Here is a 111,745-nt window from a genome sequence, read left to right as displayed (position 1 = left end):
CAGAGGTACTGCGCGAGTCCGGCATCGAGGTGCGGATTGTCGACCCCAAACGGGTCCGCAGCTTCGCGCAGTCGGCCGGACGCCTGGCCAAGAACGATGCGATCGATGCGGAGATGATCGCCTGGTTTGCCGAGATATTCAGCGAGGCGCCGGGCCAGACGCACGATGCCGCGCACGAGAAGTTGCTGGCGCTCGCGAAGGCGCGCATCAGCCTGGTTGATCTCAAAGCACGTTTGCAAAGCCAGAACGAGCATGCTGCGCCAAGACTTGTTCAGAAGGCACGCGAGCGCCTCTTGAAGAATCTGGTCTGCGAGATCGCCAAGCTCGAGGCTGCAATCTCAGCCCAGATCAAGGCCACGCCACACCTTGCTGAGCGTGCCGAGATCATCGAGAGCGTGCCGGGCTTGGCCGAAACGACCTCCGCAAACCTCGTTGCAGGAATGCCGGAACTCGGACAGGTGAGCGACGAGATTGCCGTGGCCTTGATCGGCGCCGCCCCTTACGACGATGATAGCGGAAACCGGCGCGGCGAGCGCCACATCAAGGGTGGCCGCCGCTGGGTTCGCAATGCCCTTTATATGGCCTGTGTCGGTGCAGCCACGCTGAACAATCCGGTGCTCAAGGCCCACTATGGCCGCCTGATTGCCAACGGAAAGAAGCCGAAGGTTGCGATCATTGCCTGCATGCGCAAGCTGATCGTCATTCTCAACACGATGGTCGCACGACGACAGAAGTGGGATCCCAGCCGCTACGCGCTCAACTCAGCGAGCGCCTGACCGCTCGGTCCCCGACCGAGCGCATGCCCAGCCAACAGACCGGCGAGCGGACGGGGTCAAGGCCGTCAGCCGCCGCAGGCGGTGGCGCGCGCCGCGCCAGCCTTGAGGCCGGCCGATCAACGGTCTACTTCGACACAGTTGCTCTGATTGGAGAGGGTGGGAAGTTGAGAGCAAACTCGGTCGCGATTGCGTCGCGAGATCGCGAAGTCATATCTGGTTTCTTGCAACGTGTACGCACGCCGTCGCCACACGAAAGGTATGTTCCCTCCCCCGTTGCGGGGGGGGGGTAGGGAGAGGGGTGGCGGCATCGGCGGTGTGCGTGGAGAGAACCCGGCTCCCCAGCCCTCTCCCGCAAGGGGGGAGGGAGCCGACCGCCGATGCGTCACGATTGTCGGCAATGACACTGACGAGCGCGGGCGATAATAGTCGATCACGCCGCCGGCTTAGCGACGTTGTCTTCGGCAGAGAGCAGATGAAGCAGCGCGCTCTTGATTGCGGCCTGCCGGGTCGGCGCGTTGATCTGGGCGCCGAGCAAATCGGTGACGTAGAACACGTCACGGGCGCGTTCGCCGAAGGTCGCGACGTGGGCCGAGGCGATATTGAGGTTGAGCTTCGAGATCGCAGTGGTGAGCTGATACAACAGGCCCGGACGGTCGAGGCCGGAGACCTCGATCACGGTGTAGCGGTCCGACCACTGGTTGTTGATGATGACCTCGGGCTCGACCACGAAAGCGCGAACCTTGCCGCGGTTGGCCGACTTGCGCGCCACCACTTCGGGCAGCCGCAATTTGCCTTCGAGCACCTGCTCGATCATTTCGCCGATGCGGGTCGCGCGCCGTCCCTCATCCTCGTCGCGGTCGTATTCCCTGGAGATCGCGATGGTGTCGAGCGCAAGGCCGTCGGTGGTGGTGTAGATCTGCGCATCGACGATGTTGGCGCCGGCGGAAGCGCAGGCGCCGGCGATGATCGACAACAGCCACGGATGGTCGGTCGCGAGAATCGTCAGTTCGGTGACGCCACGCGCCTCGTCGAAGCCGACATTGATCGCGAGCTGATGCCCGGCCTGTTCGCTGGCGCGGATGAAACGCGCCTGGCGAATTTTCCGCTGCAGGTCAACCTTGAGCCAGTAGGCCGGATAATGCCGCGCAATATAGGCGTTGAGCTCCTCCTCCGGCCATTCGGTGAAGGCAGCGCGGAATTCGGCCTGCGCCAGCGCAATGCGCTGCGCGCGGTTCACTTCCGAGAAGCCGCCGGTCAGGACCGGCTCGGTTTCGTAGTACAGCGTGCGCAGCAACTGCGCCTTCCAGCCGTTCCACACCCCGGGGCCGACGCCCCGGATGTCGGCGGTGGTCAGGATGGTCAGAAGCTTCATCTGCTCGACGGATTGCACGACGGCGGCAAAATTCTCGATCGTCTTGCGGTCGGAGAGATCGCGCGACTGCGCCACCGTCGACATCGTCAGATGCTCTTCGATCAGCCACGCCACCAGCTCGGTGTCGCCTGCGGAAAAGCCGAGCCGCGGACACAGCCGGCGCGCTACCCTGGCGCCCGCGATCGAATGGTCCTCCGGCCGGCCCTTGGCGACGTCGTGCAGCAGCGTGGCGATGTAGACCACCGCGCGATGTTCGGGCTGAATCTTGCGGAACAGGTCGCTCGCGACCGTGAACTCGTCATTGCCGCCGCGTTCGATCTCCTGCAGGAAGCCGATGCAGCGGATCAGGTGCTCGTCCACCGTATAATGGTGGTACATGTTGAACTGCATCATCGACACGATCTTGCCGAAGGCGCGGATGAAGTGACCGAGCACGCCGGCCTCGTTCATCCGCCGCAGCACGGTCTCGGCATCGTTCGAGGTCAGGATCTCCATGAACAGCCGGTTGGCTTCCGGATTTTCGCGAAGCTGGCTGTTCACAAGTTTCAATGACCGCGTCACCGTCCGCATCGCGTCGGGGTGGAAGGCGAGGTTGTTCTTCTGCGCCAGATGGAAGATCCGGATCAGGTTCACCGGGTCGTGCTTGAAGACGTCGGGCGCGGCGAGATTGATGCGGTTGTTGTCGATGATGAAGTCGTCGCTGTCGGGCACCCGCCGCCGCTTGGTGCTCGGCCGCAGCCGCGCCACCATGCGGCTCAGGACCGGCGCCGGCTTGGCCTGCTCGTCTTCCAGCTTGGCGCACAGGATGGCGGTGAGGTCGCCGACGTCTTTCGCCACCAGGAAGTAATGCTTCATGAAGCGTTCGACATCCTGCATGCCGGGATGCGAGGTATAGCCGAGGCGAACCGCGATCTCGCGCTGCATGTCGAACGACAGCCGCTCCTCGACGCGCCCCGAGACGAAATGCAGATTGCAGCGCACCGACCACAGGAAATCGGCGCAGCGGCGGAAGGTGCGGTATTCCTGCGCGTCGAACACGCCGCGCTCGACCAGTTCGTCGGTCTCGCGCACGCGGTAGACGTATTTTGCGATCCAGAACAGCGTGTGCAGGTCGCGCAATCCGCCCTTGCCATCCTTGACGTTGGGCTCGACCAGATAGCGCGACTGGCCGGCGCGGCGGTGCCGCTCCTCGCGCTCCGCGAGCTTGGCCGTGACGAAATCCGACGCCGTGCCCTGCACCACCTCCTTGTCGAACCGGGCGACCAGTTCGTCATAGAGCGGCCGGTCGCCGGTCAAGAACCGCGTCTCCAGGATCGCGGTGCGGATCGTCATGTCGCCGCGCGCCTGGCGGATACATTCGTCGACCGAGCGCGTGGCGTGGCCGACCTTCAATCCCATGTCCCACAGGCAATAGAGAATCGCTTCGGCGACCTGCTCGCCCCAGGCGGTCTGCTTGTAGGGCAGGATGAACAATAGATCGATGTCGGATTCCGGTGCCATCAGGCCGCGGCCGTAGCCGCCGGTGGCGACGACCGCCATGCGCTCGGCGCCGGAGGGCACGTGCGAGCGATAGAGATGCCGCGTCGCGGCCGAGTAGAGGATGCGGATGATCTCGTCCTGCATGAAGCAGAGCCGCTCGGCGCAGCGGCGGCCGTGGCGATCCTTCAGCAGCACGGCCTGCGCGATGGCGCGCGCCGCGATCATCTCGGTCTTGAGCAATTGCGCCAGCGCCGAGCGGAACACGTCCTCGCGGCCGGCATGCTTTTCGGCCAGCGCATCGACCGCCGCGGTGATCCGCGCGGTATCGAAACGGTCATCCGCCCCGGAGCGGTCCTCTGTCACGATGCTGTCCATGATCTCCCCGATATCGGACGGCACAGGGGCTGTCACGGGCGATTGTAAGGTCAAATCCAAGCTATGCCGCCGCGCCGGCGAATTCCAGTCATAACCTGTTGGAAAGGCGTGGATTTCCGATGCGGGGTGCGGGCGGCCGCGGCGGCGTGATGACAGCGCGTCGATCGCCCTTTATATCCGATGCACAAAACAAAGTCGGGAGATGAAAATGGACGCCGCCGAACTCCGCGCGATGCAGGCCCCGATCAAGGAACGTTACAAGGCCGATCCCTCGGCCGCGGTCATCACCCTGAAAGCCAAGGGCTCGATCGACAATGAAGGCATCGCCTGCAAGGTCGAGACCGGCCGCGCGCTGGCGGTGGCCGGCCTGCACCCGGGAACCGGCGGCTCGGGACTGGAATTGTGCTCCGGCGACATGCTGCTGGAAGCGCTGGTCGCCTGCGCCGGCGTGACGCTCAAGTCGGTCGCCACCGCCACCGAAGTCCCGCTTAAAAGCGGCAACGTCATCGCCGAGGGCGATCTCGATTTCCGCGGCACGCTCGGCGTCGACAAGGAAGCCCCGGTCGGCTTCGAGGAGATCCGCCTGCGCTTCGAGGTCGCAACCGACGCGCCGCAGGACAAGCTCGACCTGCTGCTGAAGCTCACCGAGCGCTATTGCGTGGTCTATCAGACCATCAAGAACGGCCCGAAAGTTTCGGTATCGATGAAGCGGGTGTGATCAGTGCTTCACCCTCCCCTGGAGGGGTCCGAGACGAGCAAAGCTCGCTCGTGGGTCGACGCTCATGAAATGAGCGGCGGGGTGGGGTGACGGTCTCTCCACATCCAACACTGCCCGAGTTGAGAGATCACCCCATCCCGTCTCGCTCATGCGAGCCGACCCTCCCCCTCCAGGGGAGGGTAAGAGAATGCAAAATGTCCCCCGAATTTGCCTTCATCCTGACGCTCGGCCTGCGCATGGCGATTACCGCGGCGTTCGTGGTGACGGCTTCCATCGTCACCGAACGCTCAGGCCCCGTAATCGGCGCGCTGATCGCGACGCTGCCGATCTCGGCCGGGCCGTCCTACGTATTCCTCGCGCTCGATCATGACGCGGCCTTCATTGCCGAGGGCGCGCTGGCGAGCCTGCCGATCAACGCCGCGACGATCTTCCTCGGGCTGACCTATGTCGTGCTGGCGCAGCGCCACGGCGCGCTGCTCAGTTGCCTCGCGGCGGTCGCCGTATGGCTCGCGTTCGCCGCGATCATCCGCTCGGTACAATGGTCGCTCGCCGGCGGCCTGATCGTGAATGCCATTGCGTTTGGCATATGCGTGCCGCTGCTCGCCCGCTACCGCCATGCCAAAATGCCGCCGATCCGGCGGCGCTGGTACGACATTCCACTGCGGGCCTCGCTGGTCGCAACGCTTGTCGCAACCGTGGTCACGACTTCGGGCTGGGTCGGTCCCAAGATCAGCGGCATGATCGCGCTGTTCCCGATCGTGTTCACCTCAATGATGCTGATCCTGCATCCGCGCATCGGCGGTCCGCCGACCGCCGCCGTGCTCGCCAACAGCGCCTGGGGATTGATCGGGCTCGGGATTGCGATTGCGGTGCTGCATCTGGCGGTACTGCAGTTCGGCTCGGCGATCGGGCTGAGCCTCGCGCTCGCGACCTGCGTGGGGTGGAATCTGAGTCTGTGGTGGATTGGGCGAGGGAAGGCGACGCGCTAGCCACCGTCATTGCGAGGAGCGAAGCGACGAAGCAATCCATCTCTCCGCGCGTGCGGAAAGATGGATTGCTTCGCTTCGCTCGCAATGACGGGGTGAGAGTCTCATCCCTTCGGCAGCTTCGCCTTCAGCGCATACAACGCCTCCAGCGCCTCGCGCGGTGACATCTCATCGGGATGCAGCGCCTTCACCGCTTCCATCAATAGCTCCGCCTCGCTAGGCGCCGCGGCTTCAGCGGCGGCGCGGGAGGGGACGGCGAACAGCGGAAGGTCGTCGGCGAGTGCGCGGGCGGTCTGGCCGCGGTCCTGCGCCTCGAGTTTTGCGAGTACCGATTTGGCCCGCGCGATCACGGCCGGCGGCAGGCCGGCGAGCTTGGCGACCTGAATGCCGTAGGACCGATCGGCCGAGCCGGGGAGCACCTCGTGCAGGAACACGACATCGCCCTGCCACTCCTTGACCCGCACCGTGGCATTGAACATCCGCGGCAGCTTGGCCGACAGCGCGGTCAGCTCATGATAATGCGTGGCGAACAGCGCGCGGCAGCGGTTGGCCTCGTGCAGATGCTCGATCGCGGCCCAGGCGATCGACAGGCCGTCGAAGGTCGCGGTGCCACGGCCGATTTCATCCAGGATCACCAGCGAGCGTTCGCTGGCCTGGTTGAGGATCACGGCCGTCTCGACCATCTCGACCATGAAGGTCGAACGTCCCCGTGCGAGATCGTCGGCCGCGCCGACGCGGCTGAACAGCCGGTCGACGATGCCGATCCGCGCCCGCGACGCCGGCACGTAGGAACCGATCTGCGCCATCAGCGCGATCAGCGCATTCTGCCGCAGGAATGTCGATTTACCCGCCATGTTCGGGCCGGTGATCAGCCAGATCTGACCGGACTTCTGCCCCGGCCCCGGCGACAGGTCGCAGGCATTGGCAATGAACGGCTGGCCGTCACGCTTCAGCGCCTGTTCGACCACCGGATGGCGGCCGCCTTCGACGGCGAAGCCGAGCGAGCCGTCGACCTCGGGCCGCACGTAGTTGTCATCGACCGCCAGCTTCGCCAGCGCGGTCGCGACATCGAGCAGCGCGAACGCATGCGCCGCGGCGCGCAGATCGTCGCTGGCGGCCAGCGCCATCGCGGAGAGCCGCTCGAAGATTTCGAGTTCGAGATTGAGCGCGCGGTCGCCGGCGTTGGCGATCTTGGCCTCGATCTCGCCGAGTTCGGAAGTGGTGAAGCGAACCTGCCCCGCCAGCGTCTGGCGGTGGATGAAGGTCGCGTTCAAGGGCGGCGCCATCAGCCTGTCGCCGTGCTGCGCCGTCACCTCGACGAAATAACCGAGCACGTTGTTGTGACGAATCTTCAGTGCCTTGATGCCGGTGTCCTCGGCATAGCGCGCCTGCATCGCGGCGACGACGAGGCGGGAGGCGTCACGCAGATTCCGGCTCTCGTCGAGCGCGGGCTCATAGCCCTCGCGGATGAAGCCGCCGTCGCGCTTGATCAGCGGCAATTGCTCGGCGAGCGCGCGCTCGAATTCACGCGCGAGATCGCGCGACGGGCGCCGCAGGGCCTCCGTCACGGCTGCAATTTCAGATGGCGGCGCTTCGAGCTGTGTGAGCCGCGCCAGCGCTTGGTCCGCGGCGAGGATACCGTCGCGGAGGCCAGCAAGGTCGCGCGGCCCGCCGCGTCCGACCGACAGCCGCGCCAGCGCACGTGACATATCGGGTGCGGCCCGCAGCACGTTGCGGATGTCATCACGTGCAGCGCTGTCGCTGACAAAGGCGGCAATAGCATCAAGCCGCCGTGCGATCGCGGCGCTGTCGGTAAGCGGCGCGGCGAGCCGTTGCGCCAGTAGTCGGGAGCCTGCGGCGGTAACCGTGCAGTCGATCGCATCCAGCAGCGATCCGCGCCGCTCGCCCGCGAGCGTGCGGGTCAATTCGAGATTGGCACGGGTGGCGGGATCGATCGCCATCGTCGTGCCCGCGGCCTCGCGTGACGGCGGCGACAGCGGCGGGCGCTTACCGACCTGGGTGCGGTCGATATAGGTGACGGCGGCGGCCGCCGCGGTCGCCTCCAGCCGCGACATCGCGGAAAGCCCATCCATAATAGCGACCGCGAAATAGTCGCACAGGCGACGCTCGGCGGTGGCGCCGTCGAAGACGTCGCGAGTCAAGGGCGTCACCGACGGAAGTTCGCGCAGCAACGGCCCCAGATCCGGATCGCCATAGAGCGCATCGGTAACGATCGCTTCGTTCGGATTGATCCGCGCCAGCGTCGCCGCGAGTTCCGCGGTCGAGCATTCCGTGACCATGAATTCGGAGGTCGAGATATCGATCCAGGCCAGCCCGATGCGGTCGCCGCCGGAAGAGGCGCGGGCGCGCGCGATCGCCAAAAGATAATTGTTGGTGCGGGCATCGAGCAGCGTGTCTTCGGTCAGCGTGCCCGGCGTCACCAGCCGCACCACGCCACGCGCCACCACGCTCTTGTTGCCGCGGGCGCGTGCCGCGGCGGGATTCTCGGTCTGCTCGCACACGGCAACGCGGTGGCCGGCGTTGATCAGGCGATGCAGATAGTCCTCGGAGCGTTCCACCGGCACGCCGCACATCGGGATATCCACGCCCTGATGCTTGCCGCGCTTGGTCAGCACGATGCCGAGCGCCTTCGAGGCGATCTCGGCGTCCTCGAAGAACAGCTCGTAGAAATCGCCCATCCGGTAGAACAGGAGCAGCCCGGGATGGGCGGCCTTGATTTCAAGGTACTGTTCCATCATCGGCGTCACGCGCGCGGGCGCCTCTGGTGCCGGTGCTTCCTCGGGGGGCGCGGGGGCAGGGATGGATTGTTGGATCGTCATCAGAGCGTTTTCAAGTGAAGTGGCTACCGGTTCGCGTGAAGAAAACGCGTCAAACAAGAAGCTGGAGCCGGCTGCGGCTCCAGGGGCCGCAAACTACAGAATTTCGCCACCCGGTCCTATTCCCTTACCTGCGTTGTCAGAGTTTTCCACGTCCGGCGCGGCTCGATTGTTAATGCGTTCTGGGCATGACGGACCCCTGCGAAAGCGCCGCGGAGCAGCCATGCCTCAATTGACCTGCCGCGGGCGCGCTCCTAAAACTCGCCATCAATTCTGGGTCAACGCCTAAGGCACGGCATTCAGGGAGAGATTCTATGCGTGATGTATTCATTTGCGATGCCGTCCGGACCCCGATCGGCCGTTTCGGCGGCTCGCTCGCCAAGGTGCGTGCCGACGATCTGGCCGCAGCCCCGATCAAGGCGCTGATGGCGAAGCATCCCAACCTCGACTGGACCCAGGTGGATGAGGTGTTTTTCGGTTGCGCCAACCAGGCCGGCGAGGACAACCGCAACGTCGCGCGCATGGCGCTGCTGCTGGCGGGCATGCCGGAATCGGTTCCGGGCCAGACGCTCAATCGCCTGTGTGCGTCGGGCCTTGATGCGGTCGGCGCCGCGGGGCGGGCGATTCGATCAGGCGAAATCGATTTTGCGATTGCCGGCGGCGTCGAGTCAATGACGCGGGCGCCGTTCGTGATGGGCAAGGCGCCGGAAGCGTTCGCGCGCTCGGCCGAGATCTACGACACCACCATCGGCTGGCGCTTCATCAACCCCTTGATGAAGGCGCAGTATGGCGTCGATGCGATGCCGGAGACCGGCGAGAACGTCGCCGAGGAATTCCAGGTGTCGCGCGCCGACCAGGATGCGATGGCGATCCGCTCGCAGCAGCGCGCGGGCGCGGCGATCGCTTCCGGTTATTTCGCGGAGGAGATCACGCCGATCGAGGTGCCTGGCGGCAAGGCAGGTCCCGTCACCGTCGACAAGGATGAGCATCCGCGTCCCGAAACCACGCTCGAAGGATTGGCAAAACTGAAGCCGATCGTGCGCAATCCCGGCACGGTGACGGCGGGCAATGCCTCCGGCGTCAATGACGGCGCGGCGGCGATGATCCTCGCCTCCGAAGCCGCCGTGAAGAAGCACGGGCTGACGCCGCGGGCGCGCATCCTCGGGCTCGCATCAGCCGCCGTGCCGCCGCGCATCATGGGCATCGGCCCGGTGCCGGCGACGAAGAAGCTGATGGAGCGGCTCGGCATCAAGATCTCTGACTTCGATTTGATCGAGCTCAATGAAGCCTTCGCTTCCCAGGGCATAGCCTGCCTGCGGCAGCTGGGCGTCAAGGACGATGCCGACTTCGTCAACCCGCATGGCGGCGCGATCGCGCTCGGCCATCCGCTCGGCATGAGCGGCGCGCGGCTGGCACTGACGGCGGTGCACGGCATGGAGAAGCGGGGCGGGAAGCTTGCCTTGGCAACCATGTGCGTCGGCGTCGGCCAAGGCGTTGCGGTCGCGATCGAGAAGGTCAATTAAGACAATGGTTTGGGAAGGAGAAAAATCGCTCTTTCCCAAATTAGTTATGTCATATAATGATCCGCGACGCGGCTCAGCGACAAAATTGCAAAGCAATTTTGCGATGCGAGGGAGGAGTTCGTCATGACATTGGTCTATCCAGTGCAAAGTCTCGCGGCGCATCCGCCGCGGCTGTCTCCCGCCTACAAGAGCACGGTCAAGCGCTCGCCTTCAAAGCCGCTGATCCCGATGCGGCATACGCTGTCGGAATTGACCGGACCGGTGTATGGCCACGAGACCGTGCGCGAGAACGATCACGATCTCACGATTCACGGCAAGGGCGAGCCGATCGGCGAGCGCATCATCGTGCATGGCCATGTGCTCGATGAAGACGGTCGCGGCGTCCCGAACACGCTGGTCGAACTATGGCAGGCCAATTCCTGCGGCCGCTATGTCCACGTCGTCGACCAGCATCCCGCGCCGCTCGATCCGAATTTCACCGGCGCCGGCCGCGCGCAAACGGACGCGCAGGGCTATTACCGCTTCATCACCATCAAGCCCGGCGCTTACCCTTGGGGCAATCACCACAACGCCTGGCGGCCGGCCCACATCCACTTCTCGGTGTTCGGGCACTCCTTTGTCTCGCGCCTGGTGACGCAAATGTATTTCCCCGGCGATCCGCTGTTCCCGTTCGATCCGATCTTCAATTCGGTCACCGACGAGAAGGCGCGCAACCGGATGATCTCGTCATTCGATCTGGAGAAAACCAAGCCGGATTGGGCGCTGTGCTACCGCTTCAACATTGTGCTGCGCGGGCGCAACGCCACGCCGATGGAGAACAGTTAAGTGCCACAGACCAAGCCGGACGGCATCACCCCGTCGCAGACCGTCGGTCCGTACTTTGCCTATGGCCTGACGCCGAACGGCAAATACGATTGGAACGACGCGTTCAATAACAATCTGGTGACGCCGGACACCTCAGGCGAACGCATTCGCGTCGAGGGCACGGTATTCGACGGCGACGGCGTTCCGGTGCCGGATTGCATGCTGGAGATCTGGCAGGCGGACGCGCAGGGCAGGTTCAGCGACCCGCAGGACAAGCGCGCGCTGCCGAATTCGTCGTTCAAAGGGTTCGGCCGCATCGGCACCGATGCCAAAGGCGGCTACGCGTTTGACACCATCAAGCCGGGCATCGTGCCCGATCCCGACGGCAAGCCGCAGGCGCCGCATATCGTGCTTGCGGTGTTCGCACGCGGCATGCTCCTGCATAACTACACGCGAATTTATTTCGACGGTGAGGCCGCCAATGCCGCCGATCCGGTGCTGGCGTTGGTGCCGGCCGAGCGCCGCTCCACGCTGATCGCGACGCGCCAGCCGGGCAGCGGCAATGCGAGCTATCGTTTCGACGTACATCTGCAGGGCGACAACGAGACGGTGTTCTTCGACGTCTGATCGGCGTTGGCGCGGAAGCTTGCGCCGATGTCTTCAATTGCCGCAGGACATGGCGCTGATGGTTCAATCCCCGACCCGCGAAAAATTTCTGACCGGGTTGATCGGTGCGCCGATAGCGCAGTCCGCGGCGCCGGCAATGCATGAGCAGGCCGGCGACGCGTTGGGCGTTCACTGCCACTATCAACTGATCGAGGTGGCGGGTGCCGATGCAGCCGACTTACGCGCTCTGCTCGACGGTGTCAGACGCCTTGGCTTTGTCGGCGTGAACGTCACGTTTCCCTACAAGGAGGCCGTGGTCCCATTGCTCGATGAAATGTCGGCACCGGCGCGTGACATCGGAGCGGTCAATACCGTTGTCGTGCGCGACGGGCGGCTGATCGGACATAATACCGACACCACGGGCTTCAAGCGGGCTATCGCCGATCTGGTCGCTGCTTCCAATCGCGGGGCGGTCGCACTGATCGGCGCGGGCGGCGTCGGCAAGGCGATCGCATTCGCGCTCGCGAGTCTCGGCGTGGTCGGAATCAGCATTTTCGATGCCGATCGCGCCAAGGCCGAACGGTTGGCGACGCAATTGCGCGACCGTCTGGAAGCGCGGGTTGCCGATGACATCGCGGACGCGCTGCAAGCCGTTGTTGGCGTGGTCAACGCAACGCCGGTCGGCATGTTACCGGATCGTGGCATGGCTGTGCCGGAAGCGCTGTTGAATCGCGGTTTGTGGGTGGCCGATGCGGTCTATACGCCGCTATGGACGCCGCTCCTGACTGCAGCAAAGGCAAGAGGCGCGAGGCTCATGATTGGGCGCGAGCTTGCCATCTATCAGGCCGCGGACGCGTTTGAATTATTTACCGGGTTGAAGCCGCCGGTCGACGTAATCCAGAATGCGTTCGACGCCGTGATGGCAAGCAGATACTCTTCGGCCTGAAGAATGTCGCCTCGGTTTCGCAGATAATGGATCCGGCATGAGCGAACCATCCGAGGAAGCCACCAGTAAAGCGCGCGAAGTGTTGGGCCTGCTCGGCTTTCTGCTGGTTGCGACCGCCCAGGTTTCGAACATGATACTGGCGCGCGGTGTTGCGGGAAGCGTGCCGCCGTTCTCGATTGCCTTCTTTCGCTGGAGCATTGTTGCGCTCGGGCTGTTGCCCGCTGTCGTGATGGCATTGCGGGAGAAGCCCGGCCTGTTGCAGGGGCAGACGCTCGGCATCGTGGCGGCTGGCTTTCTCGGCATGTTCGTATGCGGCGGCCCAGTCTATGTCGCTGGCGTCACGACCTCGGCGATCAATCTGGCCCTGATCATGTCGCTCGCGCCGCTCGCGGTACTGCTGTTTTCCTTCATATCGGGCCAGGAGCCGATCCATCGAAGCCAGATCATCGGCATGCTGCTCTCGCTGGCTGGCGCTGCTTTGATCATTACGAAGGGGCAGGCCGCCGTTGGCGCCGGCGTGGTGACCGGCGATCTCCTCGCACTGATGGCGATGCTGGGCTGGGCGGGCTACACCCTGCTGCAGAACCGTGTCGGCAGCGGTGTGAGCTTTCTGGCGCGGATCGGTCTGTTCGCCGCAGCGGGCGCGCTGTTCTCGCTGCCGTTCGCCATCCATGAAATGTGGTCGGCGCCTGCCGCTGCGTTCAGCGGGCGGGCGGCGCTGGTCTATCTCTTCGCAGGACTGGTCCCCGGGCTTTTTGCCTATTCGGCCTATGCTTATCTCGGCGCGAAATTCGGCGCGGTGTCGACGTCGCTGAGCCTTTATCTCGGACCGATTGTGAGCGCGGTGCTGTCGATCCTGTTTCTTGGGGAGGCGCCGACCATGATCCATCTGATCGGCGGCGCGCTGTCGCTCGGCGGCATGTGGTTGAGCCTGCAGGCCAAACAGGTAGGTCATCGCCCTAACGCGACATCGGCTTAGTCAATATCACGGCATCTTCCGAGCTCGATGCGCGGCATGGCCGTTCCGCCTTCGGCGTCGTCCGCCTCGGCTTGACAATAATCGATCGGTTATATAACATATCATTTATATAACTGATCCGAGATGGACGATGTCAAACCTCGACGCCGCCTTTTCCGCGCTGGCGGACCCAACACGCCGGGCGATCCTTGCCCGCCTCGCGTTGGGCGAGGCCACCGTCATGGAATTGGCCGAGCCGTTCGAGATGACGCAGCCCGCCATATCCCGACATCTCAAGGTGCTCGAGGGCGCAGGTCTCATTCTCCGCCGGGTCCAAGGCACGAAGCGGCCGTGCCGGCTGGCGCCGACGGCCATTGCCGAGATCGACCAGTGGCTCGGGATGCTGCGCCAGACCCTGACCGCGAATTACAACCGGTTGGACGATGTTCTGGCCGCCATGAAAACCGAAGAGTGAAAGGCAGTCCCATGAGCAAGTTGACGCTGAAGACCGAAGGCGACACCCACGTCGTTGTCACCAGGCACTTCGCCGCCACGCCGGAGGCGGTGTTTCGCGCGCACACCGAACCCGCGCTGATCCAGAAATGGCTGCTTGGTCCGGAAGGCTGGACGATGCCGGTCTGCATCAACGAGGCGCGCCCGGGCGGCAAGATTCGGTACGAATGGAGCGATGGCAAAGGAGGTGGGTTCTACCTGGCCGGAGAGTTTATCGAGGTGGTGCCGTTCAGCCGGCTCGTACACGTCGAACGGATGCATCTGCCCGACCCGACACCGGACAATCATGTTGAAACAAATTTTTCACCCGACGGCACCGGCACATTAATGACCATGCGGATGACGCTGCCCGATGCTCAGACGCGCGCTACGATGCTGGCGACCGGCATGGAAGATGGTATGGAGGCGAGTTACGCGCGGCTTGACGCACTTTCGGTACCGACGCGGCCGTAACGAAAGCCGTGAGCGGGCGGCCTACTCCATCACAGCATGATCCGGCGCGATCGACTGCTTGCGCAGCGTCGCTTTGGTCGAGCCGATCATGATGGCGAGCGGGATCGCGCAGGCGGTGAAGATCATCACGAGCTGATAGTCATACGAAAACGCGATGATCTGCGCCTGCACCTTGACCATCATGTCGGCCATGGCGCGGCCCTTGTCGGTGGCGAGATCGATCATGTCGCGCACGCCCGGCATCTGCAGGGCGTGATTGAACGGGTTGATGTGCTCCGATAGCACCGCGTAGGTGTAGCGCGTGCCTTGCGTCAGTTGCGAAATCACGAGCGAGATCCCGATCGAGCTGGCGACATTGCGCATCAAGGTCAGCATCGAGGTGCCGTCGGTGCGCAGATGATTGGGCAGCGTCAAAAACGCCACGGTGGAGAGCGGCACGAACACCAATCCGAAGCCAAAGCCCTGCACCACGCTGATGATCACAATCTCGGTGGCGCCGGTCTGGTCGGTCCAGCCGGTCATGTAGAACAGCGACAGGCATGTGATGCCGAGGCCTGAGACGATCAGCGTTCGTGCCTCGATATGGTTCATCATGCGGCCGACCAGCATCATCGCCACGAACGTGCCGCAGCCGCGGCTCGCCAGCAGAAGCCCGGCGGTGATGATGGGATAGCCGATCACGTTCTGCAGGAACGGCGAGGAAAGGGCCATGGTGGAAAACAGCACCAGCCCCATCACGGCCATGAACACGCAGCCGGCGACGAAATTCTTGTCCTTGAACAGCGCGAACTGGATGAACGGATGTTGCGTCGTCAGCGAATGCGCCAGGAAGTAGTAGAAGCCGATGCCGGCAATGATGAACTCGGCAATGATCTCGTTGGATTCCAGCCAGCCGAGCTGCTCGCCGCGGTCGAGCGCGAGCTGCAGCGCACCGATGGCGACCGCCAGCGCTGTGAAGCCGAACCAGTCGAAGCGCAACTCGATGTCCTTCTTGGTTTCGTCCATGAAGATGGCGAGGCCCAGCACGGTGACAATGCCGAACGGCAGGTTGACGAAGAACACCCAGTGCCAGGAATAGGTTTCCGTCAGCCAGGCGCCGAGCGACGGGCCCATGATCGGGCCCATCATCACGCCCATACCCCAGATCGCCATTGCTTTGGCGCGTTCGTGCAGCGCGTAGGAATCGAGCATCACGGCCTGCGACAGCGGCACCAGCGCCGCGCCGAACACGCCTTGCAGCAGACGAAACACCACCATCTGCCCGATGTCCTGCGCCAATCCGCACATCACCGAAGCAATGGTGAAGCCGGCCGAGCAGATGATAAAGATGCGCTTGCTGCCGAAGCGGTTGGCGATCCACCCGACCGGCGCGGTCATGATCGCGGCGGCAACGATATAGGACGTCAGCACCCAGTTGATCTGGTCCTGCGACGCCGACAGCGTTCCCTGCATGTACGGCAGCGCGACGTTGGCGATCGTCGTGTCCAGCGCCTGCATGATGGTCGCCGTCATGGCGCAGATCGTTACCATGTTCCGGCGCAGGCCAGGAACGGATGCCGATGGCTGGCCCGGTGTCGCCATGTTGCTAATCGTGGTCCTGGTTCGCCGTCGCCGGCGACAGGCCGAGCAGGGCGGACAACGAGCGGCGATGGTTGGTATCGATCGTGGCGTAAACGCTCATGCCGGCCTTCAGCTTGCGGACGAATTTGTCATTCTTGTCGAAATAGATCCGCACCGGAACACGCTGCACCACTTTGACGAAATTGCCCGACGCGTTCTGCGGCGGCAGGATCGCAAACTGCGCACCGGTGCCAGGCGAGAGCGAGCCGACCGTGCCCTTGAACGGGTGATTGGGAAAGGCATCGACCTCCAGTGTGACCGACTGGCCGACCGCGACATAGGTGAAATCGGATTCCTTCGGATTGGCGTCGACCCACGGATTCGCGGTGTCGATGATGCTGAACACCGGCGTGCCGGCGGTGACAAAGCGGCCGAGCTGGATCTGCTCGACCTGCGTCGCAATGCCGGCCATCGGCGCGCGCATCACGCTGTGGTCGAGATTGCGCTGGGCTTGGTCGAGCGCGGCCTTGGCCTGGGCATAGGGCGGAAACTCCTCGAGCGGCAGATCGGGATTGCCGAGCAGTTGGGCTTTGGCGGTCGCGATCTTCTGCTGCAGCAACTGATACTGCGCGCTCGCGGTGACGAGGGCGGTCGACGCGTTATCGAGATCGAGCTGCGAGCCGAAATTGTTCTTCACCAGCGCCGACTTGCGCTCCACGTCACGCCGCTTCAGGTCCATGCCCTGCTGCGAGAGTTCGCTCATTTGGCCATAGATTTTCAGGTCGGCGATCAGATTGTCATAGGTGACCTTGGTTTGCGCGAGGTTAGCCTTGGCCTGCGCTACGGCGAGGCGGAACGGCACCGGATCGATCTCAAACAGCACGTCGCCTGGATTGACCTGCTGGCCTTCCTTCACCACGACCTTCTCGATCTTCCCGGAGATGTCGGGCGTGATCAGAACCTTCTGCGCGCCGACATAGGCGTCATCGGTCGTCACGTAGCGGCCGCCGTTAAGATAGAACGTCACACCGGCCACCAGCGCAGCCAGCGGCAACACCACCAACAGCAGGAAGCGGCGGTAGCGCCGCATGCCGGCCATCAGCCGGCGGCGCGGCTCGGCCGCGAGTTTCGGCCGTGACGGCGTCGCAGGGGCGCCCTTCTGCTCGGGCGGGAACTTGAGGACGGGATCAGCCATAGCGCTGCTCCTTTCGCGGAGGCTCGTTCGCAGGATTCTGGATCGCGTTGCGAACGTTCTCCTTGATCAGATCGAGTTGGTCGAGCAGGCGGTGGGCGTCGGCGGGATTGATGCCGTCGAGCGCGGTCGCCGTCAGTTCGGAGCGAAGCCCGGCGAGTTTGCCGAGCAGCGGCCGCGCGGCCTTGCGCAGATACAGGCGATTGACGCGGCGGTCATTCTCGTCGCCGCGGCGTTCGATCCAGCCATTGTCGCAGAGCTTGTCGATCAGCCGCGTCAGCGTGATTGGCTGCATCTCCATCTGTTCGGCAAGTTCAGATTGCTTGAGCCCCTCGGCGCGCTCGACCTTGGCCAGCACCGCCCATTGCGCGCGGGTGATGCCGTAGCGCGCCGCCTGCCGGTCGGCATAGGCGCGCACCATCCGTTGCACCTCGCCAAGCGTAAACAGGAAATTCATGTCCACCGAACCGCGCATAGGTCCAAGCCTCCATAAGCTTGCAATATAGTAAGCTAGCTTACGAATTCCGCATGGCGAGTTAATAATGCCCTGATCCGCTTCCAGCACATGGCTGGGAACTAATGCGTGCGCGGGCTTTAGGATTTGCCCGCAAACTGGTACAAGGGTCCGATATGAGCCTGACAAAGCCGACATTTCCTGCACCCGACCATGATCACGGCCGCTGCACTGCGGAAGCGATCGCGCATGCCGAACAGGTTTGCGCGCGGCGGGCGCAGAAATTTACCCCGATCCGGCGTCAGGTGCTGCAGGCGCTGTTGTCGAGCCATCGCCCGCTCGGGGCCTATGAGGTGATCGACGAACTCGCCAAATCGATGCCGCGGCCGGCGCCGATCACGGTCTACCGCGCGCTCGATTTCCTGATGGAAAACGGCCTCGTCCACCGCATCGAGAGCCGCAATGCGTTCCTCGCCTGCGCGCATGATCATGACGAGACCTCGATGGTGGCGTTTTTGATCTGCGAGCGCTGCGGCTCGGTCGGTGAAATTCCCGCAGCCCCCGTGGCGCAAAGCCTCAATGCGGCGGCGCGCGCATCCGGATTCGCGCCAAAGCTCTCCGTCGTCGAGATCGCCGGCATCTGCGCGCATTGTCAGAAATAACGAGAACACGGCGCCAGGCCGGCCACGAGGGCTAATGTCGTCCAAGCCAGTAGAATCTTCCGCCGGGCGTGCGCTCACGCCGGGTGCCATCGCCTTGATGCTGATGCTCTGCCTGAGCTGGGGGTTCAACCAGATCGCGGTCAAGCTCGCGCTGCCCGATATTCCGCCGATGCTGCAGGCATTGATCCGCTCCGCCGGCGCCTTGCCGGTCATGCTGTTCGCCGGGTGGCTGCGCGGCGTAAAATTCTTCGAGCGCGACGGCTCGCTCGTCCCCGGGCTGCTGGCCGGCATATTGTTCGGGGTAGAGTTCGTGCTGATCTTCACCGGACTGGTGTTCACATCGGCGTCGCGCGCCGCCGTGTTCCTGTACACCGCGCCGTTCTTCGTCGCGCTCGGCTCCTACCAGTTTCTTGGCGAGCGCCTGAGCATGATGCAATGGGGTGGGCTGGGCCTGAGCTTTGCCGGTGTCGCGCTCGCCATCGGCGTGCCGCAGGCAAATGTCGACGCAAAAGTGTTGCTCGGCGACCTGCTGGTGGTCGGCGGCGGCGCGCTATGGGGCGCGACCACGCTGATCGCCAAGGGCACGAAACTTCGTAACGCGGCTCCGGAAAAAGCCCTTGGCTATCAGGTGGCCGTATCGATTCCGATCCTGGGCTGTGCATCCCTGCTGTTCGGCGAAACGATCACCCATATGCCGAGCGCGCTGTCGATTTCGCTGTTGGCTTATCAGGCGATCTGGGTGGTGGGCTGCACCTTCGTGCTGTGGTTCGCGCTGGTGAAGACCTATTCAGCCAGCAAACTGTCGTCGTTCACCTTCGTCACGCCGCTGTTCGGCGTCGTCGCCGCCTATTTCATCCTGCACGATACGCTGACGATTGCGTTCGGTGTTGCGGCGCTGCTGGTCATCGCGGGGCTCTATCTCGTGAACAAGCCGGATCCGAAGGTGGTGCCGGATCCGAACGTGCCGGCGTAGTGGCCGCAACACTCGTCATTGCGAGCGAAGCGAAGCAATCCACCGCGCCGCAAGCGGAGACGTGGATTGCTTCGTCGCTGTCGCTCCTCGCAATGACGTGGAAAGAGCGCGGGTCTACGTTCTACCCCGTCTCGATCGGCAGCGACGCATCCTTGGCCCATTCACCCATCGAGCCATCGTAGAGGGTGAGATTGTCGTAACCGAGCTGGTAGAGCAGGAACAGGTCGATCGTCGCCGAAATGCCGCCGCCGCAATAGGCGACCACGCGCTTGTCCTTGGTGATGCCCTGGGCCTTGAATTTGGCTTCCGCCTCCGCCAGCGGCACGAAAGCCTTGGTCTTGGGATCGAGCAGCGTCGCGGCCGATACGTTGCAACTGCCGGGCACGCGGCCGGGCCGGCCGTAGCGGCTCGGCTCCAGGCCCTTGTGAAACTGCGGACCGAGTGCGTTGACGATGATGGTACCTCGTTCGGACGTGGCGGCGAGCGTCGCGTGCTTGTCGACGAAAAATCCGTCCTTCGGTTTCGCGGTGAAAGTCGCTGGCGGATATCCCCTCGCAGGCCCCGTTTCGAGCGGGCGGCCTTCGAGCTTCCATTTGTCGAGACCGCCGTCGAGCACTGAAGCATTCTCGAAACCGAGCGATTTGAGCATCCACCAGAACCGCGTCGCCCACATTGGCGTGCCGATGCTGTACAGCACGACCTGGCTTTCGTTGGACAGGCCATGACGGCCGAACGCCTGCTCAAGCTGCGCGACATCGGGCATCATGAAGCGAAGCTCGGTGTCGGGATCGGAGAACTCGCCCTGCAAATCGAGAAAATCCGCACCGGGAATATGCCCGGCCTCGAACGTGTGCCGTCCGGGGACGGTGATATAGGGCTGGCTGCTGCCTTCGGGCGCGGGTTCGAGGTAGGTGGTGCAATCGAACAGGCGCAAATCGGGACGGCCGAGAATCTCAGCGAGTTCCGGCGTCGTGATGAGCTCGTTTAGCGCCGGCATACCCGCCTCCCATTAATTTGTATTTTCGGCGATGCTAGGGCTCGCGTCGGACTAGGGAAAGGCGGTCTGGCGCACCCCTGCCCTTTCAATTCGGCGATTCCTGTCCAATATATCGGTTAACGGAAGACGAGGTCTTTTGCCCTGCTTTCGGCGGCTGCGGCTGGCCTAAGCTACTGAACATACAAGATAAAAGTACCCTATGTGACAAGGCGCACACTGCCTTCGCCGCCCCCTTGGTACATGTCACCAAAACCTGATATTCGAGGCCCCATGAACAAGCCCGAAATAATCCCGCAAGACGACGTCGCTGGCCCCCGCGCCCGGCACAAAACCACCCAGGTCATGGTTGGCAATGTTGCCGTCGGTGGGGGTGCGCCGATCGTCGTGCAGTCGATGACCAACACCGACACCGCCGATGTCGAAGGCACAATCGCGCAGGTCGCGGCGCTGTCGCGCGCCGGATCGGAAATGGTGCGCATCACCGTCGATCGCGAGGAGGCCGCAGCTGCCGTTCCGCACATCCGCGACGGCCTGCGCAAGCGCGGCATCACCACGCCATTGATCGGCGATTTCCACTATATCGGCCACAAGCTGCTCGCCGAATATCCGGCCTGCGCCGAGGCGCTCGACAAGTACCGCATCAACCCCGGCAATGTCGGCTTCAAGAACAAGCGCGACACGCAGTTCGCCGACATCATCGAGATCGCCAACAAGAACAACAAGCCGGTGCGCATCGGCGCCAATTGGGGTTCGCTCGACCAGGAATTGCTGACCAAGCTGATGGACGAGAATACGGCCTCGCCCAACCCCCGCGATGCCCGCGCGGTAACGCGCGAGGCCATGGTGCAGTCGGCGCTGCTGTCGGCGGCCCGCGCCCAAGAACTCGGCATGCCCAAGAACCGCATGATCCTGTCGGCCAAGGTTTCCGCCGTGCAGGACCTGATCGCGGTCTATCAGGAGCTGGCGCGCCGCTCGGATTACGCCATCCACCTCGGCCTGACCGAAGCCGGCATGGGATCGAAGGGCATCGTGGCTTCATCCGCCGCGCTCGGCATCCTGCTGCAAGACGGCATCGGCGACACCATCCGCATTTCGCTCACGCCTGAGCCCGGCGGCGACCGCACGCTGGAAGTTCAGGTCGCGCAGGAATTGCTGCAGACGATGGGCTTCCGCACTTTTGTGCCGCTGGTCGCGGCATGCCCGGGCTGCGGCCGCACCACCTCGACTACATTCCAGGAACTGGCGCGCTCGATCCAGGATTTCATCCGCGAGGAAATGCCGGGCTGGAAAACGCAATATCCAGGCGTCGAGCAGCTTAACGTCGCGGTGATGGGCTGCATCGTCAACGGCCCCGGCGAGTCCAAGCACGCCAACATCGGCATCTCCCTGCCCGGCACCGGCGAAGCGCCGGCCGCGCCCGTGTTTGTCGACGGCAAGAAGTTCCGCACCCTGCGCGGACCCACGATTGCCGCCGACTTCAAGGCGCTGGTGATCGATTATATCGACCAGCGCTATGGCAAGGGCAACAAGACGCCCGAGAGTACGGTGACCGCGGCGGAGTAGATCGTAGCCCGGGTGCAGCCAACGGGTCGCGCGAATGCGCGCCCGATGACAGGCTCCGCGAAACCCGGGACTTTCGTGCAAGCTGATAGCTTGATCCCCGGATTGCGCTTCGCTCTATCCGGGCTACGATGGTTGAAACTAACAATCATCGGAGAGACGCCCATGTCATCGCTGTCCGGCAAGCAGGGACCGCGCTACCGGCATATCGCCGACGAAGCCCAACCCTACGAGACCATCGGCGTCGAGAAACTCACACCGATCATCGGCGCGGAAATCTCCGGCGTCGATATCGGCAAGCTCGTCTCGGACGACGCGCGCTCCAACCGGCAGATGGACGAAATCCATCGCGCGCTCGCCGAAAACCTCGTCATCTTCTTTCGCGACCAGCATATCACCCCGCAACAGCATCTCGCTTTCGGCCGCAAGTTCGGCGAATTGCACGTGCATCCGGCGGCGCCCAATGAGGGGGACCCGGCGCTGATGAAGATCTATGCCGATAAGGATTCACCGCGCGCCAACGGCGAGGGCTGGCACAGCGACGTCTCCTGCGATCTCGATCCGCCGATGGGATCGATCCTCTACATCAAGCAATGCCCACCGAGTGGCGGCGATACGCTGTTTGCCAACATGTACGCCGCCTACGAGGCGTTGTCGGACCGGATGAAGACCTATCTCGACGGGCTGACCGCGCTGCACGACGGCGAGCAGACCTATCGCGGGCTCTACGCCAACTATGGCGTCGCCGACCGGCCGGAATATCCGCGTGCCGAACACCCCGTGGTGCGCACGCATCCCGTCACCGGCAAGAAGGCGCTCTACGTCAATCGTGGCTTCACCCGCCACATCATAGGCATCCCGCGCGACGAGAGCGATGCCATGCTGGCTTATCTCTACCAGCACGCGGAGAACCCGCTGTTCCAATGCCGCTTCCGCTGGACTGAAAACGCCATCGCGTTCTGGGACAACCGCTGCGCCCAGCATCGCGCGATGTGGGATTACTGGCCGCATACGCGGTCAGGCACGCGGGTGACGGTGAAGGGGGAGAGGCCGGTGTAGAGCTGCGTGTCGTGCCCCGGACGCAGTACATCGCGCAGCGGTGCACTGCAGAGCCGGGGCCCCGCACTTTGCACCATACTGGGTCCTGGCTCTGCGGCGCGTCACTTCGTGCCGCGCTGCGTCCGGGACACGAAAGTGGGACGAGCGTTGACCTTATCCGCCGCTCGCGTCAATCTTACGTAAAAGCAAAAGAACATCGGGAGGTCGGCCATGCTCCGCGCCGAAGACAACAAATTCCTGACCGAGAGCGGGCCGGGAACAGGCATGGGCGAACTGTTGCGCCGCTTCTGGATTCCGGTGCTGCTGTCAGAAGAGTTACCTGAGGCCGATGGTCCGCCGAAAAAGATCGTCGTGATGGGCGAGGAACTGCTCGCCTTCCGTGACACGAGCGGCGTCGTCGGCGTCATCGATCAACATTGCCCGCATCGCGGCGCCAATCTCTGGCTTGGCCGCAACGAGGAGTGCGGCATCCGCTGCGTCTATCACGGCTGGAAGTTCGACACCTCGGGTGCTTGCGTCGACATGCCGACCTCCTATCCCGACCTGAACGCGAAAGACCTGATCCGCATCAAGTCCTATCCGGTGCGCGAATGGGGCGAGATGATCTGGGCCTATATGGGTCCCGCCGATCAGGTGCCCGAGCTGCCCGATCTGGAAATGGCGCTGGTGCCGCCCTCGCATCGCTACGTTTCGAAGAAATGGCAGGACTGCAACTGGGTGCAGGCATTGGAAGGCTCGATCGACACCGCGCATTTTACCTTCGCGCATCTTTCCTTCGAGAAGGAAGAGAACGAGATCCTCGACATCAAGAAGCATTTTGTGAACCCGCTGACGCGGGTGGCGACCGATCATATGCGCTGGATCGCCGAGGACCCGCGACCCGTCATCAAGATCAACCCACATGAGGCCGGGCTGACGATCGCCGGCGGACGTCTCACCGGCAGCGATAACATCTACTGGCGCATCGCCCAATTCCTGATGCCGGTGCATGCCTATGCGCCGAGCGCGATGCCGGGCGAGAACATTTTTGGTCAGAGCTTTGTGCCGGTGACCGATACCAATTGCTGGATCTATACTTATGCCTGGAATCCGGATCGGCCGATTACGGATGCCGAACGTGAGGCCTACGATCGCGGCAACGGCGTCATTGCAGAAGTCGACGAGAATTATGTGCCGCTGCGCAACAAGTCGAACGACTACCTGATTGATCGCAAGCTGCAGAAGACCCATAGCTACACCGGCATCAAGGGCGTGTCCGAGCAGGACGCCGCCGTCCAGGACAGCCAGGGCCCGATCGCCGACCGCACGCGCGAACATCTCGGCCCGACCGACCTCGGCATCATGCATTTCCGCAAGCTCGTGATGGACGCCGCCCGAGCGCTGCAGAAAGGCGAGGCGCCGCCGCACCTGAAGCATCAGGACCGCTACACGGTGCGCTCCGGCGCCTGCGTCACCAGCAAGACCAAGGACCTCACCGCTGTCATGATCGAGCGGTTCGGCGATGCGGCCGGCTATGTTGGCGGTCGCGGCAGGAACGTGGCGGCGGAGTAGGGCAACTGTCGCCATCCTCTACCCGCGCAGCACCTCGCTTGGGCCTTCCGCCCCGCACGGCTAGCAGGGACAAAAAGATCTGAAACTTCCGTGATCGCCCCCTTCGCAAGGAATAACCGCGAGGTCAAAGCGAGGCGTGGCGGCTCACGAAGGCGTAGCGATCCGGTTTCAACCTGTCTCTGACAATTATGTGATATGTGACCGGCATCTCAGAACCCGTCCGGTTTCCTCCCGTATCAGGGGAGCCCCTGCATTGGCAGGCGGAAAGGCGGGAGCACTGCGATGAAACATATTGGTCAGCATGCCATTGTGATCGGCGCCAGCATGGGTGGTTTGCTGGCTGCTCGCGCGCTATCGGATTTCTACGCCGTCGTCACGGTGCTGGAGCGCGATACGTTTCCGCAGTCGGATATTCCGCGCAAAGGTGTGCCGCAGGGACGCCATGCGCATGGCTTGCTGGCGCGGGGCCGGAGCGTGATCGAGAGCCTCTTCCCGGGCTGGACCGATGAGGTCGTTGCCAGCGGCGGCGCCCGCGGCGATATCGCCGGCGACGTGAACTGGATCGGTCATGGCGTCACGATCAAATCGGCGCCGAGCAACCTAGTCGGATTGCTGGCCTCCCGTCCGGTGCTGGAAGGCCACGTGCGCCGCCGTCTGATGGCACTGCCGAATGTGCGCGTGATCGAGAATTGCAGCGTTCAGGAACTGATCGCCGACGACAGCAGGACGACGATCAGGGGCGTGCGCGCCAGAATCGGCAGCGGCGCCGAGCACAGCATCACGGCCGATCTCGTTGTCGATGCATCCGGCCGCGGCTCATCGAGCCCGGCCTGGCTCGAGAGCTTCGGTTTCGCCAAACCGGAAGAAGAGCGGATCGAGATCGGCATTGGCTACACCACACGCCTCTATCGCCGCCGGCCAACTGACCTCAACGGCAAGCTTGCGGTCGTCGTCGCCGGCAGCGGACCGAACTGGCGCAACGGCGCGGTCCTGTATCAGACCGAGGATTGCTGGATCGTCTCGGTCGGGGGCTTTTTCGGCGATTATGCCCCCGACGACGATCAGTTGTTCGCTGCCTATGCCGGCTCGCTACCGACGTCAGAGATTTACGACATCGTTGCCCATGCCGAGCCGCTGAGCGATTTCGTTCGATACCGCTATCCCGCCAATTTGAGGCGCCGCTACGAACGCTTGGCGAAATTTCCAAGAGGCTATCTGGTGTTCGGCGACGCCCTGTCCAGCTTCAATCCGGTCTACGGCCAAGGCATGACGGTGGCGGCACAAGAGGCAGTGCTGTTGCGCGAGTGTCTTGATACCGGTGCTGCCGATCTGGCGCGGCGGTTCTTCGCCCGCGCCGCCGCGGTAATCGATACGCCCTGGGACATTGCCGTCGGCAATGACCTCAGGCATCCCAAGGTCGAGGGGCCGCGCCCGGCGAAGGTGCGCTTCATCAACTGGTATATTGGCAAGCTGCACTTGGCGGCGCGCCACGATGCAAAGCTGGCGGCCGCGTTTCTCGAGGTCGCCAATCTGGAGGCGCCGCCGACGCGGCTGTTGCAGCCGGCTGTCGTGATGCGCGTGATCCGGGGCAACCTTGGCCGCCGTGGCAGCGGTACGGAGGCTGCGCCGGCGGGGGCGCAGGCCCGAGTAGATATTACTCGCGCAGATCGTAGCGATAGGATTTCGAGACGATCTTCCAGCCGTCGCGCAGCTTCATCGCTACCAGATAGTCGGTGAAATAGCGCGGCGGCAACTGGCAGCGCACCTTGATGAAGGCGGTCTGATCATCCGAGCGATCAATCGTCACGATGAAATCCTCGCGCGGCTTCCCTTCGGCCTTGGCGGAGGGCCGTTTGCGTACTCGCTCGAGCCAGTCCGGTACGGTCAGCACCTGCAACTCGCCCTTCTCCAGCCAGCGCAGATCGGCGCTTCTGTCAAAGATCGCGCCGAGCTTGTCGGCATCGCCTTCATAGAGGCCATCGAAATAGGTCTGCACCACGGCTTCGACAGTCGATCGGTCTGGGCTCACGGCTTTCCTCCCGGGCATGACAGAAATCATTCGAGGTGAATTTAGCCATGGACCGGCGGATTGCGCTATTGAGAAAAGGTGAACGCTCGCATCGTTGCCGAAGAATGCGCCTGTCCCGCGGGGCTGCGTCGGGAACCCCGGTGGAAACGGCAAAGGCGGTGGCCGAACCTGCGGGCCTGTTCGCCTGACTAAGAATATAGCGAGGGGCCGATTCACGTCTGCGTGGTTCGTGACTTAACTCACAAAGCGGTGGTCTCGCTTCTGATAGGCAGACCGGTGTGGTAAAAAAGTACGAGACTCCGGAGGAGTCATGATGATGTCTGGATCGCTAAAATTGTGCCGATGGGCACTTGCAGCCGCCGCCTTCCTGCTGGTGAGCGAGCCGGCCTCTGCCGAGAAGCGCGTCGCGCTGATCCTCGGCAATTCCGCCTACCAGAATGTCGCACCGCTCACCAACCCGGTTAACGACAGTTCCAAAATCGCGGCGACGCTGAAGGACGCCGGCTTCGACGTCGTCGATTCCCGCCGCGACTTGCCGGCGGCCGAAACCCGTCGCGCGCTGCGCGACTTCGCCGATCGCGCGCGCGATGCCGATATCGCCGTGGTCTATTACGCCGGCCACGGGATCGAAGTTGACGGCGCGAATTACCTGATTCCCGTCGATGCGCGGCTGGAACGCGATACCGACATTTATGACGAGGGCCTGTCGCTCGATCGCATCCTGATCGCAATCGAGCCGGCCAAGAAGCTGCGGCTGGTGATTCTCGACGCCTGCCGCGACAACCCGTTTGCCCGCACCATGAAGCGTACCGTCGCGTCGCGTGCGATCGGGCAGGGGCTTGCCAAGGTCGAGCCGACCAGCCCGAACGTCCTGATCGCGTATTCGGCCAAGGCCGGTTCGACGGCGGCCGACGGTGACGGCCAGAACAGCCCGTTCACGGCGGCGCTGTCGAATCATTTGACCAAGCCCGGGCTCGACGTGCGCCGCGCGTTCGGCTTTGTCCGCGACGAGGTGCTCAAGACCACCAACAATCGGCAGGAACCCTTTGTGTATGGTTCGCTGGGCGGTGAAGACGTGCCGCTGGTGCCGGCACCGCGCGCGGCGCCGGCGACCGCTGCGCCGGCCCTGAGCGCGCAGGCCGAAGCCCGCCGCGACTATGAACTGGCGCTACAGATCGGCAACAAGAGCGCGCTCAACGCCTTCCTTGCGCAATATCCCGACGGCTTCTATTCGAGCCTCGCAAAACTTCAGCTCGACAAGATCGCGGCCGAGGAGGCGCGCGTCGCGGCGACCGAGAAGGCGCGGCTGGCCGAGCAGGAGCGGGCGCGGCTTGCCGCCGAGGGTGCCCAGAAGTCGCAGCAGGCAAAAGCCGATGCGGAAGCCAAAGCTGCCGAGCAGGCGCGCATTGCGGCTGAAAAGGCCAAGCAGGTGGCACAGGAGCAGGCGGCCGCGGCCGAGCAGAAGCGCGTCGCCGCCGAAAGCGCTGCCGCCGACAAGGCGTCGGCTCCAGCACCTGCGGAGAAGGACAAAGCCGTAAACGTTGCTGCCCTCACGGCCGGCACGCCGCAGGCCGACGTCACAAAGTCGGTGCAGGCCGAACTGCGCCGCGTCGGCTGCCTGACCGGCAATGCCGACGGCAACTGGAATAGCGCCTCGCAGCGGTCGCTGACCCTGTTCAACCGCTACGCCGGAACCAAGCTCGACACCAAGGTCGCCAGCGTCGATACGCTCGATACGATCAAGCTGAAATCCGCGCGTGTGTGCCCGCTGGTCTGCGAGCACGGCTTCAAGGCCGAGGGCGACCGTTGCACCAAGATCACCTGCGCTGAGGGCTCGTTCCTCAATGACGACAATGAATGCGAGAAGCGCAGCGCCAGGAAACCGGTCGCCAAGCGCGACAGGCCGGAACCAAGGCGCGTTCCGGAGGCAAGGCAAGCTCCAGAACCAAAGCAAGTTATTGTCACGCGTTCTCGCGCGCCGACTGGTCCAGGGCTGTCATCGACAGGGCGTCCGCTTACCGGCCACGAACGTGCGGTGGGTTGCAACTCATACCAAGCCATCATGTCGGGTGTGTGCCCGTAGCCGCAGACACGCTTGGCCCCGGCTCTTCTCTGTCCTGACTGCAGAGGGGGCCGGGTCCCGCTTCAAGGCCGTGACGCCAGCGATCAGATCACGCTCGCTGCGATATTCACCATTAAGGCCAGCAGCGCGGTGTTGAACACGAACGAGATGATGCCGTGCACGATCGCGGTGCGGCGAATGACCTTGTCGGTAATGCCGACGTCGGAAACCTGCGCGGTCATGCCGATCACGAACGAGAAGTAGACGAAATCCCAGTAATCCGCATCCCCGTGCGCTTCGCCGCTTGGAAACTGCAGGCCGCCGGGCTTTTTGCTGCGATAGAAATCATGGGCGTAGTGCAGCGCAAAGGCGGTATGCACCAGCGCCCATGATAATGCGATCGTCACTGTCGCCAGGATCAGCCCGGCCGGATTGCCTTTCGAGGCGCCGAGCTCGAACACGATCGCGCCAAGGCTTGCGAGGGCGCCGAACGCGGTCACCAACAGGATCAGGAAGCGGCCGTCATCCTGCAACACCGCGCTGCGCCTTATATGGCCAACGTCGCAGCGCAGCATCATGATGTAGGCAAGTACGAGATACAGTGCGGCGAAGACATCCCAGCCGACGATGAGACGTGTCGCCAGCCGACGTGTGTCAGGCAACAGGAAGAATACGGCCATACCGACAACGAGTGCGACGAAAGTCCGCGGTCGCCCATAGACGACGCGGACCGGCATCGGCAGGCTCCGGAAGCGAACAAGGTGTTTCTCGAATTCCTTGTCCATCCGCCCGCCTTCTAATGTGCGCTAGTTCCTGCGCTCCGCGACGAAGCGCGCGGCTGCGCGCAACACGTCGCCCTTGGCGCCGAAGATCGACAGTGCGGAATCGGCGCGCGCCAGGAGATCGCGCACGCGCTGCTTGGCGCCGTCGATGCCGAGCTGGGTGACGAAGGTGGTCTTGCCGAGCGCCGCATCCTGGCCGGTCTGCTTGCCGAGCGCTGCGGCGTCGCCCTCGACGTCGAGCAGGTCGTCGGCGATCTGGAACGCCTCGCCGAGCGCGCGGCCGTAGTCGTCGAGCGCCTGGTATTGCTTCGGCGTGGACTGGCCGAGGATCGCACCGGCGATGCAACCATAGCGGAGCAGCGCGCCGGTCTTCATCTGCTGCAGCCGCGCCACGTCGACCGGTTCCCGATCGCCGAAACGGCCTTCGCCGGCGAGGTCGAGGATCTGGCCGCCGACCATGCCGCCGATGCCGGAAGCCCGGGCCAGTGCCCGCGTCAGGAGCAGGCGCACATTGGCGTCGTTGTGGATCTCGTCGCGGGTAACGATGTCGAACGCCAGCGTCAACAGCCCGTCGCCGGCAAGAATCGCGGTGGCGTCGTCGGTCTTCTTGTGCAGCGTGGGCCGGCCGCGGCGCAAATCGCTGTTGTCCATCGCCGGCAGATCGTCATGGATCAGTGAATAGCAATGGATGCATTCGAGCGCCGCGCCGACCAGAAGGGCGGCCTCGCGTGGAACGCCGAACACCGCCGAGCTTTCGACCACCAGAAAGGGCCGCAGCCTCTTTCCGCCGCCGAGGCTGGAATAGCGCATTGCGTCCATCAGCCGCTTCGGCCGCGCGATCTCGTCGGGCAGCAGCGTATCGGATAACAGCTTCGCCAGCAGCGCTTCGGTATCCTCCGCAGTCTGGTCCAGTCGTTTGGCAAAATCGGCAGTGGCGGTCGTCATTAAGAATAGCTCCAGATCAATTTGGCCCGGACAATCGTTGATGGCAGGGGCTTCGTCAATTCCATGACGCAGGTCACAAAAGCGCTGGAAAACGCCCGAAATATCATGGAGATGTCACGTGGGTGGGGCCTGTTCAGCGGTCCCGGACGGCGTGGGCTGAACCGGAAGCATCCAATTTGCGCATTGTCCGAATTTTAGTGCTGATCCTGCTGGCGCTGCTGTTGCTGCCCTATCTGGTGACGCCGTTCTACCGCACCGGGCATCCGGTCTCGGCCCTGATGGCCTGGCGCTGGCTCAAGGGCGCGCCGGTGTCGCGGCAATGGATCGATTTCAAAGCGATTTCGCCTTACCTGCCGCGCTCGGTGGTCGGCTCCGAAGACGCCAGATTCTGCAGCCATCACGGGGTCGATTGGGGCGCGCTGCAGGACGCAATCGACGACGCCGAGGACGGCGAGCCCACCCGCGGCGGGTCGACAATTACCCAGCAGGTGGCGAAAAACCTGTTCCTGTGGCCGGGCCGCAGCGTGGTCCGCAAGGTGCTGGAACTACCGCTCGCGATGTGGATCGATCTGGTGCTGCCCAAGCAGCGGATCCTGGAAATCTATCTCAACATCGCTGAACTCGGCCCGTCCGGGCAGTTCGGGGCGGAAGCCGGCTCCCTCTACGCCTTTGGCCGTTCGGCCTCGACCCTGTCGCCGCGCGAGGCAGCCTTGCTAGCGGCGATCCTGCCCAACCCGGGGAGGCGCAGCGCCCGCAATCCCGGCCCCGGGGTGCGCCGTCTGGCCGCCACCTACATGGCGCGGGCCAATGCCGCGGCGCTACAGCGCTGCTGGAGCGAGAATCGCGCTTTCTGAGCCAATTTTCGGCCGTTTTTACCGCAGCCTGCCCTAGCTTTACGCCAGCCCATCCTCTATAAGCGCGGCCTTATCGGCATCGCAGCCCGTGCGCGAAGCGCTGGGCGGTCTGGTTTCGGACGGATGCCTCCGACAACACCCCTAGAGGACCGTTATGGCCGTTCCCAGAAGAAAAACATCGCCCTCGCGGCGTGGCATGCGCCGCTCGGCGGACGCGCTGAAGAAGCCGACCTATGCCGAGGACAAGGATTCGGGCGAGCTGCGCCGTCCGCACCACCTCGACCTGAAGACCGGCATGTACAAGGGCCGGCAGGTGCTGAAGAAGAAGGAATCCTGACCGGATAGGGGATAAGGCGCCGCCTCCAGTGGCGTCTGCCCGAATTTGGCCAACGAGTGGGCCAACGGTTCCATGGCGAAGCGATGCTTTGCCCGGGGAACATTTCCGGTCTTCCCAGCAAGGCGCGATACCCATGGTCGGTTTTCCGCTGCTTCTGATTCCGCTCGCGATCTACAACATCATCGTCTTCCTGATGCCGGAGGTATCGTTCACCGATCCGCTGGTGAAGGTGACCTTGATGTCGGGTGCGGAATGGACGGTGACGCTCAGCGACGTGCTGCTCACATTCAGCATCCTGCTGCTGCTCGCCGAGGTCATCAAAGGCGCGCGGCCCGGCGCCAAGTATCTCACCGACCATCTGCTGTCGCTGATCGTGTTCGGCGCGGCGGCGGCTGAATTCATGCTGTGGCCGAAGTTTGGCACCTCGACCTATTTCCTGATGACGGCGCTGTCGCTGGTGGACTTCGTCTCCGGCCTCGCATTGCGGACGCGACGCCGTGCCGTTGCAGCGGCGGCGCCTGCACCACCGCTAAAAGCGGCCGAAAAAGCCGAGGCGCCCGCAGCCGAACCCCGAATCGAGCCAGCACCCACAGCACCTGCGACTGCTACGACAGCGGCACCGGCGGCAGCCTCTGTTGCCGAATCCGTGTTGAAGGATCGCCCCGAACCGAAGCCGGTGCAGCCCGCCGTCGCGCCCGAGGCGGCCTCGCCCGCAGCGCCGTCGCCGGAAGGGGCTGCACCAGAAGCCGCTTCGCCTGAAATCCCGTCGCCGGGACTGCAGCCGGGCTCAGGCTCTCCGCCATCGCCGGATAAGCCTGACACGCCCCAGCGCTGATCTAGATGGTCTGCCGTGTCCGGAAGCCGGTGTTGCGGCACCGGATCAGGCTGGCACCATAGGCCGTCTGCGCATCCGCCAACGAGGCTCGCCTCAGGCCTCGGGTTTGCGATGTCTGATCGGCGGCCGCGATCAACTGTGCGAGGAAGGTCGGATCGGGCCGCGGCATCGCCGCTCGCTGTGACCAGTGCACGGACTGGGTGACCGGCACCAGCTCGACGCTGGCCGGCTCATCGAGGTTGACGAACTCGCCGTCCAAAATTTCGTCTGATCGATCGATATCCAGCATCGCACACCGCAAACGGCTAAAACTGTCACGTTTTGGGACGTTACGCCCCACTGCGATCTGACCTCGCAAGGCCTATGCCGCTCCCTTCCGCTTCGTTCCCGGCTGATTCGGAAAGTCCGTGAAACATGGTTTCCGGTTTATTTATCAACTTTGCCTAGCCTCTCGTTCGAAACAGCCACTATCCTCAAGGCAATTGGGAATCACCCGGTGGTGTCCCGAATCGAGGCGATCTGATGCCCCCTGTCCCGGAAGCCTCCAGCATTCTCGCCTCGCTAGGCCAGGCGGCTTTCGTTTGGGACCTGATAGCGGACACCATCGCCTGGAGCGACAACGCTGGCGCGGTTTTCACCGACATTCCAGCGGAAGCGCTGACGAGTGGCGCCGGGTTCGCCAGGCTGATCGAGCCCTCTCGTTCGATCCGGACGGACGCCCTCACGCAATCGCCACCGGCGCGGGGAGACGAAGGCGTCGCCTATCGGATCGAATATGGCGTGCGAGCCTCAAGCTCCGCACCGGTACTTTGGATCGAGGAAACCGGTTGCTGGTTTGCAGGACCCGACGGCAAGCCGGTGCGCGCGCAAGGCATTGTCCGCATCAACAATGAGCGCCGTGCCCGCGACGAGCAATTGCTGAAGCTCTCGATGCACGATCCGCTGACCGGTGAACTCAATCGCACGCATCTCATCGCCTCACTGGCGGAAGCGATCGAGGAAGCCATGCGTCTTCGATCGACCTGCGCCTTCATGCTGATCGGCATCGATCATTTGGCTCGGGTCAACGACGCGTTCGGCTTCGACGTCGCGGACGCTGTGATTGCCGAAATCGGAAAGCGCATCCGCGCCAAGCTGCGCGGCGGCGACGTGCTCGGGCGGTTCTCCGGCAACAAGTTAGGGTTGATCTTGAGGAACTGCACCGTCGACGACGCCAATATCGCGGCTGAGCGCTTCCTGGCAGGGATCCGCGACGAGGTAATCCCGACCAAATCCGGTCCCGTCTCGGTGACAGCCTCGATCGGTGCGATCAGCATCCCCCGTTACGCCCGCAATGCCGATGAGGCCGTCAACCGCGCCCAGGAGACGCTTGATGGCGCCAAGCGCCGCCGCGCCGGATCGTTCTCGCTGTGGAAGCCGAACGTCGAGCGCGACGCCCAGCGCCGCGTCAACATCCGCGTCACCGACGAGATCGTCACTGCATTAAACGAGCGGCGGATCGTCACCGCCTTCGAGCCCGTGGTCGAAGCGCGCTCGCGCCAGCCGGCATTCTACGAATGCCTGGTGCGGATGGAGCAGGCGGACGGGCAGGCGCTGCTGGCGCCCGATATCGTTCCGGTCGCCGAGCGATTGGGTCTGATCCGGCTGGTCGATCATCGCGTGCTCGAACTCGCGGTCGCTGAACTCGCGGCGTCGCCGAACGTGCGGCTCAGCCTGAATATCTCGCCTGACACCACTATGGACCCGGATTGGTGGACCGGAATCGAATCGCTGATGCAGGCACATCCCGGTGCCGGCGAGCGGCTGATCGTCGAGATCACCGAAACGGTTGCGATCCAGGACATCGACGATATCAGGGGCTTTATCACACGACTGAAGAATTTCGGCAGCCAGATCGCGATCGACGATTTTGGCGCCGGCTACACCTCGTTCCGCAACTTGCGCAAGCTTGGCGTCGATATCGTAAAGATCGATGGCGCCTTCGTGCAGAACATCGCGCGCTCCGCCGACGATCGCGCCTTCGTGCATACGCTGATCGATCTGGCCAACCGCCTCCAGATCAAGACGGTGGCGGAATGGGTGCAGGACGAGGAGGCCGCCGTGATGCTGCGCGAATGGGGCTGCGATTACATCCAGGGCCGCCTGATCGGGCTGGCGTCGCCGCAGCGGCCGTGGAGCGTGGCGGGAGATGCGGCACTGCCGGCGGCGGGTTAGCTCAGCCGTAGCCCGGATGGAGCGAAGCGCAATCCGGGGAAGCTCAGGCAATTTGCGCGAGAGTCCCGGATTTCGCGGAGCCTGTCATCGGGCGCGCATTCGCGCGACCCGTTGGCTGCATCCGGGCTACGAGACTTGAAGTCTCACTCTTCCTTCTTCGGCTCTTTCGACATGCGCTCCAGGCGTTCCTGCATGTCCTTCATCTGGCGGCGAAGATCGTCGATGTTGTCTCCGTCCGTCGACGGCTCCGGCACCTTCTCCGGTTCCGGCGTAGTCGACCCGGCGCGCGGCGGCACGAACGGCTTGAACATCGAGAACGTCTGCTGAAACAATTCCATGTTGCGGCGGACATGCTCCTCAAGCGGCGCGAACGGCGTGCCGCTGAAGGTGTTGGTGAGCTGCTTGCGGAATTTTTCCTGCTCGCGCGTCAGCGTATCGATCGACTGCTCCAGATATTTCGGCACCACCAACTGCATGCTGTCGCCGTAGAAGCGGATCAACTGCCGCAGGAAAGTGGTGGGCAACAGATTTTGTCCCGCCTTGTTTTCCTGTTCGAAGATGATTTGCGCCAGCACCTGGCGGGTAATGTCATCGCCGGTCTTGGCGTCGTAGACGAGAAAATCCTCGCCTTCCTTCACCATCGCTGCGAGATCCTCGAGCGTCACATAGGTGCTGGTGCCGGTATTATAGAGCCGCCGGTTGGCGTACTTCTTGATGGTCGTGGGTTGTTCTGACTTTGCCATAAGCTCACACATCGACACCGAGAGCAGGGAACCCGGCGGCCTCGCCGGCGGGCAGACAAGCAACGCAAACGCAGCAAAGTAAGCATTTCCAATGCGGTTCGGCTACCGTTTTGTGCGGCACGGTTAATTCCAAGGCATAGACGCTGCTACGGAAACCCCCATGGGGATCAATTTGAATGCGCCGCGGCAGGATTTTGGGCGCCGGCCGATTGACATGGGTCAGCGAGGTTAACAACATAAGGCGAGAGACAGGCACGCCACCCCGGCCGCCCGCCGTCAAACAACCTCAAGCCCAAGAAACCCCATAAGGAGATGTCCATGTCAGACGATGTCGTCATCGTCAGCGCCGCCCGCACTCCGGTCGGCAGCTTCAACGGCGCGTTCGCCACCACCCCGGCCCATGACCTCGGCGCCATCGCCATCAAGGCCGCGCTGGAGCGGGCGGGTGTCGAGCCGGGCCAGGTCTCCGAAGTCATCATGGGCCAGATCCTGACCGCGGCGCAGGGCCAGAACCCGGCCCGTCAGGCGTCGATCAATGCCGGTATTCCGGTGGAGAGCCCGGCCTGGGGCGTCAACCAGCTCTGCGGCTCGGGCTTGCGCTCGGTCGCGCTCGGCTACCAGGCACTGCTGAACGGCGATTCCTCGATCGTCGTGGCAGGCGGCCAGGAATCGATGAGCATGGCCCCGCATGCGCAATATCTGCGTGGCGGCGTGAAGATGGGCGGGCTGGAGCTGGTCGACACCATGATCAAGGACGGTCTGTGGGACGCTTTCAACGGCTATCACATGGGCAATACCGCCGAGAACGTCGCCAAGCAGTGGCAGATCACCCGTGCCCAGCAGGATGAGTTCGCCGTCAACTCGCAGCAGAAGGCCGAAGCCGCGCAGAAAGCCGGCAAGTTCAGGGACGAGATCACCGCCGTCACCATCAAGACCCGCAAGGGCGATGTGGTGGTCGACACCGACGAATATCCCCGTCACGGCGCGACGCTGGAGGCGATGGCCAAGCTGAAGCCCGCTTTCGAGAAGGACGGCACCGTGACCGCCGGCAGCGCGTCGGGCATCAACGACGGCGCAGCCGCCGTGGTGCTGATGACCGCCAAGGAGGCCGCCAGGCAGGGCAAGAAGCCGATCGCCCGCATCGTCTCCTGGGGCCAGGCCGGCGTCGATCCCAAGATCATGGGCACCGGCCCGATCCCCGCGTCGCGCACTGCGCTGAAGAAGGCCGGCTGGAACGTCGGCGACCTCGACCTGATCGAGGCCAACGAGGCGTTCGCGGCGCAGGCCTGTGCGGTCAACAAGGACCTCGGCTGGGATACCAGCAAGGTCAACGTCAACGGCGGCGCGATCGCAATCGGCCACCCGATCGGTGCGTCGGGCGCGCGCGTGCTGGTGACGCTCTTGCACGAGATGCAGAAGCGCGATGCCAAGAAGGGCCTCGCGACGCTGTGCATCGGCGGCGGCATGGGAATCGCGATGTGCGTTGCACGCGACTGAACTAAAGGCAGAGTGATCGGTTGAATGATGAAAAGATCATCTCGCAACCGCGGCTCGAATTGGTAAAGATGAAATGCCCGGTCTCGCGCCGGGCATTTTCGTCTCCGCAAGCGTTTTCAACAACGCTTCAAGCCAAAGGCTCAGCTTCGTCAAAAGACCGGGACAATTCCGGCATAGAAAGAAGATCACCAAGGAGGACTACGACATGGCACGTGTTGCATTGGTTACGGGGGGCACGAGGGGAATTGGCGCTGCGATCAGCAAGGCGCTGAAAGCTGCGGGCTACAAGGTCGCGGCGAGTTACGCCGGCAATGATGCTGCCGCCGAGAAGTTCAAATCCGAGACCGGCATTCCCGCCTACAAATGGGACGTCAGCTCCTTCGATGCTTGCGCCGAAGGTGTCAAGAAGGTCGAGGCCGATCTCGGACCGATCGACGTGCTGGTCAACAATGCCGGCATCACCAAAGACGGCGCCTTCCACAAGATGACGCTCGATCAGTGGAACGCGGTGATCAACACCAATCTCGGCTCGCTGTTCAACATGACGCGCCCGGTGATCGAGGGCATGCGCGCCCGCAAATTCGGCCGCATCATCAACATCTCTTCGATCAACGGCCAGAAGGGACAGTTCGGCCAGGTCAACTATTCCGCCGCTAAGGCCGGCGACATCGGCTTCACCAAGGCGCTGGCGTTGGAGAATGCCAAGGGCGGCGTCACTGTGAACGCGATCTGCCCCGGCTACATCAACACCGAGATGGTGCAGGCGGTGCCGAAGGACGTGCTTGAGAAGAGCATTCTGCCGCTGATCCCGATCAACCGTCTCGGCGAGCCCGAAGAGATTGCCCGCGCGGTGGTGTTCCTGGCCGCCGACGAGGCCAGCGGCATCACCGGCTCGACCATGACGATCAATGGTGGGCAATACATGGCGTGATGTTTTCTTGCCATTGCCTGCGACAAACGCGAAGCGTTTGCGCAAGGGAGCGATAGCGACGACCCTTCTCCGCTTGCTGCGCAAGCTTAGCAGGGTTAGGAGTTCGCCGAAGCGTTTTAACGCGAAGGCGGAAGCAATCCATCTTGGCTATACAGGCAAGAAAGATGGACTGCTTCGCTTCGCCCGCAATGACGAGACCCATGACTCCCCGTTCCGCCACACTGATCGGACTGACCGCAATCCTGATGTGGTCGCTGCTGTCGGTGCTGACGGTTGCGACTGGAAAGGTCCCCGCATTCCAGCTCGCTGCCATGACGTTTGCGATCGGCGCCCTGGTCGCTTTTGCAAGTTTCCTGTTCCGGCCCGCCGCCTTTGGCGCCTTGAAGCAGCCACCGGTCGCCTGGGTCGTCGGCGTCGGCGGATTGTTCGGCTATCACGCGCTGTATTTTCTCGCGCTGCGCTTTGCGCCGCCGGCCGAAGCCGGCCTGCTGAACTATCTCTGGCCGCTCCTGATCGTGCTGTTCTCGTCGCTGCTGCCGGGCGAGCGGCTGGCGCCACATCACATCATCGGTGCGTTGCTCGGGCTTGCTAGCACAGTGCTGCTGTTTGCCGGCAATACCGGCAGCTTTGCGCCGGGCCAGATCCCAGGACTGGCCGCGGCCTTCGTCGCCGCCTTTGTGTGGGCCGCCTATTCGGTGATGTCGCGCAAGCTCAAGGCGGTGCCGACCGATGCGGTGGCCGGCTTCTGCCTTGCCACCGCGCTGCTGGCTGCGCTCGTCCATGGCATGGTGGAGATTACGGTGTGGCCGGAAACGATCGGGCAATGGCTTGCCATCGTGGCGCTTGGCGTCGGCCCTGTCGGTGCTGCGTTCTTCGTCTGGGATATCGGTATGAAGCGTGGCGATATCCGCGTGCTCGGAGCGGCGTCCTACGCGACGCCGCTCCTATCGACCTTGTTTCTGATCCTCGCCGGCTTCGCGCAACCGACCGCCACGATCGCCATTGCCGCGATCCTGATCGCCGGCGGCGGCCTGATCGCGGCGAAGGACATGGTGTGGAAAAAGTAGGGTGGGCAAAGCCAACGGGTCGCGCGAATGCGCGCCGATGACAGGCTCGGCGTGCCCACCATTCGCATACGCATATGCCGGTAGTTGGTGGGCACGCTTCGCTTTGCCCACCCTACGAAATCACTTCGGCTTCCATTCCTTCGGCGCCAGCTCAAACTTTGCAAAGTCGAATCCGGGGGCGACGGTGCATCCAACCAGTGTCCAGTCGCCGGTGCTTTCAGCGGATTGCCAGGCGTGCGGAGGCACAACGGCTTGCGGAACATCGCCGCCAGCGAGATCGGGCCCAAGTTTGACGCTGCGCCGGCCGCCGTCATCGGCGATCTGCAGCGTCAGCGCCGCGCCCGCGTAATAATGCCAAATCTCGACTGCATCGATGCGATGCCAATGCGAGCGTTCGCCGCGCGCCAGCAAGAAATAGATCGCGGTCGATCGCGAGCGCCCGGCGGCGTCCACACTTTCATCGCGAAACGTCTCGCGATAATGCCCGCCTTCAGGATGCGGCTTGAGGCGGAGCCGCGCGATGATCTCGGCGGCTTGTTTTGGCAACCCCATCAGGACTTGTTTTTGCGTTCACGCAGTTCGCCGAACACCTCGGCGGCGCTGGCGCCCTTCATGTGCAGCTTGGCCGCCACCGACGGTTCGTCGGCGCGCAGGAACACATTGGCTTTTTTCTCCTCGCCCAGCAGCACCGGGATCGTCGGCTTGTTCTCGGCGCGCAGCCGCGTGACTTCCTCGGCGCGCGCCTTCAGCGCCGGATTGTCGCCGTCGACGGTGAGCGCGAATTTGACGTTGGCGGCAGTATATTCATGGCCGCAATAGAGCTTGAAATCGTCCGGCAGCGCGCGGAGCTTCAGCAGCGAATCCCACATCATTGGATAATTGCCCTCGAACACCCGGCCGCAGCCGATCGAGAACAGCGTGTCGGCGGCAAACACCGCCTTTTCCGTATCGAACACGTAGGAGATATGATCGAGCGTGTGCCCCGGCGTTTCCAGCACCCGGGCCAGCAGGCTTCCCACCTTGACTACGTCGCCATGGGCAGCGCGCAGGTCGACATTGGCAATCCTGGTGGACTTGTCGTGCGGTGCAACGACGCGGCAATTATATTTCTGCTTCAGCTCGGCAATGCCGCCGACATGGTCGTGATGGTGATGCGTGACGAGAATATCCGTCAGCGTCCAGCCTTCGCGCTCCAGCGCCTTGATGATCGGGGCGGCTTCCGGCGCGTCGATCGATGCGGTGGCCTTGGTCGCAGGATCATGGATCAAATAGCCGAAATTGTCGTTGAGGCAGGTGAAGGTACGAATTTCCGCGGCCATGACAGCTCCGTGGGTTAAGGCTTTCAGCCCCGCTATTCCGAAAGAAATATGGCGTTAACGCTTGCGCGGCAATGCCATTTTCGAGGCGCCGCAGTGAAACGCGGTGTGGTAGATTGCGCCCATGACCATCGACGTCATCGATCTCCGGGATTTCTATTCGCAGCGCCTCGGCATCGTGGCGCGGCAGTTGATAAACCGCGGCATTCGGGCGCGCTGGCCCGATGCGGCGGGGCAGCGCGTGCTCGGGCTCGGCTATCCGACGCCCTATCTCGGGCTGTTTCGCGAGGATTCGGAGCGCTGCATCGCCTTCATGCCGGCGGCGCAGGGCGTCCTGAAATGGCCGACGGCGCGGCCTGCGCTGGCTTCCCTGATCGACGAATTCTCGATGCCGTTACCGGACGCTGCAGTCGACCGCATTCTGCTGGTTCACGCGCTGGAGATGTCGGACGATCCGGAGCGCTTGCTGCGCGAGGTGTGGCGGGTGTTGGCGCCGTCCGGCCGGCTGATTGCGGTGATCCCGAACCGGCGGGGCGTGTGGACGCGCACCGACAATACGCCGTTCGGTCATGGCCGGCCCTATTCGCGCGCGCAGATCACGCAATTGCTGCGGCAGACCTGGTTCACGCCGGCGGCGTGGGGCGAGGCGCTGTTCCTTCCGCCGGTCGGCAATAGCTGGTTTCTGCGCTCGGCGATGGCGTGGGAGCGTGTCGGCGCCGCGCTGTCGCTGCCGTTCGCCGGCGTCCATATCGTGGAAGCGACCAAACAGGTCTATCGCGCGATCCCCGCCGGCCGCGAACGTACGCGGCTGATTCCGTCGCTGGAGCCGGTGCTGGTGCCGTCATCGACGGCAACGCGGGACAAGCTGGAATCGTAGGGTGGGCAAAGGCGCGCTTGCGCCGTGTCCACCATCTTATCCGTGGTCTTCGCAAGAGAATTGGTGGGCATGCGGAGCCTGTCATCGGGCGCGCGTTCGCGCGACCCGTTGGCTTTGCCCACCCTACAAATTGCTACCTACTCATTCCCCGGATTGAAATCTTCGCTTGGCGCGGCGGGCGCGGCCATGCTGTCGGGGCGCGGGCCGTGCGGCCGGCGGCGCCGGCGCGGGAAACGCTCGCCGCGGCCCTCTTCATATCCGCCGGGCGTACCGTTCACCTGCGGCTGCGGGCCGGTGATGAAGGAGGGCAGGCGATCGACGCCGCCGGTATCGGCAATCACCGGCTGCGGCTGAGTTTGCGGCTGATATTGCGGCTGCGGACGGTGCTCGCGTTCGCGATGGTGCTCGCGCGGCTGTTGGTCGCGCTGGTAGGGCTGGTTGTCGCCGCGCTGTTCGCGCGGATTGTTGTCGCGGACGTACGGCTGTGGCTGCTGAGGGACGAAGCCCGGCTCCTGGCCGAAATGCGAAAAACTTTCGCCCTCGTCGTCACCGTCTTCCGTCGGCGGCAGTTCGGTGTCGATGCGCGGCTGCGGCTGGTTCTGCCGGAACTGCTCCTGCGCAGCAGCGATCAGGCGGAAATAGTGCTCGGCGTGCTGGTAGTAATTCTCGGCCGCGACTGGGTCGCCGGAAGAGCGCGCGTCGCGCGCTAGCTGAACGTATTTTTCCGCAACGTGCGAAGCGGTGCCGCGGATCTTGATGTCAGGCCCGTTGGATTCGAACACCCGGGTCATCGGGTTCTGACCGCGCCGGCCATCGTTCCGGTTACTGCCTTGATTCCGGTTACGCATCCGCTTGTTGTTTTGACCGTTTCTCATGTCTCGCCTTTATTCCAGCCCTGAAGTTTTGCAGTTGCCGTCGTAGCCTGATCCGATCCGGCGCGCACTCAGGCGCACCGAATCACGATGCCGTTCAAATTCATGTCGTCGATTTCGCCAACCCTCGCGTTCAACAAAGACGCGTTCCCCAATCGGCGGCGTACATTTGCCCGCCGGATCAAATCATTCGCCTGCCAAAACCAGCCTAACCGTCTTGCATGACGGCTTCGCGTGACTGGCTGTTGCGTAAGTCTTCAAGCGCAATATCAGGCTTTCGTTCGCTTTACGGTCGAGAGCAGCACAGCTCCAGCTATTGCGCTCGATTCGACCTGCGTTGGAACCTTTCACCCGGCGGGCTCTCGTTTCGAGAAACTCTGGCCTCACCCGTATGATCTTACGGGGCCAGCAACCCTGGACCGATGTTGTGAGCGGAACGTAGTCGCTCCGGGGGAATATTCCAAGGGGTTTTTTTGCGTTCCAAAAGGACTTTATCGGGCCATTTTGTGGCCCGCGACCGCCCTCGGAATGCCCCCCAGATCAGTCTTGGGGGCCGTTGCAGGCGTTAACGCTGCGCTCGTCATCAGGGCCTGGATTGGGCCGCTCTGGCCCTCTCCGGCCTCCACGACCAAGGCTGCACCCGGCGCGAGGAGGCCGGCCGCCTGGGGAATCAACGCGCGGTAGGCGTCCAGCCCGTCGGCGCCACCATCGAGTGCGGCGAGCGGGTCATGATTTCTCACCTCCACCGCCAGACGGCCGATATCCGCCGACCGGATATAGGGCGGGTTCGAGACGATCAGATCGAACGAACCGGATAGTCCGCGCGCGTAATCGCAGGTAATGAACGTCGTGCGCTCCAACAGGCCAGCGGCGGTGGCATTGGCCGTCGCGGTCTGCAGCGCCGCTTCGGAGATGTCGGTTCCGAATCCCTCGGCCGCCGGCAATTCGGATAACAGTGCGAGAAGAATTGCGCCGGAACCGGTGCCGAGATCGGCGATACGCATCGGACGAGCGAGATCGCCGCCGGCGCGTAGCAATTCCAGCGCCAATTCGACCACCGTCTCGGTATCGGGCCGCGGCACCAGGGTTGAGGGGGAGAGTTGCAAGGGCAGGCCCCAAAACTCTTTCTCGCCGATGATGCGGGCGACCGGTTCTCCGGCGAGGCGACGGCGGGCGAATTCCTCGAAGCAAGCCGATTCGTCCGAGCTGAGCTCGCGCTGTGCAGCCGATATCAAGCCGGTCAGGTCGAGGCCAAGTGCATGGCCTGTCAGGATCCGCGCGTCGAGCTCGGCGGATTCAATGGCGGCGGCTTTGAGTCTCGCTGCGAGCGCGCGCCGGGCGGCCTCGACGGTCGGCGCTCTCACGCCGCTGCGCCCTGTGCGGCAAGCTGGGCGGCCTGATGCTCGGTCGTCAGCGCGTCGATCAGTTCGCCCAGCGCTTCGCCCGAAATCACCTGCGGCAATTTGTAGAGCGTCAGGTTGATGCGGTGATCGGTGACGCGACCCTGCGGAAAATTATAGGTGCGGATGCGCTCACTTCGGTCGCCGGAGCCGACCTTCTCCTTGCGGTCAGCGGAGCGCGCGGCATCGGCGCGCTGGCGTTCGGCGTCGTAAATGCGCGAGCGCAGGATATTCATCGCGGAAGCGCGGTTCTTGTGCTGCGAGCGGCTGTCCTGCATCATCACCACGATGCCGGTCGGAATGTGCGTGATACGGATCGCCGATTCAGTCTTGTTGACGTGCTGGCCGCCGGCGCCTTGCGCGCGCATGGTTTCGATCCGCAGATCTTCATTCTTGATGTCGACATCAACATCCTCGACCTCGGGCAGCACCGCCACCGTTGCAGCCGAGGTGTGAATCCGCCCCTGTGTTTCCGTGTCGGGCACGCGCTGCACGCGGTGCACGCCAGATTCGAATTTCAGCTTGGCGAACGCGCCGCGGCCCTGCACCTCGGCGATGATTTCCTTGTAGCCGCCCACGGTACCTTCCGAGGCCGAGATCACCTCGACCTTCCAGCCCTGCAAGGCGGCAAACCGCTCATACATGCGGAACAGATCGCCGGCGAACAGCGAGGCCTCGTCGCCGCCGGTGCCGGCGCGGATTTCCAGCATCACGTTGCGGTCGTCCATCGCGTCCTTGGGCAACAGCGCCACGCGAATCTCCTGCTCGAGGTCAGCGACGCGCGCCTGCAGCGTTTCGAGCTCGGCTTCGGCCATGCCGCGGATTTCGGGGTCGGTGCCAGCATCCGCCAAGAGCGATTCGGCGCCCGCAATCTCGGCCCGTGCCGTCCGATACGCCTTGACCGCATCGATCAGCGGATGGAGCTCGGCGAGCTCGCGCGTGATCTGGACGTATTTCTCTGAATTCACCTGGCCCAGCAACTCGGCCTCGAGCGAGGCGTGGTGGGCGAGCAGGATATCGAGTTTGGCTTCGGGTAGCATGGCGCATTTCTCAGGCAGGGGATACGGAAAGGTGGCGTTGTCGGGGCAGAGCCTCGCTACAACGACAGCCCCTCGGCTTCCGCGAATTCCGTCAGCTTCTGCCGGATCGAGACGCTGCCGGCCGGCGCATCGAGCAGCGGCATCAGGACAGCTTCCGCCTTTTTGGCGTCGAGGTCGAGGATCATCGCCTTGACCGGGCCGTGCGCGGTGGCCGACAGCGAGAGCGAGCGGTAGCCGAGCGCAATCAATGCGAGCGCGCCGAGCGGTTTTGAGGCCATCTCGCCGCATAGCGAGGCCATCTTCTTCGCGGCTTGCGCCTTCCGGACGATATCGCGCAGCGCGCGCAGGATCGGCGCCGACATGGTGTCGAACCGTTCGGAAACTTTTGGGTTGCCGCGGTCGACAGCAAACATGAACTGGAACAGGTCGTTCGATCCAACCGAAACGAAATCGACCTTCTTCAAGAGTTCGTCGAGTTGATAGAGCAGCGCCGGCACTTCCACCATGGTGCCGACGTCGATACGTTCCGGCAGCGCATGACCGTGCTGGCGCAGGTATGTCAGTTCGCGCTCGACGATGGCCTTGGCCTGGTCGAATTCGGCGACATCCGAAATCATCGGAAACATGATCTTCAGCGCGCGGCCGCCACCGGCCCGCAGCAGCGCGCGAATCTGACCGCGCAACAGTCCCGGCCGGTCGAGCCCGAGCCGGATCGCGCGCCAGCCGAGCGCGGGATTTTCCTCGATCACGGTCTCCATATAGGGCAGCGCCTTGTCGCCGCCAATGTCGAGGGTGCGGAACGTGACCGGCTTGGAACCAGCGGCGTCCAGCACGGTGCGATAGAGCGCGAGTTGGTCGGAAGCGCGCGGCAGGCTCTGGCCGACCATGAACTGCAGCTCGGTACGGAACAGCCCAATGCCGGCGCTGCCGGTGTCGTCGATATGCGGCAGGTCGATGACGAGGCCCGCATTGATCATCAGTTCGACCGGCTGGCCGTCCTTGGTAATACAGGGTCTGTCGCGCAGCGCGGCATACTGCGCCTGCCGCCGTGCGCGGAACCGCACCCGCTCGGCATAGGCCGATTCGATCTCGGCGGAGGGGCGGACATAGATCGAGCCCGAGGTGCCGTCGACGATGATGGGATCGCCGGGATCGGCAATGCCGGGCGCATTCGGGATCTCGCCGACCGCAGGGATTCCGAGCGCGCGCGCCACGATCGAAACGTGCGAATTCGCGGTGCCTTCCTCCAGCACCAGGCCGCGCAGCCGCTTGCGGTCGTAGTCGAGTAGCGCCGCCGGTCCCATCGCGCGCGCGATCAGGATCGCGTTTTCGGGAAGCTGCTCGCGCGAGGGGGCGTGATCCTGGCCGACCAGTTGCCGCATCAGGCGATGGCCGAGGTCTTCCAGATCGTGCAGGCGGTCGCGCAGATAAGGATCAGTCGAGCGCAACATCCGCGCGCGGGTGTCGGACTGCACGCGCTCGACGGCGGCTTCCGCGGTGAGGCCGGTAGCAACCGCCTCATGCAGCTTGTGCGACCAGCCGTGGTCGTTGGCGAACATCCGGTAGGCTTCCAGCACCTCGCGGTGCTCGCCGCCATCGGCGACGTCGCCGCGCTCCAGCATGCGGTCGAGATCGGCGCGCAGCTTGGTCAGCGCTGCATCCAGTTTCTTGATTTCCTTCGGCAGGTCTTCGGCGATGTAGTTGGTGATGACGACGCGCGGCTCGTGCAGCACGACATGGCCGAGCGCGATGCCGTCGGAGAGGATCGCGCCGGTCTTGTGCAGCGAATGCCGTGCCGCCGGTTCCGCGCCCGGCTGCGCCAGCGCCGCCAGTTCGCCTGAGGCGATCATTTCCGCCAGCACCATGGCGGTGGTCTGCAGCGCCTCGACCTCTTCCTCGACATAGGTGCGCTTGGCGCGGTTCTGCACCACCAGCACGCCGAGCGTGTTGCCGGCGCGCAAGATCGGCACGCCGAGGAACGAATGGTAGATTTCTTCGCCGGTTTCCGGCCGGAACGAGAACGCCGGATGGCTCTGCGCGTCCGAGAGGTTGAGCGGGCTGGCCTCGCTGGCGACGAGGCCGACGAGACCCTCATGCGCGTTCAGCACGGTGCGGTGCACCGCGTCGCGGTTCAAACCCTCGGTGGCATAGAGTTCGAGCGTGTTATCGATACGCAGCACATAACAGGAGCAGACCTCGGCCACCATGTTGGCCGCGATCAACACCACGATCTTGTCCAGGCGTTCCTGCGCCGAGACCTTCTCCGCCATGGTTTCGCGGAGCCGTCTCAGCAAGACGCGGGGACCTCCCGACGCGCTCCGCATGTGCTGGTATCCTCCCCCGCAAGGCCAGCCCACCGGGTGGCCGGTAGCTGGCGTGAAACGCACGACAAGCAACAATTTTATTCATTCGGCGCTGCCGCAGGGCGCCGGACCCCGGCCGAATCGGGATCGCCAAACCGTGGCGCGTTTTGCAGCCACCACCTCACAGGCCGTATAGCCAATCGAGGCTTGCTTTGCCAAGCAAAACGCCTGCCAGAAGCAATAACGTGTGTGTCAGGACCGATGCTGCGCCAGCGAAGCGCATGATCCGCCAGACCAGCCGGTTTGGCGATCGGACCGTGCGCTAAATTTGAGAGAAAATCGTTCTAAGCCTGGTCGAGTCCGTAGAGCGTGTGCAGCGTGCGCACCGCGAGCTCGGTATAGGCGGCGTCGATCAGCACCGAAAACTTGATCTCCGAGGTGGTGATGGCGCGGATGTTGATGTTGCGCTCGGACAATGCCTTGAACGCCTTCGCCGCGACGCCGGCATGGCTGCGCATGCCGCTGCCGATCACTGAGACCTTCGACACGTCGGTGGCGCTGTCGAGCCGGGCATAGCCGATCTTGCCCTTCGACGAGGTGATGGTGTCGCGGGCGCGGTGATAATCAGAGGCCGGAACGGTGAAGGTGAGATCGGTGGTCTTGCCGTCCTCGGAGACGTTCTGCACGATCATGTCGACATTGATGTTGGCTTCGGCCAGCGGGCCGAAGATCGCGGCGGCAACGCCCGGCTTATCCTCGATCTGGCGGAGCGAAATCTGGGCTTCGTCCTTGGAAAAGGCGATGCCGGTGACGACGTGGCTTTCCATGATTTCCTCCTCGCTGCAGATCAGCGTGCCCGGCGGTGTGCCGTGCGGGTCGATATCCTCGGGCTTGTCGAAGCTGGAACGAACGAACACAGGCATGTTGTGCACCATGCCGAGTTCCACCGAGCGCACCTGCAGAACCTTGGCGCCCAGCGAGGCCAGTTCCAGCATGTCCTCAAAGGCGATCTTGTCGAGCCGCCGCGCCTTGGGAACCACCCGCGGATCGGTGGTGTAGACGCCATCGACGTCGGTATAGATGTCGCAGCGGTCGGCCCGGATGGCGGCCGCAATCGCCACCGCCGAGGTGTCCGAACCGCCGCGCCCGAGCGTGGTGATCCGGTGGGTCTGCGGGTTGATGCCCTGAAAACCGGCAATGACGGCGACTTCCTGACGATCCTTGAAACGAGCGGCGATCTCGCTGCCGTCGATCTCGAGAATCCGCGCCGAGGCGTGGGCGTCCGAGGTTTTGATCGGGATCTGCCACCCTTGCCACGAGCGGGCCTGGATGCCCATGCCCTGCAGCACGATCGCGAGCAGGCCCGCGGTCACCTGTTCGCCGGATGCCACCACGGCGTCATATTCGCGCGCATCATGCAGCGGCGAAGCGTCGCGGCACCAGTCGACCAGCTCGTTGGTCTTGCCGGCCATGGCCGATACCACGACGGCGACGTCATGCCCGGCATCGACTTCACGCTTGACGTGACGCGCGACATTGCGGATTCGATCGATGTTGGCGACGGACGTACCGCCGAATTTCATCACGAGGCGGCCCATGACGTCGCGTGCATTCCCTGTGAGGATAAGTTAGGTGACCCGCACGGAAACTGGAGCGCCCGGGCCGAAAGCGGCGTATACAGAGCGACGCGGTCCGGGGCAAGCACCTCCGGTTCCGTTTTCGACCCAAAAATGGCGCAAATTGCTGTGGTGACGGGTTAATTCAGGACGAGCGTATGGGGCGTTATATCGATGATATCCTGCAGCCCGGCGAGAGGGTGCTGTATTCGACCAACGCGCACTGGATGTTCTATCTGCCGGCCATCGCGGCGTGGACTGTGGCGATCGTGTTTCTGGTGCTGTCGCGGATGGTCACCGCCGACGCGCTGATGTTGCTTTGCCTGGCGCTGGCTGCCGTCGCCGGACTTGCGGCATTGTATTGGACCGCGACGGCTTGGTTCCATCGCTGGACCACCGAGACCGACGTCACCAATATGCGAGTCGTCCACAAGACGGGCTTCATCAAGCGGCGAACCTTCGAGATGAGCCTCGACAAGGTCGAGAGCGTCGACGTCAACCAGAGCATTCTTGGCCGTATCCTGAACTACGGCGACGTCACCATTCAGGGCGTCGGCGAGGGTACGCAAACCATTTCCACCATTTCGCGCCCGCTGGCGTTTCGCACCGCCATCACCACCCGACCGTCCGGCACCTGAACCATGGCCATGCAGCAAAATTCTCCCGCCGGGTTGTCGGGCAAGGGCTCTACCGTCGACCCGGCCGAGGTCGCGAAATTTTCGAAATTGTCGGATGAGTGGTGGGACCCCAAAGGCAAGATGGCCCCGCTGCACAAGATCAACCCGCTGCGGCTCGCCTACATCCGCGACGCCGCCTGCCGCAAGTTCGAACGTAACTCCAGGAGCTTGAGTTGCCTCTCGGGCCTGCGGATCCTCGATATCGGTTGCGGCGCCGGCCTGTTGTGCGAGCCGTTGACGCGGCTGGGCGCGCAGGTGATCGGGATCGATCCATCCGCGACCAACATTGCCGCTGCCAAGCTGCACGCTGACAAGGGGCATCTGTCGATCGACTATCGCTGCACCACTGTCGAGCAGATGGACCACCGCGAGCGCTTCGACATCGTGCTGGCGATGGAAGTGATCGAGCATGTTACCGATGTCGGCGCGTTCCTCGCCCGCTGCGCGGCGATGGTCAAGCCGGGCGGGATGATGGTGGTCTCGACGCTGAACCGCAACTGGAAGAGTTTTGCGCTCGCGATCGTCGGCGCGGAATATGTGCTGCGCTGGCTGCCGCGCGGCACCCATCAGTGGGACAAGTTCGTCACGCCGGACGAACTCGCCCAGCACCTCGCCAACAACCGCTTCACCATCACCGAGCAGGCCGGCGTGGTCTACAACCCGCTCGCCGACAGATGGAGTATCTCGTCCGACATGGATGTGAACTACATGATGGTGGCGGAGGGGATCTGAGTTGGTGCCGGCGCTAGCCGGATAACTGGTGCCGTCTCTGCGTTCGCGCGGACGACGGCGAGTTTTTGTCGCGCGCATTCCCGCTATGACGCCGCTCCGGTTGACCGCATCCGCGGTGCCCGGCACGGTGTGGCTCCTTTCCGCCGGTATTCCCCATGCTGTCCGTCGCCACGCTCTGGATTCCCTTCACCATCGTCGCCGCGCTGGGCCAGGTCGCGCGCAATGCGATGCAGCGGTCGTTGACGGGGCCGCTCGGGACCTGGGGCGCGACCAATATCCGCTTCCTGTTCGGCTTTCCGTTCTCACTGGTCTTTTTCGCGATCGTGATCGCTGTAACGGGCGATCACGTGCCGTGGCCGACGGCTGTATTCTGGCCGTGGTTGCTGCTGGGCGCGCTCAGCCAGATCGTCGCCACCGGCCTGATGCTGCTCGCGATGAACGATCGCTCTTTCGTCGTGACGACTGCATATCTAAAAACGGAGGCGATCCAGACCGCGATCTTCGGCTTCATCTTCCTCAGCGATCGTCTGACGCTGCTGAAAGTCGTCGCGATCATGATCGCGACCGTCGGAGTGGTCATCACCGCGCTGCGGCCAGGCGGCGAGAAGGGCTTTGCGGAGTTGAAGCCGACCATCATCGGCCTGGTTGCAGCGGGCTGCTTTGCGCTGTCGGCGGTCGGATTTCGCGGCGCGATCATCACGGTGCCCGGCGTCTCCTTCGTCACCGCGGCCTCCTACACGCTGGTGTTCGGCCTGTTCGTGCAGACGCTGGTGCTGACGCTCTATCTGCTCGCCCGCGCGCCTGATGTGCTGATGAAGATTTTCGGGCTGTGGCGGCCCTCGATGCTGGCGGGCTTCATGGGCGCGTTCGCCTCGCAATTCTGGTTTCTGGCATTTGCGCTGACGGCCGCCGCCAACGTGCGCACGCTGGCGCTGGTCGAGGTGTTGTTTGCGCAGGCTGTGTCGTATTACTCGTTCAAGCAGCCGTTATCGGCGCGTGAATTGTCCGGTATTGTCCTGATCGTGATTGGTGTGGCGCTGCTGGTGGCAGCTTGATGCGGGAATCGTAGGGTGGGCAAAGGCGCATTGCGCCGTGCCCCACCATCTCTCGACGGCCGCAGTGTTGGTGGGCAGGCTTCCGCCTTCGCTCGTTGAGCTACGGCGGACAAGTCGCTTTGCCCACCCTACGGAATGACGGTGAACATCAATTCCGGTCTTCCGGCAGCACTGGCAGCGGCGACACCTCGACGCCTTCCTCGATCAGCGCACGGGCCTCGTCGGGCGAGGCCTCGCCATAGATCGGGCGATGCTCGATATCGCCGTAATGCATCTTGCGCGCTTCGTTGGGGAAGCGCTCGCCGACATTGTCGGCGTTCTTGACGATGTGATCGCGCAATTCCTTCAGCTTGGCGCGCAACTCGCGCTCCTGCGCCATCAACAGCGGCGTCGATTCCGATCCGGTTACTTCCGCAGGCGCGCCCGGCGCGGGCGCGGCTTGCTCGCGGCCCTTCTTGCTGACGATCTGCGGAGCCATGATGGCGCGCTCGACCTTGACCGAGCCGCAATTCGGGCAGCTCACCAGCCTGCGCTTTTCCTGGGTCTCATAAGCCGCGGAGCTTTGAAACCAGCTTTCGAAAGCATGGCCCTTCTCGCAGCGAAGATTGTAGCGGATCATGCCGAGCCCCGGACGATGTGCAGATGCTCGGGGCCGGCCTTGGGATCGGCAATGCCGAAGCGCCTGCCATGCTGCAGCGACGGCACGGCTCTCCGAGCCGTTTCGACCCTGGATGTGTCGATCTTGGCGAGGAACACGCCGGGCTCGACGCCACCCTCGGCGAGGATCTCGCCCCAGGGGCCGATGATCAGTGAATGCCCGTAGGTCTCGCGCTTGTTCTCATGCATGCCGGCCTGCGCCGCGGCGAACACGAAGCAGCCGGTCTCGATGGCGCGGGCGCGCAACAGCGCGTGCCAATGTGCCTCGCCGGTTTTCCTGGTGAAGGCCGAGGGCACGGTGAGGAACGACGCGCCGGCCTCGGCCAGCGCCCGATAGAGCGCCGGAAACCGCACGTCGTAGCAGATCGTCAGCCCGATGCGGCCCCACGGCAGGTCCGAGATCACGGCAGTTTCGCCCGGCTGGTAGTTGGCGGATTCGCGATAGCTCTCGCCGCCAGGCAGGTCGATATCGAACATATGGATCTTGTCGTAGCTCGCGAGCAAATTGCCGTCGGGCCCGATCAGGAACGAGCGGTTGACGGCGCGCTCTGGCGAGAAGCGCAGCGCCAGTGAGCCGATGTGAAGATAAATCTTCAGCTCCGCAGCCAACGCGCGATAGGCCTTCAGCGAGAGGTCGTCTTCTTCCGATGCGAGATGCTCGAACAGCGCCTTGCGGTTCAGTTGCATCATGTTGCTCACCTCGGGCGTGAGCACGTAGTCGGCGCCTTGCGCTGCGGCCTCGCGGATCAGGTTGATGCCCTGTTCGAGGCTCGGTTCGGGCAGCAGCCCGGTGCGCATCTGCACCATGGCAGCGGTGAAGGTGGAACCAGCGCTCATGAGGGGGCCTTTTCTCCTGCCAGCAAAGCGTCGAGCTTGCCCGCGCGGTCCAGTGCATAGAGCTCGTCACAGCCGCCGACATGGGTTGTGCCGATGAAGATCTGAGGGAATGTCGAGCCGTAGCCGGCGCGGTCGTACATCTGGTCGCGATAGGCCGGGTTGGCGGCCACGTTCCGTTCCGTGAACGCGGCGTTCTTGCGCGTCAGCAGCGATTTGGCGGCGGTACAGTAGCCGCAGCCCGGGCGGGTATAGATTTCAATGGCGGTCATGGCGCGCTCTGATTGGCAAGTCGTTTTTCGGCAAGTCTTTGAACTATATGGGAGCCCGGTGGCTGTCCACAACCCGCGCGAATACCAGCACGTCGACCTGCGCGGCCTTGGCGCGCAGTAGCGCCCGGGCGCAAGCATCGGTCGTCGCGCCGGACGTCAGCACGTCGTCGATCAGGATGACGCGGCGGCCCTGGATGTCGGCGACGCGGTCGGCGGCGACCTTGAAGGCGCCCTGCACATTGCTGGCGCGCTGTGGTCGGGATAGCCCGATCTGCTGCTCGGTCGCGCGAATGCGGCGAAGCGCCTCAGAGGCCAGTTTGACGCCGGTTTGGCGCGAAATCACGCGCGCCAGTGCGCCGGACTGGTTGTAGCGGCGGCTCCAGCCGCGCCGCCAGTGCAGGGGAACCGGGACCAGCACGTCGGCCTCATCGAGCAATTCTTTGCCCGCGCGGGCCATCCAGCGGCCCATCGCCGGCGCCAGATCGGTGCGATCCTGGTATTTTAGCGCATGAACCAGCGTGCGGGCGACGTCGTCATAACGCACCGCGGCGCGGGCGCGCTGATAGGCCGGCGGGTTGGCGATCGCCTCCATCGACAGCAATTCGGGACCGGGGTCGTACACAAAGGGGATGCCGAGTCGCGGACAGAACGGCGGAGCGATGAACGACAGTTTCGCCCAGCATGCCGCGCAAACGCCTTCGCCATGGACCGGTTCGCGGCAGGAAACGCACTGCGTCGGCAGCGCGATGTCGAGCGCGAGCCGCGGCAGATGCGCGAATGCGTCCCGGCAGGCGCGCAACGCGCCGCGCAGATGGCTGGAAATGGAGCGTGGTGGTGATGCCTCGGCGTCCATCGGGCGAGGCTAGCGCCGTGCCGCGCGCGGCTCAAGCACGGCATTGCCAGAGATAGGCGGCCAGCGTAACCAACCGGCATGGTTTCGAGCTCGACCGCCGCACCCATCCTGTTCGATCGCGCACTCTTGCGCGCGCGGATGGAACGCGCGCGGCGTGGCGGGCCGGTGACGTTCTTGCTAAATCGCGTCAGGGAGGACATGGAGGAGCGGCTGCAGGCGGTGATGCGGAATTTTGCCGATGTCGCCGATATCTGGACGCCTGGCGATTTGCTGCGAAAGCCCGTCGCCGATCGTTTCCAGTCGATCAGCCGGATCGATGTCGATCAATCGGAAACGCTGCACTTGCCGCCGCAATCGCTCGACCTTGCCGTCTCGGCACTCGCATTCCAGTTCGTCAACGATCTCCCTGGCGTGCTGGCGCAGATCCGCCGCGCGCTCAAGCCCGACGGATTGTTGCTAGCGGCGATGATCGGCGGCGATACGCTGACGGAGCTCAGACAATCTTTTGCCGCTGCGGAAGCTGAATGCGAGGGCGGGGTGTCGCCGCGCGTCGTGCCGTTTGCGGATTTGCGCGATATCGGTGGCCTGCTGCAGCGTGTAGGCTTGGCGCTGCCGGTCACCGACGTCGATCGCGTCGTGGTGCGCTACGACAGCGCGTTTTCGTTGATGGCCGATCTCCGGCGGATGGCTGCGACCAATATTTTGATCGAGCGGCGCCGGACGCCGACCCGTCGCGCCACCATGTTGCGGATGGCGCAGATTTACGCCGAACGCTTTGCCGATACCGACGGCCGCATCCGCGCGACCTTCGACGTGATCTGGCTGTCCGGCTGGGCGCCGCATGAGAGCCAGCAAAAGCCGTTGAAGCCGGGTTCGGCGAAAGCAGGCCTGGAAGCGGCGGTGAAGAAAACTGCTCCCAAGTAGACAACCCAAGGCGGGATGAGATTAGGCCATGTACCCATAACCCGTCGGCGTGACGCGACGAAGACTATGTCCGCTTTGCCCAGCTTGCGACCAGGCTCGCGCCGCGGCGCAATATGTCGCGAAGGGGGTCACTTGCCGACCTAACCGAAAGGGCATCAGCGGCGGCTAAGAACCTAAGAGCGGACAAGATATCCTTTTCTCACGGGTCCCTCTGGCACTTGGATAGCCCGCCGGTAATTCGCACCCCGCCACCGCGCTAGCTTAAGGCGCTGAAAGTCAGGTTGACACGGTTGACAAGGTTGACATCGGTTGACAGGGAGTTTCTTCGAAACTCTAGGAGAGACGTTCTCAAGGCCGGTCTTCCTGGTCCACGCGCAAAACTGTAATCGGCCACATGAATGGCTGCATCCACAATGGCGAGAGATCCGTGGCCGCGGCTAGCTAGATAATCGATAGCATCGGACTTCGAGGCGAAGTGATTGAGCCAGGTCCCTTGGCCCATTCGGCATTTATGACCCGTCACGGCATACGCTAACCATGTAGATGCCCAGCTCATTGGTTTTGATAAGCTCGTACGGATCGGTCACCCCTTCTTCCCGCAGCCATTTGATCTGCAATTCGTATGCTTGGCGTTCGTAAGCAGCAATACAGGGGAGGACGATGTTGTTTGATCTCTGCACGTGGTGCACCAGTTCATGCAGCAGAGTGCTTTTCTGTCGCAGATCATCGGGTCGCCAGCCCTGAGGCAGGTAAATTGACCCCTCGTTGCGATTATAGAGCGCCTGCAACTCCAGCCCGCTATTTTCCGGCGAGCCATGTCGCAGTGCCATTTCCGCCGGTGTCACGAAGTGGATCGGCGGATGATCGGGAGCCGACAAACCGGTCTGGGCAACGATCCATGCGATGTAGATTGCGATCAGGCTATCCAAGGAAACGACCTCCTGCAGCAAGACCGCAGCGCGGCCTGCTGGTGACGAGCATTTCCCGAGTTTCGGAATCCTGGCTAGATTGGCGCGGAGCGGATTGCTCGGGAGGCGCGATCAAGTGTTCGTATTGACGCAGGATTCGACCTGCCTGAAGGCACCGTGAGCTGTGCAGCGCCGACGTGGTAAAAGCGAAGAAGCTTCGCCTTTCCTTTTCGACGTGAAACGGAGCGAGAGGCGGCAGTACGGCCGAAGGGTGCGAAGTGTTTTTCATTATTAGGACACCACGGTAGATTGATGATTTAATGCGTTGTCAGCACAATATCTGGAACCAACGGCCTCGACGGCTGACCGCGCGATGGCGGCAGTTGCAGGGGCATAATCCAGGATTGGCAGGCGCTTCAGCGTGATCGGTTGCCAGAAAAAGCGGCACGCTTCAGCATGCGCTTCAAGCACGTCGATGCCGACATCGCGTAGAAAATCAGATCTGTCCCTGATATCCTCGCGCAGCTTTGACCGGAAGCAGGCGCGCTCCCACCATCTCAAAGGCAGCCGCGCAATGGCATGGTCGGCGTGACCAAGTTTATTTCTGTAAATTTGCAAAAAAACCTCCTGAGGCAGTTTCGTCCGCGATGATTTTTCTTTGAAAAGAAGGCGCTTGGATATTCACCGCTCATATCGATTGCCGCTCCGGGTGTGAGTATTAAGAAGAAAGGCAACACCCGCGTCTCGGAGGCGCTAGATCGTGCGATCAATCGCCACTGGAAATACGAACGTCATGTCGCAAAAATTCTTCACCGAAAGATCTTTGATCTCTCGATATCTCTCGGGGACGTCGATGCTCCCGCTTTTGCAACCGGAGCAGCGCATGACGGGATGATGAAAGAGCCGGGAAGCCATCGGTACCGTTCGCTCTTCGACAGGCCTCCCAATGTCGTCACGGTGGGAGGACCCGTCTTCCCCGCACCCGTGCTGAATATCGCGCCACGTGATGCGTCTGAAAACTACCTAGAAAGGTGGTTCGTTGTCGTTTATGCATGCCCGCGCAGGCCGGCGACCTGCACACGCTTTGGGAAATGACATGCATCTCTCCACGGATCCCATCGATCCGCAAAACCAAGATGTCTATGCACTCTGGGATCAGCTGGCCGACTTCTCGGTCGCCGACGGCGACGCCGCGCTGACACACCTGCTGTCCGCACTGCGTACCATGTTGTCGGCACGCAATGTGCTATGGGGTGTGCTTGTGCGATTGCCTTCGCCGAAGCGGACCGATCCCTTGCTCGGCTGGCGTCCGCGCCTCGTCCGGGTGCTGGACCCGATACCGGCCGTGGCGGCATCTGTGCAGAAGCAGTACGATACGCTCTGGTCCGGCAACGTCGACCTGTCTCAGATTCTTTCCGCGTCGGGAGATGAGCCGTTCCGTGTCCGCCTGCTGTTCGAAGCGCTGCCGCCGGAATGGTTCGAGGGCGAGCATTATCGTCGGCACTATTTGGACGTCGGATTCGCCGACAGCATTTCAGTGCGCATTGCGCTCAATGACGACGTGAGGATCCGCCTGTTCGTATTTCGCGATGCACAGGCACCTCGCTTCTCGGCGCACGACGGCCAGCGCCTGGGCTTCACGATGCGGGGGTTGAGATGGTTTCACCGTCAACAACTGCTCAGCCACGGCCTGCTCATCGCCGACGCGGCCCTGACACCCGCTGAGCGCAGGGTATTGCTCGCACTGCTCGACGGGCACGCGGAAAAGGAGATTGCGCAGAAGTTTGACCAAAGTCCGAACACCACGCACTTCCACGTCAAGTCGATCTACGCCAAGTTCGGCGTGCGCAACCGCGGGACGCTAGCCGCGCTCTGGCTCGGCAAGCTGCGATAACGAACTGAAGCCGCAGTCAACCCGGGGATGACGCAAACCGCTAGGGGCGGTTCTAAAACGCGGACGGCGGGCCGATGCACCTATGAACGACGGAGAGATCGTTCGATGGGAGCTGTAACCGAAGCCTTTGGGTCTGTGGCGCGACCGGCAAGTCAAAGAACCGCTGCGCAAACCTGACCTCAACCAAGTTCGCCCGCGAAGGCCCATCCACCGATAGAGGCCCCGCGAGGCTGCGAACCCGAAGTACCACCTCCTGAGGTCTGGTCTGCTTCGGGTCATTTTCGACAGATTCGCCGGCGCGTGTGGACTAGTCGATGTCGGCTTTACCCCGAAAGCGCCGAAGCCGAGCCAGGACCAGGCGCGTTGCGTTTGGCCGGACGCCTGTGATCCAAACTCCGAGATGGGGGGCTCTGATCATGGGCTATGAACTCGCCGATTGTGAATGGGTTGCCATAGCGATGCCTGCCCAACAAGCCGCGTGGGCAATCTGCTTCAGCCCCTTATCTTTACCGCGCTCCTAACAGAGTCGAACGGTTCTTCGATCGGACCAAGCGATGTCATCGGGTCGCGACACGCTACGACAAGCTCGCCGCCAATTACCTTGCCTTCGTCCAGCTTTCATCCATTCGGCTGTGGTTTGCTGCGCGTTATGAGTCCACACCGTAGGTTGGGCCGTGACGACGGACCATCTTTCTTCTCGTGCCCCTGACGCAAGCAGCACGAGTGCGGCGCGCCGGCCCCATTCTACTTTGCATGGGGTTGTTTTCGCGATTTTGTGTCTGGGCTCTGCGTGCCGCCGAAGAGGCGCTGCGCTGGCAAGGCTCTTTGACGTTGATGAATGCCCGGATCAAGTCTGATCAAGTCCGGGCATGACGGTGGTATGCGCCACCTCACATCAACAAATCAATCAGATGCGGGATCAGCGGAATGTCCGCGGGCGGCATTGGGTAGTCGCGCAGTCTGTTGGCGCGGACCCAGGCCAGTTGCTGGCCTTCGCGCGCTATCACCGTGCCTTCCCAGCGCCGGCAGATGTAGAGCGGCATCAACAGATGAAAGCTTTCGTAGGCGTAGCTGGCAAAGGTCAGCGGCGCCAGGCACGGCTCGCTGACGTCGATCCCGATCTCCTCATGCAGTTCGCGGATCAGGGTCTGCTCGGGCCGCTCGCCGGGCTCGACCTTGCCGCCGGGAAATTCCCACAAACCCGCGAGCGCCTTGCCTTCCGGCCGCTGCGTGATCAGCACGCGCTTGTCGGCATCGACGAGGGCGCAGGCGACGACCAGAGTAAGCTTGATATCAGCCATGCGCCGCTTTCTCGCTTACGAACGGTAATCGCCATTGATCGCGACATATTCCTTGGTGAGGTCGCAGGTCAGCACGCGGTCGCGGCCCTTGCCGAGGCCAAGCGCGACCTTGATCTGGATCTTGGGGTTCTTCATCACCTCGGAAACCTCCGCCTCGTTGTAGGACGGATCGCGCGCGCCGCTCTTGGCGACGCGGATGCCGTTGAACGAGATCGAAAGCTTGTCGCGGTTGGCGGGCTCGCCGGCCTTGCCGACCGCCATCACCACCCGGCCCCAATTGGCGTCCTCGCCGGCGATCGCGGTCTTTACCAGCGGCGAATTCGCGATCGACATGGCGATCTTGCGCGCGGAGTTCTTGGTGGTCGCGCCTTCGACGATAACCTCGACCAGCTTGCGCGCGCCTTCGCCGTCGCGGGCCACCTGTTCGGCAAGGTTGGCCAGCACACCCTGGAAGGCCTTGGCAAACGCCTTCAGGCGCGGATCGCTGGCGCGGCTGATCTTCGGCGCGCCATCGGCAGCAGCCGCGCCGGTGGCGAAGGCCAAGAGCGTATCCGAGGTCGAAGTATCGCTGTCGATGGTGATGGCATTGAAAGTGTCCTCGACGCCGCTCTTGAGCAGCGACTGCAGCACGGCGGAGGACAGCGGCGCGTCGGTGAACACGAAAGACAGCATGGTCGCCATGTCGGGCGCGATCATGCCGGCGCCCTTGGCCATGCCGTTGATCGTGACCTTGGTCTTGCCGAGCTTCACCGTGGCGGTAGCGACCTTCGGAAAAGTATCGGTGGTCATGATGGCCTTGGCTGCGGCCATCCATTCATCCGGCGCAGCTTGCTCGGCGAGCGTGCCAAGCACGCCGTTGAACTTGGTGGCATCGAGCGGCTCGCCGATCACCCCGGTAGAGGCAAGAAACACCTCGTTGGCGCTGCAGCCGACAGCTTTTGCGGCGATCGAGGCCGTCAGTGCCGTCGCCTGCCGGCCGGTCTTGCCGGTGAACGCGTTGGCGTTGCCGGAATTGACCACCAGCGCGCGGGCGCCGCGGCCGAGTTTGGCGCGGCACCATTCCACCGGCGCAGACGGGCATTTCGATTTGGTGAACACGCCGGCAACCGTGGTGCCCTTGTCCATGACGGCGAGCAGCACGTCGGTGCGCCCCTTGTAGCGGATGCCGGCGGCCGCCGTCGCAAGCTTCACGCCCGCAATCGCGGGCATCTCGGGGACATTGGTCGGGGCGAGGGGAGAGACGGTATTGGACATGGGCCAGAATCCGAGCGTGGGATCAAATTCGATCGTCATGGCCGGGCACAGTAGCCTGCTTCTGCGCAGACTACTTACACTTGTCTGCGCTCCCGGCCGTCCACGTCTTCAGCAGCCGTCAATGAAGCTCTTAAGACGTGGATGCCCGGCACAGGGCCGGGCATCACGTCTCATTACTGAAGTCTGGGTGCGAAGTCGATTTACTTCTTCGCCGGCGCCATCTTGGAATCCCCGGGCTTTGCGGCATCCGGCTTGGTGGCCTCGGCCGGCTTGTCCATGCGCTCGACCTTGGCAGCTTCGCGCAGCTTGGCGACGTATTCGGCCTGCGCCTTGCGCGTCACATAGGTCTCGATCTGGGCCTTGACCTGCTCGAACTCGGGCGCCTTGCGGGCGCGCTTTTCCTCGACCTTGATAAGGTGCCAGCCGAATTGCGACTTGACGGGATCGGAGATCTTGCCGGGTTCGAGCGTGAAGGCGACAGCGGAGAATTCCGGCACCATCTGTTCCTTGGTGAAGAAACCGAGATCGCCGCCATCGGAGGCGCCGGGGTCCTTGGACTTCTTCTTCGCCAATTCGGCGAAGTCGCCGCCCTTCTTCAGCTCTTCCGCGATCGCCTTGGCCTCGTCCTCGGTCTCGACCAGGATGTGCCGGGCGTGGACTTCCGCTTCGCCGGTGATCTGCTTGGACGCCTCTTCATAGACCTGCTTCATGGCCGCTTCGGTGGTCGCCGCCTTGCCCTCGGTGGCGAGCAGGCTGTCCATCAGCAGGCGGCTGCGCGTGAATGCCAGGCGCTTCTTGAAGTCCTCGGAATTCTCGACCTTCTTGTCCTCGGCGGCCTTGGCGACGATCTTCAGGTCGATCAGGAAGGCCAGCACGTTGTCCTTCTTGGTCGCCGGGTCCATTTGCGCGAGGCTGGGGCCGAGTTCCTCTTCCGCCAGCGCGACATCGCTCTGGCGGATCTCCGCACCGTTAACCTTGGCGAGAACGGGGTTGTCTTGGGCGCGAACCGGCACGCCGGCGGCCAGAACAGCAGCCAGACAGGCCATTACGGCCAAAGAACCCCGTGAGGCGGCCGTGCCGAAGCGCAGGCCGGTTTTCGTTTCCGGGAACGAGGTGGTCATGGAAAATCCTTGTCTTGAAGAGGGGCGCCAAAGGCGGCGGGACACTCGCCCAATCATGCGGCCTTGGCAACGCGAAAAGTCTGTCAAAATGATGAATTCCTTGACATATGGACCCACGTTGACAAGGCCCGAACCCGGCCATATCTGTGCCGGATCGTTCAGCGGCGATAGCGCTTATTTTGCTGCGTTTTTTGCCGTTGAACCTTGGATTGCTTAATTCCCACTCATTAGGCGGATGACGCCCCGGAACGGGGTATTTGCCGCCGTGCGTCACGGTGAGTTGATAGGCAATTTGGTGGTCCATCACGGCTTGCAACGCAAGTAACGGCAAAGGCAGGAATTGGCATGATCGGCGCGCTCGCCCGCAAGTTTTTCGGCTCCGCCAACGACCGGCGGGTGAAGGGATATCAATCCCGCGTCAATGCCATCAACGCGCTTGAGCCCGAGCTCGCGAAACTCTCCGATGAGGCGCTGAAAGCCCGCACCGCCGAGTTCCGCCAGCAGCTCGCCGACGGCAAGACGCTCGACGACATTCTGGTTCCAGCCTTCGCGACCGTCCGCGAGGCCGCCAAGCGCACCCTCGGCCAGCGGCATTTCGACGTCCAGTTGATCGGCGGCATCGTGCTGCATGAGGGCGACATCGCCGAGATGAAGACCGGCGAAGGCAAGACGCTGGTGGCGACGCTCGCGGTCTATCTCAACGCGCTGGCCGGCCGGGGCGTCCATGTCGTCACCGTCAACGACTATCTCGCCCGCCGCGATAGCGCATGGATGGGCCAGATCTACAATTTCCTCGGGCTCACTGTCGGCGTCATTGTCCATGGTCTCGACGATGCTGAGCGCAAGGAAGCCTATTCGCGCGACATCACCTACGGCACTAACAACGAATACGGTTTCGATTATCTGCGCGACAATATGAAGTACCGGCTGGAGGACATGGTCCAGCGCGGCCATTTCTACGCCATCGTCGACGAAGTCGACTCGATCCTGATCGACGAGGCGCGCACGCCGCTGATCATCTCCGGCCCGCTCGACGACCGCTCGGATTTCTACAACACCATCGACACCTTCTTCCCCCAGCTCGACAAGACCGATTACGACGTCGACGAGAAGCAGCGCACGGTGACGCTGACCGAAGCCGGCATGGAGAAGATCGAGACGCTGCTGCGCGACGCCGGCCAGCTCAAGGGCGAGTCGCTCTACGACGTCGAGAACGTCTCGGTCGTGCACCACATCAACCAGGCGCTGCGGGCGCATTCGCTATTTACCCGCGACAAGGACTACATCGTCCGCGACGGCGAAGTCATCATCATCGACGAGTTCACCGGCCGCATGATGCCGGGACGGCGCTATTCGGAAGGCTTGCACCAGGCGCTGGAAGCCAAAGAGCACGTTCAGGTCCAGCCGGAAAACCAGACGCTGGCCTCGATCACCTTCCAGAACTATTTCCGGATGTACGAAAAGCTCGCGGGCATGACCGGTACGGCCGCGACCGAAGCCGACGAATTGTTCGACATCTACAAGCTCGAGGTCGTGGAAATCCCGACCAATCTGCCGGTGGCGCGTCTCGACGAGGACGACGAGGTCTACCGCACCCAGACCGAGAAATACGCCGCCATCCTGGCCGAAATCGAGCGCGCCAATGCGCGGCTGCAGCCGGTGCTGGTCGGCACCGCCTCGATCGAAAAGTCGGAAGTGCTGGCCGACTATCTGAAGAAGCACGGCTACAAGCAGATCGATTTCGGCAACGATGCCGCGCTGGAGAAGCTCTATGCCGCGGCGCGCGCCGGCAAGCCGGCGAAGCTGTTCGCGGTGCTGAACGCGCGCTTCCACGAGCAGGAAGCCTATATCGTCGCCGAGGCCGGCGTGCCCGGCGCGATCACGATCGCGACCAACATGGCCGGCCGCGGTACCGATATCAAGCTCGGCGGCTCGCTCGAGATGCGGATCCTTCAGGAGACCGCCGACATCACCGACGAGGCCGAGAAGGCCAAGAAGATCGAACAGATCAAGGCCGACATCGAGCGCTTCCGCGAGATCGTGCTGAAGGCTGAGGAAGTGGTGGAGCTCGAGCCTGCCAAGGGCTCAAAGGCGGCCAAGACCGTGACCAAGCCCGGCGGGCTCTACATCATAGGCTCGGAGCGCCATGAATCCCGACGCATCGACAACCAGCTCCGCGGCCGCTCCGGCCGCCAGGGCGATCCCGGGCGCTCGAAATTCTTCCTGTCGCTGGAAGACGATCTGATGCGGATCTTCGGCTCCGACCGGCTCGACACCATGCTGCAGCGGCTTGGCCTTAAGGAAGGCGAGGCCATCATCCATCCGTGGATCAACAAGGCGCTGGAGAAGGCGCAGCAGAAGGTCGAGGCGCGCAACTTCGATATCCGCAAGAACCTGCTCAAGTTCGACAACGTCCAGAACGACCAGCGCAAGGTGATCTTCGACCAGCGCGTCGAGCTGATGAGGAGCGACAGCGTGGCCGAAATGGTCACGGATATGCGTCACGACTTCATCGACGATATCGTCGCCAAGCACGTGCCCGAGCATGCCTATGCCGAGCAGTGGGATGTCGCCGGCCTGAGAGAAGAATTGAAGCGCGTGCTCGACATCGATCTGCCGGTCGATGAATGGGCCAAGGAGGAAGGCATTGCCGACGAGGAATTGCTGACGCGGATCGAGCAGCGCGTCGACGAGCATATGGCGGCCAAGGTCGCGCAATGGGGTCCCGACGTGATGCGCTACGTCGAGAAGACCATCCTCTTGCAGACGCTCGATCACCTCTGGCGCGAGCACCTGATCATGCTCGATCATCTGCGCCAGGTGATCGGCCTGCGCGGCTATGGCCAGCGCGATCCCTTGCAGGAATACAAGTCGGAAGCTTTCGGCCTGTATGAGGCAATGACCGCGCATCTGCGCGAGGCGGTGACGGCGCAATTGATGCGCGTCGAGATCGTGCCGCCGGAAGAGCAGCAGCCGGTGCTGCCGGCGATGGAAGCGCACAAGTTCGATCCCAATACCGGCGAAGACGAGATGGCCTTTGCCAACGCCTCGCTGGTGCCCCAGGCTCCGGCCGCCGATCGCGATCCGAAAAACCCTGCAAGCTGGGGCAAGGTCGGCCGCAACGAGGATTGTCCCTGCGGAAGCGGCAGGAAGTACAAGCACTGCCACGGCAAGTACGCCTGAGCGCAACGTGCGCGTGATTGAGCGCTGACTGCATCATCCGCGAAAGCGGATGATGCAGTACGCAGCGCGGCTTCCGTACATGCAAATTGTCTCGGAGTACCGGACGCCTGGCCTTCGCGGGCCATGACGATGGAATGCCTACGCGAATTTAGCTGACCGCTGCGAAGGCTCGGATCGTCCTCTAGTTCGAGCTGTCGATCAGGCTCTCGAGCAGACGCTTGAGCTCGTTGGTCGATTTGTCGCCATAGCTCTCGACGATGTGCTCTTCCTGGCTCACCGCCAGCGAGTTCAGCCGCTTGCTCAGCGCCTTGCCGCGGTCGGACACGAACATCAGGACCTTGCGGCGGTCCTTGGGGTCCTGAACGCGGTAGACCAGCGCGTCTGACACCATGCGGTCGACCATCTTGGTCAGCGTGGGATGGTTGAGCAGCACCGCGTCCGCAAGCTCGCCCATGGAATGGCCGTTGCCATCGGACAGAACTTTAAGGATGCGCCATTGCTCGACAGGCACGCCTTCCTTGCTCAAGCGCATTTCCAGCTGCCGGTTGATCTCCCGGTTGGCTTGCGCGAGCAAATAGGCGAGGTGTTCGGTGATGGGGGAATTGTCTTTCGGCGGTTTGGCCACGGCTGAGACTTCGTCTTGATCCGAATGTGAGTGAATGTCCGGCAACGAGTGCCGTTTCTATATGCACTTCAATTGTTGAATATTCAATATTTTCAAATAAGATATTTCTCCAACTTAGAGGGCGGATGCCGCGGCCGCCCGCTGGATGTGTTTTGGTCTGGTGCCAGACAGGAGTTGGCGTGCGTTCGACGGTAAACTTCCCGGCTTCCGGCGGCCCTACGTTTCCGCCGCAGTTGCTGTTTCGAAACCTGTCGGCGGCGGCGGATGATCGCGCCTTGTCGCCGGACGATCATGCCTTCTTCAGGCGGCGCGGCGCCGGGAACAGGCTTCGGATCGGGGGCTTCATATGCTGCACCGGCTCTCCCGGGGTTTGGGGCCCATCCGCCACGAGCAGTGCGCAGCTTGCGGTCGCGGAGATCAACAAGCGCGGCGGTATCCTTGGACGCGAGATCGAGCTTTCGATCTACGATGCAGGCGGGCCGCTCGACGACGTCCTGCATCGCGCCGAGCAGGCAATCGGGTTCGACGAAGTCGATCTCATCGTTGGCTTGCACACCAGCGCGGTCCGCGTGGCTCTGCGCAAGATTACACGTGGCCGCGTGCCCTATGTCTACACCCCCGTTTACGAAGGCGGCGAACAGACGCCGGGCGTGATGGCGATCGGCGAGACGCCGCGCTGGCAGATCCGGCCGTCGATCCATTGGCTCAGCGAAGTCAAGAAGGCCGCGCGCTGGTATCTGATAGGCAGCGACTATGTCTGGCCCTGGCAGTCGCATCGCGCGGTGAAGCGGTACATCAAGGAAGCCGGCGGCCACGTTGTCGGCGAGGAGTTCGTCCCGCTCGGCGAGGACAATCACGAGCCGCATCTGGCGCGCATCCGCGCCGCGCGGCCCGACGTTGTGCTGATCTCCCTGATCGGAACCGACAGTATCACCTTCAATCGCTCCTTCGGCGAATCCGGGCTCGCCCCCACCATGCTGCGGTTCGCCGGAGCGATGGACGAAACCGTGTTGCTCGGCATCGGTGCCGACAACAGCGAGAACCTGTTCTGCGCGTCCGGCTACTTCCCCTGTGTCGGCTCGCGCGCCAATGACGAATTCATGGGCGGCTATCGCGCGATGTTCGGTCCAAATGCCCCGCCGATCGGCTCGCTCGGTCAATCCAACTATGAAGGGTTGCGCTTTCTTGAAGCCGCGGCCAACCAGGCCGGCACGCTGGCGATGGGACCCTTGTTCGCGGCGGGGCGCAATGTCGTTTATAGCGGCGCGCGCGGACCGGTGATCGTCCGCGATGGTCGTGTTCGGATGCAGATGTATCTCGCCGAGGCCGATGGCCTCGACTTCAAGGTAATCAAGGCGATCTAGTAACGACGGAACAATCTTCTTCAGTCGAAATCCGAAATAATGCTTGAAAAGGAAAATATTTCCGTTTTAAATACCCGCGCAAAAGCCACGGTTCGCACGCGATAAGCGGGCAGCCGGCTGCACGCCCAGGGATCAATAAGCTTCAGGAGAGCGTCGTGTCAGTCGTCCTTCCAACACCAGCGCAACTTCGCGCCGTCGCCGAACAATGCGGCCTGTCACTGACGGAAGAGGACGTGGCCTCTTTCCGCGGCCTGATGCAGGGCTCGATCGACGCCTACAATCTCGTGGCAGCAATGCCGGACGAGGTGCCGCCGGTAAAATATCCGCGCACGCCCGGCTACCGGCCGCAGCCGGAGGAAAACCCGCGCAACGCCTGGTACCGCAAGTCGACCGTGAAGGGCGCCGCTTCCGGCAAGCTCAAGGGCAAGACGGTGGCTCTGAAGGACAACATCATGCTGGCGGGCGTGCCGATGATGAACGGATCGGCGACGCTGGAAGGCTACGTGCCCGATTTCGACGCCACCATCGTCACCCGCATGCTCGATGCAGGCGCCGAGATCGCCGGCAAGGTTCACTGCGAATCATTCTGCATGTCCGGCGGCAGCCACACCGGCGCGGTCGGGCCTGTGCACAATCCGCACAAGATGGGCTATTCGGCCGGCGGTTCGTCGTCGGGCAGCGGCGTCGTCGTCGCACTCGGTGAGGTCGACATGGCGATCGGCGGTGACCAGGGCGGGTCGATCCGCATGCCGTCCTCGTTCTGCGGCATCTACGGCATGAAGCCGACTTGGGGGCTGGTGCCATACACCGGGATCATGCCAATCGAAATCTTCGTCGACCACACCGGGCCAATGACGGCGACGGTGGCGGACAACGCGCTGCTGCTGGAGGTGATCGCCGGAGACGACGGCTACGATCCGCGTATCAAGGCCCCGAAGGTCGAGGAGTACACCAAGGCGTTCGGCGGCGGCATCAAAGGGATGAAGATCGGCATCCTGAAGGAAGGCTTCGAACAGCCGACGGCCGAGCTGGCGGTCAATGAGAGCGTGCGAGAGGCGGCAAAGCGTTTCCGCGACCTCGGCGCCATTGTCGAGCAGGTCTCGATTCCGATGCATCTGACCGGGCCCGCGATCTGGACGCCGATCGGCACGGAAGGCATGACGCAGACCATGATGTATGGCGACGGCTACGGACTTAGCCGTGCCGACCTCTATTCGACCTCGCTGATGGACTTCCATCGCGGCTGGCGGCGGCAGGCCGACTCGCTCTCGGAGACCACGAAGCTGTTCCTGCTGCTGGGCACTTACATCAACAACAATTTCGGGCCGCGCTACTACGGCAAGGCGCTCAACATCTCACGGCGGTTGACCGCCGCCTATGACAAGGCGTTCAAGGATTACGATCTCCTGCTGCTGCCGACGACGCCGATGAAGGCGACGCCGTTGCCGCCGGCCAATGCGAGCCGCGAGGATTATGTGGCGCGGGCGCTCGAGATGATTGCCAACACCGCGCCGTTCGACATCACGCATCATCCTGCAATGTCACTGCCCTGCGGCATGGTCGACGGCCTGCCCGTCGGGCTGATGCTGGTCGGCCGGATGTTCGAGGAATCGACGATCTATCGCGCCGCGCACGCCTTCGAGCAGATCGGCGACTGGAAGAAGATGTGAGAGGTTCATCGTTGCAGGCCGGCTGGACATAGGACATGGCTAGCGCATTCATCACGGCATTCGAGATCCTGAGTTTCGGCGCGATCATCGTTCTGGTCGTGCTGGGGCTCGGGATCATTGCCAGCATGATGGGGATTTTCAACTTCGCGCAGGGCGAGTTCGTCCTGCTCGGCGCTTACGTTACCTATCTGGCGCATAGCCGCGGGATTCCGATCTGGGCGGGCATGGCGGCTGCGCCATTCATCGTTGGCGGCCTCGGCTTCGTGCTGGAAGCGCTTATCATCCGGCGCTTCTACGCCGCGCCCATCGTGGCGATGCTTGGCACCTATGCGCTGGGCCTGATCATTCGCGAGAGCGTGCGCGGCCTGATCGGCGGTTTCTATCTGACCGTGCCGGAGCCGATCGGCGGCTCGATCGATATCGGCACGATGCACATTTCGGCGTGGCGCTTCACGATTATCGTCATCACGCTGCTGGTGATGGGCGGCTGCTATCTGTTGCTGTCGCGGACCAGCTTCGGCCTTCGCGTGCGCGCGACGCTGGAAAATCCGGCGCTGGCGCGGGTGTCGGGAATCTCGACGCCCCTGATCTACGGCGCCACGTTTGCCTTCGGCGCCGCGCTGGCGGGGCTTGCCGGCGCGTTGATCGTGCCCGTGTTCAGCCTGTTCGCCGACCTCGGCATCCGCTTCCTGATTCAGGGCTTTGTTGCGGTCATGGTCGGCGGCGTCGGATCGTTTATCGGCCCGGTCGCCGGAGCCGGCTTGATCGGAACGCTCAGCGCGGCGCTGCCCTGGGTCATGGCGCCCGTGGTTGCCGACGTTCTCGTCTTCGTACTCGCCATCGTCTTCATCAAATTCCGGCCGCAAGGCCTTATCGCTGGAAAAGGGGTTTAGTCGCATGTTTGCCGATCGCCTTGATTTGACGCGCCGTCGTTTCCTCAGCGGCTTTGCTTTCACGACCGGCGCGATTGCGGCCGGGGTCGGCAGCTGGGTGGTCAGGCCCGACTGGGCCAATGCCGCCGAAGGCCCGATCAAGGTCGGCATCGCAACCGACCTGACCGGCCCGATCGCGTATGCCGGCAATGCCGACGCCAATGTCGCCAAGATGGTCATCAAGCAGATCAACGCTGCCGGCGGCCTGCTCGGCCGGCCGCTCGAGCTCTATATCGAGGATACCGCCTCCAACGAATCGGTCGCCGTCGGCAACGTTCGCAAGCTGATCCAGCGCGACAAGGTCGACATGGTGCTCGGCGGCATCACCAGTTCGATGCGCAACGCGATCAAGGATCCGATCGTGGCGCGTGGCAAGACGCTGTACATCTATCCGCAGCTCTACGAAGGCAAGGAATGCACGGCCAATCTCTTCTGCACCGGCCCGACTCCGGCGCAGCAATGTGACGAGTTCATCCCCTGGCTGATCAAGAACGGCGGCAAGAAGTTTGCGCTGCCAAGCGCGAACTATGTCTGGCCGCACACGCTCAACGTCTATGCGCGCAAAGTGATTGAATCCAGCGGTGGCGAGGTCGTATTCGAGGAGTACTACCCGCTCGACCAGGTCGACTTCTCAGCCACCGTCAACCGCATCATCTCCAACAAGGTCGATGTCGTCTTTAACACCGTAATCCCTCCCGGTGTCGGTCCGTTCTTCAAGCAGCTCTACGAGGCCGGCTTCCTGAAGAATGGGGGACGGCTGGCCTGCGTGTACTATGACGAGAATACGCTCAACATCAATCAGGCCAGCGAGATCGAGGGCCTTGCAAGCTGTCTCGACTACTTCAAGGCGCTGACCAAGGACGATCCGGTCAGCGCCAAGATCCAGGCGGCCTACGAGAAGGATTTCCCCGGCAACTTCCTGTTCGCCGCCGGCAGCGCGGCGACCGGCACCTATCGCGGGCTGAAGCTTTGGGAAGCGGCGGTCAAGGAAGCCGGCAAGATCGACCGCGATGCGGTGGCCGCGGCGCTCGATCACGCCAAGATCGCGGAAGGTCCGGGCGGACCGGCCGAGATGGTGCCGGGCAAGCGGCACTGCAAGATGAAGATGTATACCGCTGTTGCCAAAGGCGGGAACTATGAGATCGTGGGCCGCAGCGACGGCCTCGTCGATCCCAAGGAATGCTGAGTGATCCATGGGTGCAGCAAAGCAGGCCCTTCGCGCAACAGTGAGTCGGGGGCCCGACGTTTCGATGGCTGACAGTGGATTGGATCGAGCATTGCCGGCGCGACAAGCGGCAGGACGAAAGGTGCTCCCGATCGTGGAAGGGGCGGTGCTGATCGCAGCGCTGATCCTGCCGCTGGTTCTGCAGGACTATCTCACGGTGTTCGCCACCCGTGTCATTATCCTCGCCCTGTTCGCGCTCTCGTTCGATCTGGTGTGGGGATATGCCGGCATCATGAGCTTCGGTCAGGCCCTGTTCTTCGGGTCGGCCGGTTATGGCGTTGCGCTGATGGCGCGCGACCTCAACATCACCTCGATCTTTCTGGTGCTGCCGGCGGGAACGCTGATCGGGCTTACCACCTCGCTGCTGCTCGGTGGCTTTCTGCTGCTCGGCCGGCATCCCTCCAGCGTGATCTTCGTTGCACTCGGTACCCTGACCGGATCCTACGCCGCCGACCGCCTGGCGCGCGGCTGGTACTATCTCGGCGGACAGAACGGCATTCCTTCGATTCCATCGATGTCGCTCGGCAGCTACGACATTACCGAGGGACCGGTCTATTACTATTTCGCGCTCGGCACTCTGGTCGTCGTCTATCTGCTGTGCCGCTTCTTGGTGCGCTCGCAGTTCGGCCTGGCACTGGCGGGGCTTCGCGAGAACGAGCAGCGCATCGCCTTCTTCGGATACAAGGCGCAACACCTGAAGGCGATTGTTTTTGCCGTCGGCGGCACCATCGCAGGCCTTGCAGGTAGTCTCTACGCGTTTCACGAGGGCTTCGTCTGGCCCAATATGGTCGGCGTGGTAATCTCCACGCAGGTCGTGCTTTACGTTTTATTCGGCGGATCGGGCACATTGATCGGCGCGGTTATCGGGGCCGTGATCATCGAGGGCGTCAGCTTCTGGCTGTCGGACAATTATCGCGACATCTGGCCGATCCTTCTCGGCGTGTTGCTGCTGCTGGTGATCCTGTTCCGCCCGCTCGGGCTGATCAGCTTCGTGCTCGGCGAACGCGAGCGCGTCGGCAGTTTTGGGGCCGGGCCGAAGGAGAAGCGCAATGCCGCTCCTTGAGGCGACCGGTATCGTCAAGGTGTTTGGCAAGCTCACCGCGCTCGATGGTGCAGCGCTGACGATAGGCGAAAACGAGTTTCACGGCCTGATCGGGCCGAACGGCTCGGGAAAAAGCACGCTGATGAAGTGCGTCGCAGGCGCCGAGATGCCGACCCAAGGCAAGGTCAGCTTCGTCAACCGCGATATCACCCTGTTGTCGCCGACCGAGCGAGCCCGCGCCGGCATGAGCCTGAAATTCCAGATCACCAGCGTGCTGCCGACACTGACGCTGTACGACAACATCCTGCTGGCGCTGCAGGCGCAATCATCGCTGTTCGATCTGGTGTTCTCGCGCACGCGCGGCGCGCTGCACGAGCAGGTAATGATGATGCTGAGCCAGTTCCGCCTCGCCGATCGCGCGCATGACGCTGCCGCGGCGCTGTCGCACGGGCAGCAGCAATGGCTGGAAATCGCTATGGCGCTCGCAGCCAGGCCGCGGCTGCTGCTGCTGGACGAGCCGACCGGCGGCATGAGCCTGGAAGAACGCCGCGTCACCGGCGAACTCCTGCAGCCTATCAAGCAGCATTGTTCGCTTGTGATCGTCGAACACGATCTGGATTTCATCCGCGATATCTGCGACCGCCTGACCGTGATCGACCAGGGTCGTGTGCTCGCGTCCGGAACGGTCGCCGAGATCCAGGCCAACAAGAGCGTCCAGGAGATTTATCTGCGCCGTGCCTGAACAGACATTTCTCGACATCCGGCATCTCGAAGCCGGCTATGGCCGCAGCCAGGTCCTGTTCGATGTCAACATCGGCATTCCCTGGCGCGGCGGCGTCGCGGTGCTCGGCCGCAACGGAGCCGGCAAGACCACACTGATGAAGACGATCGTCGGCGAGCTTGCGAGCTCGAAGGGCGAATTGTTTTTCGACGGCCGTGACATCACCCGGCGCCGGACCGAGGAGCGGGTCCGCTCGGGCATCGGCTACGTGCCGCAGGAGCATTCGGTGTTCGCTCGGCTCTCGGTGCGCGACAATCTCGCAGTCGGCTCGCTGTTCAACGTTGATCCGACGGCGGTCGATCGGGTCCTGGCCATCTTCCCGAAGCTCGGGCAGCGGCTCGAACAGCCGGCCGGCACGCTGTCGGGCGGCGAGCGCAAGATGCTGGCGATCGGACGCGCGATGCTTGGCGATCCCAAATTGCTGCTGCTGGACGAGCCGACCGAAGGCGTGTGGGTCGGTGTGATCGAGGAGATTACCGAGCGGCTCATCGAGTTGGCCAAGCAGATCGCGGTCGTCATCGTCGAGCAGCATCTCGATCTCGCGCTGCGCGTCGCCGATTATGCCTATGTGCTCGATCGCGGCAAGGTGGCGCTGCAAGGCGCTGCCGGCGAGGTGCGGAGCGATCCGGAACTATTGCGCTATCTCGCACCGTAGCGTTCGCCGAAGGAGCGCCGGCGTCGATGGCTGATCCGGCTATGAAGGTGTTGCCGCGCCTTACTTCACCGCCCCGAAGCGGCTGTCGAACGAGTTCGTGGAGATGATCGGTGCGGAGCCTGCGACTTGATTGTCCTTGGCGGCAGGTGCCGGGCTATCCGACACCGACGGCTTCAGCGGCGGGCGGCTGGCGGCGGCGTGTTTGGCCTCGGGTTTCGCTGCCGTCGTCGTCTTCGGCGCAGCGGCTTCCGGCCGCGGCGGCTGCTTGGTCTCGGCTGCCTTCGGTTTAGATGGCGGGGTGCTGGCGGTGGCCTCAGCTGCGCCACCAAGGCCGACCTTGCGGGCGAGGCCGGAGAAGAACCCGTCATCTTGCGCCGTCGGCGCCGCATTGGCGACTCGCGTCGAAGCTGCGGCAGGGGCGGGAGCAGATGCAGCAGCCGGTGCTGCGACCAGTTTCGGCTGCTCGGGCGGACCCATTAGCAGGTTTTCGGACGGAGCTTTCGGCGGATTGACGTGGGAGGGAACGGTGCCTGGCGCACGCGCCATCAGCGACAGGCTTGAGCCGTCGCCGGGTTCCGAAAGACCAGTGCTGCCTTCGGGCACACGGGCGGCGAACACCCTGTGCATGCCGCCGTCGATGCCGGTGTTGATTCGGGCGACGGGAGTGCCTTTCGCGATCAGTCTGGCGGTTTCGGCGAGGTCGGTCGCCTGCTTCTCCCGCACAGCGTCGGCGATTTCATCTGGGATCACATAGGCTGGGCATTTGGCGGAGGCGTCGAACACCGGGTCCTTGGTCGCGTTCGGCGGCTTGGCCGCATCGAACACATACTTCTTTTCGCAGAAATCGACCTTCGGCTCCTGCCGCGTCACTTCGAAATGATCATTGCCTTCCTTGATCATTTTCCAGAACGGCATGTGCGGGTTGTTGCGGTGTTTGGCCATGTTAGCCGGCGTCATCCGGAACGGATAGGCCTGCAACTGGAACGACTTCTGGCCGCCGAAGAAGGATTCGCGGCCCAGTGAGTAGATCTCCGCGATCTGCTCGTCGGTCATCGCGTAGCAGCCGCGCGAGGAGCAGTCGCCGTGCACCATCAGTTGCGAGCCGGTGCGGCCGAGCGCCTTGTCGAACGCGTTGGGGTAGCCGGTGTTGAAGGAGAGATAATAGGCCGACTGTGGATTCATCTGCGCCGGCGAGATCGAATAGAAGCCTTCGGGCGCCTGGCGGTCGCCTTCCTTGATCTTCGGTCCGAGGTCGCCTGACCAGCGGCAGATCGGATAGGTCTTCAAGAGCGCGAAACGGCCGGAGCGGTCCTGCTTCCAGATCTCCAGTTCGGCTTCCTGCTTGAACAGCCGGACCAGGATCGGGGACTGCAGGTCCATGTCCTTCGCCGTCATATCGGCGATCAGCTTTGGCGGGACCGGCTGGTTGGCCTTGGCGTTGTTGGCGAGCGAGATTTGGTCGCTGTTGCAGCCGGCCATCAGCACGCCTGCGCCCACGAGGACAGCCGACGTGACGAGCGCGCGAACCAGCGAGCGGTTAATCAAAGGCTAAGCTCCACACCCACCGGGCATTCTCGCACCCCAAATCACAGCGACATGCCCTGAAGCCATTGTCTAAAATATTACCCATTGCCCCCCTGCGCCGCAACCCGAACGGGACCGTCCAGCGGCTGCCGCGGCAGGCATGGTCAACAGAAACTAAAGACCGGGCTCTAGGCCTAATTGCGGCCGAATCATGCGCGCTGGCGAAAATAATGGCCGTTTAGAGGTCATTAACAATTGGGGCGGGCAGGCGCGGGCGACCGCATCAAGCGAGATGAGATATGGACGCGGCGATCAGCCGAGCTTGCGACCGATATCGAGGAATTTTTGCCGCCGATGCCGGCGGATAGCGTCCGCGTCGAGATTGCGGAGGTCGTTGAAGGCCTCGGCAATGGCATCGCCCGTGGCTGAAATCATCGCCGCTGAATCGCGGTGGGCGCCGCCGGCGGGCTCTTTCAGGATCTGATCGATCACGCCGAATCGCAGCATGTCTTGCGCTGTTATCTTCATGCTGGTGGCGGCTTCCTGCGCCTTGGTGCCGTCGCGCCACAGGATCGAGGAGGCCGCTTCCGGCGAGATCACGCTGTAGATCGCGTGTTCGAACATCAAAACCTTATTCGCGGTGGTGATGGCGATCGCGCCGCCCGACATGCCTTCGCCGGTGATGATCGCGACATTGGGTACGCCGAGCGACAGGCAGGCATCGGTGGAGCGCGCGATCGCTTCCGCCTGGCCGCGTTCCTCGGCGCCGATGCCAGGGTAGGCGCCGGCGGAATCGACGATCGACAGCACGGGAATGCCGAAACGATCGGCCAACTCCATCAGCCGCACGGCCTTGCGATAGCCTTCAGGCCGGGCCATGCCGAAATTGTGTTTGATGCGGCCCTCGGTCGAGGCGCCCTTTTCCTGGCCGACGACGCAGATGCTCTCGCCGCGGAAGCGGCCAAAGCCACCCATCAGCGCCTCGTCCTCGCCGAACTTGCGGTCACCCGCCATCGGCGTGAATTCCGTGATCAGCGCCTTGACGAAATCGGTGAAGTGCGGGCGCTGCGGATGGCGCGCCACCAGCGTCTTCTGCCACGGCGTCAAATTGGCATAGAGATCGGCCAGCGCCTGCTGCGCCTTGTCCTCGATGCGCGCAATCTCGTCGCCGATGTCGCTGCCGGACGCCGCCAGCGCGCGCAATTCGTCGATCTTTGACTCGAGTTCGGCGACTGGTTTTTCGAAGTCGAGATAGCTGCGCATCTGTTCCGGCATCGAGACAATATAGGAAACAACGTGCTGTCAGGCGAAGCGGTTTTTCGATTCGCTCCAGGAAAGCACGCATCTTCAATGACTTAGCGTGCATTTCGGTCCGGGTGACCCGGCTTGCCGAAAGCGCGCCAAACAAGGCCGCGGGCGGGACGGCTGTTTCGGGGGAGAAGCCGCGGAAGTCAAGGCGAATGAGGCGCGCGCGGCGATATCTCCGTGTCCCGGATGCCGAAGTCTCGTAGCCCGGATGGAGCCAACGGGTCGCGCGAACGCGCGCCCGATGACAGGCTCCGCGCAATCCGGACCGGTCGATCCAGCTGCGAGATAGTCCCCGGATTTCGCTCCGCTCCATCCGGGCTAGCTTCCTTACTTCTCCGCCAGCGGGTGCAGGTCGCGCACCAGGCTCTTCAGCCGCTCCTCGACCACATGGGTATAGATCTGCGTGGTCGAGATGTCGGTGTGGCCGAGCAGGGTCTGCACGATGCGTAGGTCCGCGCCGTTGTGCAGCAGATGGCTGGCAAAGGCGTGGCGCAGCACGTGCGGCGAGACCAGCCGCGGCGCAAGGCCCGATGCCGCCGCCAGTTCCTTCAAGTCGCGCGCAAAATGCTGCCGCGTCAGATGGCCGCTCTCGCCGAAGGAGGGAAACAGCCATTTTGATGCGGCGGCGTTTTTCTTCTTCTCCGGCCTGAGCGCTTCCATGGCGGCGAGATAATCGGCCATCGCCTGCCTTGAGGCTTCGTTGAGCGGCACCAGCCGTTCCTTGTTACCCTTGCCGCGCACCATGATCATGCGGGCATCGCGCCGCGCGGCCGACAGCGGCAGCGCCACCAGCTCCGAGACGCGCAAGCCGGTGGCGTAGAGCACTTCCAGCAGGCAATACAGCCGCATCGCGCGCAGCCGCTGCTGCGGCGAGGCGTTCTCGGCCTCGGTCAATTCCTTGGCCCGCGTCAGCATGCGGTCGACGTCCGCGATCGACAGCACCTTCGGCAGCCCGCGGCCGCGCTTGGGGCCGGACAGGATCGCCGCCGGATCGTCGGCACGGATGCGCTCGTTGAGCAGGAAACGGAACAGATGCCGCATCGCCGACAGCCGCCGCGCCACGCTGGAGGATTTGAAGCCACGCGTGTCGAGATCGGCGAGGTAGTCGCGCAGCACGTCGGTCCCGGCACGGGTAAAGTTCTGCCCGGCTTGCCCAAGAAATTCGGAGAAATCTGTGAGGTCGCGGCGATAGGCATCGAGCGTATTGTCGCCTGCGCCCTGTTCCGCCGCGAGCATGTCGAGGAACAGGTTGATCAGCTTCGTGTCGGAGGGTGTCGTGCGCATTCGCTATGATACCGCATGACCCGGGCAGGACGGAGGCCTTTTCAAATCAAACACGCGCTTGCACAAGCATTCGGAACGCTAGGACATTTGACTGATCGCCGTGGCGTGCGACCAGACGACCATCCACCGCCCGTCGTGATATTCGTAAGTGTCGGTGTGCCAGTAATCGCCGGGGGCGACCTGATGGCCACCGAACACGATCTCAAGCCTGGCCCGATACCGGATCACTGCGTGGCCCTTGTGCTGCCGTACGGCGATAGGTCCGGGTTCCCACATGAGATATTTGATCTGGCCACTCGCGATCGCGCCCAAATATTCGTCCTTGGATAGCGACATTCCGATCGGCGTAATCAACTGGAACTCGGACGCATGAAGCGGCCCCGCCGCCTCCATGTCGCCGGCGACCAGGGCGCGAAGCCGCGATCGTTCGGTGTTGCGGATGTGCTCGGCTTCCGGTGAGAAGTCCGTGTCGGTGGTGTGCGTCGGCATCGGTGTTGTCCAATTCGGTGATTAGACAGATAGACAATAATTGTCCATTCGTCTTTGACGGATTAGACAAAAACTGTCACTCTGTCTCGCATGAATCAGGGCGACCAAAAATCTGAGACCATTCTCGACGCGGCGCTTCCGGTCTTCGTGCGTCACGGCTTCCGCAAGACATCGATGGCCGACATCGCGCGCGCGGCGGGCATGTCTCGGGCGGCGCTCTATCTGAGCTTCAGCAGCAAAGAAGAACTGTTTCGGGCGGGGTCGGCGCGGGCGCACGCCCGGGCGATGCGAAAGGTCGAAGCCGCGCTCGCTGGTGACGGCGATGTTTTCAGTCGGATTGAAAAGGCAATTGCAGCTTTCCAGCGGGAATTAATCGCGCCTTTCGCCGGCAGCGGCGATGCGGCGGAACTGTTCGAAACCAATATGGCATTGGCCCGAAACGTCACGCTGGCGGCGCGCGCCGAGCTGGTGGCCCTCCTTGCTCAAGCGCTAACCAATGCGCAGGCGACAGGTGCGATCACCTTGGATGCTCTGCATGCCACGCCTGCCGATCTAGCCGCCATCATTGTTGCGGCCATGGAGGGTATCAAGGACGCGCAAGTCGCGGGCCACGATCTGCTCGAAGATACCCGGCTGTTCCTGCGTCTGCTGCGCAAAGCGCTGAGTCGCTAATTTGCCAGCCGTCTGATCCTCGCAACCAGCGGCTATCTCTTGAGGAACTTGTCTGCGGGAATGGTGACCGTCATTTCCCGGGGGCTTGGATTGACGAAATTCGCCAGCGCGAAAATCACGCCATAGATCACCCCGGCGATTACGCCGACGACCGTCAGAAAGCGGAACAAGCTGGGCATGGGGGCTCAGGGCGGCGAATTAACCAATGAAATCATCCAACATGTTCCCATCCCCGTGGCAAGAGTCTCTGGCAACCGCGTCAGTCGGGGTAGTATAGGTGTCGCGGAGCGGTGGAAATCCGCAAAACCACAGAGTTTTTTGATGTCCGAGACCGCACCGGCCCAGGCGAGCGCCCCCCAGGAGGCCGACATTACGTCGGCCCTGGCACGGCGTTCGGTTGTGCTGGTTGGCATGATGGGGGCCGGCAAGTCGACCATCGGCCGACGGCTGGCGGCGCGGTTGCGCCTGCCATTCCTCGACGCCGATATCGAGATCGAGGCGGCCGCCGGCATGTCGATCCCGGATATTTTCGAAACCCATGGCGAGCCGCATTTCCGGGACGGCGAGGCGCGGGTGATTGCGCGGCTGCTCGATAGCGGTCCGGCCGTGATCGCCACCGGCGGCGGCGCCTTCATGCGCGAGGAGACCCGCAACCGCATCCGCGACAAGGCGGTCTCGATCTGGCTCAAGGCGGACGTCGACATCATTATGAAGCGCGTGAAGCGCCGCGCCGACCGGCCGCTGCTGCAGACCGAGGATCCGGTTGCGACCGTCAGCCGTCTCCTCGAAGCGCGCGAGCCGGTCTACCGGAGCGCCGACGTGACCATTCTGTCTCGCGACGTGCCGCATGATCGAATCGTCGACGAATGCATCGAGGCCCTGCGCGTCCGGCTGTGTGCCGGCGCCCCGGCCGCCCAGCCAACAACCGACGGGATGAACGTCACGCCATGACTGCGCCGCTGAAACATTTCGCCGATATCACGGTCGACGTCGCCCTCGGCGACCGCGCCTATGACATCGTGATCGGCCGCGGCGTGCTGGATACGCTCGGCGCGCGCGTCGCTGCGCTGCGCCCCGGCGTGCGAACCGCCATCGTCACCGACCGTACCGTCGCAACGCACTGGCTGGAGCAAACCGAGCGTTCGCTTACCGAAGCCGGCATCCCGACGTCACGCGTGATCGTCGAGGAAGGCGAGGTATCAAAGACCTATGCCGGTCTCGAAAAGGTCTCTGAAGCGCTGATCGCGGCGAAGATCGAGCGCAACGATCTGGTGATCGCGCTCGGCGGCGGCGTGGTCGGCGATCTCGCCGGTTTCGCGGCGGCAATCCTGCGCCGCGGCGTCGATTTCGTGCAGGTGCCGACCTCGCTTTTGGCCCAGGTTGATTCCTCGGTTGGTGGCAAAACCGGCATCAATTCGCCGCAGGGCAAGAATTTGCTTGGCGCGTTTCATCAGCCGGTGCTGGTCATCGCCGATACGTCGGTGCTCGACACGCTGTCGCCGCGCCAGTTCCGCGCCGGCTACGCCGAGGTCGCCAAATATGGCGTGCTCGGCGATGGAGCCTTTTTCGCCTGGCTTGAAGCCAACCATGCCGACATCTTCTCCGGTGGCGCGGCGCGCGAGCACGCGATTGCAACCTCCTGTCGCGCCAAGGCCGCGATCGTCTCCCGCGACGAGCGCGAAAATGGCGAGCGCGCGCTGCTCAACCTCGGCCACACCTTCGGCCATGCGCTGGAGGCCGCGACCGGCTTTTCCGACCGCCTGTTCCACGGCGAAGGCGTCTCCGTCGGCATGGTGCTGGCGGCGGAGTTTTCGGCGAAACTCGGCATGATCTCCGAAGCTGACGCCACCCGGGTCGAGCGCCATCTTGCCTCCGTTGGCCTGCCGACCCATTTGCAGGACATCGCAGGCTTTGCCCAGGAAGGGCTGGCCGATGCCGACGCCCTGATGGCGCTGATGGCGCAGGACAAGAAGGTAAAGCGCGGCAAGCTGACCTTTATCCTGCTGCAGGCGATCGGCCGCGCGGTGGTTGCAAACGACGTCGAGCCGGCGCTGGTTCGCGATTTCCTGCAACAGAAGTTGTCGGGATGAGGGAATTATCGGGCGGCTTGACGCGAGCGTCGCGCGGGGCCGGGGCCGTCACGAGGAATATATGAGTTCGACCGCGTTCAATCTGCTGCTCGCGACCTTCCTGCTCGCCGCCAACGCGTTTTACGTGGCCGCCGAGTTTGCGCTGGTCAAGAGCCGCGGCTTTCGCATCAGGGCGATGGTCGAACAGAATCGTTTTGGCGCTCACCTCCTGCAAAGCATGATGGGCAACATCGAGGCCTATCTCGCGTGTTGCCAACTCGGCATCACCATGGCCTCGCTCGGCCTCGGCTGGGTCGGCGAACCCACGGTTTCGGCGCTGCTCGAACCGCTACTGATTCCGCTCGGAATGTCGGAAGCCACCTTGCACTTCGTGTCGTTCCTGGCCGGGTTCCTGGTGTTCTCCTCGCTGCATATCGTCGTCGGCGAGCAGGTGCCGAAGACGCTGGCGATCAGGGAGCCGATGCCGGTATCGCAATGGATCGCCTATCCGCTCTATCTGTCCTTTCTGGTTTTCTATCCGCTCAATTGGCTGCTCAACAGCGCGTCACGTGCGATCTTGCGCCTGCTCGGTGTGCAGGAATCCTCGCAACATGAAATCCTCACGGACTCCGAGATCGAAGGGCTGGTAGAAGAATCGGCCGAGCACGGCGGGATCGAAAGCGGGGAGGCCGAATACCTTCAAAATGTCTTCCGCTTTGGCGACCTCGCCGTGTCAGATGTCATGGTCCACCGCACTGCGATGGTGATGATCAATGCCGACCTGCCGCCGGACGAACTGGTGGGCGAGGTGCTGGCCACAGAATACACCCGGATCCCGTTGTGGCGCGACAAGCCGGAGAACATCATCGGCGTGCTGCACGCCAAGGACCTGCTGCGCGCGATCCGTGCTTCCGACGGTGATACCTCGCACATCAACGTTTCGGCCATCATGCGCCCGCCCTGGTTCGTGCCGGAGATGCGGCCCTTGTCGGAACAGCTCAAGGCGTTCCGCCGCCGCAAAACCCACTTCGCGCTCGTCGTCGACGAATATGGCGAGGTCGAAGGCATGGTGACGCTGGAGGACGTTCTGGAAGAGATCGTCGGCGATATTTCCGACGAGCACGACGTCGTGGTCGCCGGCGTCCGCGTCCAGGCCGACGGCTCCGTCGTGGTGGATGGCTCCGTGCCGATCCGCGATCTCAACCGCGCCATGAACTGGCATCTGCCCGACGAGGAGGCGACGACGGTCGCCGGCCTCGTGATTCACGAGGCGCGCTCGATTCCCGAACGCGGCCAGAATTTTACCTTCCACGGCTGCCGTTTCCGCGTGCTGCGCCGCGAGCGCAACCGCATTACGGCGCTGAAGATCACGCCGCTGCCGCGCGAAACCGACGCGGAGTATCCGAAGCCGAAGCGGGCAGGGACGGCGTTCTGAGCGCCTCCGCGCATTGCGCGCTTATTCCTGACATGACGGGACTATTCAATATCGATCGTGACGCCAGAGAGCTTCCACTGGCTGTCGGAGGGAATGAAGCCGAGCTGGTACTTCACCTTTTTCGGTGTGGTATCGAAGCGGCCCTTCAGGCGCAGCACGCCCTTGTCATCGATCCTGGCGTCCTCCTCCGGAATGACCGGGCTGGCCACGATCGCGTCGAACACGGCGTGCTTCTCGACCAGGTCCTTGAAAACAGCCCGCAGCTTGTCGGGCGGAAACTGATCGCGGAACGGCTTTGAAATCTTGGCGTGCAGAACCGTGAAATTGTCCGATGCCACCGCGTCGTTGAGCGTCACCAGAATGCTCTTGATCAGCACCTCCTGAACGAAGGGGCTTGGCATGTCCAGAGCGTGCGCCCGGATTGGGGCGACCGCAACCAGCAGCGCCACGGCGGCGGCCCATCTGAAGCGTGCCCAGTATCGCATCGGACGATCCATCGAGCTGCGATGGCGTTAGAGTCGGTCCGACCCCGCGTTCAACCGGAACTTCACCTTCGCTTCAGTGATTGTCTCACAGTTGCGAAAACGGTTCTACCGTCTCTGGCGATCTTCACAGGAAGCTGGTGGATAGCATCACGCCAAGTAGCCGATGGCTTCGGCGAGTAGTCGTTCCGGCGGGTGTGCCGAGGTATCCAGCGTCAGCCGTGCATCGATCCAGGCCTCGTAGCCGGTACGCCGTTTCTCGACTTCGGCCCAGGTGATCTCGGACATTCCCTCGATTTGACGCATTCGCGCTTCAATGCGCCGGCGGTGCGTCGCCTCGTCCACGCAAATGCACTCGATGATCGACAAATTCGCGCGATGTTTTTCGGCGAGATCTCGCCAGGCGGCGCGTGGCGCCTCAACCGGATTGACGGCGTCAATAATAACCGACTGCCCCAGCCGCAGATGCTCTTCGGCCAATGCTTGAGCAACGACATATGCCGCAATTCCCGTGTGATCCCGGGGCAGGCCGCTGCGCAACATCGCCGCCTCGATCGGATCGACGGAAAACAGCGGCAGCGAAAAATGCCGCGAAAGCCCTTCCGCCAGCGTGCTCTTCCCGGAACCCGGGAGCCCTGCCAAAATTACGAGCTTCTGCGACATCATCATCGGATGCTGATATGCTCGCGGCAGGTTTCCACACTACCTCCCGGCGGCTTCTCCCGGCGCCTGCGCCTTGATGGCGAGTGCATGGACGGAGCCCTCAAGTTCCGCCGCAAGTGCCGTGTTTACCATGCGGTGGCGTTCAACCCGGCTCTTCCCTTCGAACGCCGGAGATACGATATAGACCCTGAAATGCGTCTCACCGCCTGGCTGGTGGCCCGCATGGCCCTCATGCAGATGAGATTCGTCCGCGACGTCGAGGCTTTCCGGCAAGAAAGCTTCACGCAACTTGTTTATGATAATGTCCCTGGTGCTCATGATGGCGGCAGATAATTCTGTGTCGGCTTCCCGTCAATGGCGCATCCGAATAGAGGTATTCGCAATGTCAAGACTTGAAGCCTTGCGCATTGCGTAGTCAAAGTCAGCCATGCCGATTGATTCATCCAAGTTCTTCGATTCCATTCGCATCAAGCCCAACAAGCTGAGTGCGAAGCAGCAGGCGCAGGCGCGCGAGGAAGCCGCCATGTGCGAGTGGGCGGGCTGCCAGAGCAAGGGCCCGCACCGCGCGCCCAAGGGCCGGGAGAATTCCCGCGAGTACTGGCACTTCTGTCTCAACCACGTGCGCGAATACAACCAGTCCTACAATTTCTTCCAAGGCATGAACGCCGATGCCGTGGCGCGCTACCAGAAGGATGCGCTGACCGGCCATCGCCCGACCTGGAAGATGGGCGCCAACACCGCCGGCAAGAAGGGCAAGCAGCCGAGCGCCGAGGACTTTGACGGCGCCGCCGATCCGTTCAGCATGTTCTCCGAGCTCAACGGCCGCGGCCGCTGGCGACCCGGCCCGGGCGCGCAGGCCAAGACCGAAACGCGCAAGGTGATGAACGCCGAGCGCAAGGCGCTGCAGGTGATGGGGCTCACCTCCGAAGCAACGCTTGATGACGTCAAGGCCAAGTACAAGGCGCTGGTCAAACAACACCATCCCGACGCCAATGGCGGCGATCGTTCCACCGAGGACCGCCTGATCGAGATCATCAAGGCATATAATTATCTGAAGACGGTGGTGCGGGCCTGATTGCTGCCCGTAGCCCGGATGGAGCGAAGCGCAATCCGGGGTTCTCTCATCCGCTAATATGCCAGTCCCGGATTACGCTGCGCTCCATCCGGGCTACGATTCTACGATTATCGCTCAACCCGGCATCGGCCCGACATACGCCGAACTCGGCCGGATCAGCCGGCCGCCACGCTGCTGCTCGCGGGCATGCGCGGTCCAGCCTGCGGCGCGCGCCACCGCAAAGATCGGCGTAAACGCCTGTCGCGGAATTTTCAGCGCGTCGAGCAGGATTGCGGTGAAGAACTCCACATTGGTATCGAGCGGGCGCTCCGGATTTTTCCGCCGCAGGGCGTCGCGGATGTAGGCCTCGACCTCGCCGGCGAACGGCAGATCGGTGCCGCCTCCTGCGAGCCGCTCGATCGCGCGCTTGAGCACATCTGCGCGTGGGTCGCGGACGCGATAGACGCGGTGGCCGAATCCCATCAGCCGCTCGCCGCGGGCCAGCGCGCTGTCGACCCACGGCTTGATCCGCTCGGTCGAGCCGATCGCATCCAGCATCTCCAGCACCGGCTCGGGGGCGCCGCCATGCAGCGGCCCAGTCAGGGCGCAATAACCGGCCGTGACGGCTGCGAACAAATCCGCCTGCGTCGAGGCTACCACGCGCGTCGTGAACGTCGACGCGTTCATGCCGTGATCGCACACCGTAACGAAGTACGTGTCCAGCGCGGTGATCTCGCGCGGTTCGGCTTTGCGGCCGCGCAGCATCGACAGCGTGTCGGCGGCATGGCCAAGGGTCGGGTCAGGCGCGATCGGGTCCTCGCCTTTGGCCCGCTGCAGCAGCGCGCCGGCAATCACAGGCAACGCGCCGACGATGGTTGCCTCGTGCTCAAGTCCGTTCTCGCCGCGCAGGCCAGCAACGGCTGCGCGAAAGCCGTCGACAATCGACATGCCACGCGTTGCCGGCAGCAGTTCGGGTAGCCGTGCGAATGCGCGTTCCCGCGCAGCGCCAAGCCTTGAGCGCACATTGGCTTCGTTGAGCGAGGTTCCTATTGCGGCGTTCCACAGCCGCGCGGTGACGCCTTCGAAACTGGATTTTCCCGCGAGGTCGCCGATCCGTGCGCCGGCGATGATCAGTTCGCCGCGCTCGCCGTCGACATGGCTGAGCACGGTTTCGGCGGCCGGAATGCCGTCGAGGCCGATCGGGGTCTTGGAAATCTGCATATTCATGAGGGCCCTCCTTTGCCTGCCGTAAAGGTCGGGCCCCTCGACAACTTGATCAATCTTGATTATGTAAATCAATATGAAAAAATCCGCTGGCCTTTACCTCTCGGCCCGCGAGGCCTCCGCCGAACTCGCGATCTCCCAGGCAACCCTCTACGCCTATGTCAGCCGTGGCCTGATCCGCTCGGAACCGTCGGAGGATTCCCGCAGCCACCGCTATCGAGCCGAGGACGTCCGCACGCTGAAAGAGCGGCGCGCACCGTCGCCCGAGCCTCGCGGCCTGCGCAGCTTCGACGCCGATCTGCCGGTGATGGACTCAGCCGTCGGAACCATCACTGAGGACGGTGCGATCTACCGCGGCGTCAACTGCATCGATCTCGCCGAACGCGACACGCTCGAACATGCCGCGACGCTGTTGTGGGATGTCACAGGCGTCGATCCCTTCGATCAGAGCAATTGTCCGGTTGTGTCGGACGAAATGCGCGCAGTGGCCGAAGCCGCACGTGGGGCTAATGCGATCGATCGCACCATCGCCGTGCTGGCGCTAGCCGCCAGAGCTGACCCGAGGGCCTTCACCCGCGCCGACGAAGAGCGCGCGATGCTGGGTGGCCGCATCATGCGCCTTGTGGTCGCGACCATGCTGAACTCCAAATCCTCGGCAAAGCCGCTTCACTTGCAGATCGCACGCGTCTGGGCGCCGGAGCACAAGCACGCGGCCGATCTGATCCGCCGCGCGCTGGTGCTGCTGGCGGATCATGAGCTGAATGCCTCGACCTTCACCGTGCGCTGCGCGGCCTCAACCGGGCTAAATCTCTACGATGCCATGATCGCCGGTCTCGTCGCATTGAAAGGCCCGAAGCACGGCGGCGCCGGCGTGCTGGCGGCGCAGCTTCTGAAGACGCTTGCCAATGGTGAGGTAGCCCCCGTCATCCGCGAGCGCGTCGCGCTCGGCGAGCGCTTCGCGGGCTTTGGTCATGGGGTCTATAAGCATGGCGATCCCCGTGCGCGGGCGCTGTTGGAGGCACTGGCACGCTCGGGCGCGGACCGTAAGCTTACCCACGAAATCCCGGAGCGGATCGCCGAAGCGACCGGCGAGTTCGTCAATATCGACTATGCCCTTGCGGTGCTGGTGCACACGCTCGGCCTGCCGCCGGGCCATGAACTGGTGTTGTTTTCCATGGCGCGAACGGCCGGATGGATCGCGCATGCCTGCGAGCAATTGCGTCATGGCCGGCTGATCCGGCCTCGCGCGCGCTATGTCGGCCCGGCACCGGGACGGAGCCCGGTCCGGGCCTGATCCGAAGGGGACTTTCCGATCCGGCGGCGGCGCAGCGTCCAGACGCCAAGCGCGATGATCGCCGCCGCGAACACGGCTAAAATCCACAGGTGCTTGCCGGTGCCCTGGTGATGCGGCAGGCCGGCATATTCATGCAATGCCGAGACCGCGAGCACGCCTGGCAGCACATGCGCCAAAGCCCAGGCGAGTACCGCGGGAATATTGACGCCGAAGAAAACGGCCGGCGACATCCCGAGCGCGCCCGCGGTGACCGGTACGAAGGCACGGATCGGCGGCACAAAGCGCGCGAACAACACGGCCAGCGTCCCCCAGCGGTGGAAGAACGTCTCGCTCTGCGCCATCACGCCTGGATATTTCGACATCGGCCAGGCGTTGAGAATTCGGCGTTGCGCGCGATGGCCGGCCCAGAACGCCGAGCCGTCGCCGAGTATGGCGCCGGCGATTGCGGCCGCGAGCACGCCCCACAGCTTCAGTTCGCCGCCGGGCACCAGCGCACTCAGCGCAAGGATGATGGTTGAGCCCGGCACCAGCGCGCCTGCGACCGGGATCGCTTCCAAAAGGGCTGCCAGAAATAGCGTCAGGTAGGCCAGCCAGGGATAGGCCGATACCAATGCAATCACGGGATCGAGGAATGAAGTCACAACTGCCGTCCTGTGGGTGGCGCCTGCGCCCAGAACTACCAAGCTCGGGCAAGGGCCGAAAGCGCCGGCAGGCCTCCGGTTTCGGCCCCGCCAAGTGGCCAAGGCGGCAAAAGTGCGGCGTGATTCGCAGAGCAGCCCTCCAAAAAGCTGAGAGATGGCTTATCTCAATGATAAGGCAATGGAACTTTGATTGCGCCGCGGGCTTCTGCCGGCCCCTGCTCTCTGCTAGGTTCACGTTAGCCCCCATCCGCAGCCATTCAATAGATCTGGTTTCGGGAACGCCCGGGACCTCGGAGGATTGATGACGACCGCCGCCATGAGCAAAGTTTCGGAGCCCGTCGGACTGCCCGACATGAAGGTGTCGGTCCGGCAGGTTTTCGGTATCGACAGCGATCTCGAAGTGCCGGCCTATTCCGAAGTCGACCCGCACGTGCCGGAAGTCGATTCGGACTACCGCTTCGACCGCGCCACCACGCTCGCGATTCTCGCCGGTTTCGCCAAGAACCGCCGCGTCATGGTCACCGGCTATCACGGCACCGGTAAATCGACCCATATCGAGCAGGTCGCGGCGCGCCTGAACTGGCCATGCGTGCGCGTCAACCTGGACAGCCACATCAGCCGTATCGATCTGGTCGGCAAGGACTCGATCGTCATCAAGGACGGCAAGCAGGTCACTGAATTCCGCGACGGCATTCTGCCTTGGGCGCTGCAACACAACATCGCGCTGGTGTTCGACGAATACGACGCCGGCCGCCCCGACGTGATGTTCGTGATCCAGCGCGTGCTGGAAGTCTCCGGCCGGCTGACGCTGTTGGACCAGAACAAGGTGATCAAGCCGCACCCGGCGTTCCGCCTGTTTTCGACCGCCAACACGGTCGGCCTCGGCGACACCTCGGGCCTCTATCACGGCACCCAGCAGATCAACCAGGGCCAGATGGACCGCTGGTCGATCGTCACCACGCTGAACTATCTGGCGCATGACGAGGAAGTCGAGATCGTGCTGGCCAAGGCGCATCACTACCGCACCCAGGAAGGCCGCGACATCGTCAACAAGATGGTGCGGCTGGCCGATCTCACGCGTAACGCATTCGCCAATGGCGATTTGTCGACGGTGATGAGCCCGCGGACCGTGATCACCTGGGCCGAGAACTCCGACATCTTCGGCGACATCGGCTTTGCGTTCCGCGTCACCTTCCTCAACAAATGTGACGAACTGGAGCGGCCGCTGGTAGCCGAATTCTATCAACGCTGCTTTAACCAGGAGCTGCCCGAGAGTTCCGTGAACGTGGCGCTCAGCTAGCGATGGCGAAAATTTCCGTCGAGCGCGCCATTGGACAGACCAAGAAGGCGGTGCTCGGCGGACTGCTCGGCTACAACGCCGAGAAGATGGGGAAGCAGAAATACAAGCGCTTCGCCATCTCGCTACGCGAGCGCGACAGGATCGTCGGCGGGATTGTCGGCGAAGTCTGGACCACGGTGCTGTTTATCCAATTCTTCTGGATGGAGCAGAAACTCCGCGGCAAGAACTACGGGACACGGCTGATTAAGGCGATTGAAGACGAGGCAAGGAAATTTGGGGCCACGCGATCCTATCTGGACACGATGAGTTTTCAGGCGCCCGGTTTCTATCGCGCTAGCGGTTATGAGGAATTCGGTTCGATCGAAGGCTATCCCGGCGGCGTCACACGACACTGGTTTACGAAAGCGCTATGAGCACATCCAACTCCAAATTCCGCACCGGATCCAAGGAAGCCCCGACCGAACCGTTCAAGCGCGCGGTGACCTCGTGCCTGCGCGCAATCGCGAAGGCGCCGGAACTGGACGTGACGTTCGCGGCCGAGCGCCCCGGTCTCGCGCCGGGCAAGGCGCGCTTGCCGGAGCCGGCCCGCAAGATGACCAAGCGCGATGCGGCGATCGTGCGCGGCCACGCCGACTCGATCGCATTAAAGCTCGCCTGCCACGATCCCAAGGTGCACCGCAAGCTGATGCCGGGTAATCCGCAGGCGCGCGGCGTGTTCGAGGCGGTGGAGCAGGCGCGCGTCGAGGCCATCGGCTCGCGCCGGATGTCGGGCGTTGCCAAGAACCTGACAGCAATGCTCGACGATCATTTTCATCGCGGCAAATATGACGAGATCACCGACCGCGCCGACGCGCCGCTGTCGGATGCGCTGGCAATGCTGGTGCGCGAACGCCTGACGGGGCTCGCCCCGCCTACCGCTGCGAAGAAGATGGTCGATCTCTGGCGGCCGGTGCTGGAAGACAAGATCGGCACCCGGCTCGATAAGCTCAGCCGCGTCACCGAGGACCAGGCCAGGTTCGGCGATCTCGTGCACGACCTCTTGTCGGCGCTCGACCTCGGCGACGAGCGCGATGCGGACGCCGATGACGACGAAAACGATGACGAGAATCAGGACGGCGAGAACGATCAGTCCGGCGCCGAGGGTTCGCCCGATTCCGATGCCGCGCAGGAAATGAGCGCCGACGAGGCGCAGGCTTCCACCGACGAAATGTCGGAAAGCGCGATGGAGAGCGCGCAGGCCTCCACATCAGATACGTTCGATGACGGCGAGCTCGGCGACGACGAGACGCCAGGCGAAGCGACGCGGCCGAATACGCGCGGTGCCAACGAGCCGCGCGGACCGGAATATCACGCCTTTGCACCGAAATTCGACGAGGTCATCGCCGCCGAAGATCTCTGCGACCATGACGAGCTGGAACGCTTGCGTTCCTACCTCGACAAGCAGCTCGCCCATCTGCAGGGCATCGTGGCGCGGCTCGCCAACCGGCTGCAGCGTCGTCTGATGGCGCAACAGAACCGCGCCTGGGAGTTCGATCTCGAGGAAGGTATCCTCGATCCCGCGCGCCTGTCGCGCGTGGTCACCGATCCCTATCACCCGCTGTCCTTTATGCACGAGAAGGAAGCCACCTTCCGCGATACCGTGGTGACGCTGCTTCTCGATAATTCCGGTTCGATGCGCGGTCGTCCGATCACGGTGGCGGCGACTTGCGCCGATATCCTGGCGCGCACACTGGAGCGTTGCGGCGTCAAGGTCGAGATTTTGGGCTTCACCACGCGCGCCTGGAAGGGCGGCCAGTCCCGCGAGGCGTGGCTTGCCGCTGGCAAGCCGGCCAGTCCCGGACGCCTCAACGACCTCCGCCACATCATCTACAAGTCGGCCGATGCGCCCTGGCGGCGTTCGCGCAAGAATTTGGGGCTGATGATGCGCGAGGGCCTCTTGAAGGAAAACATCGATGGCGAGGCACTGGACTGGGCGCACAAGCGGCTGCTCGGACGGGCCGAACAGCGCAAGATCCTGATGATGATTTCGGACGGCGCGCCGGTTGACGATTCCACGCTGTCGGTCAATCCTGGCAACTACCTCGAGCGGCATTTGCGCCATATCATCGAGGAGATCGAGACCCGTTCGCCGGTCGAACTGATCGCGATCGGCATCGGTCACGACGTCACGCGCTACTACCGCCGCGCGGTCACCATCGTCGATGCCGAAGAGCTCGGCGGCGCCATCACCGAAAAACTCGCCGAACTGTTCAGCGAGACCAACGGCGCCGCGCCCGCCATGGGCCACCACCGGCCGCGCCGCCTGCACTCGTGAAAGCATGCCCCCGCTCATAGGCCGCCGCCGCCTTTTGAAATATGCAGCGGCGGCGCTTTCGATGGCGGCCGTGCCCGGCGCGGCATTGGCGCAGACCGCCGTTCAGCGTCCGCCGAAGCAGAGCGTTCCCGACGAATTCTCGGTCAGTGCGCCGGTTTCGATCGAGGTCAATGCCCGGCCGCTGCCCTCGTTCGACACCCGCGACCGCTCGCGTGTGCGGTTCGGCGAGCTCGAATATCGCAGCGGACTGATTCTCACCTCGCGCTTTCGCGGCTTCGGCGGATTGTCGGGCCTGCGGCTGGATGCCAAGGGCGAGCGTTTCATCGCCGTCAGCGACAAGGGGGGCTGGTTCACCGGCCGAATTGTCTACAAGGGCCGCGAGATGACCGGACTCGACGATGTCGAGGCCTCGCCGGTGCTTGGCCACGACGGCAAGCCGATCACCTCGCGCGGCTGGTACGACACCGAGGCGATCGCGCTCGACGGCTCGCTGGTTTATGTCGGTCTCGAGCGCGTCAATCAGATACTGCGCTTTGACTTCGCCAAGGGATTTACCCGCGCGCATGGCGAATTGATTCAGTTGCCGCTGGGCGTGCGCAAGCTGCCCAACAACAAGGGAATCGAGGCGCTTGTCGTGGTGCCGAAGGGCTTGCCGCTGGCGGGAACGCTGATCGCGATCTCCGAACGCGCACTCGACGCGCAGGGCAACATCACAGCCTTCCTGATCGGCAGGACACTGGGGCTGTTCAGCATCCGCCGCAGCGACAATTTTGATATCAGCGACGCGGTGCTGCTGCCGTCCGGTGGGCTGCTGCTGCTCGAACGAAAATTCTCCTGGCTCGGCGGGGTCGGCATCCGCATCCGCCGCGTCGCACTTGCCTCTATCGCCCCCGGGGCCCTTATCGACGGCCCCGCGATCTTCGAGGCCGATCTCGGCAGCGAGATCGATAATCTCGAGGGCATCGACGCCCATGTCACGCCGGAGGGCGAGACGGTCCTGACGCTCGTCTCCGACGACAATTTCTCGATGATCCAGCGCAACCTGCTGCTGCAATTCGCGCTGGTGGAATAGGTCCGCTCCTTCTCCCGTATATTCGCCCGGCAGGGTTGAGCCAGGCGCGGTTGAGCGGCGGGCGCGGCCTCGTTACACAATAGGGCTTACTTTCCTCCGGTCCGGATCCCTTCGCCCATGAGCGCTTTGTTTACCCCGATCAAGCTGCGCGGCCTGACGCTTCCTAACCGCATCATGGTGGCGCCGATGTGCCAGTATTCGGCCGTGGACGGCGAGGCCAGTGACTGGCACTTCACCCACATCAATTCGCTGGCGCTGTCGGGAGCTGGTGCCTTCTGCATCGAGGCGACCGCGGTGGAGCCGACCGGCCGGATCACGCCGGGCTGCCTCGGCCTCTATAACGACGCCACTGAAGCCGCGCTGAGGCCGATCCTGGCGTCGGTGCGCAAACGTTCGAAGACCGCCGTGATGATGCAGCTCGCCCATGCCGGCCGCAAGGCATCGAGCCACACGCCGTGGGATGGCGGGCAACTGATCCCGGTGGCCGAAGGCGGCTGGCGGCCGGAGGGGCCGTCGGCGATTCCGCACAAGGAGGGCGAGCCGCCGCCCGTTGCCTTCGATGCCACAGGCCTTGCGCGGGTGCGCGATGCATTCGTGGCGGCTACGAAGCGCGCCGAGCGGCTCGGCATCGACGCGATCGAGGTGCACTCGGCGCACGGCTATCTGCTGCACCAGTTCCTGTCGCCGATCGCCAACCGGCGCACTGATCAATATGGCGGCAGCTTGCAGAACCGCATGCGCTTTCCGCTCGAAGTGTTCGACGCGGTGCGCGCGGCGTTTCCGCATGACAAGCCGGTCGGCATTCGCGTTTCCTGCACCGACTGGGTCGAAGGTGGTTGGGATCTGGCGCAGACGATCGAATTCGCGCAGGAGCTGAAGAAGCACGGCGTCGACTGGATCGACGCATCCTCGGGCGGCGTCTCGCCGTTGCAAAAAATTCCGCTCAGCCCCGGGTATCAGGTGCCGTTCGCGCAAGCGATCCGCGAGGCGACCGGGCTCACCACGATCGCCGTCGGCCTGCTCACCGAGCCGAAGCAGGCCGAGGAGATCGTGGCCTCGGGCAAGGCCGACATGGTCGCGCTCGCCCGCGCGATGCTCTACGACCCGCGCTGGGGCTGGCACGCCGCCGCCGAACTCGGCGGCGAGGTGTTCGCGCCGCCGCAATACTGGCGCTCGCAGCCCTCTACACAGAAGGCGCTGTTCGGCGCCACGACGTTCGGCACGAGGTAGCGCGCTCGCTTCTCTGCGCGAACTCCTGCCCATCCGTTTCGTCATATCTCGGCCATACGTCCGGCGTGCTATGCTTCGCGTGCGCGCGATAGACGCGTTTTCAATAACGACATACAGCGAGGACACCCCATGGAGATCGGATATTTCACGATGCCGTCCCATCCGCCGGAGTGCGGATTGAAAGAGGGTCACGACTGGGACCTGCAGACGCTGCGCTGGCTCGATGAGCTCGGCTATCAGGAAGCCTGGATCGGCGAGCACCACACCGCGCCCTGGGAACCGCATCCCTCGCCCGATCTCATTCTCGCGCAGGCATTTTTGCAGACCAAAAATATCCGCCTCGGCCCCGGCGGCTTCCTCTTGCCCTATCACCACCCCGCTGAACTCGCGAACCGCGTCGCGATGCTCGATCACCTCTCCGACGGACGTCTCAACTTCGGCGTCGCGGCAAGCGGCTTGCCGAGCGACTGGGCGATGTTCAACGTCGACGGCATGTCCGGCCAGAACCGCGACATGACGCGCGAGGCGCTGGAGATCATCCTGAAGATGTGGACCGAGGACGCGCCCTGGACCCACACAGGCAAGTTCTGGACCGTGAGCAAGCCGGACACGATGTTCGATTTCCTCAAGCCCCACATCAAGCCGTTGCAGGCGCCGCATCCGCCGATCGGCGTTGCCGGCCTCTCCAAGGGCTCGGATACGCTGAAGCTCGCCGGCGAGCGCGGCTACATCCCGATGAGCCTCAATCTCAATCCGGCTTACGTCGGCAGCCACTGGGAATCGGTCGAGATCGGTGCTGCGAAAACCGGACGCAAGCCGAAGCGCAGCGACTGGCGGCTGGTGCGCGAGGTGTTCATCGCCGACACCGACGAGGAGGCGTGGCGGCTTTCCGTCGGCGACATGATGGGCCGGATGATGGGCGAATATTTTCTCCCTCTGCTCGGCCATTTCGGCTTCAAGGACTATCTCAAGGCCACCCCCGACATCGCCGACTCCGACGTCACGGTCGAATATTGCGCCCGCAACAACTGGATCGTCGGCTCGCCTGCGACGGTCACCGAGAAGATCGAGCGGATCTATCACGAGGTCGGCGGCTTCGGCACGCTGCTCGTGTTCGGCTTCGACTACAAGCACAAGCCGGAAGCGTGGCACAATTCGCTCCGCCTGTTGAAGCAGGAAGTGATGCCGCGGCTGAAGCATCTCGACGCTGGTCTCACCAAGGCAGCGTGAAGGCTCTTCTCTACAAAAGGGAGAGGGGAGCGCACGCTCCGCTCTTTCCGCGTCATTGCGAGCGCAGCGAAGCAATCCATTCTTTTCGTCCCGCGGTGAGATGGATTGCTTCGTCGCTAGCGCTCCTCGCAATGACGGTGGATGTGGCGGCGGTGTCTCCTCAGCGCGGCGGCTTCGGCGCCGCGTCGACGGCGCGGACCTGCCAGAACCGCAGCAGGCGGCGGGCGTTTTCGACCGTCAGCTTGGCGTATTGCTCTCTTGCTTTCGCGAGTTCATGGCGGCCCATCGAGCCGGAGGCGAAGCGGCTGTCGAGTATGGCGGCGACGGTGTCCCAGTTCAGCCCGGCGACCCGGCAGGGGATCAGCACGCCGTCATCGCGCAGGCTCTGCATCACCGGGCGGATGACCTCGACGCTCGTTCCGGAGAGTTCGGCGAGGGTCGCAACCGTCTCGGCGTATTTCCGCTCTCTCGCAAATGCCAATAGCGCCGGCTCGTTCAGCTTGCCGTGCTTGGCGAGCGCTGCAACGAAGCGGCGCGCCATGGTGAAATCGCGCCTGCGCGACATTTCGCGGCTGGCGCCGCCGGCCGCGGCGGCGATCGCGTTCCGGATTTCCTCGAACAGATGCGGCGGCGCGCGCGACAGCAGCCGCGTGCGCACGGCCTCAGTCGCGTTCTGCAGCAATTGCCGGCGTTGCTCGGCCGGCAGGTCGATGCGGATGCCGGTCTCGACCGCCAAATCTGGATCGCTCTCCGCCTGCTTCAGCACGATCGCGTAGCCCGCCGCCGACATCCGCGCGCCTGGATTGGTGACGAGGCGCCGGCTGACCGAGGGATAATGCCGCTTGAGCAGCGCGTCGGTGACGATCTCGGTCAGCCACCAGCGTCCGGAGATCGCCAGCAGATGCTGCTCGCCCTTGCTCTCGGCCAATTCCACCAGATCGTCCGCCGTCAGCCGCGCCGATTCCGTCAACACGGGACGCGCGATCGTAATCTCGTCATTGTGCGCAAGGCGCCGGATCGCGGCCGCCGGCGCCTGCTTCGCGGAAGCGAGCTGCGTGCTCAATTCGGCGAGCGCAATGCGCGCGGCGACATCGGCGAGCGCCCGCAACTCGATGGTGCGGATCAGCCGCTCCAGCACGTCGCCGAACAGCTCGATCTGCTCGCCGGAATAGCCGTCGGCGGACAGCAGAAACAGGTCGGTGACCTGCTTCAGCGCATCCAGATGTTTTTCCGCCGAGCCGGCCTGGATGGCCGCCTCGACCTCCTCGGTGATCGATCGTTCCAACATCGCTCGTCCTGAGCGTTTCAAGCCGGTTCTGGCAGCAGATAGGTGAGGATAGGGAGCAGAGTTGAACGATTCGTAAACCATTTGGGTTCCGCGGCGGCGGGAATGCGGCGGCACGGTGGGGCGGGCTTTCTTCTCCCTCTCCCGCTTGCGGGTAGAGACGAGCAGAGCTCGCTCTGAGAGGGCCGGGGTGGGGGTGCCTCCGCATAACGAGCTCGTCGTGTGGCTACCCCTCTCCCCAACCCTCCCCCGCAAGGGGGGAGGGAGCTCACCGCCCGTGCGGCGATGGCATGCGCGCTTCACGCTTCGGCCCATCGACTCGATCATTGATGCTCGTCCACGACAGGTGCGCCCCCTCTCCCGCTTGCGGGGGAGGGTTGGGGTGGGGGTGCCTCCGCATAACGAGCGTTGAGTTTTGCAGCGGGGAGAAGCTTCCGCTCTTCTCGTCCTACGATTCCCATTCAGCGTGGATCTCTTTCCCTTCGACGAGTCATTATGTGGAGGCACCCCACCCCGACCCTCTCAGAGCGAGCTCTGCTCGTCTCGACCCGCAAGCGGGAGAGGGGGAAGACACACCTCCGCGTTCTCGCGGCTTGTTTCGCCCGAGCTTTGCATTTTGTTCACGCCCATCAATCGAGAGGGCGCAGGGAATGCCGGGTGCTTGCTGCACCCGCGGTCTCGTGTGCAATAAGCGCTAAGAAATGCGCACACGAGCATACAGGTACAGCCGGGGCACGCCGGCATTCCCTGCGCAGTGGTTTTACGGCTTATGCCGTGCTCTCCCTGGAGACGAATTCCTTTTGCCTCCATCGCTTCGCGAATTTGCTGGCGTCGCCGGCCCGGTTGGGCGGCGGTCGCCTCCGCAAAGCTTAACGCCAGCCACGGGCGCCAGGACCACACGGTTTTGCCGTACGCGAATGCGCCGCTCGTCCTGCGCTGATTGATTGCTCACGGTTTTAAAGCCGCCCTGCAATGCCTCGCGCGCGCGATCGCTTCCGCGTCCACCGCTCCCCGCACTCCACGTATCGTGACGACGCGTACGCCCCTCTTCATGAGGCGGGATGCGCGCAAAGGAAGCTGATTTGCCCAGAAAAGGAAGCGATATATTTTTGAAGTGCGATCTGGACGAGCCAAATCACGTTGAAACGGCTGATGAAATTAGTTTTTACGCGCAGCGGGTTTTGCGGCGTTTGGAGACGCGCCAGCGGGCGCGGCGGGTAGTCACCGCTGCTCGCCCCACAAAAGGTGCGTTCCCTCCCCCCTTGCGGGGGAGGGCTAGGGAGAGGGGTGGCGGCATCGGCGGTGCGCGTTGTCTAAACGTAGTCGCGCTGCTCTGGTCGTCCCAAATTTGGTCGGTCCGTGCGCGTGGCTACCCCTCTCCCCAACCCTCCCCCGCAAGGGGGGAGGGAGCCGACCGCCCGTGCAGCGACGGTGTGCGCATGAACTGCGGTCTAGGATTCCGCCACGACCTCTTCCGCGCTCGCATGCGCGGGCGGCACGGGCATGGGGAATTTCTCGTACTGCTTCGGCAGGTTCACCGGCCGGTAGCTCGGCAGCGCGTCCATGCGCAACAGCGCGGACTCGTGGATCACGGCGCCGTCGGGGATCAGCCGCGGCTCGGCGTCGGGGATGTAGTAGCCGAAATGCGTCGTCCGCGCCGGCCATTCCCTGTACTTCGCGCGCTTCGGCAGATATTCGAGCAGCCACCACGCGCCGCGCAGCGATTCGTGCAGCTCGCCGCGCACATCAGGCGCGACATAGGAGAACGGGCTGCCCTTGCGCTGAATGCCCCAGGCGAGCTGGTTGACGGTGGCCTGGTTGACGCGAACCCCGCATTTCGTCGCCTCGTCGATCATCCAGAGCAGCGGATATTTCGAAATCCCGCTTTCCTTTTCCGGATAGCCGCCGCCGATATCGGCATGCACGCCGGCGAACCACACCTGCAGGATATCCTGGGGCTCGGCGTTGATATCGTTGAAGCGGTTGTGCCGGAAGGTCTGCGGATCGTCCCACTTTTTCAGGCGGAACGTGGCGCGGCGCTCGTCGATCGAGATCGCCTGCCGGAACGTCCGCACGCTCGGGTTCGCACTCGTGAACGCCAGCTCCTCCAGGCTCGGCCAGTAGAAGCGATCGGCCCGCGGCACGATCACGCTGGCGACCGTATCCCAGACGCCGACGAAGCGGATCACGGGCCAGCGCGCAGACGTGATGCGCGCGAACTGCGCGGCGTTGTCGAACGCGGTCTGCGGCAGCGGCCCTTGCGCGTCGCCGGCATCGCTGAGCAGCTTCGCCTCGGCGCGCAGCTTCGGCGCCTCGTCGGAGGAGAACTGCTTGTAGGCGATCAGGCCGCTGCCTGCGAGATTAACCTGCTCGGGCGAGATCAATCCGATCTTGTGCACCAGCCCCGCCAGCACCCGCACGGTATAGGCGCCGCGGGAAAAGCCGAACAGGTAGATCTGGTCGCCCTCGCGATAATGGTGGACCAGAAAGCAATAGGCCGCGAGCACGTTGTCATCGAGCCCATAGCCGGTGAGGAGGCCGAGGATGGCGTTGAAATCCTGCTTCAGTCTGTGCCAGGCGTCCGGCCGTTCCAGCGTGCCGACGCCGGGATCGTAAAACACCAGCTGCCGCGGCTCGGTCTTCTCCGTCTTGCGCAGGCAGCGATAGAGCTTGAGCACATTGGAGATGTTCTCGGAAATCTCGTTGCCGGTGCCGTCGCAGCAGATGATGATGTTGCGCATGGGGGACTCGCGGAGGGTGAGGTGATGCTACCTTGGCGAGTATAGCGCGAAAGGCGAAGGTTGATCTGCAGTCCGAAATTCGATCTGAGGCCGGGCCCTTAAACTTGGCCGGGTCTTCGAATTCCCGAGACCTGTGCTTAGGTAATATATAACCTTTTGACATTGTCAGTATTTCTTATACATTTGTCTGACATGGAGAATCGCTATGAGCGACGGTCCTCATCGAAGTTTGCCGATGCGCCGCCATTGGAAAGATACGGCGGAGCGAGCGACGAAGTTGATTTTTTCCGAGCCTGAGGTCTGCGAGGCGCTTACCTTTGCACTGACGCGCGACATCCTCGAGAGCCCGCTCGAAAAGCTGCGCGAAATCCTGGATAGCCGGAGGCCCGATCTGTTCCAGACGCGACAGATAGAACAATTGGAAATGCTACGAAGTGAGTGCCGAGGTTCTGCGGCGGCCAATGTAGCGATCGATTGTGCCGTCGAAGCAGTCCAAAATGGCCTGAGAGGCTCCGCGGCAGTTCAGTCCACGCTTCGAAGTGCTCTCGAAGACATTATGAGAAGCGCGTTTCGCGGGATGAGCGAACACTATCTGCGAGAAGCAACCTCCAAAGAGGGCATGAATCTGAGGACGCGCCTTGCGGCGGTTCGCGGCAAGATCAATTGCGGAGCTATCGCAAACGAAATTCTATCCTGGCAAAAGCCGCCATCGCGCCGTTCACTTCAACTCCCCCGTCACACCGGTCTTGATGAAGGTCCAGAACGGCTATGAACATTCATGCTTACAACGTGCAAGTGCCGGAAAGAGGCTTTGACGTTATCGACTCTGGCCGGAAGCTCCGCAAAGGTCGCGTCCGGTTTGATCTTGACGGCGATCTGGAATTTTCGACCCGGGGGCTAGAGTCCTATACTTTTTCGCGGTGGCGGCCGGTCCTGTATGACGCGATGGTCGTCGCAGCCGCTGTCGAATTTGCAGATAAGACGGTAAAGCGGCCCCCGCGCGGCTGGGCGCGCCGACTCAATTTGCGCATACCTGTGCATGATCCAAGGCGGTGGGCGGCTCCCGCCGTTTCAGATGCCTTACACGATGCTATCGGCTTTCTGACGGGGGACTTCTGGACGATCACTTTCGTAAAGCGACTCATCAAAGCATCGCCGCCCGCCCAGGAACGCCTTGAGCTTGGTGTTCCAACGGAAGCCGTCATTGCTTACAGCGAAGGTATGGACTCACGGGCAGTCGCGGGAATTATGGGGTGCTCTCTCGGCGACAAGCTGGTTCGAGTTCGTGTCGGGTCGAATGCGGTGGACCATCCGAGCCATTTGGGAGAAAAGGAGCCGTTTGCAACTGTTCCCTACAAAGTCAAAAGCAGCTTATCGAATCGGGAAACGAGCGCTCGGAGTCGCGGGTTCAAATTTACCCTCATTAGCGGTCTTGCCGCATATCTCGCGGAGGCCAACAAAGTGTTCATTCCGGAGAGTGGTCAGGGATCGCTTGGACCGGCCTTGGTTACGGTAAGTCATGCTTACCCCGACTACAGAAACCACCCTCTCTTCACGAGGCGCATGGAGCGCTTCATGACGGCATTGCTGAGAACTCCGCTGAGATACGAATTTCCGAGGATTTGGAATACTAAAGGTGAAACTCTCAGGGAGTTTGTAGACAGCGGCATTGGTGATGCCTGGGCGTCAACGCGATCATGCTGGCGTAACAGTCAATGGGCTTCGTTAGAAGGCAAGCGTCGCCAATGCGGCGCTTGCGCGGCCTGCATGTTGCGGCGCCTTAGCGTGCACGCGGCAGGGCTTACCGAAGACCCAGAAATCTACATCTGTAAGGATATGAATGCCCCGTCCGTTAGAGAAGCGGTCGATCCCCGATTCAAACATTGTAATGCGGCATTTGAGCAATATGCACTTGGTGGTGTCTTGCATCTTGATGACCTTGCTGCGATGGCCGGGAGCGATGAACAAGCCGCTGTCCGCCGTCATGCTGTCTTGTTAGCGCCGGCTATGAATCTCAATGCCGATATAGTGGAGAGGAATGTTAGTTTGCTTCTCACTCGTCATGCTGTCGAATGGAAGAGCTACCTCAAAAGCCTCGGCCCCAACTCCTTTGTCAAGAAGTGGACTCAGAACTAATCAATGATTGAGAATGCGGGAAGACTCTCTGATGCTGAGATTGGCGAGCGGCTTCGCCTAGCGAGAGAGGTTGCGAAACTCAAGCAGGAGGATGCGGCGGCGATTATCAATGCTGCAAGAACGACCATCGTTGCGATCGAGCAAGGAAAACGTCGTGTTCGTATTGATGAACTGCAAAAGCTCGCATCCGCCTATCGTACCTCTGCTAATACGATCCTTAGACGGGAAGCGATTCATCTGGATATGGTGCCGAGATTCCGGAAGCTGCCCCAAAGCGAAGATAAGGCTATCGAAAGCGCGACCCGCCTTCTGAACGACTTAGTCCGCGCCGAGATAGAACTCGAAAATGCTCTTGGGGCAAATCGCTCGCGCAATTATCCACCTGAACGGCCGATCCTCCCAGGCAACGTGAGAGAACAAGCCGAGCAGGATGCTCAGGAATTGCGTGATTGGCTCGGCCTCGGCCCGGGACCTGTAGTAGATATTGTCTCTATCCTCGACGTGCAACTCGGTATCCGGGTGTACGTCCGGCGTCTCGATGCCAAGGTCGCAGGGTTGTACGCATACGATGAAGTGGCCGGCGCATGCATTCTTCTTAATCAGAGTCATCCACCCGAGCGGCTGACCTATACTGGTGCTCACGAAGGAGGACATTTCGTCTCGACGCGAAAGGAGTCTGAAATATTAACCGAGGACGAAACGCCTAAGTCGCGAGGAGAACGATATGCAGATGCGTTCGCGCGCTGCTTTCTGATGCCCGCTCGGGCCGTTAGGCAGCAGTTTGCTCAGATCACTGCTGGGCAATCATATCTCACGCGAAGGCACATTATTTTACTTGCGTATGCATTTCGCGTTTCTCGGGAATCCATCGTTCGCCGTCTTGAAGAGCTTTCACTTGCGAAGGTAGGCACCTGGGACTGGTTTACGTCCAATGGAGGTATCACCGACGAACAGGCCAGGCAGGTTCTCGGAGAGTCTTCGACCGGTTCTCGCGATCATGTTCAGGCGTACGGACACGTTCCTCCGCGCCTAGCATTGCTCGTGCGAGAAGCCTGGAAACGAGATTTATACAGTGAGGGTCAGCTAGCTCGGCTCCTTCGACTAAGCCGTCACGAGGTCAGAGAAGTTCTTGACGGCGCTGAAACGGAGGAAAGCGAAGCTAATGAGCTCGTCAAGCTCGCGACTTAGTTCGCGTGTTCCGTTTATTGCCGATGCAAGCGTCATCATTAATCTGATCGCAACGGGCCGCCCTCGTGAAATCATTGAGGCTCTTGGGCATCCTTTTTTGGTGACCGAGAACGCCTGCGTCGAACTTGAGGAAGGTGCACGCAAGGGCCACGACGATCACGCAGAACTAATGAAATTGATCAGCGCCGGTGTGGTAACCATGGTTACGTTGGGTGACACGGCTTTGGTCGCATATGAACAGCTAATCGACGGTTCGTATGTGCGCACCCTCGACGACGGTGAAGCTGCCACGATCGCTCATGCGCAGGCTATTTCAGCCGTTCCTCTCCTTGATGAGAGAAAGGCAAGGAGCATTTGCGCCGCATCATTCTCTAATCTTAGTATGTTATGCTCAGCGGAATTGCTTATGGATTCGGCGCTGGCCGCAAAGTTTGGTGCTCTAGGCCAAGTTGATTTGATCGTGAACGCGCTTAAGATGGGACGGATGCGCGTCCCCTCGGAGCATGTTGCCAAAATTAGAAACATGATTGGCGAGAACGTCGCAGCTCAGTGCCCGAGCCTGCCAAAGCCCCGACTCAGGCGTTAACCTAGAATGCGTTGTTTTGCCTGACTGGAATAGAGATCCAGTGTTACGATTCGTAAAGTCCAACCTCGTGATTGCGCATGGTATGCGCCGGTTAGGTGCTTTCGTCTGATATTTGAGAATTCTCGACGACACCTACCGGACGCGCAAATGGCGGTACTCCATCGGCCTCGAATTCTTCCATCGAAACGCGGCGCCGCTCCTCGGCCATAATCAGCATCTTCTGCGCGGCGTCCATTTTTTCGGGTGGCAGCTCTCCGAAGAGGATCTCGCCGTAATTCTCAATCAAATGGCTTTCGACGCCAACAAAGGAAAAGTCATTGCGCCAGCCACGCTCCAGCATCAACGCAAGAAGCTTGGCGCAATTTCTTGGAATGTTCTTTCCTTTTAGGGATTGGCCGTAGAGCCATAGAGCCACGTCAGCCATTTGGATCCCGACGCTACTATCATCTGGCTTCATGACAAAGCGGCTGCCAGGGGCCCACTGTAGACTGTAACGCTCTCCAGCCCATTCAATGACCTCAGAAGACGCATTTGAAAAGACCTTGTGCCAAGACTCATATATCCGTTCAAACTCGCTCTGCTCGTCATGCGTTATGCAAGCGATTTTCTTTTTCGAGAGCTGAGAGACGTGCTGAAGACCTTGAAGTAGATTTGAAAATGCAACCAAATTCGGGAAGTGCCCCTTCTTTGCAATTTGTTGTTCGGTAGCGAACTGAACGCATTCGGGATGCTTGATAATCCAATCAAGTCCGCCGCCCAGCACTTCACGAGATTTTTGATCGGGCAAGGTCTCCAATCTCGACTTAAGGGCCTCGCAAATCGGCGGCAAGGCATTGCGCGCATCGTTCTCACGCGCCATGAGCAGCGCTTTCCAGAAGTCTCGCGCAATACTGTCGTCGATGATATGGCTTAGCTTAAATGCAAGTATGATTCTAAGCGGCTTGAAATTATAGTGATGCCAAGCAACTGCGGCGTTCTCTCCAGAGTCGAAGAGAACGTCGAACATCTTGGTCGCCAAAAGATATTTCTTTTCAACTCGTGAGACGAAGAACTGCGTGTTAGCATTGGAGAGCAGTTTGTAGAGATCGGCGGCAATCGTCTCAAGCTTGCCCAAGCCAAGTTCGTTTGCATGGATCGCGGTAACGCCAACTTTCCCTGCGATTTTTTGAATGTGGTCTGTGTACCGGATGTCGAAATCGCCTTTGGCGATCAGCGCTCCTGCAAAATAGTCAGGCTGGGACGGATCAAAGATGTTCTTGCCGGTGTTTCCGGACTCGTCAACGTACGCGTAGATTGGGATTTTTGACTCGCCCATGGCTCCTCCAAGTAACAACCGCCAGTCAACTACTCCTGACTTCGTCATGTATAATCCGCAACCTGAGGTCAAGGTCGAAAATCGGACGTTACATTCGCGCACCGATGCTCGTGCGGTGCCATGAGGCCGGATGCAAATATGCAGATCTACAGTGCTGTCTGGATCGCGGTCGAAAACAAAAACGGCCGGGTCTTCCGACCCGGCCGCTTCAAACTCCGATCCGCCGATTTAAACTTCGCTCAGCTCGCCTTCTTCACAGGCGCGGGCTTGCCGACCTTCTTCTCGATCGCGCGCTTCAGATCGAGGGCGCGGGGGGAGAGGATGTCGGCCTTGGCCTTCAACAAATACTTATCGAGGCCGCCATTGTGGTCGACGCTCTTGAGCGCATTGGTCGAGACGCGCAGGCGCACGTTGCGGGCGAGGGCGTCCGAGATGAAGGTGACGTTGACCAGGTTCGGCAGGAAGCGCCGCTTGGTCTTGATGTTCGAGTGGCTCACCTTGTGGCCCACCTGGGGGCCCTTGGCCGTCAGTTCGCAGCGCCGGGACATTTCGAAAAATCCTCTTCCATCCCCGCCATAGCCGAGCCGCTTCTCGCAGGCGCCCGCGGGGGTCCAAAATCGCGTCCATTTCCAGGAACCGCGGACGTATAGGGGGAGACGGCCACGGGGTCAAGGTTCTTGGGGGCTTTGGAAGCCCCGTGCCGGGGTTCCAAGCCTCTGATTTTGTTGACGCGTTTTCTTCACGCGAACCGGAAGTCCACTTCGCTTGAAAACGCTATGTCCGCCCCGCGAAATCGGGCCCCTTTCTAAGGGGTTCCAGCCACTTAGGCCATCATATAAAGGGCGCAATCCGCGCCGACATCATGGCTTTCGCTTGAGAAAAGACTTTGGCTTCCCGCGAGCCGCGGGCGGCGATGAAAGGTCCCTAGGAAGCGTGGTTTTCGCGAAAACACGCGTTGTTTGCCGGATATTTTTGCCTAAATGAACATCAGCTCGCGCCGATCCCGGGATTTCTCATTCGTGACTGCCAGATGCGCCGTTTCGCGCCAAACCCTCTCCGCAAGGCTTGGCCTCGTCATCGGCTTGTGCGCCGCCGCGTGGGCAGCGCTCGCGCCGCAGGCCGCTTCCGCGCAGGGGCGGCTGGATGCGCAGTATGAGGCGACGCTGGCGGGCATCCCCGTCGGCAAAGGAAGCTGGACCATCGAAATCGGCGACGACGTGTTCTCGGCCTCCGCGCAAGGCGGCACGGCCGGGCTGTTGAAGGCGTTTTCCGGCGGCACCGGCTCCGGCGCCAGCCAGGGCCGCGTCATCAACGGCGCGCTGGTGGCGAACGCCTATACCGCGACCACCACCACGCAGAAGAAATCCGAGACCATCCGCCTCGTGCTGGCCAACGGCAACGTGAAGGATTTTTCGATCGACCCGGCGCCGCCGGTCGATCCCGACCGGATCGTCGTCACCGAGGCGCACCGCAAAAGCGTGCTCGATCCCATGACCGGCTCGATGCTGCGCGTGCCCGGCAATGGCGAGGTGCTGGCGCCGGATTCCTGCCGCACGGGGGCCGGGATCTTTGACGGCCGGCTGCGCTACGATCTCAAGCTCGACTACAAGCGCATGGAAACCGTGAAGGCCGAAAAGGGCTATCACGGGCCGGCGCTGGTCTGCGCGATCTATTTCAACCCGGTTGCAGGCTACATCCCCGATCGCCCCGTGATCAAATATCTCGCCGCCGAGCGAAAGATGGAGATCACCTTCGTGCCGATCGCCGGCACGCGCGTCCTGGTTCCGTTCCGTATGACGATCCCGACGCCGTTTGGCCTGGCGATGCTGGAAGCGACGTCGTTCGTGACGTCAGCGATGCCGCCACGGGTGGCGAAGACGAATTGAGTTTGAAGTCACCTCGCCCCGCTCTTCGCGGGGAGAGGTCGGATTGCGCAGCAATCCGGGTGAGGGGCTGTTTCCACAGCGGGACTCGCGGAGACAGCCCCTCACCCCGACCCTCTCCCCGCGAAGAGCGGGGCGAGGGAGCGGAGAGAGCCGGCCGAGGGTTGCGATGATTAAGTGAGGGACGAAGACTCTATCGCTCCCTCCTCCCTTGCGGGGGAGGGTCGGGGAGAGGGGTAAGCCACGAGCACCGCCGTTGCCGCCAACCCTCTCCCTAGCCCTAAGAGCGAGCTTCGCTCGTCTCGACCCCGCAAGGGGGGAGGGAACATAGCTTTGTTTGTGGTGGCACCGGTGCCAGTAAAGCGACATGAGTGGCAGCATGAATCATGTTGACTCTTCCCCGGTTCTGATTCGACTCCGCTGCCTCGTTCTTTTTAAGAAATTAGTCCCGAAACCGTCGCTTGTGGAGCCGCTGTAAACTTGATCTAGTGCCGCCGGGTGCGCTTCAGCGCGAGATGTTGCGGTGAACGTATCGGGTCTCGGGAGGAGTCAGCGATTCGGACGCGATTCGTTCCAGACTCGTTCCAGAGCTTAAGCCGCGACCGCATCACCGTCGCAAAGTGAAACAGAATCGGCGCAGCTGGTGCCAAACGAAAGAGAAACTCCGCGTTTTTCCATCATTGCGAGGAGCGAAGCGACGAAGCAATCCATACCTCCACACGTGGCGCTATGGATTGCTTCGCGGAGTTCATCATCGGGCGGCGCTTTTGCGCCGACCCGTTGGCTCGCAATGACGGGGTGAGCGCTCGCACTTAAATAAGAAACACCTGCACAGAATGGCTTTCTCTCCTTCTACGTTCACAACCGAACGCGCGCGCGGCGCGGGCGTTACTGCCGTGCTCGGGCCGACCAACACCGGCAAGACGCATCTGGCCATCGAGCGGATGCTGGGGCACTCGTCCGGCGTGATCGGCCTGCCGCTGCGGCTCCTGGCGCGCGAGGTCTACAACAAGATCGCGGCGCGCGCCGGCAGCGAAGCGGTCGCGCTCGTCACCGGCGAAGAGAAGATCAAGCCGAAGAATCCGCGCTACTGGGTTTCCACCGTCGAAGCGATGCCGCGCGACCTCGACGTCTCGTTTCTCGCCGTCGACGAAATCCAGATCGCGGCCGATCTGGAGCGCGGGCATGTCTTCACCGATCGCATCCTGCACCGCCGCGGCCGCGACGAGACGCTGCTGCTTGGCGCCGCCACCATGCGCCCGATCATCGAGCGGCTGCTGCCGGGCGCGTCCATCGTCACGCGTCCCCGGCTGTCGCAGCTCGAATTCGCCGGCGACCGCAAGATCACGCGCCAGCCGCGGCGCACCGCAATCGTCGCGTTCTCGGCCGATGAAGTCTATGCGATCGCCGAATTGATCCGCAGGCAGCATGGCGGCGCGGCGGTCGTGCTCGGCTCGCTCTCGCCACGCACGCGCAATGCGCAAGTCGCGATGTTCCAGAACGGCGACGTCGACTATCTCGTCGCCACCGATGCGGTCGGCATGGGGCTGAACCTCGACGTCGATCACGTCGCCTTTGCCTCCGATCGCAAATATGACGGCTATCAGTTCCGCAGGCTCAATCCGGCCGAGTTCGCGCAGATCGCGGGCCGCGCCGGGCGCGCGACGCGCAACGGCACCTTCGGCACCACGGGCCGCTGTGCACCGTTCGAGCCGGAACTGGTGAACGCGCTGCAGAACCACACCTTCGATACCGTCAAAATGCTGCAATGGCGCAATTCGAAGCTGGATTTCTCCTCGCTCGGCGCGCTGCAGGTCTCGCTGGCGCTGCCGCCGGGCCACGACGCGCTGACCCGCGCGCCGATTGCCGAAGATTTGCGCGTGCTCGATCATGCGGCGCGCGACGGCGAGGTGAGGGAAATGGCCCACGGCGCATCAGCCGTGGAACGGCTGTGGGACGCCTGCCAGATCCCGGATTACCGCAAGATCGCACCCGCTGCCCACGCCGAACTCGTGACCACGCTTTATGCATTCCTGATGCGAAAGGGTCGGATACCCGACGCATGGTTTGGCGCCCAGGTCGACCAGGCCGACCGCGTTACCGGCGATATCGACACGCTGTCGGGCCGGATCGCGCAAATTCGCACCTGGACCTTCGTCGCCAACCGGCCGGACTGGCTGTCCGACCCCGACCACTGGCAGGGGATCACCCGTGAGGTGGAAAATAAATTATCCGATGCGCTGCATGAACGCCTTACGGAGCGTTTCGTTGACCGGCGGACCAGTGTATTGATGCGCCGCCTGCGGGAGAACTCAGTTTTGAATACGGAAATTGGCAAGACCGGCGAAGTGATTGTGGAAGGCCACGCGATCGGCCGGCTCGATGGATTTACCTTCGCGCCCGATGCGGCGGAAGCCGGCTCGGACGCGAAAGCGCTGCAGGCGGCCGCCCAGCAGGTGCTGGCGAGCGAGATCGACGCGCGCGCCGGCAAACTTAGCGCCGCGCCGGACGATCAGTTCGTGCTGACCTCCGACGGCACCATCCGCTGGACCGGCGATGCGGTGGCAAAGCTCGTCGCCGCCGACGACGCGCTGCATCCGCGCATCCGCATCATTGCCGACGAGCGGCTGTCCGGCGCGTCGCGCGAGGCCGTGCAGGCGCGGCTCGATCTGTGGCTGAAGACGCATATCGAAAAGCTGTTGGGCCCGCTGTTCGGCCTGTCCAAGGCCGAGGACATCACGGGAATCGCGCGCGGCATCGCGTTCCAGCTCGTCGAAGCGCTCGGCGTGCTGGAGCGGAGCAAGATCGCCAGCGAGATGAAGGATCTCGACCAGGCCTCGCGCGCGACGTTGCGCAAATACGGCGTGCGCTTCGGCGCTTATCACATCTATTTCCCGGCGCTGTTAAAACCTGCGGCGCGCGCGCTGGCGTCGCTGCTGTGGGCCGAGAAGCAGGACAATGTCGATATGTCGGCGCTGTCGGGCGCGCAGCATCTGGCGAGCTCGGGGCGCACCTCGTTCCCGGTCGACAAGGCGCTGCCGCGCGATGCCTATCGCGTGCTCGGCTATCGCCAGTGCGGCGAGCGCGCCGTGCGCGTCGACATTCTTGAGCGGCTCGCCGATCTCATCCGTCCCGCGCTGGCCTGGCGCGAGACGTCGCCCGGCGAAAAGCCGGCCGGCGCGTTCGATGGCCGCGGTTTTGTGGTGACGCAGGCGATGACCTCGCTCACGGGATCGGCCGGCGAAGATTTTGCCTCGATCCTGCGCGCGCTCGGCTACCGCATGGATCGCCGCCCGCCGCTGCCACCGAAGCCCGCGCCTGAGGTTGTTGTCGAGACGGTCTCCGCCGAAACACCGCCGGTCGAGGCGAGCGCCGAGGCGACGGCTGATGCGCCCGCGGAAGAAGTCGCGGCCGAAGTCCCGGTGTCGAGCGAACCGGTATCGTCGGCGTCGCTGCTGCCTGAGGTTTCGCTGGCGCCTGCTGCCAGCGAGGAGCCGACTGCTGCGGCTGAAGCTGCGCCCGCCGAGACCACGCCGGCGGAAGCCGCAATTCTGGATGCGCCGCCGGAACAGGAGACGGCGGAAGCGGTCAGCGCCGCGGAAGCTGCGGCCGAGCCTGCCACCGCGAGCGAGGCGCCCAGCGAATCCGAAGCGCCTGCTAAAGCCGCTCAAGCCAGCGCTGAAACTGAAGCCAAGCCTGAAACTGAAGCCAAGCCGGAGGAGAAATCCGAGACACCGGCCGAGCCGCAACTCGTCGAAGTCTGGCGGCCCGGCGGCCGTTCCGACGAGCGCCGTCCGCATCACGACCGCAGCCGCCAGCGCCATCACCGCGCGGGCGAAGGAGCGCAAGCGGCAAGCGGCGAAGCTGGTGAGGGCGCCCAGCGCGAGCAGCGTCATCGCCGCGGCCGACGCCATGGCGAGTTCAGAAAGCCGCGCGAGGGCGCACCGGCCGATGCTACGGCAGCGCCGGCCGCGGAAGGCGCGCCTGCGGCAGAAGCGCGTCCGGATCGTCCGCCGCGCGAGCGTTTCGAGGGCAAGGGCCGCGACCGCGAGGAGCGCCGCGACAAATTCGATCGCAACAAGGGCGAGCGCAAGGGTGGTCGCGACAAGGGCGAGCGCGGCGGCCGTGATTTCGGCGGACGCGACAAGGGCGGTCGCGACAAGCGCGAGAGCGGCCCCTCGCACCGTCAATGGGCGACGAGCGCGAGCCCACGCGAGCGCGACCGGCCGGTCGATCCGAATTCACCGTTCGCAAAGCTGGCGGCGCTGAAAGAGCAACTCGCCGGCAACCGCAAGGAATAGTCGAGCAAATATTTGGAGCGGCAGCGTCTCGACAAATGGCTGTGGCACGCGCGGGTGGTGAAGGCCCGCACCTCGGCTGCCGCCCTCGTCGAGGCCGGCCACGTCCGCATCAACGGCGTGCGTGAAATGGCGCCGGGACATTCGGTGAAGGTCGGCGACGTCTTGACGATCGGGCTCGATCGCACCGTGCGCATCCTGAAAGTGGTGGGATTTTCCGAGCGGCGCGGCGACGCTGCGGCGGCGCGCGTGCTCTATGTCGATTTGCAGATCGGCAAACAATAACTATCTGCGCAGAGCACGCAGGGACGCCTGAAAAACGGCCGCTACAGGCCCGCTGCTTCCCTTGCGGCAGCGCACTGCATGCGCTACGCAAACCCCGGAAAACTGGTCCGTTTCGGAGCGTTGGATGACTTACGTCGTCACTGAAGCCTGCATCAAGTGCAAATATACCGACTGCGTTGAGGTCTGCCCCGTCGACTGCTTCTACGAGGGCGAGAACATGCTGGTCATCCATCCGGACGAATGCATCGACTGTGGCGTCTGCGAACCCGAGTGTCCCGCCGACGCCATCAAACCCGACACCGAGCCGGGCCTCGAGAAGTGGCTCGAGGTCAATACCGAGTACGCCAAGAGTTGGCCCAACATCACCCAGAAGAAGGAAGCGCCGCCGGACGCGAAAGAATTCGAAGGTGTCGAGGGCAAGTTCGAGAAATATTTTTCCAAGGAACCCGGTGCCGGCGATTAAGCCTGTGGATAAGCTAAGGGCTCGTTGAGCCTTTTCGGCCCCAATCTGAACCGAACGCGGTTGCCGGATTTAACCCTGTTAGCGTACTTATGGCGGAAACCGCCCCGTAAGGGCCCGGAACCCGGTGTAAATCATTGATTTTTGCGGAAAATGTGCTATATTGGGCACATTACAAGCCGATCCCCGGCCATGCGTAACCTGTGGCCCCGGTGGGTTTCCGTAAAAACATCGAACAGGGGCGTGGCAGTTCCGCGCGCAGGCTGTGTCACAGAAAACGCGTAAAAAGAGTGCTTCCAAGACGACGAAAAAAGCCGCTCCGGCCAGCCGCAGCGCAACCAAAGGCCGTGCCAAGGCGCCCATGAAGGACGCCAAGAAGGTTTCGGCCACAAAGTCCTCAAAGAACAAAAGAAGCGCAATGCCAGAAAAGACTGCCAAGACCGCCGCGAAAGCGACGGGTGTGAAGAATTCTGCCCCGAAAGTTGCTGCCAAGCATCCCGTCAAGACCCCCGTGAAGGCTGCGCCGGCGAAAGCTGCCGCGCCGAAGGCCCCTGCCAAGCCGGTCGCCGCCGCGCCGCGCGTCGAGGAGCCGAAGAAGGTTGTGACCCAGCGTCAGGGCTTCAAGGCCAATGAATTCGTGGTCTATCCGGCTCACGGCGTCGGCCAGATCCTGGCCATCGAGGAGCAGGAGATCGCGGGCGCCAAGCTTGAGCTGTTCGTGATCAATTTCATGAAGGACAAGATGACGCTCCGCGTGCCGACCGCCAAGGTCGCCAATGTCGGCATGCGCAAGCTGTCCGAGCCGGCGCTGGTCAAGAAGGCCCTCGAAACCCTGAAAGGCCGTGCGCGCGTCAAGCGCACGATGTGGTCGCGCCGGGCGCAGGAATACGAAGCCAAAATCAATTCGGGCGACATCGTCGCGATCGCCGAAGTGGTCCGCGACCTCTATCGCTCGGAATCGCAGCCCGAGCAGTCCTACTCTGAACGCCAGCTCTATGAAGCGGCGCTCGATCGGCTGTCGCGCGAAATCGCGGTCGTGCAGCATTCGACCGAGACCGAAGCGGTCAAGGAAATCGAGAGCCAGCTCGCCAAGAGCCCGCGCCGCGGCGCCAAGGCGGAAGCCACCGAGGCTGACACTGAGGCCGACGAGGCCGATGTCGATGCCGATGGCGACGACGCTGCCGTGGCGGATGAAGCTGCCTGAAAGAATCCCGAGGATTGAAACGAAAAGCCCGGTCGAAAGACCGGGCTTTTTGTTTTGCGAACGCTCGCAACGCGTTGTCGTTTCCCTTCTCCCCTTGTGGGAGAAGGTGGCGCGAAGCGCCGGATGAGGGGTTCTCTCCGCGGAGACAGACCCCTCATCCGTCTCGCTGCCGCATCGCGCCCATAGCCGATGCGAGGCATCGGCGTTCTCTAAGAGACGGCGGCCATAGGCCGCCTACGCCACCTTCTCCCACACGGAGAGAAGGGACGTCCGCGGCTGACGAGAGAAGCTCAGCGGCAGGATTGGACAGCATTTGCAGCCACTTACGCGGAAAGTGGCCCAATTTTCGACTTTTTGTGACCAGAATCGGGGAAGAACCTCCCACCCGCGTCCAGATCTACCGCAAGGGGGATTCGATGAAAGGGCAGGTTCAGTCAGTCTTTCTCGCCGTTGTCGTAGCCGTGCTGCTTCCGGTCAGCGCGCCGGCCGCACAGGTCAGGGACTGCAGTGCGGCGGTACCGTCAAATCAGCAGGGGCATTGGTCGTGGCGCCTGATCGACGGGCGCAAATGCTGGTACGCCGGCAAGACCATGATTTCAAAATCATTGCTGAAATGGCCTGCCACGGCACCAGCGCAAATGTCCGACGCGGCACCGATCGCCGTCGCCGCGGAGAAACGTAGCGAGCCGATGGATGCGCAGGCGCGGATGCTGGATGACGATGATAGCTTCGAGTCGCGCTGGCGTGCGCGTGCAATTCCGGAGTAGAGCTAGACCGCGAACTTCTCGGTGAAGCGCAGCTCTCTCCGCGTCATTGCGAGAAGCTCGCGACAAAATTGCGGAGCAATTTTGCGCTGAAGCGACGAAGCAATCCACCTATCCCCCCGCGTTGAGGCGTGGATTGCTTCGCGGAGCCTGTCATCGGGTGCGCATTCGCGCGACCCGTTGGCTCGCAATGATGGGGTGGACGGCCCCCGAACGGCATCGATGTGCCAGACTGGCGATGCTGAGTCGAACCAGACAAGGGGACCGTCCATGACGAAGATT

General features: G+C 62.9%; 103 protein-coding genes and 1 pseudogene. 61 read left to right on the top strand and 43 right to left on the bottom strand.

What is annotated here, in order from left to right:
* On the top strand, nt 1-776 hold a 776-nt coding region (locus tag IVA95_RS22540; protein ID WP_247512481.1), incomplete at its 5' end, for a transposase.
* 430 nt (nt 777-1,206) lie between these two features.
* On the opposite strand, the gene IVA95_RS22535 is transcribed toward IVA95_RS22540, so the two are convergent.
* On the bottom strand, nt 1,207-4,002 hold the full coding sequence (locus IVA95_RS22535) for a [protein-PII] uridylyltransferase (RefSeq protein WP_247512480.1): 2,796 nt from the start codon (nt 4,000-4,002) through the stop codon (nt 1,207-1,209).
* 208 nt (nt 4,003-4,210) lie between these two features.
* Here IVA95_RS22535 and IVA95_RS22530 point away from each other — a divergent pair, with 208 nt between their 5' ends.
* The gene (locus tag IVA95_RS22530) at nt 4,211-4,720 is read left to right on the top strand and encodes an OsmC family protein (protein WP_247512479.1); all 510 of its coding nucleotides are present in this window, start codon (nt 4,211-4,213) and stop codon (nt 4,718-4,720) included.
* A gap of 194 nt (nt 4,721-4,914) precedes the next feature.
* Entirely contained in the window at nt 4,915-5,709 is a 795-nt protein-coding gene (locus tag IVA95_RS22525) for a hypothetical protein (RefSeq protein WP_247512478.1), read from the top strand.
* A gap of 101 nt (nt 5,710-5,810) precedes the next feature.
* Here the strand turns inward: IVA95_RS22525 and mutS are convergent, their stop codons facing one another.
* Nucleotides 5,811-8,546: a DNA mismatch repair protein MutS gene (mutS, locus tag IVA95_RS22520; protein WP_247512477.1), complete on the bottom strand. Its 2,736-nt coding sequence runs from the start codon at nt 8,544-8,546 to the stop codon at nt 5,811-5,813.
* A gap of 311 nt (nt 8,547-8,857) precedes the next feature.
* Here mutS and pcaF point away from each other — a divergent pair, with 311 nt between their 5' ends.
* From pcaF to IVA95_RS22485, 7 genes are all read left to right on the top strand, one after another.
* A complete protein-coding gene (gene pcaF, locus IVA95_RS22515) occupies nt 8,858-10,066 on the top strand; it encodes a 3-oxoadipyl-CoA thiolase (protein ID WP_247512476.1) in 1,209 nt (402 codons plus the stop codon).
* A gap of 123 nt (nt 10,067-10,189) precedes the next feature.
* Nucleotides 10,190-10,891, top strand: a complete 702-nt coding sequence (gene pcaH / locus IVA95_RS22510; protein WP_247512475.1) for a protocatechuate 3,4-dioxygenase subunit beta — start codon at nt 10,190-10,192, stop codon at nt 10,889-10,891.
* Nucleotides 10,892-11,497, top strand: coding sequence for a protocatechuate 3,4-dioxygenase subunit alpha (pcaG, locus tag IVA95_RS22505; protein ID WP_247512474.1), 606 nt, complete (start codon nt 10,892-10,894; stop codon nt 11,495-11,497). It abuts the gene before it with no gap.
* Nucleotides 11,498-11,555: 58 nt separating this feature from the next.
* Nucleotides 11,556-12,422, top strand: coding sequence for a shikimate dehydrogenase (locus IVA95_RS22500; protein WP_247512473.1), 867 nt, complete (start codon nt 11,556-11,558; stop codon nt 12,420-12,422).
* Nucleotides 12,423-12,459: 37 nt separating this feature from the next.
* Nucleotides 12,460-13,401: a DMT family transporter gene (locus IVA95_RS22495; RefSeq protein WP_247512472.1), complete on the top strand. Its 942-nt coding sequence runs from the start codon at nt 12,460-12,462 to the stop codon at nt 13,399-13,401.
* 130 nt (nt 13,402-13,531) lie between these two features.
* Nucleotides 13,532-13,855, top strand: a complete 324-nt coding sequence (locus IVA95_RS22490) for a metalloregulator ArsR/SmtB family transcription factor (RefSeq protein ID WP_247512471.1) — start codon at nt 13,532-13,534, stop codon at nt 13,853-13,855.
* Between the two features lie 11 nt (nt 13,856-13,866).
* Complete coding sequence (locus tag IVA95_RS22485) at nt 13,867-14,346, top strand: SRPBCC domain-containing protein (RefSeq protein ID WP_247512470.1); 480 nt, start codon at nt 13,867-13,869, stop codon at nt 14,344-14,346.
* A gap of 21 nt (nt 14,347-14,367) precedes the next feature.
* Here IVA95_RS22485 and IVA95_RS22480 read toward each other — a convergent pair whose 3' ends face one another.
* The 3 genes from IVA95_RS22480 to IVA95_RS22470 are packed head-to-tail and all read right to left on the bottom strand — an operon-like array spanning nt 14,368 to nt 17,573.
* On the bottom strand, nt 14,368-15,927 hold the full coding sequence (locus tag IVA95_RS22480; RefSeq protein WP_213253431.1) for an MDR family MFS transporter: 1,560 nt from the start codon (nt 15,925-15,927) through the stop codon (nt 14,368-14,370).
* A gap of 4 nt (nt 15,928-15,931) precedes the next feature.
* A complete protein-coding gene (locus IVA95_RS22475; RefSeq protein WP_247512469.1) occupies nt 15,932-17,101 on the bottom strand; it encodes an HlyD family secretion protein in 1,170 nt (389 codons plus the stop codon).
* Complete coding sequence (locus tag IVA95_RS22470) at nt 17,094-17,573, bottom strand: MarR family transcriptional regulator (protein WP_247512468.1); 480 nt, start codon at nt 17,571-17,573, stop codon at nt 17,094-17,096. Before IVA95_RS22470 ends, IVA95_RS22475 begins: the two co-directional genes overlap by 8 nt.
* Nucleotides 17,574-17,728: 155 nt before the next feature.
* On the opposite strand from IVA95_RS22470, the gene IVA95_RS22465 reads away from it, so the two are divergent.
* Both IVA95_RS22465 and IVA95_RS22460 read left to right on the top strand, forming a co-directional pair.
* A complete protein-coding gene (locus IVA95_RS22465) occupies nt 17,729-18,214 on the top strand; it encodes a transcriptional repressor (RefSeq protein ID WP_247512467.1) in 486 nt (161 codons plus the stop codon).
* Nucleotides 18,215-18,248: 34 nt separating this feature from the next.
* Nucleotides 18,249-19,187, top strand: a complete 939-nt coding sequence (locus IVA95_RS22460) for a DMT family transporter (RefSeq protein WP_247512466.1) — start codon at nt 18,249-18,251, stop codon at nt 19,185-19,187.
* A 121-nt stretch (nt 19,188-19,308) separates the two neighbouring features.
* Here the strand turns inward: IVA95_RS22460 and IVA95_RS22455 are convergent, their stop codons facing one another.
* Nucleotides 19,309-20,184: a sulfurtransferase gene (locus IVA95_RS22455; RefSeq protein ID WP_247512465.1), complete on the bottom strand. Its 876-nt coding sequence runs from the start codon at nt 20,182-20,184 to the stop codon at nt 19,309-19,311.
* 270 nt (nt 20,185-20,454) lie between these two features.
* Here IVA95_RS22455 and ispG point away from each other — a divergent pair, with 270 nt between their 5' ends.
* The 4 genes from ispG (at nt 20,455) to IVA95_RS22435 (ending at nt 26,091) form a co-directional block, all read left to right on the top strand.
* Complete coding sequence (ispG, locus tag IVA95_RS22450; protein WP_247512464.1) at nt 20,455-21,747, top strand: flavodoxin-dependent (E)-4-hydroxy-3-methylbut-2-enyl-diphosphate synthase; 1,293 nt, start codon at nt 20,455-20,457, stop codon at nt 21,745-21,747.
* A 162-nt stretch (nt 21,748-21,909) separates the two neighbouring features.
* Nucleotides 21,910-22,803, top strand: a complete 894-nt coding sequence (locus IVA95_RS22445; RefSeq protein ID WP_247512463.1) for a TauD/TfdA family dioxygenase — start codon at nt 21,910-21,912, stop codon at nt 22,801-22,803.
* 210 nt (nt 22,804-23,013) lie between these two features.
* On the top strand, nt 23,014-24,354 hold the full coding sequence (locus tag IVA95_RS22440; RefSeq protein ID WP_247512462.1) for a Rieske 2Fe-2S domain-containing protein: 1,341 nt from the start codon (nt 23,014-23,016) through the stop codon (nt 24,352-24,354).
* Nucleotides 24,355-24,636: 282 nt separating this feature from the next.
* Nucleotides 24,637-26,091, top strand: coding sequence for an FAD-binding monooxygenase (locus tag IVA95_RS22435; RefSeq protein ID WP_247512461.1), 1,455 nt, complete (start codon nt 24,637-24,639; stop codon nt 26,089-26,091).
* Here IVA95_RS22435 and IVA95_RS22430 read toward each other — a convergent pair.
* Nucleotides 26,009-26,383 (bottom strand): nuclear transport factor 2 family protein, encoded by a 375-nt coding sequence (locus IVA95_RS22430; RefSeq protein ID WP_247512460.1) that lies wholly within the window; start codon nt 26,381-26,383, stop codon nt 26,009-26,011. The two genes, IVA95_RS22435 and IVA95_RS22430, sit on opposite strands and share 83 nt — an antisense overlap.
* 316 nt (nt 26,384-26,699) lie before the next feature.
* On the opposite strand from IVA95_RS22430, the gene IVA95_RS22425 reads away from it, so the two are divergent.
* Entirely contained in the window at nt 26,700-28,466 is a 1,767-nt protein-coding gene (locus IVA95_RS22425; protein WP_247512459.1) for a caspase family protein, read from the top strand.
* An 83-nt stretch (nt 28,467-28,549) separates the two neighbouring features.
* On the opposite strand, the gene IVA95_RS22420 is transcribed toward IVA95_RS22425, so the two are convergent.
* Together IVA95_RS22420 and IVA95_RS22415 are read right to left on the bottom strand one after the other, a co-directional pair.
* The gene (locus tag IVA95_RS22420; RefSeq protein WP_247512458.1) at nt 28,550-29,230 is read right to left on the bottom strand and encodes a DUF1345 domain-containing protein; all 681 of its coding nucleotides are present in this window, start codon (nt 29,228-29,230) and stop codon (nt 28,550-28,552) included.
* A gap of 21 nt (nt 29,231-29,251) precedes the next feature.
* Nucleotides 29,252-30,172, bottom strand: coding sequence for a polyprenyl synthetase family protein (locus IVA95_RS22415; protein WP_213253418.1), 921 nt, complete (start codon nt 30,170-30,172; stop codon nt 29,252-29,254).
* 176 nt (nt 30,173-30,348) lie between these two features.
* On the opposite strand from IVA95_RS22415, the gene mtgA reads away from it, so the two are divergent.
* From mtgA to IVA95_RS22400, 3 genes are all read left to right on the top strand, one after another.
* Nucleotides 30,349-31,026 carry a monofunctional biosynthetic peptidoglycan transglycosylase gene (gene mtgA / locus IVA95_RS22410; protein ID WP_247512457.1) on the top strand — a complete coding sequence of 226 codons (678 nt, stop codon included), beginning with the start codon at nt 30,349-30,351 and terminating at the stop codon, nt 31,024-31,026.
* 154 nt (nt 31,027-31,180) lie between these two features.
* A complete protein-coding gene (gene rpmF, locus IVA95_RS22405) occupies nt 31,181-31,363 on the top strand; it encodes a 50S ribosomal protein L32 (protein WP_028347701.1) in 183 nt (60 codons plus the stop codon).
* A gap of 133 nt (nt 31,364-31,496) precedes the next feature.
* Nucleotides 31,497-32,198: a hypothetical protein gene (locus IVA95_RS22400; protein WP_247512456.1), complete on the top strand. Its 702-nt coding sequence runs from the start codon at nt 31,497-31,499 to the stop codon at nt 32,196-32,198.
* Between the two features lies 1 nt (nt 32,199).
* Here the strand turns inward: IVA95_RS22400 and IVA95_RS22395 are convergent, their stop codons facing one another.
* Nucleotides 32,200-32,487 carry a hypothetical protein gene (locus IVA95_RS22395; RefSeq protein ID WP_247512455.1) on the bottom strand — a complete coding sequence of 96 codons (288 nt, stop codon included), beginning with the start codon at nt 32,485-32,487 and terminating at the stop codon, nt 32,200-32,202.
* Nucleotides 32,488-32,720: 233 nt separating this feature from the next.
* Here IVA95_RS22395 and IVA95_RS22390 point away from each other — a divergent pair, with 233 nt between their 5' ends.
* Complete coding sequence (locus IVA95_RS22390; RefSeq protein ID WP_247512454.1) at nt 32,721-34,412, top strand: bifunctional diguanylate cyclase/phosphodiesterase; 1,692 nt, start codon at nt 32,721-32,723, stop codon at nt 34,410-34,412.
* Between the two features lie 143 nt (nt 34,413-34,555).
* On the opposite strand, the gene phaR is transcribed toward IVA95_RS22390, so the two are convergent.
* Nucleotides 34,556-35,155 (bottom strand): polyhydroxyalkanoate synthesis repressor PhaR, encoded by a 600-nt coding sequence (phaR, locus tag IVA95_RS22385; protein ID WP_247512453.1) that lies wholly within the window; start codon nt 35,153-35,155, stop codon nt 34,556-34,558.
* 318 nt (nt 35,156-35,473) lie between these two features.
* Between phaR and IVA95_RS22380 the strand changes: the two genes are divergently transcribed.
* The 3 genes from IVA95_RS22380 (at nt 35,474) to IVA95_RS22370 (ending at nt 38,650) form a co-directional block, all read left to right on the top strand.
* Nucleotides 35,474-36,652 (top strand): acetyl-CoA C-acetyltransferase, encoded by a 1,179-nt coding sequence (locus IVA95_RS22380; protein ID WP_247512452.1) that lies wholly within the window; start codon nt 35,474-35,476, stop codon nt 36,650-36,652.
* Between the two features lie 205 nt (nt 36,653-36,857).
* Nucleotides 36,858-37,583 carry an acetoacetyl-CoA reductase gene (gene phbB / locus IVA95_RS22375; RefSeq protein WP_247512451.1) on the top strand — a complete coding sequence of 242 codons (726 nt, stop codon included), beginning with the start codon at nt 36,858-36,860 and terminating at the stop codon, nt 37,581-37,583.
* Nucleotides 37,584-37,783: 200 nt separating this feature from the next.
* On the top strand, nt 37,784-38,650 hold the full coding sequence (locus tag IVA95_RS22370) for an EamA family transporter (protein ID WP_247512450.1): 867 nt from the start codon (nt 37,784-37,786) through the stop codon (nt 38,648-38,650).
* A gap of 120 nt (nt 38,651-38,770) precedes the next feature.
* Here IVA95_RS22370 and IVA95_RS22365 read toward each other — a convergent pair whose 3' ends face one another.
* Nucleotides 38,771-39,196: a cupin domain-containing protein gene (locus IVA95_RS22365; protein ID WP_247512484.1), complete on the bottom strand. Its 426-nt coding sequence runs from the start codon at nt 39,194-39,196 to the stop codon at nt 38,771-38,773.
* Between the two features lie 5 nt (nt 39,197-39,201).
* Nucleotides 39,202-39,969, bottom strand: a complete 768-nt coding sequence (gene gloB / locus IVA95_RS22360; protein ID WP_247512449.1) for a hydroxyacylglutathione hydrolase — start codon at nt 39,967-39,969, stop codon at nt 39,202-39,204.
* Nucleotides 39,970-40,090: 121 nt separating this feature from the next.
* Here gloB and IVA95_RS22355 point away from each other — a divergent pair, with 121 nt between their 5' ends.
* Complete coding sequence (locus IVA95_RS22355) at nt 40,091-40,843, top strand: methyltransferase domain-containing protein (RefSeq protein ID WP_247512448.1); 753 nt, start codon at nt 40,091-40,093, stop codon at nt 40,841-40,843.
* Nucleotides 40,844-40,980: 137 nt separating this feature from the next.
* Here the strand turns inward: IVA95_RS22355 and IVA95_RS22350 are convergent, their stop codons facing one another.
* From IVA95_RS22350 to IVA95_RS22330, 5 genes are all read right to left on the bottom strand, one after another.
* A complete protein-coding gene (locus tag IVA95_RS22350; RefSeq protein ID WP_247512447.1) occupies nt 40,981-41,718 on the bottom strand; it encodes a DUF4167 domain-containing protein in 738 nt (245 codons plus the stop codon).
* A gap of 488 nt (nt 41,719-42,206) precedes the next feature.
* Nucleotides 42,207-43,079 (bottom strand): peptide chain release factor N(5)-glutamine methyltransferase, encoded by an 873-nt coding sequence (prmC, locus tag IVA95_RS22345; protein WP_247512446.1) that lies wholly within the window; start codon nt 43,077-43,079, stop codon nt 42,207-42,209.
* Nucleotides 43,076-44,155, bottom strand: a complete 1,080-nt coding sequence (prfA, locus tag IVA95_RS22340; RefSeq protein ID WP_247512445.1) for a peptide chain release factor 1 — start codon at nt 44,153-44,155, stop codon at nt 43,076-43,078. The genes prmC and prfA overlap by 4 nt, the downstream gene beginning before the upstream one ends.
* Nucleotides 44,156-44,211: 56 nt before the next feature.
* Complete coding sequence (gene ptsP / locus IVA95_RS22335) at nt 44,212-46,479, bottom strand: phosphoenolpyruvate--protein phosphotransferase (RefSeq protein ID WP_247512444.1); 2,268 nt, start codon at nt 46,477-46,479, stop codon at nt 44,212-44,214.
* A 323-nt stretch (nt 46,480-46,802) separates the two neighbouring features.
* Nucleotides 46,803-48,056: an aspartate kinase gene (locus tag IVA95_RS22330; protein ID WP_247512443.1), complete on the bottom strand. Its 1,254-nt coding sequence runs from the start codon at nt 48,054-48,056 to the stop codon at nt 46,803-46,805.
* 176 nt (nt 48,057-48,232) lie between these two features.
* Here IVA95_RS22330 and IVA95_RS22325 point away from each other — a divergent pair, with 176 nt between their 5' ends.
* The 3 genes from IVA95_RS22325 (at nt 48,233) to IVA95_RS22315 (ending at nt 50,538) form a co-directional block, all read left to right on the top strand.
* Nucleotides 48,233-48,712, top strand: a complete 480-nt coding sequence (locus tag IVA95_RS22325) for a PH domain-containing protein (protein WP_247512442.1) — start codon at nt 48,233-48,235, stop codon at nt 48,710-48,712.
* 3 nt (nt 48,713-48,715) lie between these two features.
* Nucleotides 48,716-49,483 (top strand): bifunctional 2-polyprenyl-6-hydroxyphenol methylase/3-demethylubiquinol 3-O-methyltransferase UbiG, encoded by a 768-nt coding sequence (gene ubiG / locus IVA95_RS22320; protein WP_247512441.1) that lies wholly within the window; start codon nt 48,716-48,718, stop codon nt 49,481-49,483.
* Between the two features lie 155 nt (nt 49,484-49,638).
* Nucleotides 49,639-50,538: a DMT family transporter gene (locus IVA95_RS22315; protein WP_247512440.1), complete on the top strand. Its 900-nt coding sequence runs from the start codon at nt 49,639-49,641 to the stop codon at nt 50,536-50,538.
* Between the two features lie 148 nt (nt 50,539-50,686).
* On the opposite strand, the gene IVA95_RS22310 is transcribed toward IVA95_RS22315, so the two are convergent.
* From IVA95_RS22310 to IVA95_RS22295, 4 genes are read right to left on the bottom strand one after another with little or no spacing between them, the layout of a single operon-like run.
* Complete coding sequence (locus IVA95_RS22310; protein WP_213253400.1) at nt 50,687-51,157, bottom strand: DUF1178 family protein; 471 nt, start codon at nt 51,155-51,157, stop codon at nt 50,687-50,689.
* Nucleotides 51,154-52,032 (bottom strand): carbon-nitrogen hydrolase family protein, encoded by an 879-nt coding sequence (locus tag IVA95_RS22305; protein WP_247512439.1) that lies wholly within the window; start codon nt 52,030-52,032, stop codon nt 51,154-51,156. Before IVA95_RS22305 ends, IVA95_RS22310 begins: the two co-directional genes overlap by 4 nt.
* The gene (grxC, locus tag IVA95_RS22300; protein ID WP_247512438.1) at nt 52,029-52,301 is read right to left on the bottom strand and encodes a glutaredoxin 3; all 273 of its coding nucleotides are present in this window, start codon (nt 52,299-52,301) and stop codon (nt 52,029-52,031) included. Before grxC ends, IVA95_RS22305 begins: the two co-directional genes overlap by 4 nt.
* 43 nt (nt 52,302-52,344) lie before the next feature.
* On the bottom strand, nt 52,345-53,154 hold the full coding sequence (locus tag IVA95_RS22295) for a ComF family protein (protein ID WP_247512437.1): 810 nt from the start codon (nt 53,152-53,154) through the stop codon (nt 52,345-52,347).
* A gap of 78 nt (nt 53,155-53,232) precedes the next feature.
* Between IVA95_RS22295 and IVA95_RS22290 the strand changes: the two genes are divergently transcribed.
* A complete protein-coding gene (locus IVA95_RS22290) occupies nt 53,233-54,078 on the top strand; it encodes a methyltransferase domain-containing protein (protein ID WP_247512436.1) in 846 nt (281 codons plus the stop codon).
* A 509-nt stretch (nt 54,079-54,587) separates the two neighbouring features.
* On the opposite strand, the gene IVA95_RS22285 is transcribed toward IVA95_RS22290, so the two are convergent.
* Both IVA95_RS22285 and IVA95_RS22280 read right to left on the bottom strand, forming a co-directional pair.
* Nucleotides 54,588-55,028 carry a DUF6647 family protein gene (locus IVA95_RS22285; protein WP_346658029.1) on the bottom strand — a complete coding sequence of 147 codons (441 nt, stop codon included), beginning with the start codon at nt 55,026-55,028 and terminating at the stop codon, nt 54,588-54,590.
* Nucleotides 55,029-55,277: 249 nt separating this feature from the next.
* Nucleotides 55,278-55,604: a hypothetical protein gene (locus IVA95_RS22280; RefSeq protein ID WP_247512434.1), complete on the bottom strand. Its 327-nt coding sequence runs from the start codon at nt 55,602-55,604 to the stop codon at nt 55,278-55,280.
* Nucleotides 55,605-56,082: 478 nt separating this feature from the next.
* Here IVA95_RS22280 and IVA95_RS22275 point away from each other — a divergent pair, with 478 nt between their 5' ends.
* Together IVA95_RS22275 and IVA95_RS22270 are read left to right on the top strand one after the other, a co-directional pair.
* Complete coding sequence (locus IVA95_RS22275) at nt 56,083-56,880, top strand: helix-turn-helix transcriptional regulator (protein WP_247512433.1); 798 nt, start codon at nt 56,083-56,085, stop codon at nt 56,878-56,880.
* Nucleotides 56,881-57,384: 504 nt separating this feature from the next.
* Nucleotides 57,385-57,546: pseudogene (locus IVA95_RS22270) on the top strand (transposase); the annotation flags it as partial.
* A gap of 224 nt (nt 57,547-57,770) precedes the next feature.
* Here the strand turns inward: IVA95_RS22270 and mutT are convergent.
* The 3 genes from mutT to IVA95_RS22255 all read right to left on the bottom strand — a co-directional run bounded on the left by mutT (nt 57,771) and on the right by IVA95_RS22255 (nt 60,556).
* Entirely contained in the window at nt 57,771-58,181 is a 411-nt protein-coding gene (mutT, locus tag IVA95_RS22265) for an 8-oxo-dGTP diphosphatase MutT (RefSeq protein ID WP_247512432.1), read from the bottom strand.
* A 15-nt stretch (nt 58,182-58,196) separates the two neighbouring features.
* Entirely contained in the window at nt 58,197-59,435 is a 1,239-nt protein-coding gene (gene argJ, locus IVA95_RS22260; RefSeq protein ID WP_247512431.1) for a bifunctional glutamate N-acetyltransferase/amino-acid acetyltransferase ArgJ, read from the bottom strand.
* Nucleotides 59,436-59,635: 200 nt separating this feature from the next.
* A complete protein-coding gene (locus IVA95_RS22255) occupies nt 59,636-60,556 on the bottom strand; it encodes a peptidylprolyl isomerase (protein WP_247512430.1) in 921 nt (306 codons plus the stop codon).
* Between the two features lie 345 nt (nt 60,557-60,901).
* On the opposite strand from IVA95_RS22255, the gene secA reads away from it, so the two are divergent.
* Nucleotides 60,902-63,739 carry a preprotein translocase subunit SecA gene (secA, locus tag IVA95_RS22250; protein ID WP_247512429.1) on the top strand — a complete coding sequence of 946 codons (2,838 nt, stop codon included), beginning with the start codon at nt 60,902-60,904 and terminating at the stop codon, nt 63,737-63,739.
* A gap of 181 nt (nt 63,740-63,920) precedes the next feature.
* Here the strand turns inward: secA and IVA95_RS22245 are convergent, their stop codons facing one another.
* A complete protein-coding gene (locus tag IVA95_RS22245; RefSeq protein WP_028347666.1) occupies nt 63,921-64,364 on the bottom strand; it encodes a MarR family transcriptional regulator in 444 nt (147 codons plus the stop codon).
* A 179-nt stretch (nt 64,365-64,543) separates the two neighbouring features.
* Here IVA95_RS22245 and IVA95_RS22240 point away from each other — a divergent pair, with 179 nt between their 5' ends.
* From IVA95_RS22240 to IVA95_RS22210, 7 genes are all read left to right on the top strand, one after another.
* Nucleotides 64,544-65,728, top strand: a complete 1,185-nt coding sequence (locus tag IVA95_RS22240) for a substrate-binding domain-containing protein (protein ID WP_247512428.1) — start codon at nt 64,544-64,546, stop codon at nt 65,726-65,728.
* Between the two features lie 155 nt (nt 65,729-65,883).
* Entirely contained in the window at nt 65,884-67,398 is a 1,515-nt protein-coding gene (locus tag IVA95_RS22235; RefSeq protein WP_247512427.1) for an amidase, read from the top strand.
* Nucleotides 67,399-67,433: 35 nt separating this feature from the next.
* Nucleotides 67,434-68,291, top strand: coding sequence for a branched-chain amino acid ABC transporter permease (locus IVA95_RS22230; protein WP_247512426.1), 858 nt, complete (start codon nt 67,434-67,436; stop codon nt 68,289-68,291).
* 4 nt (nt 68,292-68,295) lie between these two features.
* A complete protein-coding gene (locus tag IVA95_RS22225) occupies nt 68,296-69,516 on the top strand; it encodes a substrate-binding protein (RefSeq protein WP_247512425.1) in 1,221 nt (406 codons plus the stop codon).
* 64 nt (nt 69,517-69,580) lie between these two features.
* Nucleotides 69,581-70,618, top strand: a complete 1,038-nt coding sequence (locus IVA95_RS22220) for a branched-chain amino acid ABC transporter permease (RefSeq protein WP_247512424.1) — start codon at nt 69,581-69,583, stop codon at nt 70,616-70,618.
* Nucleotides 70,605-71,339 carry an ATP-binding cassette domain-containing protein gene (locus IVA95_RS22215; protein WP_247512423.1) on the top strand — a complete coding sequence of 245 codons (735 nt, stop codon included), beginning with the start codon at nt 70,605-70,607 and terminating at the stop codon, nt 71,337-71,339. The genes IVA95_RS22220 and IVA95_RS22215 overlap by 14 nt, the downstream gene beginning before the upstream one ends.
* Complete coding sequence (locus IVA95_RS22210; protein ID WP_247512422.1) at nt 71,332-72,033, top strand: ABC transporter ATP-binding protein; 702 nt, start codon at nt 71,332-71,334, stop codon at nt 72,031-72,033. Before IVA95_RS22215 ends, IVA95_RS22210 begins: the two co-directional genes overlap by 8 nt.
* 60 nt (nt 72,034-72,093) lie before the next feature.
* On the opposite strand, the gene IVA95_RS22205 is transcribed toward IVA95_RS22210, so the two are convergent.
* From IVA95_RS22205 to IVA95_RS22190, 4 genes are all read right to left on the bottom strand, one after another.
* Nucleotides 72,094-73,578 carry a murein L,D-transpeptidase family protein gene (locus IVA95_RS22205; protein WP_247512421.1) on the bottom strand — a complete coding sequence of 495 codons (1,485 nt, stop codon included), beginning with the start codon at nt 73,576-73,578 and terminating at the stop codon, nt 72,094-72,096.
* 291 nt (nt 73,579-73,869) lie between these two features.
* The gene (locus tag IVA95_RS22200) at nt 73,870-74,832 is read right to left on the bottom strand and encodes an acetyl-CoA carboxylase carboxyltransferase subunit alpha (protein ID WP_247512420.1); all 963 of its coding nucleotides are present in this window, start codon (nt 74,830-74,832) and stop codon (nt 73,870-73,872) included.
* 360 nt (nt 74,833-75,192) lie between these two features.
* Entirely contained in the window at nt 75,193-76,149 is a 957-nt protein-coding gene (gene xerD, locus IVA95_RS22195; protein WP_247512419.1) for a site-specific tyrosine recombinase XerD, read from the bottom strand.
* 78 nt (nt 76,150-76,227) lie between these two features.
* On the bottom strand, nt 76,228-76,638 hold the full coding sequence (locus IVA95_RS22190; RefSeq protein WP_247512418.1) for a nuclear transport factor 2 family protein: 411 nt from the start codon (nt 76,636-76,638) through the stop codon (nt 76,228-76,230).
* Nucleotides 76,639-76,728: 90 nt separating this feature from the next.
* On the opposite strand from IVA95_RS22190, the gene IVA95_RS22185 reads away from it, so the two are divergent.
* Nucleotides 76,729-77,310, top strand: coding sequence for a TetR/AcrR family transcriptional regulator (locus IVA95_RS22185; protein ID WP_247512417.1), 582 nt, complete (start codon nt 76,729-76,731; stop codon nt 77,308-77,310).
* Between the two features lie 32 nt (nt 77,311-77,342).
* Here the strand turns inward: IVA95_RS22185 and IVA95_RS22180 are convergent, their stop codons facing one another.
* Nucleotides 77,343-77,489: a histidine kinase gene (locus IVA95_RS22180; protein WP_213251304.1), complete on the bottom strand. Its 147-nt coding sequence runs from the start codon at nt 77,487-77,489 to the stop codon at nt 77,343-77,345.
* A 142-nt stretch (nt 77,490-77,631) separates the two neighbouring features.
* Between IVA95_RS22180 and IVA95_RS22175 the strand changes: the two genes are divergently transcribed.
* From IVA95_RS22175 to IVA95_RS22165, 3 genes are all read left to right on the top strand, one after another.
* Nucleotides 77,632-78,261 (top strand): shikimate kinase, encoded by a 630-nt coding sequence (locus IVA95_RS22175; RefSeq protein ID WP_247512416.1) that lies wholly within the window; start codon nt 77,632-77,634, stop codon nt 78,259-78,261.
* Nucleotides 78,258-79,400: a 3-dehydroquinate synthase gene (gene aroB / locus IVA95_RS22170; protein WP_247512415.1), complete on the top strand. Its 1,143-nt coding sequence runs from the start codon at nt 78,258-78,260 to the stop codon at nt 79,398-79,400. The genes IVA95_RS22175 and aroB overlap by 4 nt, the downstream gene beginning before the upstream one ends.
* 61 nt (nt 79,401-79,461) lie before the next feature.
* Entirely contained in the window at nt 79,462-80,814 is a 1,353-nt protein-coding gene (locus IVA95_RS22165) for a hemolysin family protein (protein WP_247512414.1), read from the top strand.
* A 41-nt stretch (nt 80,815-80,855) separates the two neighbouring features.
* On the opposite strand, the gene IVA95_RS22160 is transcribed toward IVA95_RS22165, so the two are convergent.
* The 3 genes from IVA95_RS22160 to IVA95_RS22150 all read right to left on the bottom strand — a co-directional run bounded on the left by IVA95_RS22160 (nt 80,856) and on the right by IVA95_RS22150 (nt 82,277).
* Nucleotides 80,856-81,299 carry a hypothetical protein gene (locus IVA95_RS22160; protein ID WP_247512412.1) on the bottom strand — a complete coding sequence of 148 codons (444 nt, stop codon included), beginning with the start codon at nt 81,297-81,299 and terminating at the stop codon, nt 80,856-80,858.
* Nucleotides 81,300-81,446: 147 nt separating this feature from the next.
* Nucleotides 81,447-81,959, bottom strand: coding sequence for an ATP-binding protein (locus IVA95_RS22155; RefSeq protein WP_247512411.1), 513 nt, complete (start codon nt 81,957-81,959; stop codon nt 81,447-81,449).
* A 39-nt stretch (nt 81,960-81,998) separates the two neighbouring features.
* On the bottom strand, nt 81,999-82,277 hold the full coding sequence (locus tag IVA95_RS22150; RefSeq protein ID WP_247512410.1) for a BolA family protein: 279 nt from the start codon (nt 82,275-82,277) through the stop codon (nt 81,999-82,001).
* A 109-nt stretch (nt 82,278-82,386) separates the two neighbouring features.
* Between IVA95_RS22150 and IVA95_RS22145 the strand changes: the two genes are divergently transcribed.
* Nucleotides 82,387-83,034, top strand: coding sequence for a DnaJ domain-containing protein (locus IVA95_RS22145; RefSeq protein ID WP_247512409.1), 648 nt, complete (start codon nt 82,387-82,389; stop codon nt 83,032-83,034).
* A 114-nt stretch (nt 83,035-83,148) separates the two neighbouring features.
* Here IVA95_RS22145 and IVA95_RS22140 read toward each other — a convergent pair whose 3' ends face one another.
* On the bottom strand, nt 83,149-84,240 hold the full coding sequence (locus IVA95_RS22140) for a citrate synthase/methylcitrate synthase (RefSeq protein ID WP_247512408.1): 1,092 nt from the start codon (nt 84,238-84,240) through the stop codon (nt 83,149-83,151).
* Between the two features lie 73 nt (nt 84,241-84,313).
* Here IVA95_RS22140 and IVA95_RS22135 point away from each other — a divergent pair, with 73 nt between their 5' ends.
* Nucleotides 84,314-85,531, top strand: coding sequence for a citrate synthase family protein (locus tag IVA95_RS22135; protein ID WP_247512406.1), 1,218 nt, complete (start codon nt 84,314-84,316; stop codon nt 85,529-85,531).
* Here the strand turns inward: IVA95_RS22135 and IVA95_RS22130 are convergent.
* Nucleotides 85,489-86,172, bottom strand: coding sequence for a DedA family protein (locus IVA95_RS22130; RefSeq protein ID WP_247512405.1), 684 nt, complete (start codon nt 86,170-86,172; stop codon nt 85,489-85,491). The two genes, IVA95_RS22135 and IVA95_RS22130, sit on opposite strands and share 43 nt — an antisense overlap.
* 316 nt (nt 86,173-86,488) lie before the next feature.
* On the opposite strand from IVA95_RS22130, the gene cobS reads away from it, so the two are divergent.
* The 6 genes from cobS (at nt 86,489) to IVA95_RS22100 (ending at nt 93,318) form a co-directional block, all read left to right on the top strand.
* Nucleotides 86,489-87,472: a cobaltochelatase subunit CobS gene (gene cobS / locus IVA95_RS22125; protein ID WP_245319937.1), complete on the top strand. Its 984-nt coding sequence runs from the start codon at nt 86,489-86,491 to the stop codon at nt 87,470-87,472.
* Nucleotides 87,473-87,474: 2 nt separating this feature from the next.
* Entirely contained in the window at nt 87,475-87,885 is a 411-nt protein-coding gene (locus IVA95_RS22120) for a GNAT family N-acetyltransferase (protein WP_247512404.1), read from the top strand.
* Complete coding sequence (gene cobT / locus IVA95_RS22115) at nt 87,882-89,786, top strand: cobaltochelatase subunit CobT (protein WP_247512403.1); 1,905 nt, start codon at nt 87,882-87,884, stop codon at nt 89,784-89,786. Before IVA95_RS22120 ends, cobT begins: the two co-directional genes overlap by 4 nt.
* 61 nt (nt 89,787-89,847) lie before the next feature.
* A complete protein-coding gene (locus IVA95_RS22110) occupies nt 89,848-90,858 on the top strand; it encodes an esterase-like activity of phytase family protein (protein WP_247512483.1) in 1,011 nt (336 codons plus the stop codon).
* A gap of 117 nt (nt 90,859-90,975) precedes the next feature.
* Nucleotides 90,976-92,088 (top strand): NADH:flavin oxidoreductase/NADH oxidase, encoded by a 1,113-nt coding sequence (locus tag IVA95_RS22105; protein ID WP_247512402.1) that lies wholly within the window; start codon nt 90,976-90,978, stop codon nt 92,086-92,088.
* A gap of 129 nt (nt 92,089-92,217) precedes the next feature.
* Nucleotides 92,218-93,318, top strand: coding sequence for an LLM class flavin-dependent oxidoreductase (locus IVA95_RS22100; RefSeq protein WP_247512400.1), 1,101 nt, complete (start codon nt 92,218-92,220; stop codon nt 93,316-93,318).
* Between the two features lie 160 nt (nt 93,319-93,478).
* Here the strand turns inward: IVA95_RS22100 and IVA95_RS22095 are convergent, their stop codons facing one another.
* Nucleotides 93,479-94,606 (bottom strand): DUF2336 domain-containing protein, encoded by a 1,128-nt coding sequence (locus IVA95_RS22095; protein ID WP_247512399.1) that lies wholly within the window; start codon nt 94,604-94,606, stop codon nt 93,479-93,481.
* 1,448 nt (nt 94,607-96,054) lie between these two features.
* Complete coding sequence (locus tag IVA95_RS22090; RefSeq protein WP_247512397.1) at nt 96,055-97,344, bottom strand: DUF2235 domain-containing protein; 1,290 nt, start codon at nt 97,342-97,344, stop codon at nt 96,055-96,057.
* 205 nt (nt 97,345-97,549) lie between these two features.
* Here IVA95_RS22090 and IVA95_RS22085 point away from each other — a divergent pair, with 205 nt between their 5' ends.
* From IVA95_RS22085 to IVA95_RS22070, 4 genes are read left to right on the top strand one after another with little or no spacing between them, the layout of a single operon-like run.
* Entirely contained in the window at nt 97,550-98,116 is a 567-nt protein-coding gene (locus tag IVA95_RS22085; RefSeq protein WP_247512396.1) for a hypothetical protein, read from the top strand.
* Nucleotides 98,113-99,480, top strand: coding sequence for a 7-cyano-7-deazaguanine synthase (locus IVA95_RS22080; RefSeq protein WP_247512395.1), 1,368 nt, complete (start codon nt 98,113-98,115; stop codon nt 99,478-99,480). Before IVA95_RS22085 ends, IVA95_RS22080 begins: the two co-directional genes overlap by 4 nt.
* A gap of 3 nt (nt 99,481-99,483) precedes the next feature.
* Entirely contained in the window at nt 99,484-100,668 is a 1,185-nt protein-coding gene (locus tag IVA95_RS22075; RefSeq protein WP_247512394.1) for an XRE family transcriptional regulator, read from the top strand.
* Entirely contained in the window at nt 100,643-101,254 is a 612-nt protein-coding gene (locus tag IVA95_RS22070; RefSeq protein ID WP_247512393.1) for a hypothetical protein, read from the top strand. The genes IVA95_RS22075 and IVA95_RS22070 overlap by 26 nt, the downstream gene beginning before the upstream one ends.
* Nucleotides 101,255-101,345: 91 nt before the next feature.
* On the opposite strand, the gene IVA95_RS22065 is transcribed toward IVA95_RS22070, so the two are convergent.
* Nucleotides 101,346-102,569 carry a DUF3800 domain-containing protein gene (locus tag IVA95_RS22065; RefSeq protein ID WP_247512392.1) on the bottom strand — a complete coding sequence of 408 codons (1,224 nt, stop codon included), beginning with the start codon at nt 102,567-102,569 and terminating at the stop codon, nt 101,346-101,348.
* Nucleotides 102,570-102,808: 239 nt separating this feature from the next.
* Nucleotides 102,809-103,117 (bottom strand): 50S ribosomal protein L28, encoded by a 309-nt coding sequence (gene rpmB / locus IVA95_RS22060; RefSeq protein WP_247512386.1) that lies wholly within the window; start codon nt 103,115-103,117, stop codon nt 102,809-102,811.
* Nucleotides 103,118-103,645: 528 nt separating this feature from the next.
* Between rpmB and IVA95_RS22055 the strand changes: the two genes are divergently transcribed.
* The 6 genes from IVA95_RS22055 (at nt 103,646) to IVA95_RS22030 (ending at nt 111,466) form a co-directional block, all read left to right on the top strand.
* Nucleotides 103,646-104,455, top strand: coding sequence for a DUF3108 domain-containing protein (locus tag IVA95_RS22055; RefSeq protein ID WP_247512482.1), 810 nt, complete (start codon nt 103,646-103,648; stop codon nt 104,453-104,455).
* A gap of 833 nt (nt 104,456-105,288) precedes the next feature.
* Nucleotides 105,289-108,753, top strand: a complete 3,465-nt coding sequence (locus IVA95_RS22050) for a helicase-related protein (protein WP_247512385.1) — start codon at nt 105,289-105,291, stop codon at nt 108,751-108,753.
* 12 nt (nt 108,754-108,765) lie between these two features.
* Nucleotides 108,766-109,035, top strand: a complete 270-nt coding sequence (locus tag IVA95_RS22045; RefSeq protein ID WP_213251281.1) for an RNA-binding S4 domain-containing protein — start codon at nt 108,766-108,768, stop codon at nt 109,033-109,035.
* Nucleotides 109,036-109,159: 124 nt separating this feature from the next.
* Complete coding sequence (fdxA, locus tag IVA95_RS22040; RefSeq protein ID WP_247512384.1) at nt 109,160-109,498, top strand: ferredoxin FdxA; 339 nt, start codon at nt 109,160-109,162, stop codon at nt 109,496-109,498.
* Between the two features lie 415 nt (nt 109,499-109,913).
* Nucleotides 109,914-110,699 carry a CarD family transcriptional regulator gene (locus IVA95_RS22035; protein WP_247512383.1) on the top strand — a complete coding sequence of 262 codons (786 nt, stop codon included), beginning with the start codon at nt 109,914-109,916 and terminating at the stop codon, nt 110,697-110,699.
* Nucleotides 110,700-111,001: 302 nt separating this feature from the next.
* On the top strand, nt 111,002-111,466 hold the full coding sequence (locus IVA95_RS22030; protein ID WP_247512382.1) for a hypothetical protein: 465 nt from the start codon (nt 111,002-111,004) through the stop codon (nt 111,464-111,466).
* A gap of 2 nt (nt 111,467-111,468) precedes the next feature.
* Here the strand turns inward: IVA95_RS22030 and IVA95_RS22025 are convergent.
* Nucleotides 111,469-111,745: hypothetical protein (locus IVA95_RS22025; protein ID WP_247512380.1), on the bottom strand; the 277-nt coding region annotated here is incomplete at its 5' end.

This window comes from Bradyrhizobium sp. 157 (genome assembly GCF_023073815.1).
In the GTDB taxonomy this organism is placed as follows: Bacteria; Pseudomonadota; Alphaproteobacteria; order Rhizobiales; family Xanthobacteraceae; genus Bradyrhizobium.
This window is presented reverse-complemented; position numbering and strand designations above follow the sequence as displayed.

Coding starts and splice junctions, on each gene's coding strand:
- IVA95_RS22535 (WP_247512480.1), bottom strand. CDS start 4,002: ATGGACAGCATCGTGACAGAGGACCGCTCCGGGGCGGATGACCGTTTC.
- IVA95_RS22530 (WP_247512479.1), top strand. CDS start 4,211: ATGGACGCCGCCGAACTCCGCGCGATGCAGGCCCCGATCAAGGAACGT.
- IVA95_RS22525 (WP_247512478.1), top strand. CDS start 4,915: ATGTCCCCCGAATTTGCCTTCATCCTGACGCTCGGCCTGCGCATGGCG.
- mutS (WP_247512477.1), bottom strand. CDS start 8,546: ATGACGATCCAACAATCCATCCCTGCCCCCGCGCCCCCCGAGGAAGCA.
- pcaF (WP_247512476.1), top strand. CDS start 8,858: ATGCGTGATGTATTCATTTGCGATGCCGTCCGGACCCCGATCGGCCGT.
- pcaH (WP_247512475.1), top strand. CDS start 10,190: ATGACATTGGTCTATCCAGTGCAAAGTCTCGCGGCGCATCCGCCGCGG.
- IVA95_RS22500 (WP_247512473.1), top strand. CDS start 11,556: ATGGTTCAATCCCCGACCCGCGAAAAATTTCTGACCGGGTTGATCGGT.
- IVA95_RS22495 (WP_247512472.1), top strand. CDS start 12,460: ATGAGCGAACCATCCGAGGAAGCCACCAGTAAAGCGCGCGAAGTGTTG.
- IVA95_RS22490 (WP_247512471.1), top strand. CDS start 13,532: ATGTCAAACCTCGACGCCGCCTTTTCCGCGCTGGCGGACCCAACACGC.
- IVA95_RS22485 (WP_247512470.1), top strand. CDS start 13,867: ATGAGCAAGTTGACGCTGAAGACCGAAGGCGACACCCACGTCGTTGTC.
- IVA95_RS22480 (WP_213253431.1), bottom strand. CDS start 15,927: ATGGCGACACCGGGCCAGCCATCGGCATCCGTTCCTGGCCTGCGCCGG.
- IVA95_RS22475 (WP_247512469.1), bottom strand. CDS start 17,101: ATGGCTGATCCCGTCCTCAAGTTCCCGCCCGAGCAGAAGGGCGCCCCT.
- IVA95_RS22470 (WP_247512468.1), bottom strand. CDS start 17,573: ATGCGCGGTTCGGTGGACATGAATTTCCTGTTTACGCTTGGCGAGGTG.
- IVA95_RS22465 (WP_247512467.1), top strand. CDS start 17,729: ATGAGCCTGACAAAGCCGACATTTCCTGCACCCGACCATGATCACGGC.
- IVA95_RS22460 (WP_247512466.1), top strand. CDS start 18,249: ATGTCGTCCAAGCCAGTAGAATCTTCCGCCGGGCGTGCGCTCACGCCG.
- IVA95_RS22455 (WP_247512465.1), bottom strand. CDS start 20,184: ATGCCGGCGCTAAACGAGCTCATCACGACGCCGGAACTCGCTGAGATT.
- ispG (WP_247512464.1), top strand. CDS start 20,455: ATGAACAAGCCCGAAATAATCCCGCAAGACGACGTCGCTGGCCCCCGC.
- IVA95_RS22445 (WP_247512463.1), top strand. CDS start 21,910: ATGTCATCGCTGTCCGGCAAGCAGGGACCGCGCTACCGGCATATCGCC.
- IVA95_RS22440 (WP_247512462.1), top strand. CDS start 23,014: ATGCTCCGCGCCGAAGACAACAAATTCCTGACCGAGAGCGGGCCGGGA.
- IVA95_RS22435 (WP_247512461.1), top strand. CDS start 24,637: ATGAAACATATTGGTCAGCATGCCATTGTGATCGGCGCCAGCATGGGT.
- IVA95_RS22425 (WP_247512459.1), top strand. CDS start 26,700: ATGTCTGGATCGCTAAAATTGTGCCGATGGGCACTTGCAGCCGCCGCC.
- IVA95_RS22420 (WP_247512458.1), bottom strand. CDS start 29,230: ATGGACAAGGAATTCGAGAAACACCTTGTTCGCTTCCGGAGCCTGCCG.
- IVA95_RS22415 (WP_213253418.1), bottom strand. CDS start 30,172: ATGACGACCGCCACTGCCGATTTTGCCAAACGACTGGACCAGACTGCG.
- rpmF (WP_028347701.1), top strand. CDS start 31,181: ATGGCCGTTCCCAGAAGAAAAACATCGCCCTCGCGGCGTGGCATGCGC.
- IVA95_RS22400 (WP_247512456.1), top strand. CDS start 31,497: ATGGTCGGTTTTCCGCTGCTTCTGATTCCGCTCGCGATCTACAACATC.
- IVA95_RS22395 (WP_247512455.1), bottom strand. CDS start 32,487: ATGCTGGATATCGATCGATCAGACGAAATTTTGGACGGCGAGTTCGTC.
- IVA95_RS22390 (WP_247512454.1), top strand. CDS start 32,721: ATGCCCCCTGTCCCGGAAGCCTCCAGCATTCTCGCCTCGCTAGGCCAG.
- phaR (WP_247512453.1), bottom strand. CDS start 35,155: ATGGCAAAGTCAGAACAACCCACGACCATCAAGAAGTACGCCAACCGG.
- IVA95_RS22380 (WP_247512452.1), top strand. CDS start 35,474: ATGTCAGACGATGTCGTCATCGTCAGCGCCGCCCGCACTCCGGTCGGC.
- phbB (WP_247512451.1), top strand. CDS start 36,858: ATGGCACGTGTTGCATTGGTTACGGGGGGCACGAGGGGAATTGGCGCT.
- IVA95_RS22370 (WP_247512450.1), top strand. CDS start 37,784: ATGACTCCCCGTTCCGCCACACTGATCGGACTGACCGCAATCCTGATG.
- gloB (WP_247512449.1), bottom strand. CDS start 39,969: ATGGCCGCGGAAATTCGTACCTTCACCTGCCTCAACGACAATTTCGGC.
- IVA95_RS22355 (WP_247512448.1), top strand. CDS start 40,091: ATGACCATCGACGTCATCGATCTCCGGGATTTCTATTCGCAGCGCCTC.
- IVA95_RS22350 (WP_247512447.1), bottom strand. CDS start 41,718: ATGAGAAACGGTCAAAACAACAAGCGGATGCGTAACCGGAATCAAGGC.
- prfA (WP_247512445.1), bottom strand. CDS start 44,155: ATGCTACCCGAAGCCAAACTCGATATCCTGCTCGCCCACCACGCCTCG.
- ptsP (WP_247512444.1), bottom strand. CDS start 46,479: ATGCGGAGCGCGTCGGGAGGTCCCCGCGTCTTGCTGAGACGGCTCCGC.
- IVA95_RS22330 (WP_247512443.1), bottom strand. CDS start 48,056: ATGGGCCGCCTCGTGATGAAATTCGGCGGTACGTCCGTCGCCAACATC.
- IVA95_RS22325 (WP_247512442.1), top strand. CDS start 48,233: ATGGGGCGTTATATCGATGATATCCTGCAGCCCGGCGAGAGGGTGCTG.
- ubiG (WP_247512441.1), top strand. CDS start 48,716: ATGGCCATGCAGCAAAATTCTCCCGCCGGGTTGTCGGGCAAGGGCTCT.
- IVA95_RS22315 (WP_247512440.1), top strand. CDS start 49,639: ATGCTGTCCGTCGCCACGCTCTGGATTCCCTTCACCATCGTCGCCGCG.
- IVA95_RS22310 (WP_213253400.1), bottom strand. CDS start 51,157: ATGATCCGCTACAATCTTCGCTGCGAGAAGGGCCATGCTTTCGAAAGC.
- IVA95_RS22305 (WP_247512439.1), bottom strand. CDS start 52,032: ATGAGCGCTGGTTCCACCTTCACCGCTGCCATGGTGCAGATGCGCACC.
- grxC (WP_247512438.1), bottom strand. CDS start 52,301: ATGACCGCCATTGAAATCTATACCCGCCCGGGCTGCGGCTACTGTACC.
- IVA95_RS22295 (WP_247512437.1), bottom strand. CDS start 53,154: ATGGACGCCGAGGCATCACCACCACGCTCCATTTCCAGCCATCTGCGC.
- IVA95_RS22290 (WP_247512436.1), top strand. CDS start 53,233: ATGGTTTCGAGCTCGACCGCCGCACCCATCCTGTTCGATCGCGCACTC.
- IVA95_RS22275 (WP_247512433.1), top strand. CDS start 56,083: ATGCATCTCTCCACGGATCCCATCGATCCGCAAAACCAAGATGTCTAT.
- mutT (WP_247512432.1), bottom strand. CDS start 58,181: ATGGCTGATATCAAGCTTACTCTGGTCGTCGCCTGCGCCCTCGTCGAT.
- argJ (WP_247512431.1), bottom strand. CDS start 59,435: ATGTCCAATACCGTCTCTCCCCTCGCCCCGACCAATGTCCCCGAGATG.
- IVA95_RS22255 (WP_247512430.1), bottom strand. CDS start 60,556: ATGACCACCTCGTTCCCGGAAACGAAAACCGGCCTGCGCTTCGGCACG.
- secA (WP_247512429.1), top strand. CDS start 60,902: ATGATCGGCGCGCTCGCCCGCAAGTTTTTCGGCTCCGCCAACGACCGG.
- IVA95_RS22230 (WP_247512426.1), top strand. CDS start 67,434: ATGGCTAGCGCATTCATCACGGCATTCGAGATCCTGAGTTTCGGCGCG.
- IVA95_RS22225 (WP_247512425.1), top strand. CDS start 68,296: ATGTTTGCCGATCGCCTTGATTTGACGCGCCGTCGTTTCCTCAGCGGC.
- IVA95_RS22220 (WP_247512424.1), top strand. CDS start 69,581: ATGGCTGACAGTGGATTGGATCGAGCATTGCCGGCGCGACAAGCGGCA.
- IVA95_RS22215 (WP_247512423.1), top strand. CDS start 70,605: ATGCCGCTCCTTGAGGCGACCGGTATCGTCAAGGTGTTTGGCAAGCTC.
- IVA95_RS22200 (WP_247512420.1), bottom strand. CDS start 74,832: ATGCCGGAACAGATGCGCAGCTATCTCGACTTCGAAAAACCAGTCGCC.
- xerD (WP_247512419.1), bottom strand. CDS start 76,149: ATGCGCACGACACCCTCCGACACGAAGCTGATCAACCTGTTCCTCGAC.
- IVA95_RS22190 (WP_247512418.1), bottom strand. CDS start 76,638: ATGCCGACGCACACCACCGACACGGACTTCTCACCGGAAGCCGAGCAC.
- IVA95_RS22185 (WP_247512417.1), top strand. CDS start 76,729: ATGAATCAGGGCGACCAAAAATCTGAGACCATTCTCGACGCGGCGCTT.
- IVA95_RS22180 (WP_213251304.1), bottom strand. CDS start 77,489: ATGCCCAGCTTGTTCCGCTTTCTGACGGTCGTCGGCGTAATCGCCGGG.
- IVA95_RS22175 (WP_247512416.1), top strand. CDS start 77,632: ATGTCCGAGACCGCACCGGCCCAGGCGAGCGCCCCCCAGGAGGCCGAC.
- aroB (WP_247512415.1), top strand. CDS start 78,258: ATGACTGCGCCGCTGAAACATTTCGCCGATATCACGGTCGACGTCGCC.
- IVA95_RS22165 (WP_247512414.1), top strand. CDS start 79,462: ATGAGTTCGACCGCGTTCAATCTGCTGCTCGCGACCTTCCTGCTCGCC.
- IVA95_RS22160 (WP_247512412.1), bottom strand. CDS start 81,299: ATGCGATACTGGGCACGCTTCAGATGGGCCGCCGCCGTGGCGCTGCTG.
- IVA95_RS22155 (WP_247512411.1), bottom strand. CDS start 81,959: ATGTCGCAGAAGCTCGTAATTTTGGCAGGGCTCCCGGGTTCCGGGAAG.
- IVA95_RS22150 (WP_247512410.1), bottom strand. CDS start 82,277: ATGAGCACCAGGGACATTATCATAAACAAGTTGCGTGAAGCTTTCTTG.
- IVA95_RS22145 (WP_247512409.1), top strand. CDS start 82,387: ATGCCGATTGATTCATCCAAGTTCTTCGATTCCATTCGCATCAAGCCC.
- IVA95_RS22140 (WP_247512408.1), bottom strand. CDS start 84,240: ATGAATATGCAGATTTCCAAGACCCCGATCGGCCTCGACGGCATTCCG.
- IVA95_RS22135 (WP_247512406.1), top strand. CDS start 84,314: ATGAAAAAATCCGCTGGCCTTTACCTCTCGGCCCGCGAGGCCTCCGCC.
- cobS (WP_245319937.1), top strand. CDS start 86,489: ATGAGCAAAGTTTCGGAGCCCGTCGGACTGCCCGACATGAAGGTGTCG.
- IVA95_RS22120 (WP_247512404.1), top strand. CDS start 87,475: ATGGCGAAAATTTCCGTCGAGCGCGCCATTGGACAGACCAAGAAGGCG.
- cobT (WP_247512403.1), top strand. CDS start 87,882: ATGAGCACATCCAACTCCAAATTCCGCACCGGATCCAAGGAAGCCCCG.
- IVA95_RS22110 (WP_247512483.1), top strand. CDS start 89,848: ATGGCGGCCGTGCCCGGCGCGGCATTGGCGCAGACCGCCGTTCAGCGT.
- IVA95_RS22105 (WP_247512402.1), top strand. CDS start 90,976: ATGAGCGCTTTGTTTACCCCGATCAAGCTGCGCGGCCTGACGCTTCCT.
- IVA95_RS22100 (WP_247512400.1), top strand. CDS start 92,218: ATGGAGATCGGATATTTCACGATGCCGTCCCATCCGCCGGAGTGCGGA.
- IVA95_RS22095 (WP_247512399.1), bottom strand. CDS start 94,606: ATGTTGGAACGATCGATCACCGAGGAGGTCGAGGCGGCCATCCAGGCC.
- IVA95_RS22090 (WP_247512397.1), bottom strand. CDS start 97,344: ATGCGCAACATCATCATCTGCTGCGACGGCACCGGCAACGAGATTTCC.
- IVA95_RS22085 (WP_247512396.1), top strand. CDS start 97,550: ATGAGCGACGGTCCTCATCGAAGTTTGCCGATGCGCCGCCATTGGAAA.
- IVA95_RS22080 (WP_247512395.1), top strand. CDS start 98,113: ATGAACATTCATGCTTACAACGTGCAAGTGCCGGAAAGAGGCTTTGAC.
- IVA95_RS22075 (WP_247512394.1), top strand. CDS start 99,484: ATGATTGAGAATGCGGGAAGACTCTCTGATGCTGAGATTGGCGAGCGG.
- IVA95_RS22070 (WP_247512393.1), top strand. CDS start 100,643: ATGAGCTCGTCAAGCTCGCGACTTAGTTCGCGTGTTCCGTTTATTGCC.
- IVA95_RS22065 (WP_247512392.1), bottom strand. CDS start 102,569: ATGGGCGAGTCAAAAATCCCAATCTACGCGTACGTTGACGAGTCCGGA.
- rpmB (WP_247512386.1), bottom strand. CDS start 103,117: ATGTCCCGGCGCTGCGAACTGACGGCCAAGGGCCCCCAGGTGGGCCAC.
- IVA95_RS22050 (WP_247512385.1), top strand. CDS start 105,289: ATGGCTTTCTCTCCTTCTACGTTCACAACCGAACGCGCGCGCGGCGCG.
- fdxA (WP_247512384.1), top strand. CDS start 109,160: ATGACTTACGTCGTCACTGAAGCCTGCATCAAGTGCAAATATACCGAC.
- IVA95_RS22035 (WP_247512383.1), top strand. CDS start 109,914: ATGCCAGAAAAGACTGCCAAGACCGCCGCGAAAGCGACGGGTGTGAAG.